Source organism: Desulfothermus naphthae, from assembly GCF_054657475.1.
The window spans coordinates 1,207,109-1,322,451 of record NZ_BAAHYQ010000001.1; the positions used below are offsets into that span (position 1 = coordinate 1,207,109).

106 protein-coding genes, 4 tRNA genes, 1 other RNA gene and 1 pseudogene (2 of these 112 running past the window's edge) are annotated in these 115,343 nt (G+C 34.9%); 71 read left to right on the forward strand and 41 right to left on the reverse strand.

The window, feature by feature from the left end:
- Positions 1-477: the start of a sigma-70 family RNA polymerase sigma factor gene (locus ACYQ1E_RS05865; RefSeq protein ID WP_459876451.1), read on the reverse strand. The gene continues 519 nt to the left of window position 1, outside the view; the window shows 477 of its 996 coding nt (coding positions 1-477); its start codon is at positions 475-477; its stop codon lies off the left edge, out of view.
- A 25-nt stretch (positions 478-502) separates the two neighbouring features.
- Here ACYQ1E_RS05865 and ACYQ1E_RS05870 point away from each other — a divergent pair, with 25 nt between their 5' ends.
- Genes ACYQ1E_RS05870 through radA form a run of 5 tightly spaced genes read left to right on the forward strand, consistent with a single transcriptional unit; the run spans position 503 to position 4,192 of the window.
- The gene (locus ACYQ1E_RS05870) at positions 503-970 is read left to right on the forward strand and encodes a TlpA family protein disulfide reductase (RefSeq protein ID WP_459876454.1); all 468 of its coding nucleotides are present in this window, start codon (positions 503-505) and stop codon (positions 968-970) included.
- Between the two features lie 3 nt (positions 971-973).
- A complete protein-coding gene (locus tag ACYQ1E_RS05875) occupies positions 974-1,441 on the forward strand; it encodes an N-acetyltransferase (protein WP_459876457.1) in 468 nt (155 codons plus the stop codon).
- A gap of 29 nt (positions 1,442-1,470) precedes the next feature.
- Complete coding sequence (gene hpt / locus ACYQ1E_RS05880; RefSeq protein ID WP_459876460.1) at positions 1,471-2,001, forward strand: hypoxanthine phosphoribosyltransferase; 531 nt, start codon at positions 1,471-1,473, stop codon at positions 1,999-2,001.
- Between the two features lie 17 nt (positions 2,002-2,018).
- The gene (locus ACYQ1E_RS05885) at positions 2,019-2,795 is read left to right on the forward strand and encodes a DUF3426 domain-containing protein (protein ID WP_459876463.1); all 777 of its coding nucleotides are present in this window, start codon (positions 2,019-2,021) and stop codon (positions 2,793-2,795) included.
- A 41-nt stretch (positions 2,796-2,836) separates the two neighbouring features.
- Entirely contained in the window at positions 2,837-4,192 is a 1,356-nt protein-coding gene (gene radA / locus ACYQ1E_RS05890; protein WP_459876466.1) for a DNA repair protein RadA, read from the forward strand.
- A 23-nt stretch (positions 4,193-4,215) separates the two neighbouring features.
- Here radA and ACYQ1E_RS05895 read toward each other — a convergent pair whose 3' ends face one another.
- Positions 4,216-4,881: a septal ring lytic transglycosylase RlpA family protein gene (locus ACYQ1E_RS05895; RefSeq protein ID WP_459876471.1), complete on the reverse strand. Its 666-nt coding sequence runs from the start codon at positions 4,879-4,881 to the stop codon at positions 4,216-4,218.
- Positions 4,878-5,672: an undecaprenyl-diphosphate phosphatase gene (locus ACYQ1E_RS05900; RefSeq protein ID WP_459876474.1), complete on the reverse strand. Its 795-nt coding sequence runs from the start codon at positions 5,670-5,672 to the stop codon at positions 4,878-4,880. Before ACYQ1E_RS05900 ends, ACYQ1E_RS05895 begins: the two co-directional genes overlap by 4 nt.
- Positions 5,673-5,799: 127 nt before the next feature.
- On the opposite strand from ACYQ1E_RS05900, the gene ACYQ1E_RS05905 reads away from it, so the two are divergent.
- From ACYQ1E_RS05905 to ACYQ1E_RS05965, 13 genes are all read left to right on the forward strand, one after another.
- Positions 5,800-7,065 (forward strand): radical SAM protein, encoded by a 1,266-nt coding sequence (locus ACYQ1E_RS05905; RefSeq protein ID WP_459876477.1) that lies wholly within the window; start codon positions 5,800-5,802, stop codon positions 7,063-7,065.
- 181 nt (positions 7,066-7,246) lie between these two features.
- Positions 7,247-9,808, forward strand: a complete 2,562-nt coding sequence (locus ACYQ1E_RS05910; RefSeq protein ID WP_459876480.1) for a hypothetical protein — start codon at positions 7,247-7,249, stop codon at positions 9,806-9,808.
- Between the two features lie 83 nt (positions 9,809-9,891).
- Positions 9,892-10,842, forward strand: coding sequence for a DNA polymerase III subunit delta (gene holA, locus ACYQ1E_RS05915; RefSeq protein ID WP_459876483.1), 951 nt, complete (start codon positions 9,892-9,894; stop codon positions 10,840-10,842).
- An 8-nt stretch (positions 10,843-10,850) separates the two neighbouring features.
- Positions 10,851-11,537 carry a RadC family protein gene (gene radC, locus ACYQ1E_RS05920; protein WP_459876485.1) on the forward strand — a complete coding sequence of 229 codons (687 nt, stop codon included), beginning with the start codon at positions 10,851-10,853 and terminating at the stop codon, positions 11,535-11,537.
- Between the two features lie 183 nt (positions 11,538-11,720).
- Complete coding sequence (gene lon, locus ACYQ1E_RS05925; protein ID WP_459876488.1) at positions 11,721-14,183, forward strand: endopeptidase La; 2,463 nt, start codon at positions 11,721-11,723, stop codon at positions 14,181-14,183.
- Positions 14,164-14,982, forward strand: a complete 819-nt coding sequence (locus ACYQ1E_RS05930; protein WP_459876491.1) for a phosphoribosylformylglycinamidine synthase subunit PurQ — start codon at positions 14,164-14,166, stop codon at positions 14,980-14,982. Before lon ends, ACYQ1E_RS05930 begins: the two co-directional genes overlap by 20 nt.
- Positions 14,983-14,986: 4 nt before the next feature.
- On the forward strand, positions 14,987-15,502 hold the full coding sequence (gene tadA, locus ACYQ1E_RS05935; RefSeq protein WP_459876494.1) for a tRNA adenosine(34) deaminase TadA: 516 nt from the start codon (positions 14,987-14,989) through the stop codon (positions 15,500-15,502).
- A gap of 29 nt (positions 15,503-15,531) precedes the next feature.
- Positions 15,532-15,623, forward strand: a tRNA-Ser gene (locus tag ACYQ1E_RS05940).
- 16 nt (positions 15,624-15,639) lie between these two features.
- Positions 15,640-16,110 carry a hypothetical protein gene (locus tag ACYQ1E_RS05945; protein WP_459876496.1) on the forward strand — a complete coding sequence of 157 codons (471 nt, stop codon included), beginning with the start codon at positions 15,640-15,642 and terminating at the stop codon, positions 16,108-16,110.
- 98 nt (positions 16,111-16,208) lie between these two features.
- Entirely contained in the window at positions 16,209-16,592 is a 384-nt protein-coding gene (locus tag ACYQ1E_RS05950; protein ID WP_459876498.1) for a histidinol dehydrogenase, read from the forward strand.
- 16 nt (positions 16,593-16,608) lie between these two features.
- Positions 16,609-17,499, forward strand: a complete 891-nt coding sequence (locus ACYQ1E_RS05955; RefSeq protein ID WP_459876501.1) for a phosphoribosylaminoimidazolesuccinocarboxamide synthase — start codon at positions 16,609-16,611, stop codon at positions 17,497-17,499.
- A gap of 220 nt (positions 17,500-17,719) precedes the next feature.
- Positions 17,720-18,775: a glycosyltransferase gene (locus tag ACYQ1E_RS05960; RefSeq protein ID WP_459876504.1), complete on the forward strand. Its 1,056-nt coding sequence runs from the start codon at positions 17,720-17,722 to the stop codon at positions 18,773-18,775.
- Between the two features lie 2 nt (positions 18,776-18,777).
- A complete protein-coding gene (locus ACYQ1E_RS05965; protein WP_459876506.1) occupies positions 18,778-19,872 on the forward strand; it encodes a glycosyltransferase in 1,095 nt (364 codons plus the stop codon).
- Here ACYQ1E_RS05965 and ACYQ1E_RS05970 read toward each other — a convergent pair.
- Both ACYQ1E_RS05970 and ACYQ1E_RS05975 read right to left on the reverse strand, forming a co-directional pair.
- On the reverse strand, positions 19,838-20,932 hold the full coding sequence (locus tag ACYQ1E_RS05970) for a glycosyltransferase family 4 protein (RefSeq protein WP_459876509.1): 1,095 nt from the start codon (positions 20,930-20,932) through the stop codon (positions 19,838-19,840). The genes ACYQ1E_RS05965 and ACYQ1E_RS05970 overlap by 35 nt on opposite strands.
- A gap of 11 nt (positions 20,933-20,943) precedes the next feature.
- A complete protein-coding gene (locus ACYQ1E_RS05975; RefSeq protein ID WP_459876512.1) occupies positions 20,944-22,497 on the reverse strand; it encodes an ArnT family glycosyltransferase in 1,554 nt (517 codons plus the stop codon).
- A 150-nt stretch (positions 22,498-22,647) separates the two neighbouring features.
- Between ACYQ1E_RS05975 and ACYQ1E_RS05980 the strand changes: the two genes are divergently transcribed.
- From ACYQ1E_RS05980 to thiE, 11 genes are all read left to right on the forward strand, one after another.
- Positions 22,648-22,738 (forward strand) — tRNA-Ser (locus tag ACYQ1E_RS05980).
- A 6-nt stretch (positions 22,739-22,744) separates the two neighbouring features.
- Positions 22,745-22,842, forward strand: an RNA gene (gene ffs, locus ACYQ1E_RS05985) — signal recognition particle sRNA small type.
- A gap of 116 nt (positions 22,843-22,958) precedes the next feature.
- Positions 22,959-24,242 carry a serine--tRNA ligase gene (gene serS / locus ACYQ1E_RS05990; protein ID WP_459876515.1) on the forward strand — a complete coding sequence of 428 codons (1,284 nt, stop codon included), beginning with the start codon at positions 22,959-22,961 and terminating at the stop codon, positions 24,240-24,242.
- Positions 24,243-24,246: 4 nt separating this feature from the next.
- Entirely contained in the window at positions 24,247-24,801 is a 555-nt protein-coding gene (locus tag ACYQ1E_RS05995) for a D-glycero-alpha-D-manno-heptose-1,7-bisphosphate 7-phosphatase (protein ID WP_459876518.1), read from the forward strand.
- 2 nt (positions 24,802-24,803) lie between these two features.
- Complete coding sequence (locus ACYQ1E_RS06000) at positions 24,804-26,561, forward strand: ABC transporter ATP-binding protein (RefSeq protein WP_459876521.1); 1,758 nt, start codon at positions 24,804-24,806, stop codon at positions 26,559-26,561.
- A gap of 6 nt (positions 26,562-26,567) precedes the next feature.
- Positions 26,568-27,944, forward strand: a complete 1,377-nt coding sequence (locus tag ACYQ1E_RS06005) for a LysM peptidoglycan-binding domain-containing protein (RefSeq protein WP_459876524.1) — start codon at positions 26,568-26,570, stop codon at positions 27,942-27,944.
- Between the two features lie 24 nt (positions 27,945-27,968).
- Positions 27,969-29,288 carry an NfeD family protein gene (locus ACYQ1E_RS06010; RefSeq protein ID WP_459876527.1) on the forward strand — a complete coding sequence of 440 codons (1,320 nt, stop codon included), beginning with the start codon at positions 27,969-27,971 and terminating at the stop codon, positions 29,286-29,288.
- 20 nt (positions 29,289-29,308) lie between these two features.
- Complete coding sequence (locus tag ACYQ1E_RS06015) at positions 29,309-30,073, forward strand: slipin family protein (protein WP_459876530.1); 765 nt, start codon at positions 29,309-29,311, stop codon at positions 30,071-30,073.
- Between the two features lie 64 nt (positions 30,074-30,137).
- A complete protein-coding gene (locus tag ACYQ1E_RS06020) occupies positions 30,138-30,398 on the forward strand; it encodes a hypothetical protein (protein ID WP_459876533.1) in 261 nt (86 codons plus the stop codon).
- A gap of 112 nt (positions 30,399-30,510) precedes the next feature.
- Entirely contained in the window at positions 30,511-31,587 is a 1,077-nt protein-coding gene (cobT, locus tag ACYQ1E_RS06025) for a nicotinate-nucleotide--dimethylbenzimidazole phosphoribosyltransferase (protein WP_459876536.1), read from the forward strand.
- Between the two features lie 3 nt (positions 31,588-31,590).
- Positions 31,591-32,244 (forward strand): thiamine phosphate synthase, encoded by a 654-nt coding sequence (gene thiE / locus ACYQ1E_RS06030; RefSeq protein WP_459876539.1) that lies wholly within the window; start codon positions 31,591-31,593, stop codon positions 32,242-32,244.
- Here the strand turns inward: thiE and ACYQ1E_RS06035 are convergent.
- Positions 32,219-32,773 carry a hypothetical protein gene (locus ACYQ1E_RS06035; RefSeq protein ID WP_459876541.1) on the reverse strand — a complete coding sequence of 185 codons (555 nt, stop codon included), beginning with the start codon at positions 32,771-32,773 and terminating at the stop codon, positions 32,219-32,221. The genes thiE and ACYQ1E_RS06035 overlap by 26 nt on opposite strands.
- 132 nt (positions 32,774-32,905) lie before the next feature.
- On the opposite strand from ACYQ1E_RS06035, the gene ACYQ1E_RS06040 reads away from it, so the two are divergent.
- Positions 32,906-33,580, forward strand: coding sequence for an adenylate kinase (locus ACYQ1E_RS06040; RefSeq protein ID WP_459876544.1), 675 nt, complete (start codon positions 32,906-32,908; stop codon positions 33,578-33,580).
- Between the two features lie 31 nt (positions 33,581-33,611).
- Here the strand turns inward: ACYQ1E_RS06040 and ACYQ1E_RS06045 are convergent, their stop codons facing one another.
- The 7 genes from ACYQ1E_RS06045 to ACYQ1E_RS06075 form a co-directional block, all read right to left on the reverse strand.
- A complete protein-coding gene (locus ACYQ1E_RS06045; protein ID WP_459876547.1) occupies positions 33,612-35,567 on the reverse strand; it encodes an acetoacetate--CoA ligase in 1,956 nt (651 codons plus the stop codon).
- Between the two features lie 39 nt (positions 35,568-35,606).
- Positions 35,607-36,239: a helix-turn-helix domain-containing protein gene (locus ACYQ1E_RS06050; protein ID WP_459876550.1), complete on the reverse strand. Its 633-nt coding sequence runs from the start codon at positions 36,237-36,239 to the stop codon at positions 35,607-35,609.
- Positions 36,240-36,287: 48 nt separating this feature from the next.
- Positions 36,288-37,457, reverse strand: coding sequence for a beta/alpha barrel domain-containing protein (locus tag ACYQ1E_RS06055; RefSeq protein WP_459876552.1), 1,170 nt, complete (start codon positions 37,455-37,457; stop codon positions 36,288-36,290).
- 10 nt (positions 37,458-37,467) lie between these two features.
- Entirely contained in the window at positions 37,468-39,066 is a 1,599-nt protein-coding gene (locus tag ACYQ1E_RS06060; RefSeq protein ID WP_459876555.1) for an acyl-CoA carboxylase subunit beta, read from the reverse strand.
- A gap of 61 nt (positions 39,067-39,127) precedes the next feature.
- The gene (locus ACYQ1E_RS06065) at positions 39,128-39,910 is read right to left on the reverse strand and encodes an enoyl-CoA hydratase (RefSeq protein WP_459876557.1); all 783 of its coding nucleotides are present in this window, start codon (positions 39,908-39,910) and stop codon (positions 39,128-39,130) included.
- Positions 39,911-39,925: 15 nt separating this feature from the next.
- Positions 39,926-41,074 (reverse strand): acyl-CoA dehydrogenase family protein, encoded by a 1,149-nt coding sequence (locus tag ACYQ1E_RS06070; RefSeq protein ID WP_459876559.1) that lies wholly within the window; start codon positions 41,072-41,074, stop codon positions 39,926-39,928.
- A gap of 15 nt (positions 41,075-41,089) precedes the next feature.
- Positions 41,090-41,980 (reverse strand): hydroxymethylglutaryl-CoA lyase, encoded by an 891-nt coding sequence (locus tag ACYQ1E_RS06075; protein ID WP_459876562.1) that lies wholly within the window; start codon positions 41,978-41,980, stop codon positions 41,090-41,092.
- A 199-nt stretch (positions 41,981-42,179) separates the two neighbouring features.
- Here ACYQ1E_RS06075 and ACYQ1E_RS06080 point away from each other — a divergent pair.
- Positions 42,180-42,252 (forward strand) — tRNA-Lys (locus ACYQ1E_RS06080).
- A gap of 1,299 nt (positions 42,253-43,551) precedes the next feature.
- On the opposite strand, the gene ACYQ1E_RS06085 is transcribed toward ACYQ1E_RS06080, so the two are convergent.
- Genes ACYQ1E_RS06085 through ACYQ1E_RS06095 form a run of 3 tightly spaced genes read right to left on the reverse strand, consistent with a single transcriptional unit; the run spans position 43,552 to position 45,661 of the window.
- A complete protein-coding gene (locus ACYQ1E_RS06085) occupies positions 43,552-44,163 on the reverse strand; it encodes a FlgO family outer membrane protein (protein WP_459876565.1) in 612 nt (203 codons plus the stop codon).
- Between the two features lie 44 nt (positions 44,164-44,207).
- Positions 44,208-45,092 (reverse strand): FlgO family outer membrane protein, encoded by an 885-nt coding sequence (locus ACYQ1E_RS06090; RefSeq protein WP_459876568.1) that lies wholly within the window; start codon positions 45,090-45,092, stop codon positions 44,208-44,210.
- 11 nt (positions 45,093-45,103) lie between these two features.
- On the reverse strand, positions 45,104-45,661 hold the full coding sequence (locus tag ACYQ1E_RS06095; RefSeq protein ID WP_459876571.1) for a hypothetical protein: 558 nt from the start codon (positions 45,659-45,661) through the stop codon (positions 45,104-45,106).
- Positions 45,662-45,853: 192 nt separating this feature from the next.
- Here ACYQ1E_RS06095 and ACYQ1E_RS06100 point away from each other — a divergent pair.
- The 8 genes from ACYQ1E_RS06100 (at position 45,854) to thpR (ending at position 50,988) form a co-directional block, all read left to right on the forward strand.
- Positions 45,854-45,941, forward strand: a tRNA-Ser gene (locus ACYQ1E_RS06100).
- Positions 45,942-46,031: 90 nt separating this feature from the next.
- Positions 46,032-46,514, forward strand: coding sequence for a 5-(carboxyamino)imidazole ribonucleotide mutase (gene purE / locus ACYQ1E_RS06105; RefSeq protein ID WP_459876574.1), 483 nt, complete (start codon positions 46,032-46,034; stop codon positions 46,512-46,514).
- Positions 46,515-46,708: 194 nt separating this feature from the next.
- Positions 46,709-47,008 (forward strand): co-chaperone GroES, encoded by a 300-nt coding sequence (gene groES, locus ACYQ1E_RS06110; protein WP_459876577.1) that lies wholly within the window; start codon positions 46,709-46,711, stop codon positions 47,006-47,008.
- A 22-nt stretch (positions 47,009-47,030) separates the two neighbouring features.
- A complete protein-coding gene (gene groL / locus ACYQ1E_RS06115; RefSeq protein ID WP_459876580.1) occupies positions 47,031-48,662 on the forward strand; it encodes a chaperonin GroEL in 1,632 nt (543 codons plus the stop codon).
- Positions 48,663-48,749: 87 nt separating this feature from the next.
- A complete protein-coding gene (locus ACYQ1E_RS06120) occupies positions 48,750-49,097 on the forward strand; it encodes an Mth938-like domain-containing protein (protein ID WP_459876582.1) in 348 nt (115 codons plus the stop codon).
- A gap of 47 nt (positions 49,098-49,144) precedes the next feature.
- Positions 49,145-49,666: a bifunctional adenosylcobinamide kinase/adenosylcobinamide-phosphate guanylyltransferase gene (cobU, locus tag ACYQ1E_RS06125; protein ID WP_459876586.1), complete on the forward strand. Its 522-nt coding sequence runs from the start codon at positions 49,145-49,147 to the stop codon at positions 49,664-49,666.
- Positions 49,667-49,669: 3 nt separating this feature from the next.
- Positions 49,670-50,386 (forward strand): adenosylcobinamide-GDP ribazoletransferase, encoded by a 717-nt coding sequence (gene cobS / locus ACYQ1E_RS06130; RefSeq protein ID WP_459876588.1) that lies wholly within the window; start codon positions 49,670-49,672, stop codon positions 50,384-50,386.
- Positions 50,387-50,433: 47 nt separating this feature from the next.
- Complete coding sequence (gene thpR, locus ACYQ1E_RS06135; RefSeq protein WP_459876591.1) at positions 50,434-50,988, forward strand: RNA 2',3'-cyclic phosphodiesterase; 555 nt, start codon at positions 50,434-50,436, stop codon at positions 50,986-50,988.
- Between the two features lie 2 nt (positions 50,989-50,990).
- On the opposite strand, the gene ACYQ1E_RS06140 is transcribed toward thpR, so the two are convergent.
- Positions 50,991-51,452 carry a hypothetical protein gene (locus ACYQ1E_RS06140; protein ID WP_459876594.1) on the reverse strand — a complete coding sequence of 154 codons (462 nt, stop codon included), beginning with the start codon at positions 51,450-51,452 and terminating at the stop codon, positions 50,991-50,993.
- Between the two features lie 121 nt (positions 51,453-51,573).
- Between ACYQ1E_RS06140 and ACYQ1E_RS06145 the strand changes: the two genes are divergently transcribed.
- Positions 51,574-52,185: an L-threonylcarbamoyladenylate synthase gene (locus ACYQ1E_RS06145; protein ID WP_459876598.1), complete on the forward strand. Its 612-nt coding sequence runs from the start codon at positions 51,574-51,576 to the stop codon at positions 52,183-52,185.
- 161 nt (positions 52,186-52,346) lie between these two features.
- Here ACYQ1E_RS06145 and ACYQ1E_RS06150 read toward each other — a convergent pair whose 3' ends face one another.
- From ACYQ1E_RS06150 to ACYQ1E_RS06160, 3 genes are all read right to left on the reverse strand, one after another.
- Positions 52,347-54,071, reverse strand: coding sequence for an ArsB/NhaD family transporter (locus ACYQ1E_RS06150; RefSeq protein ID WP_459876601.1), 1,725 nt, complete (start codon positions 54,069-54,071; stop codon positions 52,347-52,349).
- 114 nt (positions 54,072-54,185) lie between these two features.
- On the reverse strand, positions 54,186-55,256 hold the full coding sequence (locus tag ACYQ1E_RS06155; RefSeq protein WP_459876604.1) for a PAS domain S-box protein: 1,071 nt from the start codon (positions 55,254-55,256) through the stop codon (positions 54,186-54,188).
- A gap of 67 nt (positions 55,257-55,323) precedes the next feature.
- The gene (locus ACYQ1E_RS06160; protein ID WP_459876607.1) at positions 55,324-56,349 is read right to left on the reverse strand and encodes an FAD:protein FMN transferase; all 1,026 of its coding nucleotides are present in this window, start codon (positions 56,347-56,349) and stop codon (positions 55,324-55,326) included.
- Between the two features lie 163 nt (positions 56,350-56,512).
- Between ACYQ1E_RS06160 and ACYQ1E_RS06165 the strand changes: the two genes are divergently transcribed.
- The 6 genes from ACYQ1E_RS06165 to ACYQ1E_RS06190 all read left to right on the forward strand — a co-directional run bounded on the left by ACYQ1E_RS06165 (position 56,513) and on the right by ACYQ1E_RS06190 (position 60,689).
- A complete protein-coding gene (locus tag ACYQ1E_RS06165; protein ID WP_459876610.1) occupies positions 56,513-57,712 on the forward strand; it encodes a homocysteine biosynthesis protein in 1,200 nt (399 codons plus the stop codon).
- The gene (locus ACYQ1E_RS06170; protein WP_459876613.1) at positions 57,699-58,427 is read left to right on the forward strand and encodes a UPF0280 family protein; all 729 of its coding nucleotides are present in this window, start codon (positions 57,699-57,701) and stop codon (positions 58,425-58,427) included. Before ACYQ1E_RS06165 ends, ACYQ1E_RS06170 begins: the two co-directional genes overlap by 14 nt.
- A 17-nt stretch (positions 58,428-58,444) precedes the next feature.
- Positions 58,445-58,882, forward strand: coding sequence for an NIL domain-containing protein (locus ACYQ1E_RS06175; RefSeq protein ID WP_459876615.1), 438 nt, complete (start codon positions 58,445-58,447; stop codon positions 58,880-58,882).
- An 18-nt stretch (positions 58,883-58,900) separates the two neighbouring features.
- Positions 58,901-59,323 carry a hypothetical protein gene (locus tag ACYQ1E_RS06180; RefSeq protein WP_459876618.1) on the forward strand — a complete coding sequence of 141 codons (423 nt, stop codon included), beginning with the start codon at positions 58,901-58,903 and terminating at the stop codon, positions 59,321-59,323.
- A 65-nt stretch (positions 59,324-59,388) separates the two neighbouring features.
- A complete protein-coding gene (locus tag ACYQ1E_RS06185; protein ID WP_459876621.1) occupies positions 59,389-59,793 on the forward strand; it encodes a hypothetical protein in 405 nt (134 codons plus the stop codon).
- Positions 59,793-60,689, forward strand: a complete 897-nt coding sequence (locus ACYQ1E_RS06190) for an AAA family ATPase (RefSeq protein ID WP_459876624.1) — start codon at positions 59,793-59,795, stop codon at positions 60,687-60,689. Before ACYQ1E_RS06185 ends, ACYQ1E_RS06190 begins: the two co-directional genes overlap by 1 nt.
- A gap of 40 nt (positions 60,690-60,729) precedes the next feature.
- On the opposite strand, the gene ACYQ1E_RS06195 is transcribed toward ACYQ1E_RS06190, so the two are convergent.
- From ACYQ1E_RS06195 to ACYQ1E_RS06215, 5 genes are all read right to left on the reverse strand, one after another.
- Positions 60,730-61,467 carry an energy-coupling factor ABC transporter ATP-binding protein gene (locus tag ACYQ1E_RS06195; protein ID WP_459876626.1) on the reverse strand — a complete coding sequence of 246 codons (738 nt, stop codon included), beginning with the start codon at positions 61,465-61,467 and terminating at the stop codon, positions 60,730-60,732.
- Between the two features lie 57 nt (positions 61,468-61,524).
- Positions 61,525-62,289 (reverse strand): cobalt ECF transporter T component CbiQ, encoded by a 765-nt coding sequence (gene cbiQ, locus ACYQ1E_RS06200; protein ID WP_459876629.1) that lies wholly within the window; start codon positions 62,287-62,289, stop codon positions 61,525-61,527.
- A 5-nt stretch (positions 62,290-62,294) separates the two neighbouring features.
- On the reverse strand, positions 62,295-62,882 hold the full coding sequence (locus ACYQ1E_RS06205; RefSeq protein ID WP_459876632.1) for a hypothetical protein: 588 nt from the start codon (positions 62,880-62,882) through the stop codon (positions 62,295-62,297).
- Positions 62,883-63,110: 228 nt separating this feature from the next.
- On the reverse strand, positions 63,111-63,710 hold the full coding sequence (gene cbiM, locus ACYQ1E_RS06210) for a cobalt transporter CbiM (RefSeq protein ID WP_459876634.1): 600 nt from the start codon (positions 63,708-63,710) through the stop codon (positions 63,111-63,113).
- Between the two features lie 11 nt (positions 63,711-63,721).
- Positions 63,722-64,507: a DUF4198 domain-containing protein gene (locus tag ACYQ1E_RS06215; protein ID WP_459876637.1), complete on the reverse strand. Its 786-nt coding sequence runs from the start codon at positions 64,505-64,507 to the stop codon at positions 63,722-63,724.
- A 180-nt stretch (positions 64,508-64,687) separates the two neighbouring features.
- On the opposite strand from ACYQ1E_RS06215, the gene ACYQ1E_RS06220 reads away from it, so the two are divergent.
- From ACYQ1E_RS06220 to ACYQ1E_RS06240, 5 genes are all read left to right on the forward strand, one after another.
- A complete protein-coding gene (locus ACYQ1E_RS06220; protein WP_459876640.1) occupies positions 64,688-65,239 on the forward strand; it encodes a glycine cleavage system transcriptional repressor in 552 nt (183 codons plus the stop codon).
- A gap of 12 nt (positions 65,240-65,251) precedes the next feature.
- Positions 65,252-66,625 (forward strand): PFL family protein, encoded by a 1,374-nt coding sequence (locus ACYQ1E_RS06225; protein WP_459876643.1) that lies wholly within the window; start codon positions 65,252-65,254, stop codon positions 66,623-66,625.
- A gap of 15 nt (positions 66,626-66,640) precedes the next feature.
- Positions 66,641-67,081: a hypothetical protein gene (locus ACYQ1E_RS06230; protein WP_459876646.1), complete on the forward strand. Its 441-nt coding sequence runs from the start codon at positions 66,641-66,643 to the stop codon at positions 67,079-67,081.
- A 133-nt stretch (positions 67,082-67,214) separates the two neighbouring features.
- On the forward strand, positions 67,215-67,460 hold the full coding sequence (gene rbp / locus ACYQ1E_RS06235) for an RNA-binding regulator (RefSeq protein ID WP_459876649.1): 246 nt from the start codon (positions 67,215-67,217) through the stop codon (positions 67,458-67,460).
- A 110-nt stretch (positions 67,461-67,570) separates the two neighbouring features.
- A complete protein-coding gene (locus ACYQ1E_RS06240; protein WP_459876652.1) occupies positions 67,571-68,224 on the forward strand; it encodes an LOG family protein in 654 nt (217 codons plus the stop codon).
- A gap of 44 nt (positions 68,225-68,268) precedes the next feature.
- Here ACYQ1E_RS06240 and ACYQ1E_RS06245 read toward each other — a convergent pair whose 3' ends face one another.
- Entirely contained in the window at positions 68,269-68,628 is a 360-nt protein-coding gene (locus tag ACYQ1E_RS06245) for a prepilin-type N-terminal cleavage/methylation domain-containing protein (RefSeq protein ID WP_459876655.1), read from the reverse strand.
- A 377-nt stretch (positions 68,629-69,005) separates the two neighbouring features.
- Here ACYQ1E_RS06245 and ACYQ1E_RS06250 point away from each other — a divergent pair, with 377 nt between their 5' ends.
- The 6 genes from ACYQ1E_RS06250 to ACYQ1E_RS06275 all read left to right on the forward strand — a co-directional run bounded on the left by ACYQ1E_RS06250 (position 69,006) and on the right by ACYQ1E_RS06275 (position 77,708).
- Positions 69,006-69,932: a bifunctional riboflavin kinase/FAD synthetase gene (locus tag ACYQ1E_RS06250; protein WP_459876658.1), complete on the forward strand. Its 927-nt coding sequence runs from the start codon at positions 69,006-69,008 to the stop codon at positions 69,930-69,932.
- Entirely contained in the window at positions 69,925-70,767 is an 843-nt protein-coding gene (locus ACYQ1E_RS06255) for a universal stress protein (protein WP_459876661.1), read from the forward strand. Before ACYQ1E_RS06250 ends, ACYQ1E_RS06255 begins: the two co-directional genes overlap by 8 nt.
- A gap of 3 nt (positions 70,768-70,770) precedes the next feature.
- Positions 70,771-72,600, forward strand: a complete 1,830-nt coding sequence (locus tag ACYQ1E_RS06260; RefSeq protein WP_459876664.1) for a chloride channel protein — start codon at positions 70,771-70,773, stop codon at positions 72,598-72,600.
- Positions 72,601-72,613: 13 nt separating this feature from the next.
- Positions 72,614-74,398 (forward strand): chloride channel protein, encoded by a 1,785-nt coding sequence (locus tag ACYQ1E_RS06265; protein WP_459876668.1) that lies wholly within the window; start codon positions 72,614-72,616, stop codon positions 74,396-74,398.
- Positions 74,399-74,550: 152 nt separating this feature from the next.
- Positions 74,551-75,525 (forward strand): C-GCAxxG-C-C family protein, encoded by a 975-nt coding sequence (locus ACYQ1E_RS06270; RefSeq protein ID WP_459876671.1) that lies wholly within the window; start codon positions 74,551-74,553, stop codon positions 75,523-75,525.
- A gap of 50 nt (positions 75,526-75,575) precedes the next feature.
- Positions 75,576-77,708, forward strand: a complete 2,133-nt coding sequence (locus ACYQ1E_RS06275; RefSeq protein ID WP_459876674.1) for an STT3 domain-containing protein — start codon at positions 75,576-75,578, stop codon at positions 77,706-77,708.
- Positions 77,709-78,169: 461 nt separating this feature from the next.
- Here ACYQ1E_RS06275 and ACYQ1E_RS06280 read toward each other — a convergent pair whose 3' ends face one another.
- The 5 genes and pseudogenes from ACYQ1E_RS06280 to ACYQ1E_RS06300 all read right to left on the reverse strand — a co-directional run bounded on the left by ACYQ1E_RS06280 (position 78,170) and on the right by ACYQ1E_RS06300 (position 85,567).
- A complete protein-coding gene (locus ACYQ1E_RS06280) occupies positions 78,170-79,192 on the reverse strand; it encodes a PD-(D/E)XK nuclease family protein (protein WP_459876676.1) in 1,023 nt (340 codons plus the stop codon).
- Between the two features lie 158 nt (positions 79,193-79,350).
- Positions 79,351-80,295: pseudogene (locus ACYQ1E_RS06285) on the reverse strand (IS256 family transposase).
- 444 nt (positions 80,296-80,739) lie between these two features.
- On the reverse strand, positions 80,740-82,032 hold the full coding sequence (locus ACYQ1E_RS06290) for an IS1380 family transposase (protein ID WP_459874805.1): 1,293 nt from the start codon (positions 82,030-82,032) through the stop codon (positions 80,740-80,742).
- 707 nt (positions 82,033-82,739) lie between these two features.
- Positions 82,740-84,773, reverse strand: a complete 2,034-nt coding sequence (locus tag ACYQ1E_RS06295) for a TonB-dependent receptor (RefSeq protein WP_459876679.1) — start codon at positions 84,771-84,773, stop codon at positions 82,740-82,742.
- Positions 84,774-84,787: 14 nt separating this feature from the next.
- Positions 84,788-85,567 (reverse strand): DUF4198 domain-containing protein, encoded by a 780-nt coding sequence (locus ACYQ1E_RS06300; RefSeq protein ID WP_459876682.1) that lies wholly within the window; start codon positions 85,565-85,567, stop codon positions 84,788-84,790.
- Positions 85,568-86,295: 728 nt separating this feature from the next.
- Between ACYQ1E_RS06300 and ACYQ1E_RS06305 the strand changes: the two genes are divergently transcribed.
- The 12 genes from ACYQ1E_RS06305 to ACYQ1E_RS06360 all read left to right on the forward strand — a co-directional run bounded on the left by ACYQ1E_RS06305 (position 86,296) and on the right by ACYQ1E_RS06360 (position 102,073).
- Positions 86,296-87,039 (forward strand): ATP-binding protein, encoded by a 744-nt coding sequence (locus ACYQ1E_RS06305; RefSeq protein ID WP_459876684.1) that lies wholly within the window; start codon positions 86,296-86,298, stop codon positions 87,037-87,039.
- A gap of 13 nt (positions 87,040-87,052) precedes the next feature.
- Positions 87,053-87,799, forward strand: coding sequence for an ATP-binding protein (locus ACYQ1E_RS06310; protein ID WP_459876687.1), 747 nt, complete (start codon positions 87,053-87,055; stop codon positions 87,797-87,799).
- 18 nt (positions 87,800-87,817) lie between these two features.
- Positions 87,818-88,624: a 50S ribosomal protein L11 methyltransferase gene (locus ACYQ1E_RS06315; protein WP_459876690.1), complete on the forward strand. Its 807-nt coding sequence runs from the start codon at positions 87,818-87,820 to the stop codon at positions 88,622-88,624.
- Positions 88,624-90,171 carry an ASKHA domain-containing protein gene (locus tag ACYQ1E_RS06320; protein ID WP_459876693.1) on the forward strand — a complete coding sequence of 516 codons (1,548 nt, stop codon included), beginning with the start codon at positions 88,624-88,626 and terminating at the stop codon, positions 90,169-90,171. The genes ACYQ1E_RS06315 and ACYQ1E_RS06320 overlap by 1 nt, the downstream gene beginning before the upstream one ends.
- A gap of 52 nt (positions 90,172-90,223) precedes the next feature.
- Positions 90,224-92,182, forward strand: a complete 1,959-nt coding sequence (locus ACYQ1E_RS06325) for an ASKHA domain-containing protein (protein WP_459876695.1) — start codon at positions 90,224-90,226, stop codon at positions 92,180-92,182.
- Positions 92,183-92,319: 137 nt separating this feature from the next.
- A complete protein-coding gene (locus ACYQ1E_RS06330) occupies positions 92,320-93,921 on the forward strand; it encodes an acetyl-CoA decarbonylase/synthase complex subunit delta (RefSeq protein ID WP_459876698.1) in 1,602 nt (533 codons plus the stop codon).
- Positions 93,922-93,948: 27 nt separating this feature from the next.
- Complete coding sequence (gene acsB, locus ACYQ1E_RS06335) at positions 93,949-96,186, forward strand: acetyl-CoA decarbonylase/synthase complex subunit alpha/beta (RefSeq protein WP_459876701.1); 2,238 nt, start codon at positions 93,949-93,951, stop codon at positions 96,184-96,186.
- A 96-nt stretch (positions 96,187-96,282) separates the two neighbouring features.
- On the forward strand, positions 96,283-97,626 hold the full coding sequence (acsC, locus tag ACYQ1E_RS06340; protein ID WP_459876704.1) for an acetyl-CoA decarbonylase/synthase complex subunit gamma: 1,344 nt from the start codon (positions 96,283-96,285) through the stop codon (positions 97,624-97,626).
- Between the two features lie 80 nt (positions 97,627-97,706).
- Positions 97,707-98,603 carry a dihydropteroate synthase gene (locus ACYQ1E_RS06345; protein ID WP_459876708.1) on the forward strand — a complete coding sequence of 299 codons (897 nt, stop codon included), beginning with the start codon at positions 97,707-97,709 and terminating at the stop codon, positions 98,601-98,603.
- Positions 98,604-98,736: 133 nt separating this feature from the next.
- Positions 98,737-99,357, forward strand: coding sequence for a DUF3786 domain-containing protein (locus ACYQ1E_RS06350; RefSeq protein ID WP_459876711.1), 621 nt, complete (start codon positions 98,737-98,739; stop codon positions 99,355-99,357).
- Between the two features lie 20 nt (positions 99,358-99,377).
- The gene (icd, locus tag ACYQ1E_RS06355; protein WP_459876714.1) at positions 99,378-100,538 is read left to right on the forward strand and encodes an NADP-dependent isocitrate dehydrogenase; all 1,161 of its coding nucleotides are present in this window, start codon (positions 99,378-99,380) and stop codon (positions 100,536-100,538) included.
- 182 nt (positions 100,539-100,720) lie between these two features.
- Entirely contained in the window at positions 100,721-102,073 is a 1,353-nt protein-coding gene (locus ACYQ1E_RS06360; RefSeq protein ID WP_459876717.1) for a tetratricopeptide repeat protein, read from the forward strand.
- Between the two features lie 29 nt (positions 102,074-102,102).
- Here ACYQ1E_RS06360 and ACYQ1E_RS06365 read toward each other — a convergent pair whose 3' ends face one another.
- From ACYQ1E_RS06365 to ACYQ1E_RS06400, 8 genes are all read right to left on the reverse strand, one after another.
- Positions 102,103-104,205, reverse strand: a complete 2,103-nt coding sequence (locus ACYQ1E_RS06365; RefSeq protein ID WP_459876720.1) for a CHASE2 domain-containing protein — start codon at positions 104,203-104,205, stop codon at positions 102,103-102,105.
- Positions 104,206-104,212: 7 nt separating this feature from the next.
- Complete coding sequence (locus ACYQ1E_RS06370; RefSeq protein WP_459876723.1) at positions 104,213-105,226, reverse strand: FecR domain-containing protein; 1,014 nt, start codon at positions 105,224-105,226, stop codon at positions 104,213-104,215.
- Between the two features lie 13 nt (positions 105,227-105,239).
- The gene (gene uvrA / locus ACYQ1E_RS06375) at positions 105,240-107,984 is read right to left on the reverse strand and encodes an excinuclease ABC subunit UvrA (RefSeq protein ID WP_459876726.1); all 2,745 of its coding nucleotides are present in this window, start codon (positions 107,982-107,984) and stop codon (positions 105,240-105,242) included.
- 137 nt (positions 107,985-108,121) lie between these two features.
- A complete protein-coding gene (locus tag ACYQ1E_RS06380) occupies positions 108,122-108,874 on the reverse strand; it encodes an MlaA family lipoprotein (protein ID WP_459876729.1) in 753 nt (250 codons plus the stop codon).
- Positions 108,864-109,565, reverse strand: a complete 702-nt coding sequence (locus ACYQ1E_RS06385) for an MlaC/ttg2D family ABC transporter substrate-binding protein (RefSeq protein ID WP_459876732.1) — start codon at positions 109,563-109,565, stop codon at positions 108,864-108,866. Before ACYQ1E_RS06385 ends, ACYQ1E_RS06380 begins: the two co-directional genes overlap by 11 nt.
- Positions 109,566-109,579: 14 nt before the next feature.
- Positions 109,580-110,038, reverse strand: coding sequence for an outer membrane lipid asymmetry maintenance protein MlaD (gene mlaD / locus ACYQ1E_RS06390; protein WP_459876735.1), 459 nt, complete (start codon positions 110,036-110,038; stop codon positions 109,580-109,582).
- Positions 110,039-110,050: 12 nt separating this feature from the next.
- Positions 110,051-111,268: an ABC transporter ATP-binding protein gene (locus ACYQ1E_RS06395; RefSeq protein ID WP_459876738.1), complete on the reverse strand. Its 1,218-nt coding sequence runs from the start codon at positions 111,266-111,268 to the stop codon at positions 110,051-110,053.
- Positions 111,269-111,286: 18 nt separating this feature from the next.
- Positions 111,287-112,093 carry an MlaE family ABC transporter permease gene (locus ACYQ1E_RS06400; RefSeq protein ID WP_459876741.1) on the reverse strand — a complete coding sequence of 269 codons (807 nt, stop codon included), beginning with the start codon at positions 112,091-112,093 and terminating at the stop codon, positions 111,287-111,289.
- Positions 112,094-112,299: 206 nt separating this feature from the next.
- Between ACYQ1E_RS06400 and ACYQ1E_RS06405 the strand changes: the two genes are divergently transcribed.
- Positions 112,300-114,036, forward strand: coding sequence for a long-chain-fatty-acid--CoA ligase (locus tag ACYQ1E_RS06405; protein ID WP_459876744.1), 1,737 nt, complete (start codon positions 112,300-112,302; stop codon positions 114,034-114,036).
- A gap of 38 nt (positions 114,037-114,074) precedes the next feature.
- Positions 114,075-114,368, forward strand: a complete 294-nt coding sequence (locus ACYQ1E_RS06410; RefSeq protein WP_459876746.1) for a nucleotidyltransferase family protein — start codon at positions 114,075-114,077, stop codon at positions 114,366-114,368.
- Positions 114,369-114,427: 59 nt separating this feature from the next.
- On the opposite strand, the gene ACYQ1E_RS06415 is transcribed toward ACYQ1E_RS06410, so the two are convergent.
- Positions 114,428-114,961, reverse strand: a complete 534-nt coding sequence (locus ACYQ1E_RS06415; RefSeq protein WP_459876749.1) for a permease — start codon at positions 114,959-114,961, stop codon at positions 114,428-114,430.
- Positions 114,958-115,343, reverse strand: the 3' portion of a protein-coding gene (locus tag ACYQ1E_RS06420) for a permease (protein WP_459876752.1). Its footprint extends 100 nt past the window's final position; the window shows 386 of its 486 coding nt (coding positions 101-486); the start codon falls outside the window, past its right edge — the gene reads right to left on this strand; it ends in the stop codon at positions 114,958-114,960. Before ACYQ1E_RS06420 ends, ACYQ1E_RS06415 begins: the two co-directional genes overlap by 4 nt.

Below are 115,343 nucleotides of genomic sequence, written 5' to 3' on the forward strand. Positions count from 1 at the left end.
AAGTCTCCAGTTATCCATTATAAATTTAAGGATATAAGCCTTTATCCAGAAGGACGCATAATAGGAAAACTTAATACCTTTTTCTGGATCAAACTTCTCTACTGCCTTTAAAAGACCTACATTACCCTCCTGAATTAGCTCTAAGAGGTTTTGCATCCACTTTCTTTGAAATTCCATGGCTATTTTTACTACAAGCCTAAGGTGTGAGGTGACTAATTTTAAGGCAGCTTCTTTGTCCTTTTTGTATTTTACCCTTTTTGCCAGCTCCAGCTCCTCTTCAGGACTTAAAACTGGAAACTTCATAACCTCTTTTATATATTTTGCTACAGCATCCTGAACCGCAGGAGTTTTTGACGAAGATAGTACAGGAAGACTGGCCGTTAAATCATTTGCTTTCTCTGATAAAATTTCAGGTTGGACAAAAGTTGAAGCTTGATTGTCTTGTTTTCTTGGGTTATTGTCTTTTAATCTTGTCATAATCTTCTAAATAAGGAGATATTTTATGTGGTTTAAAAAAATAATCTTTACTCTGTGTCTTTTTCTCATATCCTTTTCCTTAGCATATTCTAACTCAGTGGTAGAGGTCAACTCAAATAATCTTCTTTCAATAATAGCAAATTCAAAGGGAAAGGTGTTAATAGTTAATTTCTGGGCATCCTGGTGCCCCTATTGTAAAAAAGAAACAAAGGAACTCACTCAGTTAAGGGAACAATATGACAGAAATAAATTAGAGATCTTAGGTATTTCCTTTGATTCAAGTAAACATAATTTTACTCATTTTTTAAAAAAATACAAAATCAATTATCCCTGTTACCTGGCATCAGATTCCAGGATCAGTATGATGTTCAATGTATATGGTATTCCAGCAACCATTGTCTATGATAAAGATGGACGGGTGGCTAAACAATTTCCAGGATATGTGGAAATAGATGAGTTGAAAAAAATTATTGATGGGCTTATTTCAAAATAAATTATGGGACAATTAATTTTAAGAAAGGCCATAATTCACGACGTAGAAGGTATCCATGCCCTTCTTCTTACCTTTGGAAATAAGGGAAAACTCCTTCCCAGGTCCCTTAGTGATTTATATTCAAAGATAAGGGATTTTTTTGTTGTAGTAGATAGCCATGGTAATGTTTATGGATGTGGAGCACTGGCAATAATCTGGAAGGACCTTGCAGAAATCAGATCTGTTGCAGTGCGCGAAGATGTCCAAAAAAAAGGCTGGGGCAAAAGGATTGTAGAGGCATGCCTCAGTGAAGCACTCACCCTGGGTATCTATAGGGTATTTGTCCTTACCTATGAAAAGAGATTTTTTGCTAAATTTGGTTTTGTAGAAGTAGATAAAAAAGATCTTCATGAAAAAATCTGGATTGATTGTTTTAATTGTCCTAAATATCCAGATAACTGTGATGAAATTGCTATGATAGTTAATTTGTAATTGCCTTTGAAAAAGGAGGGGGGTGTCTTATGAATAAAAAATTAAAATTAGTTATTGGGGAAGATGAAATAAAAAAAAGGATACAAGAACTTGGTCGAGAAATCTCCAACAATTATAAAAATATCTCCCATCCACTTGTGTGTATATGTGTACTTAAAGGCGCAGTTATATTTTTTTCTGATTTAATTAGGGAACTTAACATAGATGTGGAATTGGATTTTGTCAGGCTGTCAAGCTACAGAGACAAAACATCTCCTGATGAAAAACTCTTGTTTACAAAAGATGTGGAATTATCGCTCAAAGATAGATACGTTCTTATAATAGAGGACATAATTGATACAGGTGCAACTATTGCCTATTTAAAAAAGGTTTTAGAAGCACGTGGCCCAGTCAGTGTAAAGGTATGCTCTCTGATCCATAAGGTAGAGAGGAGAAAAAAGAAAGTGGATATTGATTTTTATGGATTTAAAATAGAAAAAGGTTTTTTGGTTGGTTATGGACTTGACTGCGCTGAAAAATATAGAAATTTAAAAGGAATTTATGAATTGATTGACCCTTAATTGAAGTGGAGCACAGCATGATTATAACTTGTCCAAAGTGCAATACTAAGTATAGACTTAAAGAGGAATTATTAAAACCTGAAGGAACAAAATTAAAATGTTCTAAATGTAAACATATATTTACTTTTTATCCAGAAAAAGAAAAAGATTCCAAAGAGTCTGTTAATGAGAAAAAACAGGCAAAGGCTGAAGAAAAAATAAAATTATCCTTAGAAGAGCCTACAATTGATAAAAAAAGTTCAAAAAAAATAAAAAATATAATAATTGCACTAGTAGTGGTAATACTTATTTCTGGGACAGTGGGATATTTTTATCCCCTTATTTTTAAAAAAATTCCCTTTTTATCCCATAAAAAGGAATTAAAACAAATTAGTACTAATGCAACTAAAATTGAGTCCGTGAAAAAGATAGATCTTAAGGATATAAAGCAATATATTGTGGACAATGAAAGAATCGGAAAAATACTTGTTATTGAAGGTAGAGCTGTTAATAGATTTGATAAACCAAAGGAACTTATTAAAATCAAAGCTACTTTATATGATAGTAAGGGTACACCTATTGCCCAAAAGGCTATTTTATGCGGAAATAAACTCTCTCTTTTTCAACTCCAGTCATGGACAAAGGACCATTTGGAAAAGGAATTAAATTCAAAGGTAGGTGTACTTATGAAAAACACCAATCTTCAACCAGGGATGGGAGTAGATTTTATGGTGTTATTCTACAATCCCCCTGAAAATGTATCTGAATATGGGCTTGAGGTAATCCAGGCAATGGATGTAGAAGAAAAAAAGTAATCAATTAAAATGAGCAAAAATATGAAATATAACATTTATTTATGAAGAAAAAGGGTTATATATGCTCTTTTTGTGGAGCCAGGTTTATAAAATGGCAGGGTCAATGCTCCCGGTGTGGCCATTGGGGAACCCTTGAAGAGATAAAAGAAAGTTCCCAAAAAAATGATTTAACCCCTCCTCAATCAGAAATAGTTCCAGTATCTTTAAAGGAAATATCCAAGGAGAACATAAAGTTCCTCTCCTCAGGTTCTACTATATTTGATCAATTTTTAGGAAAGGGCATGGTTGCAGGGAGCGTGATTTTATTTGCTGGAGAACCTGGCGTTGGAAAATCCACATTTTTAATGCAGCTTTTATCAGGTTTTATTAAATCTGGATTAAGGGGACTTTATGTATCTGGGGAAGAATCCTTGTATCAACTAAAATTAAGGGCCGATAGACTGGGTATTTGTGATGAAAAATTTAAACTTCTCTGCACCCAAGATCTAAGCCCTATAATATCCATTATGAGAGATAAAAATAGCCCAAATTTCATTGTAATAGACTCAATACAGACCATAAAGTCCCCCCAGACCTCAGGAAGTGTGGGGGGAGTGTCACAAATAAAAGAAGTGGCATCAAAACTCTATGAAGAGGCCAAGAAAAAAGAAATTGTGGTCTTAATAGTAAGCCATATTACAAAAGAAGGACAAATAGCAGGACCAAAGCTTTTAGAACATATGGTAGATGTGGTTTTGTACATGGAAGGTGATAGGCTGAGCTCATACAGGCTCTTGAAAATAACAAAAAATAGGTTTGGTCCAAGTAATAATATCCTTGTGCTGGAAATGGAATCAGAAGGGCTTAAAATAGTAAAAGATCCTTCTACGTTTTTTTTGACTTCTAGAGATTTAAGTGCTTCTGGGAGTTCTTTGGTCATGGCAATGGAAGGAAAGCGGCCCTTTGTTATTGAAATCCAGGCCCTTGTGACAAAGGGTTTTGGACAGAATCCAAGAAGAACTGCCCTTGGGATTGATTTAAATAGGCTATATTTGCTTATTGCAATTTTGGAAAAAAGGCTTGCTCTTAGATTCTATGAGATGGATGTGTATGTAAAAATAAGCGCTGGCATAAAAATATCAGACCCTGCTATGGATCTTGGAATTTGCTCGGCCTTGATTTCTTCTTATTTTGATATCCCTGTGCCTGATAGGGCTATTTTTTGGGGAGAGGTAGATTTAAACGGATTTATTCGCCCATCATTTGGTGAGGAGAAACGGCTCTCTCAGGCAACTAATCTGAATTTTTCAAAAATAATATGTCCAAGGTCAAAATATGTAGCTGAATATCCCAAAGATAAAATATTTTGTCTATCAAATATAAAGGAGCTCACTTCTCTTCAATTTTACAATAAATAGTGTTTAGATCGTAGGGCATGTCCCTAACCTTGTTCAACTATAATTGACTCAACTAAAACCCTGGCTATCCCTTTTTTAAAATAACCAAGTTTCTTTGCCCCTTCCATAGTAAGGTCAATGATCCTTCCTTTTACAAATGGTCCCCTATCATTTACTCTGACAATAATAGACCTTCCATTTTCTAAGTTAGTAACCTTTACGTACCAGGGAAGTGGCAGATATTTATGGGCAGCTGTTAATTGATGGGGATCAAATAACTCTCCATTGGCAGTCATATGTCCACCCTTTTGTCTCAATGTCTCATACCCATACCATGAGGCATATCCAATTTCCCTGTAATTTTTTGCCTGATTAATTGACATGGGTACATATCTTTTCCCAAAAACAACATAGGGAGAATTTTTTACCTTTCCCTCCCTTATTGCAACTTTTGGTGGTAGGCCTCCAATGTTTTTTATTTCAGGATGGGTCAGGGGAAGATTAAAGGGCGCCTTTACCACTGTATAACTAAATTTCCCAACCTTATACACTACTTTTCCTGCAAATACTGTTGTTTTTACTGTAAATTTTGTGAGGTTATAAGTAGTTTTTACAGTGGCTTTTGTAACTTTGTAAGGAAGTGTTACAACACTACAAGATTGTAAGTATAAAGAGCATAGGATTATATAGATTAAATAACACCTTCTCATGATTTCATAAAAATAAGTACTAAAATGGCCAATATAATTCTATATATACCAAAGGGACGTAAAGTAGTCTTGCCAAGTAAATGAATAAACCCCTTCACAGCTACATAGGCAGATATAAATGATACCACAAAACCCACTGCCAGAACAATTAGATCATTTGAAGAAAAGATCTCAAAATTTTTAAAAAGTTCAAAGGAGGTAGCAGCCACCATAATGGGAACTGCTGCAATAAAAGAGTATTCAGCTGCCAATTTTCTGCTTGCACCAAGTATCATAGCACCCATGATAGTTGCAGCAGATCTTGAAAATCCAGGCCAAAGTGCAAGACATTGAAAAAATCCTATTCCTAAGGCAAGATATGGGGTTATTTCATCTAAAGATTGATATTTTTCCCTTTTATTCAATCCTTCAACAACAAAAATCATAATTGCCCCTACAAAAAGGGCAATGGCCACACTCTTTGGAAAAAATAAATATTGTTTTATTGTTTTTTCAAATAACAGACCTAAAATTGATGCAGGGAGAGATGTTAAAAACAAAAGGAATAATCCATTAATTCCACTGAATTTTTTTCCGCTGGGCCTAATTAATCCAAAAAATCTTTCCCAATATATACAAACAACCGATAAAATTGCGCCCAGTTGTATGACTACCTCAAATATCTTTGCCTTTTCCCCTGTAAATTTTAATAGTTCGCCAGCAATTATAAGGTGTCCTGTTGAAGAGATAGGTAAAAATTCTGTTAACCCTTCAATAATGCCCATTATTGTTGATTTTAATAAAATATCCATGAGCCAAATTTTATAGGTGGATAAAACCCATTACGTCAACAAAAATTTGACAAATTTGCAAAATATCTCACTTGCCTATGTTAAGTATATTTTTTATTGAAAAAAAACAATCTTTTGCAGGACTGTTATGGATAGTTTTAATCTAAAGCACATGAGAATAACCAGCCCTTTTTTAGGAGAAAGAAGATATAAAAAATTATCATATCCAATAAAGGTTGGAATCTATACCTTGATTGAGAATAGGGATGCAAAATTATTTTTTGATCTAAATGGCGAGATAAAATTTATACATAGTAAAATCCCTGATTGGATTCATCCAAATGAATTTATCAAAAGGACAAAGACCAATGATTTTATCTATTATTCATCAGGGGAATATTATGGGGGCATCTATGATGCAACAGGAGAATATTATATTCCATGTTTTCAGTACCCATCAAATAATCTGTGGCAAAAAGATATAAGAGGAATTGTTGGATTTGCTAAATCCTTATGGCAAAATGTTGTTGTAGAATTAAAAAATTTTTCTATCAAGGATATTCCCCAAAAAATTAGACCAGAGATAGAAAAAATAATAAATATAGATGACATGTATCTAAAAAAAAGGGCTGAGCTTTTAAAAAAAATTTATGGTACTAATATAACTGTCCTTCCACCAGATACAAGACATGTAGATTATGAAGTAATACCAATTATTATATCAGATGGATGTCTTTACCATTGTAAATTTTGCAGGGTAAAATCAAAGGATAAATTTTCAGAAAGGTCAAAACAAGATATTTTAGAACAAATAAGACGTATAAAACAGTTTTATGGTAATGATATAAAAAATTATTCGAACCTTTTTTTAGGTCTACATGATGCATTGAATTGTTCCTTTGATACCATAAAATTTAGTATAGAGAATGCCTGGGAGATATTGCAAATAGAAAATTCTTATGTAAAAGATAAAAATATATTTTTATTTGCCAGTGTTGAATCTTTTTTAAAGGCTGGTTTAGATGTATTTGAATATTTGAATAAAATTTCAGATACAAAAATTTTTATTAATATTGGTCTGGAATCTATGCACGATGATACTCTTAGAAGGATTGGTAAACCCATTAATTCAACTCTTGTTAGAAAGAGTTTTGAAAAAATGGTGTATGTAAATAAAAAATATATAAATATTGAGGTAACGGCCAATTTTTTACTGGATTTATCTTTTCCAGAAAAGCATTTTGATTTAATGATAACTTTAATTAGAGAAACTGTTAAACGTCCTTTTTATAAAGGCACAATCTATTTATCTCCTTTACGTACTGATGATAAAAGGAAGATATTAAATAAATTAATGGAATTAAAGAGATATAGCTTTTTGCCTATGTATCTTTACATAATTCAGAGGTTTTAAAGAGAAAAAAAAATGGATTATATTGGACTAGCCAACTTTAAAATTTCTAAAAGCTCTAATTCATCTATCTACAAAATTTGTTCTAATCGTTGGAACTATCTTGACAAGATTCAAGATAATTAGATATCCAAAATATTAATATCTGCTATTGAAATCAACCAATCTGTAAGGAAAAAAGTATATGAAAAATCTAATAAAATTTATTTGGATTTTATTGGGATTGCTTTTGTTAATTGGGGGCTGTGCAGGCAATAATAATGACCATGTTGTCAATCATGTAGCTGGGAAGGTAATTCAAAGTTATGTAGCCAATGCAACCGTATGTGTTGACTCAAATGAGAATAGGGTCTGTGATCCTGGTGAAACCTTTACTAAGACAGATGAAAATGGATATTTCTCATTATCCATTCCTGTTGGTGTTTCTGGCATGCTTTTGTCTCAGGGAGGGATTGTTAAATCAACTGGACAAGCTGCCCTTAACTTACTTGCTCCTGTGGGTGCCAAAAACATCACTCCCTTGACTACTATTGTAGCATTAAATCCAAATCTTAAATCTATGATTGAGGAACTTGGCGACTCTTATGACACTGATATTGCAAATCCAGATGGAGTTAAGGGAAAATTATTGAGACTGGCCTTGTGTGTAGAAACTCTTTTATACAATCTCAAAAACCAGCTTCAACTTGAACCTGAAAAACAAATGGAGTTATTGGCCAGTGTTGCTACGGAACTAGGAGATACTAGTTTACAGAGTGATAACAATATTATCCACGCCTTTGACAAGGGGATAAGAGATGCACTGGGCATCAATGCTACTATTAGTGCTATAACCTCTAGTATTCAAAATATTCTTGATAATGTTGGAGAAGGAAAAGTTAAAGAAGAAAATGTTTTGACTGGGTTAAAGGATATTGTTTATGCAAATGCTTTTCCCCTACTAGATCCAATAAACCAACTCATTCCTGTTCCCAATGATATTATTTGGTCTCATACTAATGGTACAGTGATCTTACCTACCAATTCGACAAATGCTGCAAAAAATAACCTATATGCTATTATAAACAAACTTAAAATTAAGGGTCTAAGTTGCAATGCTCCAATTGCTATTCCCCTTAGTACTACAACTCTACTTGATAAAGACTCTGTAAAGAGTAATATTTATCTAATCAATATAAATAGTTTGGTTAAGAATATCTATTTTGCCTTAAGTCAAATGGGAGTTCAACCTTCAGGTACTGATTTAGCTAGTATAGTAGCATCATTATCGCAATTAAATTCTAATGATTTAAAGACGTTAATTAAGAGTTTGAATTTAGAAGATTTAGACATAGAGAATATTAAATTAGTACAAGATGGGAATTACCTGAAGATATTTCCGTTAAAGCCTTTTGCTCCTGGCACCCAATATCTAATTTTGCTCCGGTCAGGAATAAAATTGGAATCAGGAACAAAATTGATATCTAGTATGACATTTGACTTTTTAAAATCCTCTTCTGAAATAACTTTTGAAGATTTAAAGGAGTTAGAGCCCTTAAGACAAGCTTACTTACCTATTTTTGCACTTCTTAGCGCCTATGGAATTAACAAAGACAATATATTGGAATTCTTTACATTTACTACAGCAGACAAGACTTTGAGCTTACACGACTTTGGGTTAATTTCCCCGGGCCTCAACAAAACAAATTTAAAATATTTTAAAATTACAGGACTTGATTTATCAAAAGTAACATCAGAATACTATCAAATAAACAGTAGCATTGCTTCTCTCACTTCTCTTGCAAATGTAAATGCTTCCTCATTTAGTTCCTTTGATATTACAACACTAACAAATAATAGACCTACCATTTTACCTGTTCCTTATATAGTAATGAATGGTAATTTATACTCGGATTCAGTGGTGGTATTTCAACATGGATTAGGAGATTCAAAAGAAGATGCCCAAATTTTAGCAAAAAAAATAACAAATTTACCGATAATTGCTATGGATTTACCAAAACATGGTGCTAGAAGCACTGACCCAACTCATTCTGGAGCAGATTATTTAACTGATAATATTGGACAGGATAGAATCAATCTATATCAATCTTATTTTGATATAGAAATGTTTTTAAATCTAATAAAAGAAGGAAAATTTGATATAGATGGAGATGGAAATCCTGATCAACCTAAAAATATATATTATGTCGGCCAATCACTTGGCGCTATTGCTGGCTCTGTTGCAACATCTTTAAATAGCAATATTATTACTAAGGTTGTTTTAAATGTTGGTGGTGGTAATTTTTCTGTACTTATTGACCAGGCTTCAAATAAGCTCATCCATAGACTTATAGAAGGTATGGGGATTAGTAAAAACAATACTGAATATTTTCTCACTTTAGGTATCTTACAGCTACTTCTAGATCCATCAGATCCAGTTTATCTTTCTAAAGACACTATCAAAGACAAAGTGATGTTACAGACTTCCTATCACGACACTGTTGTTCCCAATATCTCAAATGAAATCCTTGCCAACACACTTGGCTTTGACCAACCTATTATCATTACACCAGGTTCTTTTGATCCCACTAACTTTAACTCCTGGTTCATGTTTAAAGGAAATGGAAATAAAGATTGGATAACCCATGGAATATTACTTGGTGTCCATCCAGAATATTATCCAGAGGCTGCTGATTATTTAGATATTAATAATTTAAAATGGGCATATAATAAGGTAAATAATTTTATAATTAATTATTTACACTAAAAATTAGGAAGTATTTAGAAAAAAGGCCTATTTAAAGGAAATACCATATTATCTGAAATTATGCGAAAAATTATAATTCCGTCATGAGACCAGGATATTTTATTTGTATATGCCCTGACTTTGAAGTGATATCTGATTTCATTAACAATACCCTTAATATATTTTCGGGCAATTGGGAAAAAAAATTAGTCTGGGGAGATGAAGATCAAAGTGATATCTTTTTTAACTACCTGAGATCGTCAAGTTTAATAAATACAAAACAGGCAATAATATTAAGATATGCAGAAAAATTGCCTGAGAAATTCTGGAATAAATTATCAAAATTTTTAAATAGATTTAATCCAGATGTATGTCCTTTTTTATGTATAGAATCTGAATGGAACAAGGGCAAACCTCCAGATATAAAATTTTTAAAAAATAAAAAATATTATAAATTTGCACAAAAAAAGGGGTGGATACTTCGTAGTCCTGGAGTAGATGAACAATTTTTAACAGATTATATAAATAAATGGTCAAAGGAAAACAAAATTAAGATTTCATATGAAGTAATGTCACAGTTAAGAGAAGTCTTACCTAAAGATTTGTCAGCCATTAAAAATGAGTTAAAAAAATTAGAAGCATTAAATAAAGATGCAATAACTGTAAAAGATTTAAATGTAATATCGCCATCCTTTGAATACAATGTATTTGACCTGATAAATTCTATAGAGGGAGTGGTACCTAAAGAAAAGGTTTGGGAAACAATTATTTTTAAAGAGATAAATTCACACGAATCAATTATTCCTATATTAAAATTATTTATTAGAGAAGCTAAAATATTATGGCAATTACTTCAAGGGGAATCTGTTTATTTACCTATGTGGGTTAAAACAAAAAAGATTAATATTGCCAAAAAACTTGGTCCAAAAAAAATTATCGAGATTTACAATATAGTATTGGAAGCAGAACTAAAATTAAAAACATCAAATATTAGTCCAAATATAATTTTTGAGAATCTAATTGCATCAATGCAAAATATTTTTAAAGGTCTATAAATCTATATATGAAAGAAAAAAAGGAAAAAACTCACTATATTGGACATAGAAAACGTTTAAAACAAAAATTTTTACAAGAATCTAAATTATTTTATGACTATGAAGTGCTTGAATTACTACTTAGTTATGGTCTTCCACGAAAAGATACAAAGTCTATTGCAAAGCAACTTTTAAATAAATTCAACAATCTAAAAGGTGTTATCTTTGCCCCTGACCATGAATTATTAGAAGTAAATGGGATATCTACTGGCCTTTTGACATTTATTAAAGTTTTAAGGGAATTAATAACTAGAATTGAAGAACAGGATCTTATTAATAAAGATGCTATAAAAAATCCCAAAGAAGTCTTTTTATATTTGAGACATACATTGGGTTTATTAGACAAAGAACACTTTTACCTGTTATTACTGAATAGTAAAAATAAAATAATTTCTCTGGAAGAAATTGCACAGGGCACAGTGAATTATTTAAATCTATATCCTAGAGAAATTGTTGAAGTCATATTAAAAAAAAGGGCAGTAGGAGTAATTTTTATACACAATCACCCAGGTGGAGACTCTTCACCGTCCAAGGAAGACCTGGAAATTACAAAGAAATTCAAGAAGCTTTTAAAAGAAATTGACGTGACCTTACTAGATCATATTATTATTTCCAAAGATAACTATTTTAGTTTTAAAGAAAATAATGTAATTTAACACCTGAATTTTATTTGTAAATTTTCTTCAACTTGACCATTATAGCAAATAATTATAGCTTCCAATTCAAAAACTTAAACAAAATTATTTGCACTTTTAAAAATTGACATTATATTAATGTTAAATTAACCAAAATCAAATTATTAGTATATAGGATAACTGAAAATAATAGAGGAGAGATAAATGAACGAGAAAAATGGAGTAAACCAGGGGCCTATCCAGGTAAATGGCCAGGGGGGTGGAAACCAAGAACAAAACCCTCAATATCCATCAGGACCACAACCTTCCTTTGAAATCCCAACTAAGCTACCCTTACTTGCTTTGAGAGATATTGTAGTTTTTAATTATATGATTATTCCGCTTTTTATTGGCAGAGAAAAATCTATTAAGGCTATTGAAGCTGCCATTAACGAGAATCAAAGATATATTTTTATTGCCACTCAAAAAGATGAAAAAGTTGATGATCCCAAAATAAAAGATGTCTATCAGGTAGGTACTCTATCTATTATAATGAGAATGTTAAAAATGCCCGATGGAAAATTGAGGATTCTGGTTCAGGGGCTGACCAGGGCCAGGATAAAACGAGCTATTCAAGAAGAACCATTTAATATGGTAGAAGTGGAGATCATTCGTGAACAACCAGTCACAGATTACAGCGCCCAGGTTGAAGCGCAAATGAGAACAGCCAGGGAACAAAGTGAGAAGATCATATCCCTTAGGGGAATGGACCCCACTGAAATGATGGCTATATTAAACAGTATTGATGATCCTGGTAGATTGGCGGATTTAATTGCTTCAAACTTAAGAATGCCCACAGATGTTGCTCAATCTATCTTAGAATGCATGGATCCAGTTAAAAGGCTGGAGCTAGTTAATAAGCAACTCATGAAGGAAGTGGAAGTTGCTGTTCTGCAAAACAAAATTCAGGCAATGGCCAAGGAAGGCATGGATAAGGCCCAAAGGGAATTTTTCTTAAGGGAACAACTTAAGGCCATAAAATCAGAACTTGGCGAAGATGATTCTGAAGAACAAGAATTTGAGGAACTCAGACAGGCCATTGAAAAATCTGGCATGCCAAAGAACGTAAAAAAAGAGGCCTTAAAACAACTAAATAGACTGGAAAACATGCATCCCGACTCTTCAGAAGCTACTGTAATTCGAACCTATCTGGACTGGCTTATTGAACTACCTTGGAAAAAAGTATCTAAGGATGAGTTAGATATAAAAAAGGCTAAAAGGATACTGGATGAAGACCATTATGATCTAAAACAGGTAAAGGAAAGGATCCTGGAATATCTTTCTGTTCGAAAATTAAACCCCAAAATGAAAGGGCCTATTTTGTGTTTTGTTGGACCGCCAGGAGTTGGTAAAACATCGTTAGGTAAATCCATTGCCAGAAGTTTAAAAAGAAAGTTCGTGCGTATGTCCCTAGGTGGCATGAGAGATGAAGCAGAGATCAGGGGACATAGAAGAACCTATATTGGTGCCATGCCTGGGAGGATAATCCAGGGCATAAAAGAAGCAGGAACAAAAAATCCTGTATTCATGTTAGATGAAATAGACAAAGTAGGAACAGATTTTAGGGGTGACCCTTCTTCAGCCTTGCTGGAAGTATTGGACCCAGAACAAAATCATTCATTTACTGATCACTATTTAAATGTCCCATTTGATCTATCTAAGGTGATGTTTATCTGTACTGCAAATATGCTGGATACTATACCCCCAGCCTTGCTTGACAGGATGGAAGTAATCAGAATACCAGGATATACAGAACAAGAAAAAATAAGGATTGCAAAACAATATCTGATCCCAAGACAATTAAAAGAGCATGGTTTAAAAGAGAATACCATATCCTTCAATGAAGATGCACTTAAAGTAATCATAAAAAATTATACAAGAGAGGCTGGACTTAGAAATCTGGAGAGACAAATAGCCACTATATGTAGAAAAGTGGCAAGAAAAATTGCAGAAGGTACAAAAAAGAAAAAATTTTTACTTCTCCCAACTAATGTCCATAAATACCTTGGCGCACCAAAATTTTTAGAAGAGGAGAGAGAAAAAGAGCTGCCAGCAGGTGTTGCCCTGGGACTTGCCTGGACCCCATCTGGCGGAGAGATATTACATATAGAAGTTTTAACCATGCCAGGTAAAGGGAAACTGATACTTACAGGGCAGTTAGGCGATGTGATGAAAGAAAGTGCCCAGGCTGCAGTGAGTTATGCAAGATCCCGTGCATCTCACCTAAACCTATCTGAAGACTTTGCAGAAAAAAAAGATATTCACATCCATGTTCCGGCAGGTGCCATTCCAAAGGATGGTCCATCAGCTGGTATAACCCTTGTGATGGCCCTTTTATCTGCACTTACAAACATTCCCTTGAGTAATGAAATCGCCATGACTGGGGAAATTACCTTGCGGGGAAGGATCCTGCCAGTTGGAGGCATCAAGGAAAAAATCCTGGCAGCAGTTGCAGCAGGTATAAAAAAGGTAATCTTACCAAAGCAAAATATAAAAGATCTAGAGGAAATTCCTAAAGAACTCACAAAAAAAATTGAGATAATTCCAGTAGAACACATAGATGAGGTATGGGAGATTGTTAAAAAAGAAAATGGCCAGGTGATACAAGATGACAAAAAAGAAAGTTAAAGTTCTGGTATTAACTGGTTATGGAACAAATTGTGAGAGGGAGAGTGGATACGCAGCTAAGATGGCTGGTTCAGATGATGTTACAATTTCTCATTTTGCTGAAATTGTTCAGGAAAAAGTAAAAATTGAAGATTACAATTTTCTTGTGTTTCCAGGTGGTTTTCTAGATGGAGATCACCTGGGAGCTGCTCAAGCTGCTGCAATTAGAATTAGATATACAAAGACCAAATCTGGTAAATCAATTCTTGAACAAATAAAAAGAGTACACGAAAAAGGCGGTATCATACTTGGAATATGTAATGGCTTTCAACTACTTACAAAGCTAGGGCTTTTGCCTGCTGCAGATGATAACTATTTTGAAAGACAGGTGAGTCTAAGCTATAATGATTCTGCTAGGTTTGAAGATAGATGGGTATTTTTAAAGGTAAATCCAAATAGCAGATGCGTGTTTTTAAAAGACCTTGAATCTGTATATTTGCCAGTTAGACATGGAGAAGGCAAAGTAGTTCCCAGAAATGAAGAGATTTTAAAAAAAATAGAGGAGCAAAACCTAATTGCCATTCAATATACAGATGAAAAGGGAGAAGTGACAGAAGAATATCCCTATAACCCAAATGGATCGCCTATGGGTATTGCTGGTCTAACTGACCCAACAGGGAGGATTTTTGGACTTATGCCCCATCCAGAGGCGTATAACCACCCAACAAATCATCCTAAATGGACAAGAGAGGGGATATCTAATCAAGTAACCGGAATTTCTATCTTTAAAAATGGAGTTGAATATCTGAGAAAAATCTAAAAATATGTCCAGTGTTTATTCATTAAATTATTCCTTTTATATGGAGATGGCCATAGAAGAGGCAAAAAAGGCTTTTTTTGAAGAAGAAGTTCCAGTTGGGGCAATAGTAATAACTGAGGATGGGGAGGTAGTTGCCCGTGCCCATAATAAAAGTATTGCAACCAGTGATCCAACAGCACATGCAGAGATTCTGGCAATAAGAGAGGCAGGCAGGAAATTATCAAACTACCGATTGACAAAATGTGTGGTTATATGCACACTAGAACCGTGCATTATGTGTATGGGGGCTCTAATTAATGCCAGGATAAAAGGACTTATATTTGGTACTAGGGATCCAAAGGCAGGGGCTGTGGTTTCAAAAATTGATTTTTTCAATGAAGTTAGATGGATAAACCATAAATTTTGGATAAAAGAAGGGATTTTGGCTGATAGATGCAGCAAAATCCTTAAAAGATTTTTTAAAGAAAAACGAAAAATTCTCAACTCAACAACTACTTGTGGTGATGCTTTAAACCGGTGAATATCATAAATAAAAGTGTTAAATAAAAGGGAGAGGTACCGAAGTCAGGTCATAACGGGCCCGACTCGAAATCGGGTGGGCGATGAGAGTCGCCTCGTGGGTTCGAATCCCACCCTCTCCGTTATAATAAAAGAGTTATGAAAAGAACTATATTTTTTTCAGTAATTTTCTTTGCGGCCTTGTCTTTTGGTATTTGCTTTGCGCAAACCAATTCAACCTACAAAAAGTCAAATAAGAATCAACAAATTATTAAAAACGATGAAAAAGTGCCAATTTGTGTTGATTATAAAAGCGCAGACAAATTGGGCAGGATATTTGGACTAAAACTAGAAGAGAAGATTATTGTCTCTAATTTATTTAAATTAATCAAAGATAAAGGGAAGTGTTTTAAAATTAACATTAGATCTAAACAGGAATTTAACAATTCTCCTTTATTCCGCTCGATTATTTCAATTGTATGGACCTTTTACTATGGAGAAGATGTGCTTAGTAGTTTTTTAGGGCAGGAAATTACCATCTTAGATCCGAAAAATCTGGACTTAGAAGCAGAAAATATTCTCGCTTTAACAAGAAATATCACAAAAGAGTATGGCTATCTTCTCCCATAATATCCTATCTTTGAAATTGTCAAGGCCCGAACCGAAAAAAAAGTAAATTATATAAAATTAACATGATTAACTCTATCTTAATTTCTTAAAAATTTGTCTTGACTTTTGGGGGCATTACAATTGTATCTGATTTTAAAAAGGCCATGGAAGTGGCAAATGATCTGGCACCTGAACACTTAAAACTCCATATAAGGAATCGCTGGAAAATTATTCCTGAAATAAAAAATGCAGGTTGTGTATTTTTAGGTGAGAATACCCCAGAACCAGGAGGCGATTATTTTGCAGGTCAAAATCATGTTTTGCCTCCTACATCTACTGCAAAATTTTCTTCTGGACTTTCTGTGGAAACCTTTTATAAAAAAACCCACTTCATATGGGCGTCAAAAGATTATATAAAGAAAAACAGCTCCAAAATTGTCAGATTGGCGAGATTAGAAGGCTTAGATGCACATGCAAAGAGTGCTGAGATAAGAAATAAATGATGCTGGAGGAAACTAAGTGAAGATAGTAATAAAGACAGAAATTACTGAACATTCTTTAGTCAGCAGGGGTAAAGTTAGGGACATATATGAAATTGATATGGATAAGCTCCTGATTGTCACTACTGACAGGATGTCTGCATTTGACGTAGTATTACCTGACCCTATCCCCTATAAAGGGGTTATTTTAAATTTACTTACCATTTTTTGGATGGAAAAATTTAAATACCTACTGTCAAATCACCTGATTGAGACTGATGTTAAAAATTTTCCTCATAATTTAAAAAAGTATGAAGATGAGTTGGAAAACAGGGCATTAATTGTAAAAAAAGCAAAACCGTTGGAAATAGAATGTATTGTTAGGGGATATATAACAGGATCTGGCTGGAAAGACTATTTAAAAACAGGTACAGTTTGTGGACATAAATTGCCTGACGGGCTTGTTGAATCAGAAAAACTCCCTACACCTATATTCACTCCATCAACAAAGGCAGAGATTGGTGAACACGATATCAATATAACACTTACACAAGCTGCAGAAAAAATAGGTGAAAACAATTTCAAACCGGTCCAAGACATATCAATTAAAATATACAATAGTGCCAGTGAATATGCATTTTCTAAAGGCATTATAATAGCTGATACAAAATTTGAATTTGGAGTTATTGATGGAAAGTTAGTGTTAATATATGAGATCCTAACCCCTGACTCTTCCAGGTTCTGGCCAAAGGATGAATATGAAAAAGGACGTGCACAAAAAAGTTTTGACAAGCAATATTTAAGGGATTGGTTGAGTAAAAATTGGGACCAAAAATCCCCTCCCCCCCGCCTGCCAAAGGATATTATAGAAAACACAAAAAATAAATATTTAGAAGCCTATTTTAGACTCACTGGCGAAAAATTATTCTAACATTGGAGGATAAATGGACACTTTGTATTCTTTAATACTACTAGTAATTATTTGGGTGGTTCTTGGCATTGTGTTTAATAAGCTTGGAATTGGGGGATGAGGAGGGAAAAATAGCTGTAGTATACAGCAAAAGAAAAAGACAAAATAAATAAAAATGCAACTTCCGCCACGAATTGGATTCTTTTTAGCAACATCAGGGCACAGTGGTGTTGATAGGTTAATGAAAAACTTGATTCCTTCTATTGCAAAGAGGGGATATCAAGTTGAATTAATTAAAATCAAAAATCATGGTCCTAATTTGAATCTAATAGAACCAAATATTAAAATTAATAGTCTCAACACTCAACACGTATATTCCAGTTTTTTTCATCTGATTAGATATCTCTCAAAAAATCCACCTGAGATTTTATTAACAGATAAGGACCGTGTTAATAGAACTGCTATCATAGCAAAACTAATAACCAGAGCAAAAACAAAACTATTTGTTCGATGTGGTACTACTGTTTCCATAAACCTGGCATCTAGGGGAATAATAGACAGATTAATACAGAAAAATTCCATGAGGACATTGTATAGATTTGCTAATAAAGTATTGGTTCCTGCTAAATCAGTTGCTGAAGATATGGCAAGTTACACTGGATTAGATCTTGAATATATAAAAAGTGTTCCTTCTCCTGTTGTAAGCGATGATATATTTAAAAAAGAATTTCCCATTCCCAATCATCCCTGGTATTTAAAAAAGTCTCACCCAATAATATTGGGAGTTGGAGAACTTTGTAAAAGAAAAGACTTTGAAACACTTATAAAATCATTTAAAATTTTAATGCAACATATTGAATGTAAATTAGTAATTTTAGGAAAAGGAAAACAAAAAGATTATCTTCAAAGGTTAATTAATAAATTAGAGCTTAAAAAGCATGTAGACTTGCCTGGATTTGTGAATGATCCTTATTCCTATATGGCCCACGCAAATGTATTTGTCTCAAGCTCGTTATGGGAAGGTTCCAGCTTTGTATTAGTAGAGGCCCTAGCTGTTGGCACCCCAGTTGTTTCCACCAATTGTCCAGGTGGCCATGAGGATGTCCTAGAAAAAGGGAAATTTGGCAGATTAGTTCCAGTTAAAGACCCAGAAAAAATGGCACAAGCCATATTGGAGACATTAAAAAATCCCCCTGACCCCGAATTTATAAAACAGGCTGCAAGGCCCTACACAATTTCCGCAAGCACTGATGCATATTTGAAGGTATTTGGCTTGCCACCTTTTTGGAATAACTGATTATGAAAAGAGTGGATATAGCAGTGTTTACCCCATCCTTTGGAAGCGGCGGTGCAGAAAAGATGACAATAAATTTATGTAGGGGATTTAGTGAAGCTGATATGCGTGTAGATCTATTGACAAAAAATTCAAATATTCCCTTTAAAAAACTCCTTAACAAACATATTAGAATTATTGAATTAAAAAAAAATAAAGACCTGGTGGCACAACTTACCAATTATCTAAAAATAAATAAACCAAAGGTGCTTTTATCCACCAAAGGTGGTGACAAAGAGGCAATAGAAGCAAAATTTAAAGGGAAGTTAGATGTAAAGGTAGTTTTACGCCATGGAACCACTTTTTCAAAAAGGGATGAAGGAAAATTTTTTTTAAAAAGAATTATTTTACACCACAAATTAAAAAAGATTTTTCCTAAGGCCGATTTAATAGTAGCAGTTTCAAAGGGAGTTGCTGAGGATATAATCAAGATTACAAAAATCCCAGAACAAAAGGTAAAGGTTCTTCCAAATCCTACGGTTGTCCCAGAGATGTTTGAAATGGCAAAACAAAATATAGACCACCCATGGTTTGTTGAAAAAAAATATCCAATAATTTTGGGAGCTGGTGGTTTTAGAAAATCAAAAGACTTTCCCACCTTAATTAAGGCATTTAAACTGGTAAGATCTAAGATTCCAGCAAAACTAGTCATATTAGGAGATGGACGACAAAGAAAAAAAATTGAGTCCCTGGTCTATGAGTTAGACCTAACCAATGATGTATGGCTCCCAGGATTTAAAGAAAATCCATACTCATTTATGAAACAGGCCGATATATTTGTGTTATCATCAATATGGGAAGGATCACCAAATGTACTTATTGAGGCTATGGCCCTTGGTACTCCAGTAGTTTCCACTGACTGTCCAAGTGGTCCACGGGAAATCTTAGAAGATGGAAAGTATGGGAAATTGGTGCCCTGTAAGGAGCCTCAAAAATTGGCTACAGCTATTTTGGACACTTTAAAAAATCCTATCAACTCTGATTTATTGAAAAAAGCAGTAGAAAAATACTCCCTTGAAAATAGCACTAATGCCTATCTAATGGCCTTTGGGTTTTGTTAAAAATGTGGATTATCTTTTGAGCCCTTTTTTTCCAATCCAACTCTTTTGCCTTTTCATATGCATTTTGCGCAAGTTGTAGGGCAAATTTAGGATCCTTTGATAATTTCTCTATAGCCTTAAGCCATGCATTAATATCAGAGGGAGGGACCAAAAGGGCCTCTTTTTCATTGGTTACAAGCTCTCGCATTGGTTTTAAATCACTTGCTATTATAGCCCTTCCAGCAGCCATTGATTCAACTAATTTAATAGGGGAAAAGGAGTTAACATACTCTAAGTCTTCTTGATAAGGAATTATGGATATTTCTGCCCTATTGTATATCTTGGGAATGTCTCTATGGGGGATAAATCCCAACACCTCAACATTTTCTGGCCAATTTTTATTTCCTGCAACATTACCTGCTATAATTATTTTTAAACCCTTTTGAGCCAGTTTTTGAACTATATTTAAGCCCTTTTGAGGAGTCAATGTGCCTAAATGTATCAAAGTGGGATGTTTAAACCTCTGAGGAGTTAATTTTTTAACCTTTGAAAAAGATCGTATATTCACACCACTAGGTAATACTTCAACTTTACTTAATGGTATGCTTTCTTTTAATAATAGTTCTTTAAGAGAATTACTGATGGCAACTACTTTTAAAACAATTCCTCTATTTAGACCATGTCTTAAATTGACCATAAAGTTATCTTCGTATAATTGATCGAATTCATGGGCCTCAAATACATGGGGTATACTGAATTTTATTAGAGCATTACTTATTCTAAATGAACGGGTATAGACATGAGAATGATTTAATTTGTTCTTATAAAGAATAACAAAAGGAACATATTTAAAAATCTTCCATCGCGAATGTAAAAAAGTGGAAAATTTAATAGGCAGGTGGGGAGTTACTCCAAAATCACATAATCTCCTTTTATAAGGAATGTCCGATTTATAAGGAGATATAAGTAGAGTAAAATTTTTATTTATGCTGTAAATACCATTAGCAGTATTCAAAGTCTGAATGAGATTTGCTCTATTTCTATGTAATTTAGCGGTACTGATATATATAATTTTGCTCATTAAACTCACCTTTATTTTAGCACTTTAAATAAAATAAGAGTGCCCCTTTTTTTACTCTTCCATCTTTTCAATTCTTGAAATTGACTTGAATTCTTAATAAGATCAAGGGATATTCTATTAGAGCTTTTCTCGTCCCATATATAATAGTCAATGTTTCGCTTTAAAATTAGATCAGGTTTTAACTTTTTTTCATATAAAAGACACTTAATTGGAAAACATGTTACAGATGAATAATTTAAATTTGCATAAAAAAATATAAGAGGAAGTCTCTTAATTGACCCTCCGATTTTAACAAGTTTTTTATACTGCTCTATTTTTGCTATATATTGTCCAATCTCTCTATATATTTTATTATCTTGATTTCTATAACTTAAAAATATCTTAGGAAAGGTTGATATTAATACAAATAGTAATAAAGTTATAGTTGAATATCTTAACTTTTCTTTAGCTTTCATATCAAAAAATCTAATTATACTCTTCACTCCATATGCAATAAAAATAAATGAAGGTAATATAAATATGGCCATATACCTAGTTGCAATTACCCAGGTATATAGTGTTTGTACATATAAGACTAAAAATGCTCCAATTAAATTAAAAAAATAAAAAGATATTATCTCATTCTTAATTTTATTCCTAATTGAATAGATTCCTATACAAAAAATTATAAAGAATGGCAAATACATGGTTCTAATTATCTTTATTAATATGCCTCCAAAAGCTATCCACCATAAAAGGTCTTTAGCAATAGAAGAAAAAAAACGAAAATTTTTGCACTTATCTATATCTTCAAAATTTTTTAATACTTCCCTTAATTCTTTGTAATTTTGAATAGTATAATTTATGCGAGTTTCAATTTTTTCATAGGGTAGTATTTTTAATATAGAAATATCCAAATATAATGATAAGAGATAAATCAATGTAATGAAGATACAAAAAGCTATACCAACAGTAATGAGAAATTTCTTGTCATATTTAATGGTTTTTAAAAGAAAAATAAAAGAAATTAATAAATATACACATCCCTCTACTCTTGCCCAAGCACCAATTATAAAACAAATAAAGGAAAATAAAAGATAACACCAATTTTTATTATTGAGATAAATTGTAAAAAAATAAAAACCGCTTAGGGAAAAGAACCAAAAAACTGGGTCTCTTATCACCTTGTGGGAATAGATTATAAACGAAGGCATACACGCAAAAATAAACAGGGTCAAAAATAGGGTTTTATCATCAAAAAATCTTTTTAGTAAAAAATACAAGGGAATAAAACTTAACATACTGAACACAAGAGAGACCATAATACCTGATAAAATCCAATTATGGGTAACTAGATAAAACAAAAAAATAAATATAGGATATGGAGACAAATATGGATAACAGGCAGTAACTAACTGGAACTTTCCTAGATACAGTGCTTTTGCCTGTTGAATATACCAAATTCCATCAGGGTTTAATACTGGATCTAATAGATGAGAATATATCCGACAAAAAAATCCAAATATAAATATACTCAAAAAATATAAGACTTGGTTATTTGCAAATATATTCTTTTTAAATTTCATAATAAATAAAGTATTTCATGCATACTTTCGATGTTATGGCTTGTAACTTACTAATAAGCATTAGTCAATTGGTAGTTGGGCTCAAAAAAAAACCAAAAACTTTTACTTGTCAAACTTACAAATTTATAATAAAAGAAGACTTCGTTTTTCGGAGAGGTGTCCGAGCTGGCCGAAGGAGCACGATTGGAAATCGTGTGTACCGGAAATACCGGTACCGAGGGTTCGAATCCCTCCCTCTCCGTAAAAATTTAAGGAGCCAGACGGCAGAGGCGCTGTGAACCCCGTCAGGCCCGAAAGGGAGCAGCGGTAGCAGGTCTGCCTCTGGGTGTCTGGTTCCTTATAAAAAGGGGACACATCTTCTGTGTCCCCTTTTTCTTTGGTGTGTTTCTAGACAATCAACAGGTTCTTTGTTAATTTCCTTCTAGTTTATAAAAAAACAATTTTTTTCCAGGAGAATCAATATGTTAGATTTAAAATTCATTCAAAAAAATCCAGAGGTCGTCCAAGCGGCTATCAGAAAAAGAAGAATGGACTTAAATATACAGGACTTTTTAAAGCTTGATGAAAAGAGAAAGTCTATAATTCAAGAGGTAGAAAAACTCAGAAATCAGTTAAATACAGAATCAAAGGAAGTTGGCAAACTCAAGGCAAAAGGACAAGATGTCTCAGAAAAAGTCAAAAAATTATCTTTAATTTCAGATAAAATAAAAGAACTGGAAAAGGAAAAAAAGAAAGTTGAAAAAGAGCTCTTTGACTTTAGGGCTCAAATTCCCAATATCCCTGCCAAAGATGTCCCAGAGGGAGATTCTGATGAGGACAATGTGGAAATTAAAAAATGGGGAACTAAACCAGAATTTGACTTTGAGCCAAAACCACATTGGGATATTGGTACCAACCTTAAAGGACTGGACTTTGAAAGGGCAGCTAAGCTAGCTGGATCTAGGTTTGCTCTATATTTTGGATGGGCAGCAAGGTTAGAGAGGGCCCTTATCAATTTTATGCTAGATGTGCAGACAAAGGAAAATGGCTATACAGAAGTATTACCACCCTTTTTGGTTAACAGTGAAACAATGTTTGGAACTGGACAATTGCCAAAATTTGAGGAAGATCTATTTAAGATCAAAGATTGGGACTATTATTTAATCCCAACAGCTGAAGTACCTGTTACAAATATCTACAGAAATGAAGTATTAGATGAAGATGATTTGCCAATTGCATATACTGCTTATACCCCTTGTTTTAGGTCAGAAGCAGGTTCCTATGGTAAGGATACAAAAGGGCTGATTAGACAACACCAATTTAATAAAGTAGAGCTGGTAAGATTTGTCCATCCCGATAAATCTTACCAGGAACTGGAATTACTTTTGTCCCATGCTGAGTCAATTTTGCAAAAGCTAGGGCTGCACTATAGGGTCGTGGTTCTTTGCACAGGTGACCTTGGTTTTTCAGCGGCAAAGACATATGACATTGAAGTATGGCTTCCTGGCCAGAATACATATAGGGAAATTTCTTCTTGTTCCAATTTTGAAGATTTTCAGGCAAGGCGTGCCAATATTAAATTCAAACCCAAAAATTCAAAGAAAAAAGAATTTGTCCACACTTTAAATGGATCAGGCCTTGCAGTTGGAAGGACCTTAGTTGCTATATTGGAAAATTATCAAAGAGAAGATGGATCTATTATAATTCCAGAAGTACTAAGACCATATATGGATGGAATAGAGATAATCTCCTGTCCAGAAAAATAAAAATATGGCTAAAATAAAAAATCTCCTCTTAGATAGAGATGGTACTATAATTGTTGAAAAACATTATCTAGGAAATCCAGATGATGTAGAACTCTTACCCAATGCAAAAGAGGCACTGAAAAAATTCACTCAAAGAGGGATCGAGCTATTTATTGTCACAAACCAATCAGGAATAGGAAGAGGATATTATCAGACAGAGGATTTTTTTGCAGTACAAAATAGATTATACGATATTTTAAATGAGTATAATGTAAAAATTAAAGATATAGAATTTTGTCCTCACACACCGACTGATAAGTGCACATGTAGAAAACCTGCCATTGGAATGTGGCAAAATTTGAAAAAAAAATATGGATTATTAGAAAATGAGACTGCAATTGTTGGAGATAAATTGTCTGATATCTATTTTGGAATCAATGCAGGCCTATTAGTTAAAGTATTGGTACTTACAGGATATGGATTAAGTGAAAAGGAAAAGTACTCAAACATAAAAATTGATATAATAGCTAAAGACCTTTTAGATTTGTATTACCTGTTACAAGAACAAAGGTTAATATAATTATGAACAAAATATCTAATGATTATAATTCAGGATGGTATTATTTTAAAAGGACATTATCTTACTTTAAACCCTATGTACCACGAATTATATTGTCTATAATCTCTATGATCATTGTTGCTGGTTGTACAGCCTATGCAGCATATCTTGTACAACCAGCATTAGATAAAATCTTCATAGAAAAAAACAAAGAGGCCCTAAAAACTATTCCCATTCTGGTTATTTTGATTTTTGCCTTTAAAGGAATATTTAGATTAATTCAAAGTTATCAATTACAATTTTGTGCGATGAAGGTGTTAGAGACCTTAAGAAACCAACTCTATGAAAAAATGATAAGACTACCTATTACATTCTTTGAGGAAAATAGAGTTGGAATGTTAATGTCAAGGATAATAAACGATGTAAATCTACTACGAAATAGCGTGCCTGAAATCGTAAACCTGGCAAAAGAATTTTTTACTGTAATAGGACTTACCTTTGTTGCATTTTATCGAGATCCCTATCTTGCTACCTGGGCCATAGTGGTGCTCCCAATTGCCCTTTATCCAATAGTTTATTTTGGAAGAAAATTGAGAAAATTAGGTAGAAAAAACCAGGAAAAAATTGCAGACATCTCCAATATATTGCAGGAAATATTTAGTGGTATAAAAGTGGTTAAGGCCTTTGCCATGGAAAAAAAGGAGACAAAAACATTTGAAGTTCAGAATAGAAAACTAATAAAAATTGCCCTAAAAAGCATTTTTTACAATTCCCTATCTTCTCCTGTGATGGAATTTATTGGTTCCCTTGGAATTGGATTGGTTATATGGTATGGAGGTACCCAGGTAATAGCTGGCCATTCAACCCCAGGTACTTTTTTTTCATTCTTAACTGCAGTTATGATGTTATATGATCCTGTAAAGAGATTAAATAAATCAAATATGGTATTACAAAGGGCTATTGCTGGCGCAGAAAGGGTGTTCCAGGTACTAGATTCAGAAGAAATCTCAATTGAAGATGAAGGGGATCTAGAACTTAAGCCTCCTTTTAAGGAGTTAAAATTTATAGATGTATGGTTTAAATATCAAAATACTCCTGATTGGGCACTTCAAGACATTAACCTAGAAATTGCTCCTGGGGAAAAGCTTGCTATTGTTGGACCATCAGGTGCAGGTAAGACCACACTTATAAATCTAATCCCAAGATTCTACGATCCAATAAAGGGGAAAATAGTCTTAAATGGAAATGATATAAGAAAATATACCCTTAGTTCCCTTAGAAGGTTTATTGGGATAGTTTCTCAGGAGACCATACTTTTTAATGCCTCCATTAAAGATAACATTACTTACGGAATTTTTGACGTTGATGAAGAACAAATTATTAGAGTTGCAAAGATAGCCTATGCCCATGATTTTATATCTGCTCTGCCAGATGGATATGACACAATAGTTGGGGAAAGGGGAGTTAGATTATCTGGGGGTGAAAAACAGCGGATAACAATTGCCAGGGCACTTTTAAAAGACCCTCCTCTATTAATTTTAGACGAGGCAACTAGTTCATTGGACACAGAATCTGAAAGGATTGTTCAAAATGCACTGGATAATCTCATGAAAAATAGAACTTCAATTATTATTGCCCACAGATTATCTACAATCTTAAGCGCAGATAGAATTGCTGTTATGGAAAACGGACAAATAATAGATATTGGCCCACATAAGGAGATATTAAAAAGATGTAAACTTTATCAAAAATTATATGAAATGCAATTTAAAGATGAATAAAAGTCTATGAAAAAAATTTTAATGTGCATTTTTTTAATTTACGTATTACCTTATACACATTTATTTGCATCTCCCCCTATTCTATTTTTTGAAAAAAAAATAAAAAAAATCAGGAGAAATTATACATTATATAAAGTAAAAAAAGGAGAACATATATATTCTATACTCAGAAAATTAAAATTACCTAAGACTGAATTTGGTAAATATATCAAAAAAATAAAACAATTAAATCCAGATATAAAAGATATAAATAAACTATATGCAGGTCAGATAATAAAATTACCCAAAATTCACACCATCAGACGTAGATGTAGAAAATGTTTAAATGGTTTTGTCATACCTCCTTCATTAAAGGACCTGACTATAAAAGAATTAAAAAAGAAGTACCCCTTTTACGAACAAAAATATACTGTAAAAAAAGGGGACACATTAGCAAAATTACTTAAAATAATAGGCAAAATTCCCAATTATTTAATTTATAATGAATATTTATTTATTTTTAAAAAACTCAATCCCCATATAAAAAATATAAACAATTTACCACAAGGCGTTGAAATTATAATACCCTCTAGAAATCCAAAAATTAAACAGATTACAGAACATAAAAAAACAAATAGTTTTAATAATATTATACTCTGTTTATTAAAAAAATTGGGATTTAGTATTTATAAAAAAGATATAATTATATTTCCAATAAAAAGAGGATGGATACAAATTGACACATCTAAATCTCCCATATTAGAAGAGACAGACGGAAAAAAGATAATATTGGCTAATGATCTAAATACATATGAAAAATACAAAAAAATTGAAGATTCAAATATTTCTGTATGTTTTATAAGAGATTTATCCATTTATGACTCTCTGATAAAAATATTTAATTACACAAAAAGGTTTAAAATCTGGCCCAAAAAACAAAATTTAATAATTACTAATAACTTTTTTGTCGCAGAATTAAAAGGAGACATACAGATCTTAAAATATTCTAGTCAATCAAGTACAAAAGATATCTCCTATTATATATTTTTTCTAAACGAAAAAAATTGTACCTATACCGAAAACTTAGCATATTCTTTTTTATTAAAAAACAAGATATTTGTTTATTTTTGGTGCAATAAAAAAAGTAATTTTATTTCATGTACAGATAATATTGACAAAAATATTTATGTCCCTAAGATTTCAGTTAATAGTAATATTGAGGCAATAAACTTAAGTAGATTTTTGGAAAATATTAAAATCAATATAAATAATAGTTTAACCCTTTTTTTGCCAATAATTAAGCTTAAAATGAAAGGCAATAGAATTATTTATCTCTTTGAATATAATGTACCAGAATTAGTTGCCATCTTAAGGGCAAAGGGTTATAATTGTTTTACCCACTAACTTTTAAACAAAGTGAAACATGCAATGAAAAAAAATTTATTGTTTCTAGTCCTATTAATATTAGTTCTATCAATTGTTTCTATTTTTCAAAGTTCCCCAACCAATGGTTCTAATAATAAAATCTCTGCCTTATTTATAAGGATCACAGGCACTATTAATCCGGCTCAAGTTGATCTTTTGGAGCACGGTTTTAAGGTTGCCACCACAAATAATTATGACCTCATAATAATTGGCCTGGATACCCCAGGTGGGCTTGCTAAATCCATGAGGGAGATGGTCAAAATAATTCTAAATTCTCATATTCCTGTGGTAGTTTGGGTAGGACCAAAAGGGGCACAGGCTGCATCTGCAGGGGTATTTTTAGTAGCTGCATCAGATATTGCAGCCATGGCACCCAACACAAGTATTGGTGCTGCTTCTCCAGTTGCAATGGGTGGAAAAGACGCACCTAAGACTTTGGAGAAAAAGATAAAAAATGACCTCATGAGCCTTATTAGGTCTATGGCAAGGGAAAAGGACAGAAATTTCATGTGGTATGAAAGGGCCATAGATACGGCTGAATCTTTAAATGCACAGGAAGCTGCAATAAACAGGGTGATAGATATAATTGCTGTCTCCCCTACTGATCTCATGGTACAAATAGGCAAAAAGGGCATTTTGAAAAATGGGGAATTGGTTAAATTTGACAAAAACAGCTATAAAATTATAAAATTTTCTCCATCCCTTCGATATAAATTTCTCTCATGGCTCGTAGATCCCCAAATTGCGTATTTACTTTTATTAGGTGGAATTGCTGGCCTTTTTTTTGAGTTGTCCCATCCAGGTGTAATATTTCCAGGAGTCTTTGGTTCCATATGTCTTTTACTTGCCCTGTACGCTCTCTCTGTTTTACCAACAAATGTGGCTGGGCTCCTACTTATTTTACTTGGATTTGTCCTGTTTATATTGGAGATAAAAATAATTAGTTATGGTCTCTTAACCGTTGGCGGACTTGTGTGTATGTTTCTTGGATCCACTATCTTATTTAGATACGACTCTGGGATAAGTGGCCCTGGTTATTCAACCATATTACCATCTCTACTTGTAATTGGTGCCCTTGTAATTTGGGTACTTTATCTTGTTACAAAAGTCCAATTAAAACCTAAAAAACTTGGGATTGAAGGGCTGGTTGGAATGATAGGTGAGGTAATAGAATGGAGGGAGAACAAAGGGAAGATAAAAATCAGAGGTGAAATCTGGAAGGCAGAAACAACAAGAGGAAATAATAATCTATCTGAAGGGACAAAAGTAAGGGTAGTTAATACACTTGGTTTGACATTAATTGTTGAACCTATACAAACCTAAATAACATAAGGAGGACTGAAATGTTTTCATTACTGCCAATCTTAATAATAGCCTTTTTGTTTTTGGCGTCAGCTATTAAGGTCATAAATGAATATGAAAGGGCTGTAGTATTCAGACTTGGAAGAATTTTAAAAGCAAAAGGACCTGGTTTGATCATACTTATTCCAGTTGTGGATAAAATGATTAAGGTCTCTTTAAGAATTATTACCCTGGATGTACCTTCTCAGGATGTTATTACAAAGGACAATGTGAGTGTTAAAATTAATGCAGTTGTATATTTCAGAGTTGTTGACCCTGTAAAGGCAGTAATAGAAGTGGAAGACTTTATGTTTGCCACTACCCAACTTGCCCAGACAACCCTAAGATCTATTTGTGGGTCAGTGGAACTTGATGAAATTTTAACCCATAGAGACAAGATCAACTCCCAGATTCAGGATATCTTAGATGAACATACAGACCCCTGGGGAATTAAGGTAACCAATGTTGAATTAAAACACATAGATTTGCCACAGGATATGCAAAGGGCTATGGCTAGACAGGCAGAGGCTGAAAGGGAACGTAGATACAAAATAATTAGTGCAGAAGGCGAATATCAAGCTGCTGAAAAATTAGCACAGGCTGCTGAAATAATCGCCAAAAGGCCCATAGCACTCCAGCTCAGATATTTGCAGACATTAAGGGAAATGTCCTATGAAAGTAATTCCACTACTATTTTACCTATCCCTTTGGATTTATTTAAAAATTTAACACCAGTAAATAATGAAACTTATATTACCAAAGAGTAAAAATTATTGACTAGGATTGGCTTTAAAAATATCTTTGAATGCAAAAAAAAGGAGTAGTAAAGATATGGCTGAAAAAAGATATTGTCCCTATTGCCACCAAGAAATGGAGTATTGGCTCGCCCCACCAGAAACAGGTTGGGGGTATATATACGTGTGTTTCAACAACCAGTGCACTTTTTATAGAAATTCTTCAGATAACATTTTAAACAAAGGCGAAGACCAGAGACATTTTGCAGCTAGATATGGAGAAGATCCTGCTAATAATTTTCATCCAATAAATATACTCGCATATAATCCATTTGTTAAATTAGAGGAAAAGAAATAGATCCTCTTTGGCGCACCTCTTTTCTTTCTTAAAAAAACTGTCCTATGAAAAAAGGACAAAGGGGATTTTTAAACTCTCTTTAAAATACTTAAAATAAGATGGAGATTTTATAATGGAACAGGAATTGAGAAGTTTAATTGATGCAATCTCACCAATAGATTCTAACATATTTCAAAAGGCTAAAGAACATACAGCACAGTTAGTAATGCCTCCAAGGGCTCTTGGGAGGCTACATGAAATTTCTGAAAGGATTTGTGCTATCCAAAGGACATTAAATCCAGATGTTTCCCAAAAACAAGTTATAGTCTTTGCCGGAGATCACGGCATTGTTGAAGAAGGGGTTTCAGCCTTTCCACAAGTAGTAACCTTAGAGATGGTGCGTTGTTTTGTAAAAGGCGGTGCTGGAATTAGTGTTATTAGCAGGTTTGTTGGTGCCGAGGTTATGGTTGTAGATATGGGTATTATTCCTGATTTTATTCCTGAAAACCAGGAAGAAGCAGCAATATTCAAAGAGAACAAAGTTGCAAGAGGGACAAAGAACTTTGCAAAAGGCCCTGCAATGACAAGAAATCAAGCTCTCCAGTCCATATTAAATGGCTTTAATATAGCACAAGAAGCTATTTCTAAGGGCATAAACATAATTGCAACTGGTGATATGGGGATTGGGAATACAACACCCTCTTCTGCCATTGGATGTGTATATACAGGAGAAAGCGCAGAAGTAATGGTTGGTCCAGGTACAGGAATTGACCAGGAAGGTATCAAAAAAAAGATAGCTGCTGTTAAAAAAGGACTGGATGTAAACAAGCCAGACCCAAAAGACCCAATAGAGGTGCTCTCAAAGGTAGGTGGTTTTGAGATCGGCGGAATTGCTGGATGTATCCTGGCCTGCGCCTACCACAAAATACCTGTTATGATTGATGGTTTTATCTCTACTGCAGGTGCACTCATTGCCAAGGCACTGTGTCCTTCTAGTGTTGAATACATGTTTGCAGGACACAAATCAGAAGAACCAGGTCACATAGCCATGCTAAAATATCTTGGATTAACTCCCCTCCTTGACCTTGGTATGAGGCTTGGTGAAGGAACAGGTGGAGCCCTTGCCATGAACATTGTGGACGCAGCATGCCATGTGTTTAATGAAGTCATGACATTTGACCAAGCTGGAGTACATGAAAAAGAAAATTAAAATATGTACAGAAAAAAAATCAAAGAATATCTGCCACTCTATCTTGTCATAGACAGGGCATCTTGCCAAAATAAAGACATGTTTTTTGTATTGGAACAGGCAATAAAAGGTGGTGTTACAATAGTACAGCTTAGAGAAAAAGAGATATCAGCTAGAGAATTTGTTGAGCTTGCAATAAAGACAAAAGATTTTCTATCTAAATACAATATTCCTTTAATTATAAATGACAGAATAGATGTGGCTCTTGCCTCTAAGGCAGAGGGTGTACATGTTGGGCAGGAAGATATTCATCCAAATTACGTTAGAGAAATAGTGGGAGATGATCTAATAATTGGACTTAGTGTAAATAACGAAGAACATGTTAAGGAAGCAAATGAACTGGATATAGATTATGTGGGCATTGGGCCTGTTTTTAAAACATTAACCAAAAAAGACCCAAAGCCCACTTTATATCCCCACGGAGTTAAAAGACTCTTAAAACTAATCCAAAAACCAAGTGTGGCAATTGGTGGAATTAATATAGAAAATTGTAAAGAAGTAGTAAAAACAGGAGTTAATGGAATTGCTGTAGTCTCTGCAATATGCAAACACAATGACCCTTTTTTAGCTGCAAGCAAGTTAAAAACATGTATTACTCACCATGATCTAAAAAATTAGATATTATACTTGAGCACAAAGATATAAAATTTTCCACACTCACCTCAAGAGGGCCTTGATTTTTAAAAACAATTTTATTTTTTGCTTCAACATCAAAGGAGTATCTGTTTAACCTCTGTTTCAGTATATTCATATTTTCTCTATTTCTATGTGTAAGCCTCTTTTTTATTGTTTCATAATCAGCAGTAACGTAGATAGTATAAACATTTTTAAAATTTTCTTCAAAAAATGATATTGTTTTTCTTGATACTGAAATAAAATTACAACAATCTTCTTTTATTAAATATTCAGGAATCCCATAAAAATATCCGTAACTCTTCCATGTTACAAGAAAAAAATTTGATTGCATAAGTATATTAAACCCTTGTTCACACACAAAAAAATTGTCTTCAAATTCATCTGGGGGTCTGGTTATATATCTCTTAACAAAATTTACACGAGGATAAGAAGCAAAATATTTTCTTGCCTCCCGAATTAGTGTATCCTTACCGGCTCCACTTGGACCACAAATCAATATTATGTTCTTCATAGATTGATTCTTCTTAAAAATTGTTGACAAATTCACCTCTCTGAGACTACAACTTTGTGAAAATTTTCTCTATCAAGAGATATACAAGGAGTCAAATGGAGATTTTATCAACCTTTTGTAAGGAGGAGTGCAATGAACATACTTATTTTTGGGCCAAATGGCAGTGGGAAGGGTACGCAAGGCTCATTACTTAAAAAAAAGTTTAACTTAGCCCACATAGAGTCAGGCGCAATCTTTAGGGATCACATAAAAAATGGTACTGAGCTTGGGAAAAAGGCCAAAGAATACATAGACAAAGGAGAGCTGGTACCAGATGAGATCACTATTCCCATGGTCCTTGAGACATTAAAAGAAAAAGGCAAAGATGGATGGCTGTTAGATGGGTTCCCAAGAAATATAACTCAGGCCAAGAAGTTATGGGAAGCCCTTCAAGAGGCTGGAATGAAGTTAGATTATGTAGTTGAGATTAAACTGGATAGGGAAACTGCAAAAAACAGAATCATGGGAAGAAGACTATGTGAAAATGACCCAAATCACCCAAACAATATCTATATTGATGCAATCAAGCCAAATGGCGACAGGTGCAGGATATGCGGCGGTGCATTAAAAACAAGATCTGATGACCAGGACGAGGCTGCAATAAACAAAAGACATGACATCTATTATGACACTGAAACTGGAACCCTGGCTGCTGCCTATTTCTTCAAAAAACTTGCTGAAGAAGGAAAGACAAAATATGTAGAAGTGGATGGTTCAAAAGATATTGAAACAATTAAACAAGATCTTTTGTCAAAAATCCAAGGTTAAGAAAATGAGGGGCGAGCTTACGCCCCCTTTTTTAATCTTCATTTAATTCTGGTATATTTTTAAAGAATTCTAAAGATTCGGGATTTCTTAAGGCATCTTTATTTTTTACCTCTTCATTGTGGATCACCTTCTTAACTGCAATCTCCACCTTCTTCATATTTAGGGTATAGGGGATATCTGGAACTTCGATAATCTTATCTGGTACATGCCTTGGTGATGCATTATTTCTAATTGCGCTTTTTATCCTTTTCTTTAACTCATCATCTAATTTATATCCTGGGTTCATTTTAACAAAAAGTATTACCCTTACATCATTTTTCCAATTTTGACCCACCACAAGACTATCTTCGATCTCCTCAAATTGCTCCACCTGACGATAAATCTCAGCAGTTCCAATCCTAACTCCCCCAGGATTTAGAGTAGCATCAGACCTTCCGTATATAATCACCCCTCCCCTATCATTTATCTCTATAAAATCTCCATGACGCCAGACACCAGGAAATACGTTAAAATAGGCATCATGATATTTTTTTCCATCTGGATCATTCCAAAAATAAAGGGGCATAGAGGGAAATGCAGCTGTGCATACAAGCTCACCCTTTTGATTGTAAACAGGCTTTCCATTTTCATCATATGCATATACCTTCATCCCAAGTCCCCTACATTGGAGCTCTCCTGAATAAACAGGAAGCATTGGATTTCCTAGGGCAAAGCAACCATTTAAATCTGTCCCGCCTGAAATGGATGAGAGCTGCAGATCACCTTTTACTGCATCATACACATATTCAAAACCCTCTTCTGGTAGAGGTGAGCCTGTTGACAAAAGAGCCCTAAGAGATGATAGGTCAAACTCATCCTTTGGACGCACCTTTGCATTTTGAAGTGCAGATATATATCCAGCACTTGTCCCAAAAACAGTTAAGGATATATCCTCAGCCATTTCCCATAAAACCCTTGGACTTGGATAAAATGGATTTCCATCATAAAGCACAATTGTTGCGCCTACAGCCAGGGAACTAACTAGCCAATTCCACATCATCCATCCACAGGTTGTAAAGTAAAAGATCTTATCATCCCGTGTTAGATCGGTATGCAAAATAAGTTCTTTTAAATGGTTTATTAGCACACCACCAGCACCTTGAACCATACATTTAGGAAGTCCAGTGGTTCCAGAGGAATACATAATATAGTGGGGGTGAGAAAAGGAAAGCTGGACAAAATCAATAGATGGATCACTTTCACTGGATTTAAATTCATCTAAAAATACCCCATTTTTTATACCAGAAATATCAGGATTTTCTTTTAAAAAAGGAACTACCACCACCTTTTCAATGGAATCTATTTGTTTTAGCACCTCAATAACTCTGGATATAGAATCTATTTTTTTGCCTTTATAGCTGTATCCATCTGCTGTAAATAAAACCCTTGGTTTTATTTGACCAAATCTATCTAAAACTCCTTTGATTCCAAAGTCAGGTGAACATGAAGACCATGTAGCACCTAAAGATGCAGCTGCCAGCATTGCAATTATTGTCTCAGGGATATTTGGCATATATCCAACCACTCTATCCCCTGGCCTTAAATCTAATTGCTTTAAGGCCTTTGCCACCCTGGCAACTTCTCTATTTAACTCCTTGTATGTAAGGGTTCGTTTTTCTCTATCTTCTGCAAAGGCTATTATTGCCAGATTATCGTCATTATATCTTAGTAAATTTTCAGCAAAATTCATCTGAGCACCAGAAAACCATTTTGCTCCTGGCATTTTATAAGGGTCATCTACAACCTCGTCATAACCCTTTGAATTCAAAATTTTCACAAAATCCCATAGAGCAGCCCAAAAATCACCAATATCAGTAACAGACCACTCCCACAGCTCACTATAAGTTGAAAAAGATTTTTTATATCTTTCATTAACATAAGCCATAAATTTAAACATATTGGAATTTTTTATTCTATCTTCAGAAGGCGTCCACAGTAATTTGCCCATCTCCTCCCCCTTTTCAAAAGTTGGTTAAAAAATACAACTCTAACCTTCATAGAGCACGGCCAAAATAGTGGCAGATTCCTTTTTAGCAGCAAGCATATGGGGATAATTTGAGAGATAATACAGAGAATCCCCTGGTTTTAACTCAAAACGGTCATCGCCTATTTTCGCAATTACCTCTCCATCTAACACGAATATAAACTCCTCTCCGTCGTGAATTGAGGTCTCTTCATCGGGATTTTCCTTTAATTTTACAATAAGTGGCTCCATATGTTTACCCTTAACATCAGGTGCTAAAGACACATAGGAGTAGAGTTCCCTCTGTCCCTTGGGGGTTGTGGACCTGACAATTTTTTTTCTTTGTTCTGGAGATGTGAGGCAATAGGGCTTATCACCACCTTCACCTAAAAATTCACCAAGCCCTCTTTCAAGCACCTTGGATAATTTTATAATCATCCCCAGTTGAGGTTGAATTTTGCCCTGTTCTACATTTTCAAGAAGCTCTTTATCAAAGCCTGTTTGTTTTGAAAGTTCATCTAGACTAAGCCCCTTTTCTTCCCTGATCTTTTTTATTGTTTTTCCAATATCCACTATTTCTCTTTGTTCTTGCTCTTTTATCTCACCTGTTAAAGACTCAAAATAATCTACATTAATATATGGTTTGTCCTGTGCCATATACACTCCTTATTTTTTCTCACTAATTGTATATTTTAAAGGTTTTTTTTATGGACTTATTATTGATTCTGGAACCTTTGGCTCTTTTGCCCAGCCATCAGGTATCTTTTGCCCATCCTTTTCTCCTAATTTCTTTTTTCTCTCAGCTAAACCAGGTCTGGCAAATTCTGGATGACCCTGTTTTTCTGTCCTGCCATTGACAACTGCCTCTGAACGGAGTCTTCTTTTTAAGGTCTTTTCCATCATCTTTCCAAGCCAGAGTACCTTATCTACATCATAACCATGTTCAATACCCATCTCATCAACCATTACAAGGAGGTCCTCAAGACATATAAGGCCAACATACCTTTCATCTTTATAATAATATTCTCCAGTGCCTGGTACTGGTCTATCATCCAAAAAATTAGCAGGTTGACCGCCTATACCACCTAAGGTTCCTTCAAAATGGGTAATTCCTGCCTGAAGTGCAGCGAGGACTGATGCTGAACCAATTCTTTTTGTTTCATGGAAGTGGGCTATATGCACATCTGGATTTGGTATTTCATCTAAAATCATTGAAAAATATCTATACACATCTGGAGGAGATGCACTTCCATCATGGTCTGCGTGTTCCACATCATGAGCTCCAATCTCAAACCATCGTTTTGTAAACTCCACAGCCTCTTTTAACTCAGTTGCACCACTAATTGGACTGCCCCAGATAGTGCTAACAGTGCCGCACATCTTTATACCAACATCTGAACATTTTTTAATACATCTTTCTGCCTCTTTCCAGTATTCAGGCAAGGTAGTCCCAGAATTTGCATAGTGATGTTGTTCATCTGTAGATACCATCATGATTAACCTATCTGGGCCAATCCCACGCTGATGTAATTCAATAGCCCTATCAACTGCCTTTTCACGTATAGTGACACAGGTAAAGGTTATGTCATCAGGATTGATTCCTCTTTTTGCACACCTTTTTTTAAACCTCTCACCCCTAAAATAGGCAAGTACTTCTTCTGCATCTCTAAATTGTGGCATAATATATGGATTACCAAGATTGGTGAGTTCAATATGTCTGCAACCAGCAAAAATTATTTGTTCTGCATAGTATATCTTGGCCTCGGTTGAGATAAATTTTTCCTCGTGTTGAAAACCATCCCTTACAGTTATGTCGCCTATTACCACTTTTTTAGGCATTCTTGGAAAAACTTTCCAGAGATCATATTTTGACATAATATCCTCCTTAAAATCTAAAATTACCAAAAGAGGGTTCTTCAATTGGTTTTATTAAACTTACCTCAAATGCCATGGATAGCCATTTTCTTATTTCAGAAAATTTTAAGATCCTATCATTAAGCAATCTTGCTCCACAATAAAATGGATGGGCTTCTCTATCATATTTTTCTATCATTTTTTTATAAAAAGCATCTTCTTCTTCTTTTGTCATAGGCTTGCCCTTTGCGGCCCTTTTTCTTTTTTCAATTGAGAGCAAGACTCCAGCCGCACTCTTCCCACTCATAACCGAGGTCCTGGCCCTCATTGTTGCAAATAAAAAATGAGGTCTATAAGCCCTACCACACATACCATAATTTGCTGCTCCATGATCAGGACCTATGACGAGTTGAATTTTAGGCACCTGAGCACATGACACTGCCCTCACCATATCGGCCCCATACTTTCCAATTCCCATGTGTTCTGCCTCAGAACCAACCATATATCCTGGAGAATTTTGAATAAACAAAAGGGGAATCTTTTCGTAGGAACACCTTACAATCCATTCTGTGGCCTTTTTTGCAGCTTCAACAAAAATTATTCCCACTCCATTTGACGCAATTACCCCAATAGGTATTCCATCTATTCTAATTTTACCCGTGACTATATTTTCTCCTTTACCTGGTGCAAACCTCCTTTTATATTCCAAAAATTCACCACCATCGGCTATTGCGCGAATAAAGGCCCTAACATCAACGCCTTTGCTCACCTGAGCTGGCAGAATTTGATATATTTCTTCTACTGGTACCTTTGGAGGTCTTTTTTCAAATCTGTGGCAGTGAATCTTTTGAGGCGGCTCCATTGACAATATTTCCCTGACTTTTTGTATACCTTCTTCCTGAGTCTTACAAAAATAATCAGCACCTCCAGAGATCCTTGTATGTACATCAGCACCACCTAAGGCCTCGGCTGTTATTTCTTCTCCTGTGGCCATCTTGACCAAGGGTGGACCACCCAAAAAAGAATATGCCAATTTTTCTACCATAACTGCCTGACATGCCATAAAGACAATATATGCGCCTCCTGCAGTGTTTCCACCAGTACTCATGGTTACCTGTTTAAGGCCTTTAGCAGACATTCTAGCCATGTTATAAAACATGGCTCCAAAGTGATCTTCTCCAGGAAACACATCCGCCTGCATTGGGAGAAAAGCACCCCCAGAATCTGCAATATACACACAATTTATACCACACTTTTCAGCAATTGCCTGGGCACGCAAATGTTTTTTTACAGTAATAGGAAAGTAGGTTCCTGCTTTTACCCGCGAGTCATTGGCAATTATCATTGTCCAATTACCATGAATCTTCCCAATTCCTGTAACTAATCCAGCACAGGGTACATCTTCAACCTCTGGATAATTCATTCCAAAACCAGCTATCCTGCTCAGCTCATAAAATTCAGTTCCTGGATCAATTAATAAATTTATTAATTCCCTAACAGGTCTTTTACCCTGTTTTTTTAATCTCAAAACCGCCTTTTCTCCTCCTGGCCACAGAGCTTTTTTTACAAGTTCATCTAATTTTTCTTCTTCCTTTCGCCAAAAGAGCATATTACTTGTTCTTTCATCCATTTTACATTCCTCTTTTATGTGTGTATTTGAACTGTGTATATCACACAACTTAACACTTATTTTATTTACCTTTATAATTTGGCTTTCTTTTTTCCTTAAAGGCCCTTAGCCCTTCTAACCTATCTTCTGTGGGGATGGTTATCCAATAGGCATTGGACTCAATTGCAAGACCAGTATTAATGTCAACTTCTATGCCCTTATTTATTGCATACTTTGCCTGTTCAATGGCAATTGGCCCTGTTTCACAGATTTCCCTGGCCAATTTTTCACATTCTGAAAGGAGGTTATCTAGGGTGCATATTTTATTAACCAGTCCAATATCAAGTGCCTCTTTTGCACTTACCCTTTTGCCTGTAAAAATAAGTTCCTTTGCCTTTGCTACCCCAACAATTCTAGGTAGACGCTGGGTTCCCCCCGCACCTGGGATAATGGCCAATCTTGTCTCAGTTAGACCCAGAGTAGCATTTTCTGATGCTATACGGATATCGCAAGCAAGAGCCAGCTCTGTACCGCCACCCAGTGCAACGCCATTTACAGCAGCAATAACAGGCTTGGGAAGATTTTCAATATCAGTAAAAAGGTTTCTCACAGTATAAATAAATTCCTTCACCTTTTCTTCTGGCATAGTTGCCCTTTCTTTTAGATCTGCACCAGCACAAAATGCCCTGTCACCAGCACCTGTTATTATAACAACACGTACATCTCTTCTAAATCTAATAGAGTCAATTTCTCTTTTTAAAGCATGTAATAGGTCAAAATTTAAAGCATTCATTATCTGGGGACGATTTAAAGTTAAAATACATATCTGATCTTTTTCTTGTTTCAGTAAAATTTCTTCTTTCATAACAATCCTCTCTATTTAACAACCAATATATCTTGATATTACAATCCTCTGTATTTCAGAGGTACCCTCTCCTATGTCCAATATCTTTTGATCTCTATAAAACCTTTCAACATCATATTCCTTCATCAGGCCATATCCACCATGAATTTGAACAGCCCGATCAACTACTCGTCCCATAAGCTCAGAACAATATAATTTTGCCATTGCAGCATATTTGGCAAAGGGTCTATTATGGTCTCTAAGCCAACAGGCCTTATAAAGGAGATTTCTGGCGCACTCAATCTCTGTTGCACAATCTGCCAATTTAAAGGCAACGGCCTGAAATTTCGAGATTGGTTGACCAAATTGTACCCTCTCTTTTGCATATTTAAGGGCCTTTTCATAGGCACCTTCTGCTCCACCAAGACCCATTGCAGCAATTGATAATCTGCCACCATCTAAGGTCATAAGCATTTGCTTAAACCCATCTCCCCGTTTTCCCAACATATTTTCTTCAGAGACCCTTACATTATCAAAATAAAGCTCAGCTGTGTTTGATGCCCTCCACATCATTTTCCCGTGAATTGTCTTTGCAGTAAAACCTTTGGTGCCATGTTCAACTAAAAAACAAGTATATTCTGGTTTACCATCTTCCCTTGTACCTGTAACCGTCTGAACAGTAACTCCCATGGATATTGGGCTTGATCCATTAGTTATAAAAATCTTAGATCCATTTATAATCCATTCATTTCCATCCTTGACTGCTGTAGTCTTGGTACCTCCAGCATCAGAACCTGCCTCTGGCTCAGTTAGCCCAAATCCCCACAATCCTTCTCCAGAACACAATTTTGGCAGATACTTATTTTTTTGTTCTTCTGTTCCAAAATAATAAATTGGACCAATACCAAGGGAATTTCCTGCCGCAACTGTGGCAGCCTGAGAAGCATCAACCTTTGCTAATTCTTCAACAGCAATGATGTAGGATAGATAATCAAGTCCCTGGCCCCCATATTTCTCAGATACAAACATTCCAAAAAGACCAATTTCTCCCATCTTTCTTGTTATTTCAACAGAAAACTCCTCCTTTTCATCGAGCTCCCTAGCTACAGGGGCAATCTCTTTTAAGGCAAATTTCCTAACTTCCTTTCTTATCATTTCTTGTTCTTTAGTAAGGTCAAAGTCCATACCCCCTCCTTAAAATTATAAGGTTTTACAATCCATTAGACCTGTCTCTTCATTGTTATTTAAAAAATTAGAACATTTCTTTAGTTTGTTTAAATCAACTCCTGTATAAATATTGAGCTCATTTAAAAGATTAACAGCCTCTTCTGTGGAAATATTAATATAACTTTTGTCTAAAAAAGGACATCCACCCAGATAACCAAAGGAAGTATCAAATCTTTTAATTCCAAATTTAAGACTCTCATACATATTAACAATACCTAAATTCATTTTAGAGTGAAAATGCATTGAGATAATATTTGAATCTACTTTTTTCAAAATATTTTCAAAAAATTTACTGATTAAAATAGGGTTAGCCTTTGCAGTTGTGTCAGCAAACACTATTTCATCTACTCCTACGTCTAAATAAATATCAACGATTTCTAGAACATCCTCTAATGACACATCACAACTTTTCACGTATCCAAAACAACATTGAATACTTCCTCTTATATAGAGGCCACTTTTTTTAGCAATCAATAACATATCTTTTAAACTAACTATAGAGTCTTTTTTCGACATTCCAGTATTTTTTAAATTAAAATCATTACTGGCAGATATTGATATTTCAACGCCTTTAGCACCAACAGATAATGCCCTTTCTAACCCCTTTTTATTTAAAACTAAGTTAGTTAAAATCAAATCAGTGTTTCTAAAATATTTTACTATCTCTTCTGCGTCTTTAAATTGAGGGACTTTTTTGGGATTTACAAATGAAGTTATTTGAATATTTTTAAGACCAGCTTCTATCAGGTTTTCAATTATTTTAATTTTATTTGAGGTTGGGATAAAAGAGGGATAAGACTGTAGTCCATCTCTTGGGCCAACTTCAGTAAGGAACACCTCAGAAAGGGGGAGATGATAGTTCACTTGATTCTCCCTGAGCTTTTATAAATTAAAGTAATTAGAATTTTAAATTAAAATTAGTTTATAAAAGTATACCATTTTTGTCAACATAAGAGTAAATTAACGATAACAGAACTAAATTAATACTATATGTGAAGTTTTTTGGTTAAGAATTTTTTCTCTTGACAGAAAATATAAAAAACCTTAACAGATTTTTTCAGACGGGCCATTAGCTCAATTGGCAGAGCAACGGACTCTTAATCCGGAGGTTGAAGGTTCGACTCCTTCATGGCCCATCAATAATTTCATTAAAGTAAAAGAGTTTAATCTTTCATTCTAACAGTAAGGTTGGAAAAAAGTTGGAAAAATTTTTTTATCCAACCCGGTCCCTGATTTTCTGTGAGTGATCAGGGATATGTTTGTTTACCGCATGCCCCCGGCTTTATCGGTGGGATTTATTACGTTGAAATTCAACAATTCTACCGTTATTTCGAGCTGAAAAAAATCTCTTATAGATTTCCTTGAACACCTCTTAATTCATGCAAATATGGTGCTGAGGTATATGAATGTAAGCTTTCACAATAAAAGAGAATTTTTTGCAAATAAAATGAGAAAAATAAGGATAAGTGGTGTTGGGGGTTGGGCTTAATGAGCTAGTCCAGAGTGAAGCATTATTATATGGAACTCTTTTAAAATTTCTTTTATGTTGTCAATTAATTTTGTAAACGAGTACATGGCATAAATTAAAACCCCCAAAAATCACATTTGAGCCAGTATTGTCTGGTGTAACAGCTTGTGCCTTATTTAAAAACAGGACTTTCAGAGTTAATTTAGAAAATTTTGCTAAAACCCGCGTCAATTAAGGGTTTGGAGCACTTCTTTAAGAAGTAAAACCTATCATATTTTATTAATTTTTCATTATTTTTTGTAGTTTTTTCAAGGAAAATCTAATTTTTTTCTTGCAATTGTAGAACCTAATCTATTACAGTATTTTTATGGTACCTTTATACAAAAGGAAAATTAAAGGTAGAACCTATTGGTATTTGAGAGAAACTGTCAGAAAAGGTAAAAAGGTTAAAGTACTTCGGCACACCAGACAGTATTCTTAAAAGACTTAAAAAAGCTGAATCATCTGGTGTACCTCTGAGGATCCAAAGTGAGGAATTTGGATCAGTGTTCATCGATAATGAGTTAGAAAATCAAAACTATTAAAAATCGTTTTATAAGAGTCTGCAAGAAACTTCATATAGGCACTCAAAATTACCATCTTGAACTCACATCAGATAAAAAACCATATCCTTCAGAAAAAATCAATATGAGATCAAGAAAACAGAATCAAACTTTGGTCGTTAAATAATAGTTACTGATAATATTAAGTGGAGTCCAGAAAAAATAGTCCAGGCCTCCCTTGACCGTTGGATTATAGAGAGAAGGAATTTCTCGATAGGAAATCCTCAGTATCAGGTCAACCTATATACCATTGGACAGACAACAAGGTACGCTGTCATCTTCTCACCTGTGTAATTGCCCTCACTAAGATACGACAAATAATCACACAATGGTAGAAGTATGTGGATTATTGTAGAATTTGAATGTTAACTTGTTTTAATACTGGGTAGGATTATCCACTCTTTTGTACGATCTTTTATAAATTTATACGGCAAGACAAAATCATAACTTGAAAGTACTATTTTTTTTAGAGGTGAAATTATTTCACAATGAATATAAACTTTTTTATATATTATAGAATAATGACCTGTCAGTATTAAGTCTACCTTTATTTTTTTGTTTAATTTATTGAGATTTCTCGTTAATATAAATTCTCCTTTTCCGGGCTCTATTCTAATATCTTTTTTATTTAATCTTAAATCTATAAGATTATAACCCAGGTGGGATAGCTTTGTGCTAATCAAATAAGGTATTAAACGGCCAAGTGCATTGGATAATTCGAGACTCTCATTATTACTAAATGTTGTAATTAAAATAGTTTTATTTTTTATATTTAAATCTTTTAGTTTTTTGTTTAGATACTGAGCAGCAATATAACTTTTCTTTAGGATAAGGTCATTATCATCAGGTGGTATTGCCTTGTAAGATGGTGAATTTTCTTTTCTGGTATACTTAATTGTTGTGCATGATATAAAGAATAGACAAAGGAATGTAAATATTACTATAATATAAATAAATATTTTACTTTTGTTGTACATGCTCATTAATCCTGGAAGATGTCAAATTTTTAAGTTTATTTTTTTTACATGTTTGTACCTTTAAATAATCTTTTTTGGGTTTGTAAATCCCATTTATTATATGGAGTTATTCCTATTATTTTCTTAAAGGTTTCCATTGCCTTTTGTGTTTCTTTTCCCCATATTCCATCTATTTTCAAATTATATAATCCCAGCTCTTTTAATCTTTTTTGTATTAATTTTATATCATCCTTATTAAATTTTGATAATATTTTGACACCTAATTCAATTGGCCCACCCTCTATTTTTGCTTTTGTTATTTTTTCTTTTTTCTTTTTTTTGAGTTCTTTTATCCTTTCAGGAAGTATCAGAGATTGATACTCCTCAGGTAAAAAAAGTGTAAAAGAAATAGAGGATAACACTACATTATTCTGGAGAGAAATTATTTTTAGCGTGATAAACAATAAATTATTATTAATTTGGACATAAGTTCCAGTTAACATTGTATTGCTTTTATATTTAGATAGGATTAAAGACAGATCTCTACTTAAAGCAAATTCTCCCCTTTTCTTTTTAATTAATAGAGAATAATTTCTCAACCTTATTTCTTTAACTTTATACCCTTCCCTTGTAAAATAAGATGCTATACCTTCCTGAATTATTCTTGCCAGTTTACAGGTAATATTAAAATTGTTTAAGTCAGTCAAGGTAGTTATTAATAATGTATCATATTTTGACAAACTGATGTTTTTTTCAAGGTTCCTAGATATCATTTGTATTACATCCGAAACATTAAATGTTTTTAAGTCAAAGAAAGACACCTCTTCACCTGGATTAATATATTTTTCTTGTTGAATTATAAAATAGTCTGGTTTTTTACACAAACATATTCTAGAATTTATTATAAATACAAATGACATGATAAAAAAGAAAAAAACTTTAGTTCTCATAAGTACTCCTCTTACTTATCTACTAATCTATAAACTTTATAGTCTGATTCTAGAGGCATCTTTTTATATATAGTAAGTTTCAATTTGTAATCATTTATTACAGTTATATCATTACTTAAATTTAAAACTGATGAATCTCTAAAAATAATACATCCTTGATAATACAAACTTGTATTAATAATTACTTCTTTTTTACTTGACATAATATAAGAATCAAAAGTTACTAAAAAATTGGCATCACTTTTTTTTGAAATTCTAAAATTTTCTTTTACCATTGCAGTAGCTAGGAGCTCTCTATAATTTTTTTCAAATAGTGTGTTTTTTCCATAACTAATGTATACACTCTTGACCGGGGTTGAAAAATTTGATGCTACGGTCTTAGATATGGATTTAGCTACAATACCTGCCAATTTTGCCCATGCCTTTGATGGAGAGGTTTCTTTGGTAATATAAAAATATGACCCGGTGGTGATGAAACCTCGTATGGGTGGGTAAGAAGGTTTTATACAGGAACAATAAAACAAACTCACTATAACCAATGAAATGATTCTGTAATTTCTTATGCTCATAGCTATTAAATTCCTTTTATTTTTTAAAATTCGGATTTTTCTTCGTTTTCTTTAGATATTAATATTTTTTTACAATGAATTTACTGAAAATATGCGAAAATTGAGTATAATATTAAATATTTATTTAATTTTTTATTAGTTAAATAAATCTCTTGAAATTTTCAAAAATATGAGTAATATTTATTCCACTACGGAGAGGTGGCCGAGCGGTCGAAGGCGGTAGTCTTGAAAACTACTGAGGGTTTACAGCCCTCCGGGGGTTCGAATCCCTCCCTCTCCGTCTCCCTACCTCTCTACCATCTTGTCTTAAATGGAGTTTTTTAAAGCTTAACCTAAGGATTCAAATCCGCTATTTAACTAGGAGGAATTAATGGTGGATATAGCTATTTTGATTGGAAGTATTTCAGATAGAGAAAAGCTGATTCCATGTGTGGAAATACTGGAAAAATTGGGTATTAGTTATAAATTTCATGTAACATCTGCCCACAGGACCCCTGAGAGAACTGAAAATTTAATCAGAGATTTAGAGGAAAGGGGGTGCAAGGTGTTTATTTGTGCAGCTGGTCTTGCTGCCCACTTAGCTGGAGCAGTTGCTGCAAGGACAATAAGACCTGTTATTGGAGTTCCAATCAATGCATCTTCTTTAGGTGGAATGGATTCTCTTCTTTCCACTGTGCAAATGCCTCCTGGATATCCAGTCGCAACCGTTGCCATTGACAAGATTGGAGCTAAAAATGCAGCTTATCTTGCCGCCCAAATCCTGGCTATTTATGATTTTGAATTAGAGAAAAAATTAAAAGAGTTAAGGGAAGAGATGAGCCGAGTAGTAGAAGAGGCGAATAAAAAATTATAAATTATTTCAATATGTTAAATAAAAATTACAAAAAAACTTTTTTTGATCTTTACAATTAAAAAATTGAGTTTATATTAATAAGCGTACATGGAAAGGGGTGATAAGGGTGATTAGTAAGGTAATTTTGTTGGCACTCGCAATTAGAGAGTGCTAATAATAAATAAAGATAATAGAAACTACAAAATAAAACGGAGGTGGAGGCTATGAAGTTAAAACCATTACATGATCGTGTGTTGGTAAAGCGTTTAGAGGAAGAGGAAAAAACAAAAGGTGGAATTATCATCCCTGATACTGCAAAGGAAAAGCCAATTAAAGGTGAAGTAATCGCCGTAGGTCCTGGGAGACTTACTGATGATGGAAAGAGGATTGAGATGTCTGTAAAGGTTGGGGACAAGGTAATGTTTAGTAAATATGCAGGAACCGAGGTAAAGATTGAAGGTGAAGAATATCTCATCATGAGAGAAGATGATATTGTTGCTATTATTGAAAATTAAATTTTAAAAGGAGGTGGGTAATATGCCTGCAAAGGAAATCCTATATAGTGAAACTGCGAGAGCAAAATTAAAGGCTGGAGTTGATAAACTTGCAAATGCTGTAAAAGTAACTTTGGGTCCAAAGGGTAGGAATGTAGTGATTGAAAAGTCTTTTGGATCCCCAGTTATCACAAAAGATGGTGTTACAGTTGCAAAAGAGATTGAACTGGAAGATAAATTTGAAAACATGGGTGCGCAAATGGTAAAGGAAGTTGCCAGCAAGACATCTGATATTGCTGGTGACGGTACCACTACAGCAACCATCCTTGCCCAGAAGATTTTCAATGAAGGCATTAAGTTAGTTGCTGCTGGTAGAAATCCCATGATCATCAAGAGGGGTATTGATAAGGCTGTTGATGCAGTAGTCAAAAAACTAGAAGAAATTTCTGTTCCAACCAGAGATGAAAAAGACATTGCACAGGTAGGTACAATTTCTGCCAATAATGATTCTGCAATAGGAAATCTTATTGCAGATGCAATGAGTAAGGTTGGCAAAGAGGGAGTTATTACCGTAGAAGAAGCAAAGGGTCTTGAGAATACCCTTGAGTTTGTTGAAGGTATGCAGTTTGATAGAGGTTATTTATCTCCATATTTCGTAACCAATGCTGACAAAATGACATGTGAGCTGGAAAATGCATATATCTTAATCCATGAGAAAAAGATATCTGCAATGAAGGACCTCCTTCCTGTATTAGAGCAGGTTGCAAAACAGGGTAAGCCCTTGTTGATTATTGCTGAAGATGTGGAAGGTGAAGCCCTTGCTACATTGGTTGTAAATAAACTTAGGGGAACTTTACAGGTATGTGCTGTAAAAGCGCCTGGTTTTGGAGAGAGAAGAAAGGCAATGTTGCAGGACATTGCTATCTTAACTGGTGGTCAGGTGATTTCAGAAGATCTTGGCATTAAGCTTGAGAACGCTACTCTAAATGACCTTGGTGAGGCCAAGAAAATAATTGTTGATAAAGAAAATACCACAATAATTGATGGTGCAGGAAAACCAGAAGACATCAAAGCCAGGGTCAATCAGATCAGAGCTGAAATTGAAGAAACCACTTCTGATTATGATAAAGAGAAATTACAGGAACGTCTGGCCAAGTTGGTTGGTGGTGTTGCCGTAATTAATGTTGGTGCTGCAACTGAGACCGAGATGAAGGAAAAAAAGGCCAGGGTAGAAGACGCGCTCAATGCAACCAGGGCAGCTGTTGAAGAAGGTATTGTTCCTGGTGGTGGTGTAGCCCTTATCAGATGCCTTGAAGCTGTTGAAGCTGTAAAGGCTGCTGATGAAGATGAGAAAGCGGGTATTGAAATTGTCAAATTAGCCCTTACAGAGCCTTTGCGTCAGATCTGCGCAAATGCAGGTTATGAAGGCTCCTTAGTGGTGGAAAAGGTAAAATCTGAGAAAGGCGCCTTTGGATTTAATGCAGCTACTGGTGAATATGAGGACCTTCTCAAGGCTGGTGTAATTGATCCAAAGAAAGTAACCAGGATTGCCTTGCAGAATGCGTCTTCTATTGCATCCTTGCTCTTGACAACTGAGGCTGCAATTTGCGAAAAACCAGAAGAAAAAGATAAAAACATGCCTGCACCTGGCGCTGGAATGGGCGGCATGTATTAATAGATATGCAAAGAGAAAAACAAAAAAGGCTGGTCTTGAGACCAGCCTTTTTTGTTTATTGATTTGTTTTAAAAGGAGGAGGGATATATGCTTCAAATAGAAGAGTATAAATTTGGATTTATGAAGATATCAGGAAAAACTTATACCCATGATCTGAAAATTATAGAAGATTCCATCATCCCTAACTGGTGGCGAAGTGAAGGACACAGGGTGTTACAAAAAGATATAAAAGATATACTTGAACACGGCGTGGAAATTATTATTATTGGTCAGGGCGATCCTGGCTTGATGAAAGTAGATCCTTCCCTTAAAAATTATTTGAAAAAACAAAAAATTAAACTTATAGAAAAACCAACAAAAGATGCCATCTCTGAATTTAACAGATTATCTAAAGAAGGTAAAAAGGTCGGTGCTGGATTTCATCTAACCTGTTAATATTTAATTGTTTAGTGCTATATAAAAAAACAGGAGAAAATCCTTTTATGGAAACAGTATTGATAATTGGTGGATGTAAAAGTGGTAAAAGTAGATTTGCTTTAGAACTAGCAGGCAATTATTCAAACCAAAAGAAGATCTATATTGCCACCTCCATTGTTTGTGATGAGGAAATGGAAGACAGGGTGAAAAAGCATAAAAAAGAGAGGGGAGATGAGTGGGAGACTTTAGAATGTGCCTATGATTTGCCAGATACACTAAATAGTGTCGTGATTAAGGGATACATAGTATTGGTAGATTGCCTTACAATGTGGGTCAATAATCTCTTTTACAAGGGGCTTACTATTCAGGAAATTGAGGTTGAGATAGAAAAACTTTTGGAAGTAATTGGGAAAAATAGAGGGTTGTTAATCCTTGTATCCAATGAAGTTGGACTTGGAATTGTCCCATTAAATGAATTCACTAGAAAATACAGGGATGTTGTGGGAATTATGCATCAAAAAGTAGCAAAAATGGTAGATAAAGTATACTTTGTTACCTGTGGAATTCCAAATCTTATAAAAGGTTAAAAAATGAATAATTTTCTTGGAGCACTACTCTTTTTGACCACTTTGCCTCTTCCTAGAAAGACCAACCTGGAATTTATGCCTGATAAAATAAGGCCTTATTTCCCATTAGTTGGTCTTTTGTTAGGGCTTATAGTGGCCAGTTTTGATTTTTTTATGTCTCATATTTTTCCAAATAGCACAGTAGCCTGGTTAGACGTTATAATGTTAATATTTTTAACAGGTGCACTTCACTTGGATGGGCTGGCCGATACTGCTGATGGGATATTTAGTCACAAGTCCATGGAAGATAAGCTGAAAATAATGAAAGATTCCAGGATTGGTACAATGGGGGTCCTGGCTATTGTATGCGTTCTTGGAATAAAATATTTTGGTATAAAGGGTATAGATAATAACAGATTATTAATCATTTCGTTAATACCTGCATATTCTAGGACCTCTATGGTTATTGCAATGAAATTTTTGGGATATTGTAGGGATATAGGTACTGCTAAAGGATTTTTTGCATCAAATGTAAAATTAAATGAATTTATTCTATTTGCATGTATAATTTTTATTTCCCTTTGTCTGGGGAAAGATTTCTTTTTGTTGAACAGTGTTTTTTTTATATCAACATTTTTAATTATTTTTTATTATAAAAAGACCATGGGATGCATAACTGGAGATACATTAGGTTGTATGTGTGAGGTTATTGAATCTATTTTATTTTTGGTTTTAAGTTAAACTAAACAACTTAATATTCATTAATGTATGTTACATGGAGTTATTAAATGCGAATCTTTATAGGAATTCCTTTTCCCGAGGAATACAAAAAAAATTTAAAAAAAATAAAAAACAAATGGGTAAATAACTTGTTGTCTAAGGTTAAGTGGACAGAAGAAAAAAATTTTCATCTCACTTTATTTTTTATTGGTGAAGTTGATGCAAAAAAAGTAGAGGAAATAAAATCTACCCTTGAAAATGTTACGATAGCCCCTTTTCTTTTTCAGGCAGGAGGTGGTGGATATTTTCCTGATATCAAAAGACCACGCGTTCTTTGGGTAGGAACTAAAAAAGGATATAGAGAATGTATAAAACTCGCAGAAAAAATTTCTTCATCTTTACAATATATTGGAATTAAGGGAGATGATAGACCATTTAAGCCGCATCTCACTATAGGACGGATAAAAAATGCTAGTTTAAAAGACAATTGGAAGGAGCTATTAAAATATTTAAATGAACTCACCTGGCCCCAGATAACCATTCATAGATTCATTTTATGGCAAAGCATTTTAAAGCCAACTGGACCTGTTTATAGACCTATAAAAGAATTTGAGTTAAAATAATTCTATGTATAATCTCCCCTATTCAATCTAGCCCTTTCAGAGATGGCCATTATTTTTAATTCATTTACAATATTAGTTGCCCCTTCGCTGGAATCTATATCATTACTATTTAAGTCCTTCTCTATTTGAGTCAGTTCATCTATAAGGGAGTTGAGAGTGTTTTCTGATTCCCTTAGATTCCCACAAGATAGATTGTGGGAATATTTTTCCCATTGATCTAAAGTGGATTCTATTTTATCCATGATCTTTATATGGTCTTGATTTTGATTTAATCTTAAGGCAGCCTCTAGTTCCTTAAGTTCAATTGGAGTTGAGGAAATTTGAGGTTTGAGCATTTTTTCTTGTTTTTCTTCAATTTGTTTTTTAAGGAAAATATCAAAGTCTTGATTAGATGCTTTTTGCTTGGTTTTATCTGTTTGTTGGGATATATTTTTTTCAATGTCATTGAAATTAATTTTATGCATTTCCTTTCCTTTTAGATAAGGTAAAGTTTTTTGTATCAGGAATTTATTTCTTGGTTCTATCAGTTTTAATTTTAGAAAGCAAGATTTTTGCCAGGATTAACGAATAAAAGGGAGGTCATTTTTGACCCCTATAGTTAAGGCTGCGGAAATTATAAAAAAAGGAGGAGTTGTTATTTTTCCAACCGAGACCTTGTATGGCCTTGGCACAAATGCTCTTAATCAAGATGCTATAAAGAGGATTTTTGAGATAAAAATTAGGCCCATGCAAAAGGTATTACCAGTTATAATTGGTGATATATCACAACTTAAGATGTTGGTAGATAGAACAGATAACATACCCCTGGACTTAATTTTGGATAAATTTTGGCCAGGTCCCCTCTCAATATTATTTTCTGGAAAGACTAATTTGCCTAAAGGTGTTGTTAACCAAGAAGGTTATGTGTGTATTAGGCTTACCTCTCATCCTGTAGCCAGGAATTTATGTCTTGCTTCAGGATATCCTCTAGTTGCAACCAGTGCAAATTTATCTGGCAAACCATCACCTAGATTGTTTGATGAAATCAATAAAGGACTTCTGAAAAAGGTAGATATGGCAATTAATTTATACCCACAACCTTCAGGAAGGAAACCTTCAACAATTATTAAATTTGTTGGAGATAAAACCATAAAGATAATTAGACACGGAGCTATTTCTATTAATAATTTAAAAAAAGCTGGTTTAAATATAAAATAAATTTTATTTAAGGGTGATTTGTGATCAGTGTGTGTGATCTGTTGTCCACTCACACTGACCACTCATCTCTTCTTAATTTATCACCTTCAACACTGGATATACTGAGTTTTTATTATATACTCCTTAAAGTCGCCCCTTTTTTCGTTTTTATGGAGTTTATTTCATGGACGTACCATTAAGAGCCATGCCTCAGAGATTGCTATAGTTATTATCATGTAGGGGAATGCTACTTTCATAAATCCCCCAAAAGTGGTCCTGTAGCCTTTTGATTCAGCTATACCAATTGTTACAACATTTGCTGATGCACCTATTATAGTTCCATTTCCACCAAAACATGCACCTAAGGCAAGAGCCCACCACAGGGTGTTATGTGCCTCGGGAATTACATTTGAGAGATAAGCTACAATTGGCAACATAGTTGCTGTAAAAGGGATATTGTCCACAAAAGCAGACATAATAGCTGCAACCCACAAGATAAAGGTACAGGCAGCTACAAAATTCCCCTTTGACAGCTTTAAGATCCAATCTGCAATTAGATCTAGAAGGCCTGTAGATTCAACTGCAGAAACCAACATAAAAAGGAATATAAAGAACATAAGGGTTGGCCACTCAATGTCTTTTTCAATTAGCTCAATTAGATCAATCTTGTCCATGATTATAGCGATAGTTACCAAAACAGCTGCACCAAAAAGTGCAGCTATAGAGACTTCCATATGCCAAATAGATTCAGTCAAAAATAGAAAAATAACAAAGGCCAAAACCCCTCCACCATAGCTAAGGAGCTTGGCGTCGGTTATTTTATATTTTTCTTTTAACTTTAAAATAAATTCATCCACATTTTCTATCCTTGCCATGGCAAATTCTTTGCCCCATATAAATTTAGTATACACAATAAGTACTACCATACAAATGAGACATAGAGGGGCCAGGGCCTCAACAAATTTTACAAAGCTAAGTCCTGCATAAGAGCCAATCAAGATGTTTGGTGGATCACCAATAAGTGTTGCTGTACCACCAATATTTGAGGCTAAAACAAGAGGGATTAATAGGTGAAGTGGATTTATATTGAGTGCTACACATATCTCAATAGCAACACCAGTTAAAAGGAGCATGGTGGTTACATTGTCTAAAAATGCAGAAGTAAAAGCAGTAAAGAACATTAGGATTATAGATAATAAAAAGAAGTTTCCCTTTGCCAGACTATATGATTTATAGGCGCACCATTGAAAGATACCAGTATGTTTAAGTACACCGATTATTATCATCATTCCCATAAGAAGGAATATAACATTCATATCAATAGAAACAATTGCTGCTTCATAAGTAAGAATATGAAATTCAGGGTTAAAGGTTCCAATAGTATAAGACAAAATTAGCATTGTTGCCGCACCAAGCATAGCTGCTATTGTCCTGTGGAGCAACTCAAAACCAATAATCACATAAACAAGGAAGAAAATCACAGATGAGATCCAGAATGCAGGTCCAAGCACCCTTTTAAGAATGATATCACCGCTAAAATATAAATTTTTATCCTTTATGGCCAGATTTTTGGGGTCTAATTTTAATATTTCAGTCTGGTAGCTGGCCTTGGATATTTCCAGTTTTATATGCAAGGATTTTTGCTGCTCTTTTGAGATAAAAAATCTTGATAAAAATTTTCCATTTTCAGCAGTTTCAAGCTCATCCATCATGTTATTGCCTAAAAATATCTTTACTTCTGCTTCTCCAACAGGCTCGCCATGGGTATTTTTAATAATTCCAGCTAAATTTACACAGAGAGCATCCTTGTCTGGATGTTTAGAAGGGCTCACCTGTCCATGACTGGCTAGGGCCAATGAAGAATAGATTAAAATTAACAATAGAAATAAAAAAGGGATCTTTTTCATAGAGTCCTCCTCGTGTTTTAGAAAATTTTGAAAGTATGCTCCTACTTGGGAATTTTTTCTACATGCCAAAACTCTTTTCTCTTATTGGATATCAAGGATATCAATCCTCAAATATTATTTTCCGTTTATCCTACAATAGGATGATGATTTATCAATGTCTATAATTTTTATTCCTTTTACATATTCCTTGGTTGAATAACGAGTAATATTTTCAAGCTTATATGTTATTTCCTTTATTCTCTCTACCTGTTTTTTTAGTGCTAGACAATTTTTATTGGTGGGATTATCGTCTAGAATCTCTTCTATAATAAGTAGAATATTTTGAAGTGGCTGATTCATTTCATGGCAAGTGGCTCCAGCCATTTCCAACACACCCTGCAATTTTTCTCTCATTAGTCTTTCCTGAGCTGCTTTTTTAAGCTCTGTTACATCTCTTGCAACTGCTATTAAGCAATCTTTATTGTCATATTTTATCTTATGTGCTGACCATAATACATCAATTATTGAATCATCTTTTTTTCTAAATTGTACTTCTGCATTGCATATTTTCCCATATTTTTTTAAGATCTCATGAAGTTCGTCTCTTTGTTTAGGATCTGCCCATATTCCAAGTTCAATGGAACTTTTTCCAATAACTTCTTCTCTACTATATCCTGTAGTATCTAAAAATGCAGCATTTACTTCAAGATAAATGCCTTCAACTAGAGTTGATATCACAATCCAGTCTGGCGACAATTGAAATGCCTTTTCAAACTTTTCTTCAGATCTCTTTAGCTCTTCTTTTATAAGTTCCTCTTCTGTATTATCCAGAAAAAAACCTAAAACCGATTCTTCACCATTAAATAAAATAGAGCACACGCTTTCTAAAATATATTTTATCTGACCATTTTTATTTTTTATTTTATTTACAAAAGGTCTATCTCTTTTACCTTTTAACATAGAAATTGCAGATTCTCTAACTCTTTCTCTATCTTGTTCACATATTAACTCATTGGGCCTTATTTTTTTTAATTCTTTAAAAGTATAACCCGTGATTTTTTCAAATTGGGGATTTACATATTTAAATCGTCTTTTAGAAATGATGTATATACCGATGGGTGAATGCTTAAAAAGAAGAGAAACTATTTGAGAATTTAGCTGAGGTCGTAATTCCAATTTTTTTTTAATATTCGCCGTGTTTTCCATAAAAATACATAGACCTCCGTCTATATCTATAAATAAAAAGGATAAAAATTCATGTTAATTTTTTATTTTAAGTAATAAACTTTTCCCATGAACTGGATTTAAAAAATCTTTTTCCATGGGTGAGCGTAAATAAAGGAACATTTAATTTGTTTGCAATTTGAACTGATTTTTCAGGACTGAGGCTAAAAAGTCCTGTTGCCAACCCATCAGCAATACAAGCACTTTTAGCTATCACACTGCAGCTAACTGTCCTTTGCGGAGATAAGGCCATTTCTTTATCAATTATGTGAAACAACTTTTTGGAAGAGTTAAAATAATTTCTATAATTCCCAGATGTGGCAATTGCAAGGTTGGAGAGGCCTATGATTTGAATAAAGCCTTTTTCCCTATATGGGTCTTCAATCCCTATCCTCCATGACCTATGTCCATCCTTGTCTCCAATTGTCCTGATGTCACCGCCAGCATCTATTACCGCGTGTTTAATCCCGCATTTTATGAGAAGTTCTGCACCTTTATCCACAATATATCCTTTTGCTATTCCATCTAAAGTGATTTTTGCTCCCTTTGCCATGGTTATTTTTTTTGGGGAAAAAGATATATTTTGCCATCCCACCCATGGCAGGACTTCTTCAATGTCTTTTATTTCTGGAAAATGTCCATGAATTTTTATTTCATTTTCTATTAATTCTAAAAGAGGTAGAATTGTGATATCAAATTTGTTTGAAGATAATTTTGATATTGATTTTGCTTTTAATAATAAATCATAAAGTTCAGGAGGTACATCATCCAATCGTTTGTTTTCATTAAGAAATCCCACATAGCTATTTGGATCAAATCTTGTAAATAAATCTATAAGTTGTTTCATCCTGGAAAAGGCCTTGGATTGCGCATCTATTGCCCTGTCCTCAGATTCATCATAAATAGTAATTGTGACATAAGTATTCATCATAGGTAGGGTTCGAGATACTTTTTTTAATTTAGAAATATTATGGCCAAATACTGGTTCTAATCTAAGAAAAGTAGCAGTACCAGCTATAGTCAATAATCCAATGACTTTAAGACAACCCCTTCTGGTATATTTATTTTCTAACATGATCTTAATCTCCAATTTTTTCCGTCTGTTTTTGACTGTTATTTAAGTTATATTTAAGTTCTATGTCAAGGAATATTGGTCCTCTAAATTCTTATTGTATTAATTGAAATATTTTTTTATAATAATTTTTAATAACCAATAGATGGAACAAAGAGGTGGAAATATGAAAAATTTTGAGGTGAAAAAGAGTATTGAAGAGATAAATAAAAAAATAAAAGAAGGAAAGGCTGTAGTAGTCACAGCTGAAGAAATGGTGGATATAGTAAAATCTGAAGGTGTAAAAAATGCCTTTAAAAAAGTAGATGTAGTCACTACTGGCACCTTTGGGGTGATGTGTTCTTCTGGGGCATTTATAAACTTCGGACATACCAAACCCAAAATTAAGGCATCAAAAGTGTGGTTAAATGAGGTGGAGGCATATGCTGGCATAGCTGCAGTAGACTGTTTTATTGGTGCAGCCCAGGTACAGGAAGATGACCCTTTAAATAAAGTTCACCCTGGCAGGTTTAAATATGGTGGTGGACATGTAATTGAGGACCTGATCGCAGGAAGACAAATAAGATTAAAGGCCAAGGCATACGGAACTGATTGTTACCCTTTAAAAGAGTACGAAACAGTAGTTACTATAAATGATCTAAGAGATGCTTTTTTGTATAATCCTAGAAATGCCTATCAAAATTATAACTGTGCTGTAAATCTCTCAGATAAGACCATTTATACATACATGGGGGTCTTAAGACCAAATCTTGGAAATGCCACATTTTCTACATCAGGTCAATTGAGTCCACTTTTAAATGATCCTTTTTACTGGACAATTGGGGTAGGCACCAAGATTTTTCTGGGCGGCGGACTTGGCATTGTTACATGGAGAGGAACACAACACAATCCAAAAGTATTAAGGGGAGAAAATGGGATTGTCAAAGAAGGTGCTGGTACTCTAGCAGTCACAGGTGATATGAAACAGATGTCTCCACGATATATCAGAGGAGTTTCTATGCTAGGCTATGGATGTTCCCTTATGGTAGGCATTGGAATACCAATTCCGATAATAAATGAAGAAATGGCCTTTTTTACAGGACAATCAGACGCAGATATCTATTGTCAGGTAATAGATTATGGTATAGATTATCCTAATGGTATGGATAGGTCATTGGGAGAGGTGAGTTATAAGGAACTTAGATCTGGAAAAATAAATATAATGGGAAAAGAAATACCAACAGCTCCTTTGTCCAGTTATTTTATGGCAAGGGAGATTGCTGTAACATTAAAAGAATGGATTGTAAAAAATAAATTTACCTTGGGTGTTCCACAACTTCCTCTTCCAACAGTGGAATTTAAGGGATCAATTGATGTTAATAGTTGATAGGTTTTACAGAGATTTTACTTCTACCCCCAGATGGATTACTTACAGGGTAAAAATAGAATCATCTGATTTATATATCAGGACTAATGGAGATTTTTCTTCTTTTGTTAAGAAAAAGCTCATCAAACTGAGAAAAGATGTAAAAACAGAAATTAAAAGATGTCCTGATTTTTTGACCTCTTTTAGACCTTTATCTCCCAGATTGTCACATGTTCCTAAGGTGGTCAAATTAATGTATGATGCTTCAAAAAAGGCTGGTGTTGGCCCAATGGCTGCTGTAGCCGGGGCTATTGCCCATATAATTGGTGAGGAACTTTCAAAAAAGAGCCAAGAAGTTATTGTTGAAAATGGAGGAGATATATACATAAATGTTAAAAAAGAAATAAAGACAACTATTTTTGCTGGAGATTCTCCCTTTTCAGGTAAGATTGGGTTAAAGATTTTTCCAGATCTATCCCCTGTTGGAGTATGTACCTCTTCTGGTAGTGTTGGTCATTCTTTAAGTTTTGGAAGGGCTGATGGATTTACGGTAATATCAAAGGATACTGCGCTAGCTGACGCAGTTGCAACTGCTGGCGCAAATAAGATAAGATCCAAAAGGGATGTAGAAAATGCAATATCTTTTGCTATGTCAATACCAGGGGTGCTAGGAACAGTTGCTATTTATAAAGATGTAATTGGAGCCAAAGGGTTAATTGAACTTTGTGAAATTTAAAAAGAGAGATTTTAGTGATGAATAAAAAAAATATAAAGAAAAATGTATTGTTGATTTTCAACAAGGATGTTATGTATAATCCTGTAATTTACAAGCTTGCAGCAGATTTCAAAATAATATTTAATGTGTTAGAGGCAAAGATACTTCCACGTCAGGAAGGACGGCTTATTTTACAGCTCATTGGAACAGAGGAACAAATTGAAAGAGGAGTTAATTATCTTTTAGATGAAGGGGTAAAGGTTGAAATACTTGCTGATAAAATCAAAAGGGATGAAGAGGTTTGTGTACATTGTGGCGCATGCCTTGCAGTGTGTAGGTCTGATGCACTTTCTTATGATTCTAAAAGTGCAAAAATTTTATTTACACCAGAGCACTGCGTGGCCTGCGGACAATGTGAATTGGTTTGTCCAGTAGGAGCGGTAAAAACAGCGTCTATAGATATGGAACTAACATAAATTTAAAAGGAAACAAATATGGAAGAATACCTTGAATTTGAAGATATACACCCAAATGGATCGCCCTTAGAAAGGATTTTAGATAAAAGTAATTTTAGAAAAGAATACAGAATTCCCAGAGATGATGATCTAAAGATTTTTATTGGAGAAAAACTTTATAAAGTCTCAAATTTATCTTCTCATGGATTTCAGATGATGGCAGAGGATATAGAAAACATGACCCCAGGGACCAAAGTAGATTTCAAATTATTTTTTGACAATCATGAAATAAATGGTGTAGGTATAATTCAGTATATTGAAAAAATTGATTTAGACCTTTATGTTATTGGGATAAAAATAGAGATGTTTTTAGAAAAATCACAGGAAGAAGAATATGAAAAGTATGTAGAAAGGCTGCGAAACAAAGTGTTAAACTCAAATGTTGATGATAAATTAGCATGACCAGGTGTTTTTTAATTGGATTTTAAATTTAAATAAATATGAATTACCAATAAATGGAAAAACAAATGTCCAATGGTAAAAAAAGTCTTTTAGAAGAGCTTCTAACAGCAACAAATGGGGATTCAAAGGAAGCGAAGGATTTATTAGATTTTATTGAAGATTTAGCCTCTGATATACAGAAAAAAAGCATTAAAAGAAATAAAGAAGTAAGTAAAATAGATTCTTGTAAAAAAAAGAGAGTTATTAAAAGGACTTACTATTTGAGAGAAGAATTAATATCTCTTCTAAATAAAGCTGAAGATAAGTTGAAGCAAATAAAGGAGTCTAACAAAGATTTTCCAAAAAAAAGGGTGACAAAGTCAAGAATAGTGAATTTGGCTCTTGAGCTCCTGCTCAGTGATTTTGCCAATAAAGGGGAAGAAAGCTTTTTATTTAAACGCCTTTTTTTTAAAAATGTGGAGAAAGATTAATGGTTATTATTGAATGTCCCAAATGTAAACACAAACACAAGATTCCTGATGAGAAAGTACCAATTACCCCGAAGATTGCAAGGTGTAAGCTTTGTGGGCATAGATTCCCATTAAATCTGAAACAAAATGACAGTTCTGTCAGAAAGTTAGGGGTATGTATAAGTAAAGGTGGAGTGGGAAAGACCACTACAGCGGTAAACATAGCGGCTGGCCTGGCCCTTGGAGGATACAAAGTGCTTTTAGTGGATACAGATACCCAGGGACAATGTAGTTTTTTACTTGGAGTTAAACCACCAGCAGGACTCACTGAACTAGTATTAGAGGAACTTCCCCCAGAAAAATGTCTTTATAAGGCAAGGGAGAATTTATACCTTCTTGCTGGAGGAAGAGGCCTTGCTGGAGTTAAACGACTAATAGATAGAGAGTATTTTGGGGGGGAAAGGACACTTTCTGAAGCGCTTGAAAAAATTCATAAAGACTTTGATTATGTGATTGTAGATACTTCTCCAGGTTGGGATGCTTTGTCTGTAAATGTAATGTTTTATGTAAATGAGGCACTCATACCAGTTTCTCTAGAAATTATGACTATTCAAGCTTTAGCCAATTTTTTAAAGACAATTGCTGGAATTCAAAAATATAGACCTGAATTTGAAGTTAAATATATAGTACCTACTTTTTTTGACCTAAGGGTGAAAAAAAAGACCACGGCTATGCTGGAAAAATTAAAGTCTCTGTACCCAGATAAAATATGTGATCCTATTAGATATAATAACCTGCTTTCCCAGGCCCCTATGTATGGAAAGACAATTTTTGAGTACGCTCCAGGCAGCAAGGGTGCTCAAGACTATAAAAAACTTGTAAAACGAATATCCAATAATCCAGAGTTGTTTAAGTGATTGGAATTCAGTAAAAATCCAAAAATTGTTTAACATAAACTTAAGCCAATTTCTTTTCTGGATGTTGATGGGGGACATCACCATATGGATGGACATGAAAGTGTTGATGTAAAATAGACCTGTGGGTTTCTATAAGTCTTCCTTTTTCCATAAGGTATAAGGAATTGGTCGTCCTGTACAAAAAATCCCAGTCATGGGAGACTATCACAAAATCCATTGGAAGATCATTTATGAGATTTATTATAGTCTCTCTTGTGGCTGGGGCAAGGCCTGTTGTTGGCTCATCTAACAATAATACCCTTGGTTTCATTGCAATAATAGTGGCCAGAGAAAGTAATTTTTTTTCACCCCCCGACAACTTTGTGGTAATTCTATCTTCCATTCCCGATAATCCCACCACCTCAAGTGCCCACATTGCCCTTTGTTTGGCCCTATCCGGGGAAAGTCCAAGGTTGAGTGGGCCAAATGCCACATCCTCTAACACTGTTGGCGAAAATAGCTGGTCATCTGGGTTTTGAAATACAAGTCCGATTTCTTTTCTTAATTTAGTAAATTGTTTTGAGCTCTTTATTTGTTCTCCATGAAAAAATATGTCCCCTTTTTGGGGTGTTATCAGTCCTACACAAAGGTGTAAAAGAGTGGTTTTGCCTTCCCCATTTGCCCCAATTATTCCGATTCTTTGATTTTGTTCTATTTTAAAATCTAAGCCTTTTAGCACATAATCTTCTGTTGAGGAATATTTAAAATATATACCCCTTAGCTCTAAAATTGGTTGCATCAAATTAGCTCCTCTATCAGGTCAGTGAAAAAGCAAGACAACGTTTAATATATGCTACTATCTCCAGAAATTTTGAATATAACTGCTAAAATTAGAAATTACAATAAAAAATAAGGACAGGTAGGCGATTATTATATCGTTTTTTGATAATGTGAGATCTTGAAGGGAATAAAATCTGCCATTAAATCCCCTGAGCATCATGGCATTATACACCCTTTTCCCCCTCTCATAGCTCTTTATCAGCACCATTGCCAGCATATAGGAATAGGTTCTGTAAGTATGAAGGTTGGTTTTTGGATGAAAATTTCTAACTCTGGCTGCATTTAGCATCTTTGAAAATTCTTCAAAAATTACACTTATGTATCTGTAGGTTAAAAGCAACAATAGAATAAATTTAGGAGGAAATTTTAATCTATAAAGTCCGTGACCTAATATTGGAACTGAAGTGGTATTTATAAAACATATAATAGTAAGCACTGCACTATTTGCCTTAAGTGTTATTAAAATAGCCTGATATATGCCTTCATATGAAGCAGACAATCCGTGAATATGAAATATCTCCCTGCCTGGTGTTGAAAAGGGTAGAAAAAACCACAGAAAAACAACAAAGGAATTAACTACCAGGACTCTTTTTGTCACCTTTAGCACTGAAAGTCTGGCAATAAATATACTTATCATTAAAAAGACAAGAATGACACCACAGGTAGTAATATTATTTGAAAGAATTACACTTATTATTATTAAAAACGCTAATGTAGTCTTGACCCTGGGATCAGCGTTATGGAAAATCGAGTTTCCATTATTGAATTCATCGTCAAACATATCTTTTATCCCTTTGATTTAAAATAGAGGATTATACCCATAAGGCCAAATATATACCCTATCCCACCAAGGATATCCCTAAATCCAATCTTTGGCCTATTCAACTCTGCAATATCTCTTTTAATTGGGGAAAGCTCTTCTATTAAAACCTTTTTAAAAATTTTCTCCAATTTTTTATAATCAACTGAAGATGGTTCCACTTCCCCTTCTATGTCTTCATCTACTCCCATTGTATCCTCAATATCACTCTCTTGTTTCTCAAATGAGTATTCATCTTTTTTTACTATCCAAAAATTTTTGTGTCCCATGCATGCTCTACATACCACCTTGATATCAACAGGATTCTTTAAAAGCTCTTCTGGGATGTGAAAGAAAAAATTACCTTTTTTATCGCCTTTTCCCTGATATATTAATTTATCTTTTGCATAAACCTTATAAGTCCCTTCAACAACAGGTTCTCCTGTTGAGAATTTAGCAGAACACTTTATAGTCTTGCCTTCTATATAACAAAACACATCCACCCTGTGTGCCCAGCATATAGTTGAACTTAAGATAAATAATATTAATATTGTTAAAACATTTTGTTTTTTCATAAGTGATCCCCTGGTTACAGATTCTTTTAAATTTTGAATTTAGACTCTGTAACATTATTTGTGTAAATTCAAATTAAGAGTGATCTGTTATTACTGTCTGTCATTTGTTGTCCACTCACACAGATCACTCACACTGATCACTAATATCCCCTTATTTTTCACCCTTATCACCCTGGGGATATACACACTTTTTGTTACATACTCAAAATTTATGGAGCTTTGTTTTACTTAGATATCCAACATCTCAGGTTTCACTCTGTATATAAAATCTATTGTTACTCCAGTGATAATTCCCTCTATAATCATAATGGGGATATGGGCTACCAGGATAGTCTTGGCTGCCTGGGAAAAATTTTCTCCACAAAAATAGAGACATAGGGCTACCATCACACCAGAAAGTAATATGCTTATAGATCCGCTCAAAAATCCGCCAATTATTCTAAATTTTCTTTGTTCTGATATACAAATATTTTTAAACAAAAGAAATACAATTAGAGCTGGCAAAGCCATATTGGCGGTGTTTGCGCCCAGGACAATAATTCCCCCAAACTGAAAAAATATGGCCTGGAGTAAGAGGGCAACTAAAATTGATGGAAAGGCCCCGAAACCAAGTAATATACCCAAAAGTCCATTTAATACGAGATGGACACTTGTTGGCCCAAGAGGGACATGTATTAATGATGCAACGAAAAATGCAGAAGTCAAAACAGCCATTAAAGGCACCTGATAGGGCCTGATTTTTTTTAGTCCTATCACGGTGCCAGTCAATGTAATGGCTGCTCCTGCAATTAAAATAGGGGGGGTGAGTACTCCTTCAGAAATATGCATTTAAGTGTCCTTTATCTATTCTTTTTAAAGGATGAAAACTTGACCCAGATAACTCCACCAACCTCTACATCCTTATCAACACCATTATTTTTTAATTTGTAATCAGCAGTGGTAAGAGCGGAAAATCCCCACCAACCAGGTAAGGGAGCGGCATAGGTAAAAACGCCATTATCGTCTGTAAGTATTACTTGAGTTATCATATATTCTGAAGGAGCCTTAAGTCTTGATTTTTTGTTATAATATTCCACTTCCACTTCACAATTTGGCACTGGTTTTCCATTTTTTAATACCTTTCCCTGAAATACATTTCCTCTATAAAGCCCAAATGGTCTGGTTATGGGAACAATTTCCACCTCAAGACCCAATGGTGTCGCCCATCCCTCTTCTTCGCCAAATGCGCCAATATAGGTCTTGGTGATGTGTTTTATGAATTTGTCTTCAGCAGGTTCCCAATATGGTTTTGGAACCATGTAAATACAATAAACACCAGGTTTTTTAGGATGAAATGTTGTCTTGTATGCGCGATGATCTAGAAATTTTATTGGCTTAAGCTTAGAGAGCAGATTTTCTTTGTCAGAAGTTGTTAAATTTACTGCCCATGCCTCATCAAGTGTTAAATCCATTGCATTTTGTTCAAAAGGGTGCATAAATGCAAAGAACAACCTGGTTTTCCTGTGAGCCTGATCCAGCATGGTTTTTTTTGACATAATAGTGCCAAAATGAGCGAAACATAATGATGGAACAAGTAAAAATAAAAACAAAATAATAATTCTTTTTAAAGTTTTGCTTAATAACATCACTAATCCTCCTTTGTCTTTTGAATATAATTAATTTGTAATTCGTGTTACGAATATGTGTGTAAATAAATTAAAAAATAATGTCAATAGACAAAAAAATTTTTTAATAATTTTTTAAAACTTGATTTTTTGTCTTGGCTAAACTAGATATCAAATGGTCAGGCAAAGGGGGAGACATTTATGGAAAAAATAGTGGTTGCTGTTTTTGGAAGGGATAGACCTGGTATTGTTTGTAAAATAGCTTCAATTTTAGCAGATCATGGATGTAATATTGAGGATATTTCTCAGACAGTGCTTCAGGGTGAATTTTGTGGGATGTTTGTGGTGTCTCTGGGCAAAGGTGTTACAATTAGTAAACTTCAGGATATACTTAATGAAGAGTTGAAAGAAGAGAATCTTATTGCACATACAAAGCCTTTAGAATCCTCCAATTCCCAAGTTAATGTTGAGACAGAACCTTTTGTAGTTGTGAGCATAGGTAAAGATAGAGTTGGTTTGATCGCCGCCATCACTTGTATTATGTATGAATATGGGGTTAATATTTCTAACCTGAAATTTGTAAATAGAACTTCTGCGTTCCCCCAAAAGACATTGACCATCTATGAAGTTGATATTCCAAAGGATTTAAAACTCTCAGACTTTACAACTAACCTAAAAAAAAGAGCCCAAGAATTGGGTTTGGAGATTACTGTGCAACACAAAAAAATTTTTGAAGAAATAGGTAGGATATAGTGGAGAAACCAGATGTTGAGTGAAAGTGAAGTGCTCCAGCTGTTAGAAATGGTGAAAAATGAGCATCTGGATGTTAGAACAGTAACCCTGGGAATAAGTCTTTTTGATTGTGTGAGCCATTTAATAGATGATTTTAGAAACAGGATTTATGAAAAGATAATGAAGGTGGCTGAGAATTTTGTCTTCACCTGTAATTCAATTGGAGAAAAATACGGAATTGCAATTGTGAATAAGAGGATATCTGTTAGTCCCATAGGGGTTTGTGGTGGTTGTTTTAATGAAAAAGAACTTGTCTTAGTGGCAAAGACATTGGATCGAGTGGCAGAAAAAGTGGGAGTAGATTTTATTGGAGGATTTACATCCCTTGTAGAAAAAGGAATGACGCCTGGAGACAAAAATTTAATAGGGGCTATTCCCTATGCACTGTCTGAGACTCAAAGGGTATGTTCTTCCGTAAATGTTGCTTCTTCTAAAGCTGGTATAAATATGGATGCAGTGTATATGATGGGAAATGCCATAAAAATGGCTGCTGATTTATCTGCAGATAGAGATGGAATAAGTTGCGCAAAACTCTGTGTATTTGCCAATATCCCAGAGGACATACCATTTATGGCTGGTGCTTATCTTGGAACAGGGGAACCAGATGCAGTTATAAATGTTGGTGTAAGCGGTCCTGGGGTGGTAAAAAAGGCGATTGACAGGGCTATTGAGAACGATCCCCAATTGAATTTGGGGAGGCTTTCCGAGATAATTAAAAGGACGGCATATAAGGTTACAAGGGTAGGGGAAATAATTGGAAGGGAAGTAGCAGAGAAACTTGGTGTTTCCTTTGGAATAGTTGATTTATCCCTGGCCCCTACGCCCAATGTTGGTGACAGTGTAGGAGAGATCTTTCAGAGCCTAGGACTAAAAAGTATTGGAGTTCCAGGGTCCACTGCTGCCCTAGCCCTTATAAATGATGCAGTGAAAAAAGGTGGTTCCTTTGCCAGTTCCCATGTAGGCGGCTTATCAGGTGCCTTTATCCCTGTTAGTGAAGATTTAAATATAGCAAATGCTGTGGCCAATAAATTTCTCTCTCTGGAAAAATTAGAGGCCCTAACCAGTGTATGTTCTGTTGGGTTAGACATGATTGCAATTCCAGGGGATGTTCCTGCAGAGACCATTTCCGCCATCATAGCAGATGAAATGGCCATTGGTGTTATAAACAAAAAGACTACTGCAGTGAGGATTATCCCTGTACCAGGGAAAAAGGCAGGAGATAAGGCCTATTTTGGGGGACTTCTTGGGGAAGCCACAATTTGTGAGGTGAGCCATCCAGGCTGCTCAGATGAATTTATTAAAAGGGGCGGCAGAATTCCCGCACCAATTCAGAGTTTAACTAATTAAAAAAAGGAGGTTTTAATGGCTAAGGATAATGTAATATTTTTAGAGAAAGAATCCATGTCCAAGAATAAAGATAAAGGTCCAGAAGAGCTTTTAAAAGAAGTAAAAAAAGATATGGGAAAGGTTGCTTTAATTATTTCCATTATGGCTGTGATGTTAATGGTGGTTTTTTATTTTAGTATGAAGCTTACTGTTGGCACTATTGAAAAGAAAATGGCTGAATTATATCCAGTAAAGAAACAGGTGGTCATTCTTGATAAAACTGTAGGTGATTTACAATCCAGGATGAAAAAAATTGAAAAACTCCCAGAAGAAACCAGAAAGATGATATATGGAGATATATTAAATGAAATTTCGCAAAAAACTGAATATCTCTCTCAGCATTTAAAAGGCTCTCAGAGGGATAAATTGATGGAGGTAAAGAGGATATTGCAGGAACTTGAGACAAGTCTTAAATAAATAATTTTTTGATATAGAAAAATGCATAAAAATTTATTTTTTGGTTGACAATTTTTTATATTTAAATAAAGCTAACCAAGGTTTATTGGTTTGTTTTGTTAATTTTTTATTTTCATTGTTAGGAGAGTTTTTTATGAAGAGGTTGTATGTTGGAAATCTTCCTTTTTCTTCAAAAGAGGAAGAGGTAAAGGAACTTTTTTCTCAATTTGGCGAGGTTACAGATGTTAACTTAATTAAGGATCGCCAAACAGGAAGGCCCAGGGGATTTGGTTTTGTTGAGATGAAAAAAGAAGATGCCCAAAAAGCAATGGAAAGTTTGGATGGAACTGAATTTGGTGGTAGACGACTTAGGGTAAATGAGGCAAGAGCCAGAAGATAATACATAAGAAGAGACAATGCTGGGCAAAAGCCGCCTTTAATAGGATTATTGAAGGCGGCTTTTTTGTTACCTGCTGCATATTCGTATATTCTTTATGGAGGTCATATTAAATGGATGTTAGACAATATGTAATTGACGATTTATCATGTAGGGAATCTTGGAGGCTATTAAAAATAATGGCTGAATTTGTGGAGGGTTTTGATACTTTAAATGAGATTGGTGCAGCAGTAAGTATATTTGGATCGGCCAGGGTCAAACCTAAAGACCCTGTCTATAAATTAACTTACAACATAGCTAAAAAACTTGCACAAGCAGGATATTCTATAATTACTGGTGGTGGTCCTGGAGTTATGGAGGCAGCAAACAAAGGTGCAAAGGAGGGAAATAGTAAATCAATAGGTCTGCACATTCATCTTCCTTTAGAACAAAAACCAAATAATTATATTGATACAAGACTGAATTTTAAATATTTTTTTGTAAGAAAGGTGATGTTTATTAAATATGCAATGGCTTATGTGGTGATGCCAGGAGGATTTGGCACATTAGATGAGCTAAGTGAGGCTTTGGTATTAACTCAAACCAAAAGGATTAAACCCTTTCCAGTAATTTTGGTGGATAAAGAGTTCTGGGACCCCTTAATTGATTGGTTTAAAAACAAACTCCTTGCCAGAAATTATATAAAAGAAGGCGACTTAGAGATATTTTTTACTCTAGATGACCCTGATGAGGTGGTGAGTTTGATTAAGAGGTTGGTGATTATTTAAAGAAAGAGGCAGAGGAATCTCCGCCTCTTTCTTTCTCCCATACATTAACTACAGCTTATCTGCATACTGCCACTTGTGCTATTTGCTGTGCAGGTGGTACCAGCGGCTGGTCCTGTGCATGTTGCATTACCGCTGATTTCTCCATCTGTACCAACTGTGAGAGTTATACTACTTGTGTTAGTAGTTGATGTGGGATATTGACCTGTACAATTAGTGGCACTAGCATTATCAGCCAGGTATCCAGCACACATACTAATGGCATTTCTCAAATCAGCTTCACAGGCCTTTTTCGCAGCATTTACCCGATATTTTCCAAATTGAGGAATGGCGATTGCAGCTAAAATACCAATAATTGCAATTACAATGAGTAATTCCACCAAAGTAAAACCTTTCTCTTTTCTCATAACACACCTCCTTATTTTATTCAGATTTGTTAAATATTTCAATTTTTTTTAGCAAAAATCATGCCATTCTATAAATCGTTTAGAAATAGTGATTTAGATTTATAGGATTTGTGAGTTTCTTAAAGGTTCTAAGTTCCATGTTCTATGTTCTAGGTTCCTTAAACGTAGAACGTTGAACTTTGAACAATTTAACTCTCAACCCTATACCCCTCTAACCCTCGTAATTATGTTCTAAAAATATTTTTGAGCGTAAACATTTTTTGTCAATTTTTGCCAATTTTTGTAAACTCTCCCAAAAATTATCTCGCATTTATCCCTTTACATTTCCCCAAATCCCACCTATTTTTTTCCCACCTACAATTTGGAGGATCCATCAAATGCAAGTATATGAAAAAATCGAAGATGCACTTCCTAAGATTAACACAGGCTCTGTTCTGTCTATTGGAAATTTTGATGGAGTGCATATTGGACATAGGGCGCTTATTGAAAAATTAGTCAATAAATCTAAAGAGCTGAATGTACCTTCAGTAATTCTCACCTTTGAACCCCATCCTTTAAAAGTTATAGCAGGTAAGTGTCCACCAGTAATTACTCCTATTAAACAAAAATTGGAACTTTTACAGCAATTAGGAATTGATATAACAATATGTCTTGAATTCACAAAGGATCTGGCTGCTGTTAGTGCTGAAGATTTTGTAATGAAGTACTTAATTCCTTTAAATGTAAGAGAAATAATCGTTGGATATGATTATAGATTTGGCAAAAATAGGCAAGGCGATTATTCTCTTATAAAAAAACTTGGACAAAAGTTGGGTTTTGATGTGCATCAAGTAGGTCCAGTTTATTTTGAAGATGAAATAGTTAGTTCTACTCGAATCAGGACACTGGTACAGGAAGGAAAGGTTAAGGATGTTGTACCAATGTTGGGTAGATATTATCAAGTGTTTGGAAAAGTAGTAGAGGGTCATAAGAGGGGAGGGAGGCTCCTTGGCATTCCAACAGCAAATTTAAACCTAATTGATGAGCTTGTTCCAAAAACTGGAGTGTATGCGGTTTTTGCTGAATTTGAAGGCAAAAGACTTAAAGGAGTTGCAAATGTTGGGTATAACCCAACTTTTGGAAATCAAGTGCTATCTGTTGAAGTACATATCTTTGATTTTAACAAAGAGATATATGGAGAAGAATTAAGGGTACATTTTGTAGATAGAATTAGGTCTGAAAAGAAGTTCTCTAGCATTGATGAGTTAAAAAATCAGATATTAAATGACATAGAAAAGGCCAAAGATATTTTAAAAAATGGATAAGGGAATTTTACATATCTATAGAAACGTGCCCTATGGCAGGGAGACGTTACTCAGTTCGATTTATTTTGCAAAGATGTTGGACATTGAGCTATTTATCTATATTCCACAATTTCAGAAATTTAATATGTATTTTGAACATGAAGTTGTACAGGTTACACTGGATGATAGCTATTTAAATGAATTGGACAAGGCTAAAGAAAGGATTGATGGTGTGTTAAAACAGGAAGATTATGAGGCTACGTATCTAAAAATTAAAGAATTTAGTGCCTCCTCACTTCCAGATTTACCAACGGATTTTTCTTTTATGACCTGTCCAAGGGTAATAAAAGGTCTCTTAAATAAAATCTATCCAGGCCAAATTGGACCTATTGTAAGGAAAATTCTACTAAATGCTAGGTTCCCAGTTTATCTCCCTTGCCTTATTTTTAAACCCTGGAAGTCAATTATTGTGATGTTTGGCGGATCTAAAACAAGTGTTAAAGCTGCATCCTTAGGACTTAAAATAGCAAAAAGGTCTGGGATTCCTCTTTATTTTTTTACTCAAAATGAAAAACAAGATTATAAATCCTATAAAGAAATATTAAAATTAAATGAAGAGACAAAAAATATTTTTTCTTATATCCAACACTGGTATTTTTTCGACCAAGGGGATTTTAAGGAAAATCTTTTTAATATCCCCCATGACTCCCTTATAGTTGCAGGATTATTTGGTCACGGCCTTATCAAAGGACTTGCATTTGGCGGAAAGCTGGAACTTATGCAATCCATTCTTCCAAATAATTTTTTGTTGGTAGGTCCTAACTTTGATGAACAAGCTACGTTTTTAAGGTTTTAAAAAATGGAATATATTATCTTAAGGATGAAATCTGTATGGCTCAGTTTAAAGGAGGTATACAGAGGTATATCTTCTATTAGACTCATGATGATTAGTGTTATCCTGGGTATATTAGCAGGTTTAGGCGCTGCTCTATTTTTTCTTGGAATTGAATGGACAAAATTTAAGCTCATCCACCAGCTTGCAGGTATAGCAGTACCAGGACCAAGTGGAGAAGAAATTTTTAAAGGTAAAATAGGCCAGTTTAGACCCTGGTTAATACCTATATTTACCACTTTAGTAGGACTTATTACTGGAATTTTAGTTAAAATATTCATTCCCTATGCCCAACAAGACCATATAACAGATGGCACAGACACAATAACCAAGGCATTTCATCAAAATGAAGGGCGAATAAATCCATTAGTCACTTTTTTAAAAGGACTAACTGCAGTATTTACCATTGGAAGTGGCGGTAGTGCAGGAAGAGAAGGACCTATCACCTTAATTGGAGGAGGTATTGGTTCATATCTTGGCTCCATTCTAAAATTATCCCCAAAGGAAAGGAGGATATTATTACTGGCTGGTGCAGGTGGCGGACTTGGAGCTATTTTCAGGGCACCCCTTGGAGGGGCCATCACAGCTGTTGAAATAATCTACAAAGAAGATTTTGAGAGCGAGGCCCTTCTGCCTGCTATTATTTCATCGGTTATAGCATATACGGTATTTACTTTAATTTATGGCAATCATCCAATATTTGAGATACCACATTTTTATTTTAATCCTAAAGAGCTGCCCTTTTATTTAATCCTCGCCTTATTTTGTGCATTTTGCGGTTATCTCTATGTAAAGACATTCTTTTTTATCAAGTATTCAATTTTTCAAAAAATAAAAAAGCGTTCTGGACTGATTATAACATGTGGACTTGGTGGTCTAATCATGGGCATGTTAGGTATGTTTATGCCCTTTGTATTAAGTGGTGGCTATGGTTATCTGGAAATGGCCATATGGGGGAAACTATCCCTTTTATCAATGATTTGTTTTATGATAGCCAAGACCATTGCAACCTCTGTAACCATTGGTTCTGAGATGAGTGGAGGTATGTTTGCCCCTACTCTTTTTGTAGGCGGAATGGCAGGGGGGGTAATTGGGACCTATGCACATATGCATTATCCCCAACTTGTTGCCCATCCAGGGGCCTTTGTACTAGTTGGAATGGCATCATTTTTCGCAGGTGCTGGCTCTGCTCCTATTGGTCCTTTCATTTTAGTGTGTGAGCTCACCCAGGGCTATAGCCTCCTTGCACCCCTTATGTTTTGTTCTGCAATATGTATATTTTTTAACAGAAAGATTTCTATCTATGAAAATCAGCTGGATAATAAATTTCAATCTCCAGCGCATTCTGGGGAATTATTTGTGGATATTTTAAGCAATCACAAAGTGGAAGAATTACTGGATGAACTTGATCCTGTTTATGTAGTACCTGAAGATATGAAATTTTCTGATTTTAAGAAAAAAATTTTTATTAATACCACCCAGTACTCTTTCCCAGTAGTTGACAAGAATGGCAAATTAACAGGTATATTTTCGAGCTCTGACTTCAGACATGTACTATTTAATCCTGAGATAGAAGAATTAGTCATTATAAAAGATATTGCAGTTTCAGATGTGGTTGTGACATATCCCGATGAAACCTTAAATAGGGCTTTAGATAAACTGACTCAAAAAAATATTGATGCCTTGCCAGTGTTATCTGACAAAGATAACGGTAAAATTTTGGGCCTTCTAAGAAGAAAGTCAATAATTATATTCTACAATAAGCTAATAGAAAAACTCAAATCAACTAAATTGTGAGTTAGGATTATAGATGGAAATTTTCTTGTCCTCAAATGTTCGACGATCTACTAAATTTTTTTTATATCTCATAGCAATTGGCATTATAGCTGGCATTGGCTCAATAATCTTTCAATTTTTTTGCGACGCTGGGATGCACTATATTCTTGATATGTTAGCTGGTTACAGGCCTGGTGGGCCGAAAGGTGAGATCTCTATTTTTCATCATACTTCTGTTCCCTTTAAGCGGTGGATGCTTCTTATTTTACCCACACTTGGTGGCATTGTGAGTGGATTTATTGTTTATACCTTTGCCCCAGAGGCAGAGGGTCATGGAACTGATGCTGCTATAGAAGCATATCATAAAAAGGGGGGATTAATTCGTCCTCAGGTGCCTATTGTAAAGACAATTGCCTCAGCTATTACATTAACGTCAGGGGGATCTGGGGGTAGAGAAGGTCCAATTGCCCAAATTGGGGCTGGTTTTGGTTCATATCTAGCCACAAAACTCAAACTCTCACCCAATGAGAGAAGAATTATGATGGCAGCGGGGATTGGAGCGGGAGTTGGAAGCATTTTCAGGGCACCACTGGCTGGTGCCCTATTTGCTGCTGAAGTACTTTATAAGGATCCTGACTTTGAGCCTGATGTACTCATCCCTGCTGGGATCTCTTCTATTGTGGCCTATTGTGTTTTTTGCATGGTCTTTGGTTTTGGCTCCCTTTTTGAGTCCTCACCTTATTTTTTTAAAAATCCATTAGAATTAGGTCCCTATGTGTTACTTGCTTTAATTTTAAGTGGCATGAGCTTTTTATATGTTAAAACATTTTATACAACCCATGATTTTTTTAGGGAACTAAATCTTCCAAATTGGCTAAAACCTGGTATAGGCGGATTTCTTACTGGAATAATAGGATTTTTCCTACCAGAAACCCTTTCTTTTGGATATGGAGTACTTCAAAAGGCCCTTTTTAACAATGTAAGTTTATATATGTTAATAGGCGTTGCATTTGGCAAAATCCTTACTACTTCCTTTAGCATTGCATCAGGGGGCTCTGGAGGAGTATATGGTCCATCAATAGTAATAGGTGGGTGTCTTGGAGGGGCAGTTGGAATATTATTCAACCATCTCATGCCAGAAATAATAATATCACCGCAAGCCATGGTAATCCTTGGCATGGCAGGATTTTTTTCTGCTGTATCAAATGCTCCAATCTCCACAATTATTTTTGTCAGTGAAATGACTAATTCTTACGAGTTACTACTTCCAAGTTTTTTAGTGTGTCTGTTATGTTACAATTTTTCTAAATCATGGACAATTTACAGAGAACAAGTGAAAAACAGAACTGCGTCGCCTGCTCATGCTGGAGAATTTTTCTTTGATATTTTAAAATCCTATTATGTAAAAGACATAAAAAATTTAATTAGAACTGTAAATACAGTGCCAGAAAATATGACCTTTGCTGAATTTAAAAAATTTTTTGCAAATACAAATCAGCAATATTTCCCAGTAGTAAATAAACATGGAGAATTGGTTGGTATTTTCTCCAACACAGACTTTAGGAGTATATTATTTACAGAAGGTATAGAACATTTAATTATAGTCAAAGATATCGCTACCACAGATATAATCACGACTAATTTTAAAGAAGACTTACACACAGTTATGAAAAAATTCACTCAAAAAAATTTAGATAGTTTGCCAGTGGTAGACACAAAGAATCCTAAACAACTATTGGGAATGTTAAGAAGACGGGAAGTCATTGCATTTTACAACCAAAAGGTAGAAGAAATAACTATGAAGTCCAAAAAAGAGTGAATCCTCAGAATAAATCTGAAACAGGTGCATAACATTCTTGAAAGGGTCAATTCTGTGGGGGATGAAAATTGGCATTAATTGGTGATTAAGCATTGACCTTTTTAAGATAAAGCTGTTATAATTGTATTATATCCATAAAAATGGGGAAGGTTATGCAAAAATTAATGAATAAAAAAAATAAAAGGTATTGGGGTCGAAGGGCTCCATTTTATTTGATTAAGGATCTAAATTGCGCGTTGGCAACTCAGGAAGTTTTACAGGACATGATAGGAATAAGAAAAGACAATCTTTTAAGAGCCTGTACAGGACTGGAAGGTGGAGTAGTAGCGAGTGGTTCTACTTGCGGTGTGGTTACCGGAGGAGCATTAGGATTGGCATTGATGTATGACGAATTACTTACTCAACACAGCACACTTACAGAAGTAGAAGTATTATATTTAGTTGGAGAATATGTTAGATGGTTTGAGAATTGTTTTGGCTCTTCACTTTGTAGAAAGAGAAGTGGTGTAAATTTTTATTCACTTTTAGGTCAGTTACATTATTTTTTTCCAGGCAAAAGTCTTGCGAAGTGTTTATGGCACATAAAGGGTGCCATAGGATACTTACAAACTCAGCAAGAAAAGAAACTGCCAAAAATATCATTAAACCAAAAAGAATCCCTCAATCAACCAATACATTGTGCTCAAGTAGTTTTAAAAGGGATTAAAGATCGTACTGGAATAAGTGATCCCCTTCTTGAACGGTTGTGTTTTGTTTTTGATGGGGGAGTTGGCCTCCAAGGTGGAATTTGTGGGGCCCTTGCCGGTGCAATTTTAGGTATAAATTTAGTTATTGGCTTAAATATTCGAGAGATTTCATATTTGCATACAATTAAGGCTTTTATTGTTGGTCATATTAATATACTCAGAGATAAACCTTTAGGTAGTCCTGAGACGTTTAGCGTAGGTAAAAATGTTGTTCAAAGATTTAGAGAGAAAGCGGGTTCACTGGAATGTCGTGAAATAACCAACAAAACCTTTTCTAATTGGAATGATTTTCAGCTCCATATTTTTTCCTCTGATAAATGCAAAAAAATAATAGAGTTTGCTATCAATGAAGGAGCTTCAGCTATAAAAAAGTTGATCTAAGAAGTGTCTTCTTATCAAATTCTGGTTAAAGTTAAAGGATAACATCCATTATGAAGATAAAAAACTACTCAAAAATCAACAAATTATCTTTTCTTTTTGTTTTATTTATAAGTCTTTTAATACCTATAATTGTAAGATTCATTGAACTTCCCAAATGGCAAAATAAAGCCTATGAAATCAATGGTGAAAAATTAATGGCCACCCATGATGCATATTATTTCATGGCATCTGCTATAGGAACAAGCAGAAATCCTAATGAACCATTGGGAATAATTACAAGGTATATTTCAAAAATAACAAATATTCCTGTAGGCAAGATGGCATTTTATATTCCAGGAATATTTTGTTCCCTTTTAGTAATTCCTTTAGTCATACTTGCCCACAAAAACAATATGCTGGAATGTGCAATTGTGGCTAGCATTTTGGGGTCCTGTTGTCTTGGGTATTTAGGGCGAAGTAGGCTGGGATTTTTTGACACCGACTTTGGTGTACTTGCCCTATTTGTTGCATTTTGTTGTACCATAATCATTTGGCTTGAAAACAGGCCAAAAGGTCAAATACCTCAGCACTTATCAGACCTAAAACTGCCTATTATTATAGGTCTTATTGGATATTGTTATATTTGGTTTTATGGAAGTGGAAGATCCCTTATTTTTTTCACTATTGTACTATGTATTATTTCTCTTATGATCTTAAACCATAAAGAAAGACTTTTCTTCTTTGATTCCCTTTATGGAATCATTGTAATATACATATTTACCTTTGGTATTATAAGCGGAATAGGTACTATATCCTTGCTAACAATCTACAGAAAAAGTGCAAAAAGTGTTGACAGCAAAATAGAGTGGTGGATTTTAGTTTTAGGGGCAATAGCAGCATCTATTGAAGGTTCAGTACACATGATTATATTGAGTGGATTTATTAAATTGTTAAAGTATTCCAAAATACTGTCTTACTATACTGGGACGTCTAAAAACTATTCTCTGCAACTACCTAGTGTAGTTCAAAGCATAAAAGAGGCACAGAATCTAAAGTTTTCCGAAGCAGTTATAAGAATGAGTTATAATTGGCCTACCTTTTTAATTGGAGTGTTAGGTCTCTTTTACCTAGTAATAAAAAAGCCATCACATCTTATATTCCTTGTATTTTTATTATTGGGGATTTTATCAATAAAGCTTGGAAATAGATTTGCTATGTACGGAGGAGTAGCAACAGGCGTAGGACTTGGATTTGGAATTGGACTGATGTTTAAAAACATGTTATCAAATACAGGGAGATGGCTTTTACAAATTGTACTGTCTCTTTTGGTGTTAATACCTATTTTACAGATATCTTTTAATTTCACACCTAGTCCTATTTTTCCTAAAATCTATGCCCAAACTTTTGTAGAAGCTGCCAAAATAGTGCCCAAAAATGGGAGGCTCTGGCAATGGTGGGACTATGGTTATGCATGTCAGTACTACGCAAAAAGGCCCTCCTTTGCAGATGGTGGGGTTCATGACGGTCCTTTTTTATATCCACTGGCGCTTGTCCACACATCAAATTCTCCACTTCTTGCAAGCAATCTCATTAAATATATCACTAAGAGCCAGTTAATTGATTATAATGAAAATAAAGAAAAATATAATAAAGAGAAAAAGAATATACCTTTAATATGGAGGATTTATTTAGCAGATCCAATTTCTCAACTGGATAAGATGGGTCCAGAGAAAGCTCACTTATTTATAAAGAATTTAAAAGAGAAAGAACTAAATATTACAAACATTCCTCCACAATATCTGGTATTTTCATGGGAGAATTTAAAATTGGCATATTGGATAAGTTATTTTGGTTCCTGGGATATAGTTACAGGTACACCATTTCCTGGTAAAATTCAAAGTCTCCAAGGTAAAATAAATATAAATACAGGGGATGGTATTGTAATGGTAAATAACAAAAGCATAAAATTAGATGGATTAATTATTGTGGATAAAAAGGGAAAGGTACATGAATATCGCTGGTATACTGGCTCTGATATTTACGGCATATTAAACACTATATCAAAGGAAATGTTCTTAATGGACTCGATAATGTACTTCTCTAATATGGTTCAGATGCTTTTAAAAGATCCTTCTATATTCAAATCCAATTTTCAATTGGTAATAGACCACTCTCCTTGGACACGGGTATACAAGATTATGTAATGCCCCAAAAAGTCAAGACAAATTTTTAGGAAATTAAGGTAGAGTTAATCATGTTAACTTTATTATTCCTGCAACCTTGTGGATGGAGGCTATATGTCCCAGAGTGGCAGAAGAGATGAATTTCCCCAAAATCACGTTTATAGCAGGACCAAGGAGAGCCACCATGAGTATTAAAAGCATAAGGCGTCCTGTGGAGGAGACAGGGATAATAGAAAGGGCCTCAATGTCCCGGCGCAGGCCACAAAAGGCCACCAATAGTCCAAGCAAGATAAAGACCACTACAATTCCGTACTAGAGGATCGGCTCCAAAATCTCCTGACGAAAGGTCCCTGAATTTACAGCCACCTTTGAATAGCCAAGAACTTTGTAGTTTGGTTCAAAGCGGAGCTTTCCCTCCAAAATCCAATTAGGTCTGCGGAAAATAAATCTCTTAACACCTATCCTTATTTTTAAAAGAATCTTTATTCTTCCTCGCTAACTACATCCTCTGGAGCAGTATATGCCTCAATTCCCAGTTTTTTTGCAACCTCATACGCTTTTGGTTCTATCATTGGGGATATCACTAATTTACGACTTACTTTTTTCCCTTGCTGTTTTTCAAAAAATTTCACTTTTCTATCAAATATATACATATCTGCTTTACTCATTGAAGACTTTATTTCTATTACCCAAACCTCGCCATTTTTAATAACAACATCTAGCTCTATTTGATCAGGATGTCCAAAGACCTCTCCTTTTTCATCATAGCTTAAATAATTTTCTACTTTTAAATCGGTTAATTCGCTTAAAACTGCTTCGATTGCCTCTCTAAAGGCCTTTTCGCTATTTATTCCCCATCTTGCACCAAGTGCTCCAATGGTTCTGTCTATTCTTTTATCTACTCTATGAATTTCTTTGAGCAAGGTCTCCCACCTCTGATCTGACTCTTGTTTTAATTCTCTCCACTTACGCTCAGATTCTTCTTTCAATTCCTGCCATTTACGTTCTGATTCTCTCCACTTACGTTCTGATTCTTCTTTCAATTCCTGCCATTTACGTTCTGATTCTCTCCATTTACGTTCTGACTCTTCTTTCAATTCCTGCCATTTACGTTCTGATTCTCTCCATTTACGTTCTGATTCTTCTTTCAATTCCTGCCACTTACGCTCTGATTTCTCCCACTTACGTTCTGATTCTTCTTTCAATTCCTGCCACTTACGCTCTGATTTCTCCCACTTACGTTCTGATTCTTCTTTCAATTCCTGCCACTTACGCTCTGACTCTTCTTTAAGTTCTCTCCATCTTTGTTCTGATTCTTTTTTTAACTCATGGAATTCTTTCAATAAAATTTCAAACTTAGATTCTGTTTCCTTTTTGTCTGCAAAAATATCAATTAACTTGTTCCACAATATCAACTTCACCTCAGGATGTTTCTCTAAAATGTGTGGGATCTCTTCATAAATTAATTTTTTTACTTCCTCTGTTAAATTTTCTTCGTAAATCATAAGTGTTGGCCTCCCTTATCAGTACTTCGGTTGTGTCAAGAATTTTGTGTAAAAATTTTATTAATATTTTTTAGGTTAATCAAAGAATTTTGCATCATCCCTATAGGGTGAGATTGCCAGTACAGCTCCATTTTAAGGCTTATAAAAGAAAGTAATAACTAGCAACTTGTCTCTCCTCCTATTATTTCCATACTTTTTGTTCTTCTTTTAAACTCTTTATGCAACCTTTCTATTATATTGGTACTTCTTATTGATACCCATTCTTCATAAGGAAATGAATAAAATGTTGTACAACACTTAAAACTTTTTTTCTAAACTCCTTACTGCTGAAGGGATTATTTTTTCCCATTTTTGTTTGAATTTCATAAAAACCTCATAAGATTCTTTTTAAGATGCAGCATAAATATATCTCTTAAAGCATCTGCTACTTCTTTTTTATACTTTTTAGGCACTTTATATAGCACATTTCTCATAACATGAACTAGACATCTCTGAATTTTGGAATTTATAAATTCTTCTTTAAAAACCCTTTCTAAACCACTAAGACCATCCATTACTCCTAATTTTATATCTGAGCCTTTAAGGCCTCTGGATTTTAAATCCTTAAAAAATTCTCGCCAGGAAGATGCGCTCTCTTTATCTCCCATTTGAAAACCTAACACCTTTTTTATTCCCTTATCATTTACTCCTATTGCTACTAATATGGGTAAACTCTCTATGCTATTGCCTATTCGAATTTTAAAATTAACTCCATCTACAAATAAATATTTTATTTTTTCTCGGGATAAATCCCGATTTCGCCATCTCTCTATTGCTTCCTTTAATTCTTTAGTACAGTTAGATACTTGACTATGACTTATTTTATAGCCCAATAAATGCTTAGAAATCATAGATAACGTTCTTGTGCTTAGGCCTGTTAAAAACAACAAGGAGATATCTCTGCTAAGTTCTTCCTCCTGTCTTTTATACTTGGGAATAATTCTACTATTAAATTTACCAAGTCTATCTCTAGGAACTTGAACCCTTATCCCTCCTATTCCTTTTATTGCAAATGTCTTAGTTGTATATCCATTCCTGTAATTCCTTTCCCTTTTTCCTTTAATCCTCTCATATTTCTACCTTCCTAAAAAAATAGCAAGTTCAACTTCCATCATCTTTGTCAGAAACTTCCCTATGGGGTCCTTAATATCTCTTCTTATCAACTTAAAAATATTCTCAGGAACTAAAACTAAGTCCTTGATAAAATCCTTAATTTCAGGCAAACTAATCTTGCATTCGAATATAGACAGAGGGCATCCTCCTTTATGGGTTTTTTAAGTTACCTAAAATCTGCAATTACAGTTCAATCGTAAGCAACTGATTGTTCTGGACAGAGATACCTAGATATGGAGCTGTTATGTTAAAGGATATGTCTCCCTCATTGTGACTTGGAAGGCTTTTTCAGGTAGAAGCTGCGGTCAGTGGCACTCTTTACGGGTGTGTAAAGGCACACCACTGCACATGGACTTACGCAAAATCCTATTTTGGAGGATACTCTCAAAAAAAGATTAAGCAAATTGTAATGACCGGATGGAATTTTCTATCTTTATCCAACGTTCTTTGAAAAAATAATCCCTCGATAATCGAAGGAACCATTGTCGTCCCGCATGCATCAGCCGAGCTGGAACATGGATTAGAAACATGCGGATTGTGTTGGGCTCTTCTCTAAAACCATCTTCATCGTTGAGCCACATCATCCAAACCAGTAGATTGTAAGCCAGAATACAGGTCTGGAATATGGCGGAGTTGGCCCAAAAATCCTGTGTCAAAATGCTTCCAGAGGCCATCTGTCCCTTACACCACTCAATCCAGTTTTCACTGGCCCCCCGTTGGCAATAATACCTGTGGACGTCCCAGGGACTCAGGTTCATATTTGTTACATAACAAAAATAATCATACTCAGTCTTTGTAACGCTGAAAAAAAAGCAACTAAATTTGCTCTCTATTACTTGACGTACGGCCACAAACCGGCGGGGGTGTTTCCACCTCTCACATTTGTATGTGAATTCGGTCTTCTCATAGCCAGGTCTATTTTTAACCTTGTGCCATTTCTGAGCTTCTAAAAGCTGAGTGAGTCCTCGCATCTTAACCTTGATTAAGTACAAAGCATGAGCCTCTTCTAAGTAGTCTAAAAGTTCTCCATTAAAAAAGGCGGAATCTGCACGTACAATAATTTTCCAGACTCTCCTTGGAAGCTTGGCAAAGCACTCTTGCATAAACTCTACACAACCATTGGCTGAATAAGCATCTCCGGCTCTAAACCAGTTGTGAAGACATTCCCGCGTCTCAGCAATAAAGCAAAGGAGCGGATGATATCCCCTTTGTCCTGGCTTCTTGGGGTTGTAACCCTTCTCGGCACCTTCCTGTTTCCCATACACCCCACGCACTGTAGAGTCCAAATCTAAAGTGATGCGGCTAAACCATTTTTTACCCCAAACCTTTTTGCGCACTTTTGTTTCTACATCGGAGAGCTCATTGCAATGTCGGGGATTAAACAACTTAAAAACCCGATTTATGGTAGTATAGTCAGGAAACCTTTCCCATTTAAAAAGCGACCTCAATGCTAAATCAGATCTTAGGATAAATACATGGCTCATATGCTTAGCCCCAGCTAACACTGCCATCATCAAAATCATGATAATGTCGGAAACCTTATACTGTGCGGTAGCTCCCCGCTTAATAGTAATGTGTTGCTCAAGCATCTTGGGAAGCTTCAGTTTGTCAGCAAACAGGCCCAGCAATACCAGTCCGGCGTTGCCCGTAAGATTTTTTTCAGTGAACTTAACATGGAATCTACGCATAGAATCAGTGCCTCCTTCATACTTCCTATTTGAAACACTTTATACCATTAATTCACTATATTGTCAAGCTAAACATTATCTTATGATGCAAATTTTAGGAAGTTATTTTTTCCTTTCACCTCACTCTAAAGGATGATGCCCATTTTTTCTACAAAAAATTTACACAAATTTTTTTACACTACCGTTACTTCTACCTCCATGGTGAAGCTAATCGTGTTATATTTTAGTTCTTAATCTATCTTTATTATTTTTTCAACGTGATTGTTGATTTTAAAAAAGTTAAAAAAGGGGACACGCAAATAATGCACCATTTAAAAGACAGAATGTCAAGGCGATTGGCAGGGGGGTCAGTGAAAATGCGCATAACGCCATTAGAGCGTTTAACAAAACCCATAGATTTAAGGAAAGAAGCAATGCCTCCTTCATAGAAGAGGTCTAAAATGTAACCGCGAAGGATAGCACGATCAAAAGATGTGGAGAAAAACTTATTATTTTTTGAAAATTGAGCAATGAAGTTGTTGTTCACAGGTAATTTTCCTTCTTACATGGAGTGTTTGCTCATCACCTATTTAGGAAATTACCCGTGAACATTTAATTTTTTTTCAAACAAAGTTATGAGATTTATCAATAACTCAGAACTCATAATACAAACCAACATGCAGTTTTCGGAACTTTAGTTTGCTATAAGACATGGGACATCTAAAAAACTACCATTTCACACTCAAGCCGACCCAGAACGTCCTCGGCCAGGCGACTGCATAGTTGTTTGTACCATAGCCATGCCAAACTGCCTGACTGTAATGCTTATCAAATAGATTATCGACACTAAACGTCAGCTTGTATTCAGTCTTCTTTGTATCTTTGATGTTATAGGAAAGTGCCATATCTACCACATCGTAGCCACCATATTTAAACTGATTCAAATTATCTATGTAATATTCTCCCACATGGCGCCACTTGGCCCTGATTCTAAGGCCACAGGGGAAAGAATACTCTGCACCCAGATTTGTTATATTTTCAGGAATTCCTTTGATTTCCTTTCCCTCCAATTGTGGATCAGGATTTTCCCGCACTTCAGTATCAATAAGAGACGCATCCCCAAAAATCTTGAGGCCTGTCACTGGGTTAAGCTTTACGGCCAATTCTATTCCTTTTCTCCTTGTCTTGCCAACATTTCTATAATGGCCAGACCCAGGTGGGTCTTCTTGGATCTCATTAGTCGTATCAAGGATATATGCAGATAGGTCAACCCATAACATCTCCAGAGGGGTATAGGTCAACCCTACTTCGTATTGCTTAATTTCTACAGGGTCCACATCGATTGTGGGATCATATTTTGCTTCTCCTTTGGGCAATGCAAATCCTTCGGAATAACTTGCGCGGAAATCAAGGGGATCCAACACGCGAGAACGAAATCCAACCTTAGGACTCAGGTGATTGTAATTATTCATATCGTGTTTGAATCCTACGCTTCCCGGGTCATGATTGGTGTAACTTCCCCCGAAATCATCATAACGCAGCCCTAGTTGCGGCCGAAAATAACGGGAGATATCCATATCAACCTTGGCAAATAGAGAAAACGTCTTGATTATAAATTCCCTGTCCTGAGTTTTAGCTATCCTAACCCGATTACTGGTATTCCATCGAAGCCAGTCGGTATCTTCATAATAATATTCAACACCAACAATACCAAGACAGGGGATTGAGAACAGGCTGGAGTCAAAATTCAAACTCATCCCTGTACCATACACTTTCCGATCGTAATTTCTTTCTGTTTGACCACCAGGATTGTATCCGAATTTGGCAAAACGGGTAAAATCCTGTTGCGTCAAATAAAGCCAGTAGAGAAGCCTAAATTTATCTGTCAAATCATAACCGAGGTCTAGCCTTTGCGTATAAAATTCTTTTTTTCCACCGTCATCCTCGGCATTAACCGCTTGTTTCTTAGCCTTGTCTTCATCTTTAAATTGGTCTTTAGGGATATACCCAGGTGCATGCCAATCCGACCCATGAAACCTAAACGACAAACTTGCGTCCAACTTATCGGTAAGGTCATATGAAAATCTGGTAGAAAAGTTTCCTTTAAGCCATCTTGAATTTTCCTGATAGCCATCTGTCCGGTAGAATTGGAAGGCAATATTATTATAAAGGCCCGAACCAAGACCAAGTTTGGTTCCAAACGCTCCTTGAACATCAAAAGTAGCAAATGATCCATACTCACCTTTAACTATGTTATATATTCCCCTTTTTCTCGTAAAAAAAGAAAGAGTCCCAGCCCTGGCAAAATTTCCCGACAGAACCGAAGATGGCCCTTTGTAAACTTCAAGTCTCTCCACCTCTAGCGGTATAATAACATTCATGTCAGCATAGCCATCCGCATGGGATTCTCCTTCATTCAGTGGAATCCCATCTATGTAAATTGCCGCATCACCTCCATGGCCACAACTTCTAAACCCTCTCATGGAGAAACTATTTGCAACCCCTCCTTGATTGTAATTGCCAATTTCAACGCCGGGAACCTCCTTGAGTATATCTGAGGTCCTGTCAAGCCTCAGATTCTCAAATTGATCAGATCTGATTACATTTATTGTACCTGGATTATAGGAATAGGGTATTGCCTCTCCTTTGACGGTTATATCCTCCAATTTGATACTTTTCTTGTTTTCGGCCCCGAAGACAACCGATTGAATCAATAATCCATAAAGAAATAGCTGAAAAACAAAATAACTTATCCTCTTCATTTCCTCACCTCCTTTTAATATTTTATTTCGAACATTATATAGGCACGGTAGTTCTCATAATCAGCATCCGGATTTCCCGGGGTGTCAAATTGATATTTGGCACCGATTAGCCATTGCCCTGGTTTGGTCAATTTTATATTTGCAATGCCATTTCTGTCTGTCTTGGTTTCTACAGGATATTTTTTCGCAGGTCTGTATCCTTCGTATATACCAAATACACTGACATCTTTGATTGGCTTTGCCTTGTAAAGCACAAGCAGAGGGATACTTTGCCCAGACTTTAAGCTCGTTGGATCTTTTTGGGGCACAATTTCTATCCTATATCCCAAAATCATCTTGTATGAATCTGAAGCCTTTCCAACTCTCAAAAAGGTCTTCACAGATTTAAAATATTTGCCACCTTCAACAACATTTTTTTTTCTGCTTTTGGGTCCAGACACCCAGCCTTCTGTTGTCTTTGACCAATATGTGGGCATAATGCTTTCTGTACCAATTATGTAAGTTCCCTCTCCAAAGACAGGTACTATGCTCCATGCTGCCTTTGGTTCAACCCTTGAATAGGCAAGAGGAATCCGCTGACCATCAGGAGTGATCAAGTTAAGCCGGTATTTGGTGATATCTGGTGTCTCCACCGTGCCAAAATAACTATGGCCACAACTGAAAGCCATTTTTACCAATGAATTTTTATGGGGATAGAATGTATCTGGAACGATCCAATAATCATGAGCCAAAACGGCTGAACTCATGATACAAAAAATGAACAAACATAACATTAATAAGTCCGACTTGCGCATATCTACCTCCTTTTAGCTTACTGTTTTTTTAGTTTACTGATCCTGCCCACATAAAAAGCTACAAATGCCGATTTCCTTTACAGGAAAATAAATTTTTGTGACCTAAGTTATAAAATATCACATTTTGTAATACTTTTTTTATTTTTTTGTTATTTTTTATACAAAACAAAAAAACATGTCAAGAATAATTGAGGATGTTAGAATAAAAAATTTGGTAGTGAGAAGGTGCCAGACTAATAATGAAAGTTTTACATCAAAAATCTTATAGTTAAAAAAGGGGACATGCAAATAATGCACCACTAATTTTCCACTTCTCTTTTCCTGTTCACTGTCCACTAAAATTAAAAATTTGAAAAAAAATTTTACGTTTTTTTTTTACACAAAGTTATGAGACTTCTCAATAACTCAAAACTCATAAGCGCAAGCGCATAAATTCTCATAATAAATCTTAACAAAAAAGCTTTTGGGTTTGTGTGGTTACTTTCCAAAAACTAATCGACTGTCTACAAAAGAAATATTATAGGTATTTATACGATTACGTTTAATATAAACCAACATACAGTTTTCAGAATTTTAGTTTGTTAGCCCTATGGGAGAGATCCTGTTTAAAACGCATAATTTGCCCTTCACTTTCTTAGGCCTACCCTTTTTAAGATTAATTAAATTGACATTTTTGGGCCTCCTTATATAGTAGGAACCCAATTTAAACAATAAAGGGGTGAGTTGTTATGAAGATCGCAATAGCTGGAAAAGGCGGTGTGGGTAAGACCACAATTGCCGCATGGCTTGGAGATTATTTAAATAGGCAAAAAAAACAGGTCTGGTTAATAGATGCCGATACAGCTATTTCTTTAGGTCCTGCCTTAGGACTTTCTTTAGATGAGGTGCCAACACCACTTGTTAATAATAAAAAGTTAATTCAAGAAAGGGTGGGCACTGGTGTGTTTATTAATCTAAATCCAGATGTTAAGGACCTGCCTCAGAAACTGGCCAAAGATGTCAGAGGGATGAAGCTTTTGGTCATGGGCACCATTTCAGGCGCTGGTGCAGGGTGTGGTTGTGCTGCTAATGCCCTTTTAAAAGCCCTGTTGGCATATATGATTTTAAGAAGTTCTCAATGGATGATAGTGGACCTGGAAGCTGGAGTAGAACATCTAGGTAGAGGCACAATTACCAGTGTTGATGGCCTTGTTGTTGTTAGTGAACCAAGTATTAGGGGACTTCAGACCGCTTCCAATATATCCAGGCTGGCAAAAGAGTTGGGTCTTAAAAAACAGGTGCTAGTTTTAAATAGGGCAGATGATGATTTTAAGTTGCCAGAAAATATACCCCTTCCAAAACTGGTAGCAAAGGTTCCTTATCTTGAGTCTTTAGCAGAGCGCCAAAAATCATCTTCATGTGTTTTGGACCTGCCTGATCTGGATGTAATAGATAAAATTTGTGAAAAAATAATTCAGGAGATCAAAAAATAAGGAGAATTAAACCATGGCCTATACAATAGCCTTTTCAGGAAAAGGTGGAGTTGGCAAGACAACCCTTTGTGGCCTTCTCATTAGATATATGTTAGAGACTGGCAAGCATCCAATCTTAGTGGTAGATGCTGATTCCAACTATAATCTAAACGAGGTACTTGGTGTGGAAGTGGAAACCACCCTTGGAGATATCAGGGAACAGATGAAAAGAGGTGAGGTGCCAGTTGGAATGACAAAGGATAGATTCATGGACACAAAGCTGGAAGAGTCCATTATCGAGACAGACAATTTTGATCTAGTAGTTATGGGCAGACCTGAAGGACAGGGGTGTTATTGTGCTGCAAATACATTGCTTACTAATTTTTTGACCAGATTAGTTGGAAATTATGACTACATCGTAATAGACAATGAGGCCGGGATGGAGCATATAAGTAGGCTCACCACAAAGGACGTTGACGCCCTGGTCGTGGTATCAGACACATCAAAGAGAGGGCTTCAGGCAGCAAAGAGGATAAATGAACTTGCAAGCTCCCTACATGTGGTAATTGGCAGGGGATATCTTGTATTGAATAATGTGGAAGGAGAACTCTCAGATGGTGTAAAAAAATATATTGACGATATTGGTCTGGAATTTTTGGGATGTGTTATGAAAGATCCTTTAATTCAGGAATACGACATGGAGGGAAAACCTACTTTTGAAATTCCTGAAGACTCAGTTGCCCTTAAGAGTGCCTATGAAGTCTTTAAAAAGATCGTCTAATTAAAAGTTATTCATATTATGAGTTATCCTGATAAATTGTTTATCTATTATATTAGGGGAAAGGTTACAAAAGAGTTTGATCGGCCAGATTATATTGGTTGTTGGCTAGAATCTGGAGATAGTTTTTTGTTTTTTTCAAAATCCCATGATGAATTAATTGATGAGCTTGTGGAAAAAGATAAAAAACTGGAATTAAAAGACAGGTTTGAAGTAGATTATTTTGATTGGATTGGGGGCAAGATAAACTCCTTTGAGGTAGGAGGAATCAAGATTATCCCGATCTGGGAGAATGTTAATAGAATAAACCAAAAAGATATTGTCCTGGATCCAGGGGTAGTATTTGGATCTGGCCAGCATGCAACAACACATAACTGCCTTATTGCTATTGACTATGTTTTTACTAAAGACAAAAACATCAAACAGGTTTTAGACCTTGGATGTGGAACAGGTATTTTGTCTCTTTTTTGTGCCAGATTAGGGGCAGAGAAGATTTTAGCTGTTGATTTAAATCCACTTGCAGTAAAGGCTGTAAAAAAAAATATAATCTTGAATAAATTGGAAAATAAGATCCTGCCTATCTGGGGCAGTGCATTGAATTTTTCTCCTATAAAGTCTCATCTTTTAGTTGCCAACATGCACTTTGATGTGATATGTCAAGTAACAACTTTGTATAACTTAAATAATTTTAGATGGTTAATTCTATCTGGAATCTTTCCTCATCAAGTGAGGGAAATAAAAAATATTCTTTTTAGAAAAGGAGTAAAAATAGATAGGGTGATTGGACACTCAAGTGGATGGCCTACTATAATTGGGGGACAGAGGTGATGGAAAAATTAAAGAGCTGGTGTATCGAACTCCCTGTGCCAAAGCCCTCTTTAGATGATAATAGTGGAGACCTTGATAGGCTACAGAGGGCATTAAAAAAAGAAACATCAATAGCCAGGGTCACTTCTCCTTTAATCTTATTAAAAGACCTTCCATCTAAATTAAGGGCTAGTGGATTTCAGATTAAATGCGCCCTTTTTAGGGATAGATTGGGTTATTATTTAACAGGAATAAAGGGAAAAGATGAAAAAGGATTTTTAGGGGTAGGAGTTGATCTTGGTACTACCAGATATGTTGTATCTATAATGGACTTAGAATCCAAACAGGAACTTTGTAGTGGAAATTACTTAAATCCTCAAGCAAAGGTTGGTCCAGATATCTTGACCAGGATACATTATGCTGAAGATCCAAAGGGAAGGGAAGAGATAAGAGAATTGATCGTCCAAGATTTAGATGAAAAAATAAAGATGTTATGTGAAAAAGCTGGAGTAGATGTTGAGGATATAGTGAATGTGGCAATTGCAGGAAATACAGCAATGACCCACCTTTTTTTGGGGATTGAACCAAACTGGATTATAAGGGAACCCTATATCCCCCCTTTGAATAGATTGGATCTTTTCTCAGCAGAGGAGGTCGGATTACATCTTGGCAAAGGCACAAAGGTGTTTTTGTTTCCAAATATCGGGAGCTATTTTGGAGGAGACCTTTTAGCTGGTCTTATTGAATGTCAGATGCATAAAAATGAGGAGATAGCTCTTTTTGTAGATGTGGGCACTAATGCTGAAGTGGTTTTAGGAAATTCCCAGTGGCTTGTTGCCTGTGCTGGAGCTGCAGGACCAGCCTTAGAGGGTGGTGTTAGCAAGATAGGAAAACAGGCAGCACCTGGAGTAATTGATAAGGTAAAATATGATTCTGTGAAGAAAAAATTTGAGTATACCACTATTGAAAATAGGCCTCCTATTGGGATTTGTGGCTCTGGGATGATAGATCTGGCTGCTGAGCTTTTTGTAAATGGTCTTTTAGATATCAGGGGAAAATTTGTAAGAGATAGAGAGAAAAGCCTATTTGTTGAAAAAGATGAGATACTCTATCTCAAGTTAGTAGATAAAAGTGAATCTGGCACAGGCGAAGATTTGCTCATATCCCAGCCTGAGATAGACAGTTTAATAAGGTCAAAGGCTGCCATGTACACAATTTTAGAGACCCTGGCAGAGACTGTGGGGATTTCCCTATCTCAAATATCTAAATTTTATGTAGGTGGCACCTTTGGGAATTTTATTAATCCAAAATCAGCTATTACCATTGGTATGCTTCCTGATCTCCCTTTAGATAGATTTGTACCCCTTGGAAATACCTCTCTTAAGGGTGCAAAAAAATTATTAATTGAGCCTGGCTGTTTTGATGAACTTTTTATGTTAGAAGAAAAAATCACTTATATTGAGCTCAATGTAAATCAGGAATTTATGAATAAATTTAGTGGGGCAAAATTTTTGCCTCATACAGATTTAACAAAATTTCCATCAGTTAAGTTAAAAAATAAAATATAAAATTTTTTAAAAAAAGGGTATTTCCCTTGTTACAACAAAAAAGGGGGTATATATGCCTAAGGTAAAATTTCTTCCTCACGGAAGGGAAGTGGAGGTAGATGTAGGGACCTCTGTTATCAGGGCAGCACTACTTGCAGGGGTGCACATAAATGCGTCCTGTGGTGGTAATGGTGTTTGTGGAAAATGCAGGGTCAAAATTGAAAAAGGGAGTGTTAAAGGTGGAATTAGTGAAAAGTTGAGTAAGGAAGATATAGAAGAAGGATATAGACTTGCCTGTCTGTCAGAAATTTTAGAGGATTTAGAGGTCCGTGTTCCAATTGAATCTGAGATGGATGAGAGTGTCTTAAATATCCAGGCATCCCCGAGAAAAAGGGCAGCAATAAAACAGCTTGACTTGATTGATTTTAAAGAAAAGGGCATGTTTTTGCCTCCTGTTGAAAAGCGATATTTAGAACTACCTCCTCCAAGCCATGAAGACAATTCTGCAGATGTTACAAGGCTTGTGAACTTTTTAAAACTTAAGCACAACGAACATAGACTTGAAGTCGATTTTTCAGTCATCAAAAAGATAGCAAAGGTACTTAGAGAGTCAGATTTTAAGGTAACTGCCACCCTTGCAAGGTCTGTTAGGGAGGATGGAAAGACCAGAATATTGAATGTCCAGCCAGGAGACGTGACAAATAGAAACTTTGCAATTGCAATAGATATTGGGACTACGACCATTTATGGTCAGGTCTTGGATTTAAATAGTGGGGACGTGCTTGCTGAATATGGGGATTTTAATGCACAGATGAGTTATGGAGAGGATGTTATAAACAGGATCGTATATGCAGAAAAAGGAAATGGCTTAGAAGAGTTGAATCAGGCAGTTTTAAGGACAATAAATAAGGTAATTGGAAAGATAATGAAAAAGTCTGGGGTATCTCATGATGAGATATCAACTATAACCCTGGCTGGAAATACTACGATGACACACCTTTTTTTAAAGCTTGATCCCAGGTATATTAGGCGGGCACCATATGTCCCTACATGTACCCTGTATCCACCTCTAAACGCCAGAGAGCTTGGTTTAGATGTGGGTGAACATGTAATTGCCCTTTTATATCCTTCAGTATCCAGCTATGTGGGTGGGGATATAGTTGCAGGGATTATGGGATCTATGGTTTATAAAGAACCTGAACTCACACTGTATGTTGATATTGGAACAAATGCTGAGATTGTAATTGGTAATAAGGATTGGATGGCATGTGCTGCCTGTTCTGCAGGACCTGCCTTTGAAGGTGGAGGGATGAAATTTGGTGTTAGGGCAGAAAAAGGAGCCATTGAAGATTTTTCTATTGATCCAGTTACTTTAGAACCAATGGTCTTTACAATTGGGAATGCAAAGCCCATTGGGATATGTGGATCTGGGCTTATTACTACAGTTGCTACTTTGTTTGAAGTGGGAGTTATTGACAATAGGGGAAAATTCAACAGGGATTTGGATACCCCAAGGATCAGACAAAATGAGGGTATCTGGGAATATGTGCTTTGTTGGGCTGATGAGAGTGGTATTGATAGAGATATTACACTTCAGGAACCAGATATTGACAATCTAATACGTGCCAAAGGGGCAATTTATAGTGGTTGCATGACCTTACTCAAAGAAGTTGGCCTATCAATCTCTGATTTAGACAGGATAATAATAGCTGGTGGATTTGGAAGCTACATTGATTTAGAAAAGGCCATTACCATAGGTCTGTTGCCTGAGATGGATACAAGCAAGATTACCTATCTTGGAAACGGTTCTTTGCTTGGGGCAAAGATGAGTTCTTTAAACAATCAAATCAGGCGGGATGTGGTAGAAGTAGTTAAAAAAATGACCAATTTTGAACTCTCAGAAACACCATCTTATATGGATAACTATGTAGCATCTTTATTTTTACCACACACAGATCTAAATCTTTTTCCAAAAGTTAATGAAAGATTAAAAGAAACGAGGAAGATTCTTGGCCGAATAAGAGAAAAATAAAATTATTTAAAGTCTAGTTGGGTTATATGTTGACAATCTTGAGAATTAAAGCTAATTGCATATCAAAAATTTGCAGCTAAATGGTTTTTAACAAGTTAGAACTTTTTTGTTAATATTTTTAAAGGGAAGGAGTGCTTATGGGCTTTGAGATCATTAAAGAAAACTATTCAGGAGCGATCAAGGAAGTCACCATTGGGACCGGTGACAAGGCCCTGAAATTGGGGGGACAGACATGTCTGCCCTTTTACACATTTGAGGGAGACATTCCCAATAAACCCAAAATAGCCATGGAAGTTTGGGACATGGAACCCCCGGAGTGGCCTGATTCAGCAAAGGAACCATTTAAAGATTGTTTAAATGACCCTGCAAAGTGGGCTAAAAAGTGTGTTGAACAGTATGGAGCAGATGCCATTGCCCTGCAGCTTAGATCCATTGATCCAAATGACAAAAATGCATCTGCTGAAGATGCAGTTGCGACTGTAAAAAGTGTATTAGATGCAGTTGATGTACCGGTAATTGTGTGGGGATGCTCAAATGTGGAAAAGGATGCTGAGGTCTTAAAGAAGATAGGTGAAGAGTGCGAGGGAAAGAATTTGGCAATAGGCCCAATTGAAGATGCAAATCACAAACAAATTGGTGCCTCTGTAATGGGTTTTAACCATACAGCTATTGCATCTTCTCCAATTGATATTAATCTAGCGAAGCAGATTAATATCTTGTTGGAGAATCTGGGTTTGCCCCTTGACAGGGTAATTATTGATCCAACAACTGGTGGCTTGGGTTATGGTTTAGAATATTCCTACTCAGTCATGGAAAGAATCATGCTTGCTGCCATGACCTTTGGTGATGATAAATTACAGAATCCCATTATAAATAATCTCTCATTTGAAGTCTGGAAGTGTAAAGAGGCAAAAGATACAGTAGAGACTGCCCCACTTTTAGGAGATCCTGAGAGAAGGGGTATTTTAATGGAGAGTGTGACTGCAATAAGTTATTTGATTGCAGGATCCTCTCTTCTTATTTTGCGTCACCCTGAAACTGTGAAATTGGTTAGAGCATATATTGATTTAATGATTGATGGCGGGATGGCGACTGAAATAGCACCAATAGAAAAGTTACTCCCAGGGGTAAGTATTGATTATGCACAATATTCACCAGAGCCAGATCTAAAAATAGAAGAAGAGAAAAAGGCTGCAGCACCAGCAGCTAAAAAGGAAGCAGCACCACCTAAGGAGGAAGAGAAAAAAGAGCCAGAGAAAGAGGTAGAAGAAAAGAAAGAGAAAGAGAAAGAGGTAGAAGAAAAGAAAGAAGAAAAGGCAGAGGAAAAGAAAGAAGAGGTGAAGAAAGAAGAAAAAGCTGTTGAACCAAAGGAAAAAGCACCAGCTACTGGTGTAGCAGTTGATGAAGAAAAACTGGCTGAAATGATAAAACAAGGAGTACAGGAGGTGTTAAAAGAGCTTAATATCATTAAACCTGAAGTAGATAAAGAGGCTGAAAAGGCAGAAAAATTAAAGAAAATTGAAGAAGAAAAGGCTAAGGCAGAAGAGGCCAAGAAAAAAGAAGAAGAGGAATATAAAAAGAAGATTGAACAAGATATTGAGGCAGTAAGAAAGAAATATGAAGAGCTCAAAAAGGGACAAAAAGAGGAAGAAAAACAGGTATATCCAGAAAATGTACCCACAAGCGGCCCAGAAAGGCAACTTTATGAATTAAATTTAATCCACAAAAGGGCTGCATAATAAATAAAATAAAAAAAGGAGATGGATATGTCTAAATTAGTGGCATTTGCATGTATACAGGGTGCATATAATATAGTATCAAAGGTAGAGGGGCGTTATAAAAGGATCCTTGAGACATATGAAGCATCCACAAAGGTTGGATTTCCAAATACAGCATATTATTTACCAGTAATTTATTCTTTAACAGGACACAAGGTTGAGAAATTGGAAGATATGAAGAAACCTTTGGAGTTTGCAAGGCAACTCCTTCCACCTCATGTTAAGGGACACCATCATGTGCCCTATTTAGGTCCCCTACTAGATGCAGGTATGGCTGCAATTTTTGCATTTGAGATTGATGAGGCATTAAATTACCTGGAAAAGCCAGATTTTTACCTGCATTCTGAGGAAATAGACGAAGAAAATGGAAAGATATGGTTAGGGGCAGCTGACGATATTATTTTCAGGAAAAGGGGAGTTGAGTTTGTTGATGGTTCTGCACCTGGTTTTGCAGCAATAGTTGGTGCTGCTCCAGATATAGAGACTGCCAAGATGATTGTTGAAGATTATCAGCAAAAAAATCTTTACATATTCTTAGCAGCAAATCAAAACGGGACCACAGTTGCCGAACAATTACTTGAGGCTGGAGTACAGATTGGATGGAATACACGTATTGTTCCATTTGGCCCTGAAATTTCAGCCGCAGTTTTTGCCCTTGGTTTTGCCAATAGGGTGGCAATGGCATTTGGAGGTGTGCAACCTGGCGATTATCAAAAGATTTTGCTATACAATAAAAACCGTGTATTTGCATTTATTAACGCTTTAGGTGATGTAAATGCAGAATGGGCTGCAGCAGCTGGTGGAGCAGTTAACTGGGGATTTCCAACAATAGCTGATACAGATATACCTGAGATATTACCTTATGGGGTATGTACTTATGAGCACGTGGTCGCCAATGTTCCCCATGACCAGATCGTTCAAAAGTCAATTGAGGTCAGGGGACTTAAGGTCACAGTATCCAAGGTGGATATACCATGCGCATTTGGTCCTGCATACGAAGGTGAGAGGGTAAGAAAGGGAGATCTCTTCTGCCAAATGGGCGGTGGTAAGACCCAGTGTACAGAACTTGTCCAGATGGCAAATATGAATGAGATTGAAGATGGGAAAGTAGAGGTTATTGGTAAGGATGTACCAGATCTAAAAGAAGGGGACGTACTGCCACTTGGGATTTATGTACAGGTTGCTGGTAGGGAATTCCAGGAAGACTTCGAGCCTATTTTAGAGAGGCAAATCCATCATTTGGTAAACTACATCCAGGGTGTAATGCATATAGGTCAAAGGGATATATCCTGGGTAAGGGTATCAAAAGCAGCAGTTGAAAAAGGATTTACCTTAAAAGATATAGGTGTGGTTCTTCATGCAAAATTCCATCAAGATTTTGGGAAGATTTTAGATAAGGTGCAGGTAACCTTATATACAAATAAGGAAGATGTAGATAAAATAACTGCTAAGGCCAGGGCAGTTTACAAATATCGTGATGAACGTGTTGAGAAGATGAGAGATGAAGACGTAGAAATTTACTATTCCTGCACATTGTGTCAGTCCTTTGCTCCAAACCATGTATGTACAGTATCTCCAGAGAGGACAGGTCTTTGTGGAGCATATAACTGGATGGATTGTAAGGCATCTTATGAAATCAATCCAACTGGTCCAAACCAGCCCATTGAAAAGGGTGAATGTTTAGATCCATGGAAAGGTGAATGGAAGGGTGTTAATGAATTTGTCTATAAGGCATCAAAAGGTGGTATTTCCAGTTATACCTTTTACTCAATTTTAGATAGACCAATGACCACCTGTGGATGTTGTGAGTGTATTGCAGCAGTCTTGCCACAGTGTAATGGTGTAATGACAGTAAACAGAGAATATCAAGGTCCGACTCCATGTGGTATGCCATTTACTACACTGGCAGGAACAGTTGGGGGTGGAGCCCAAACTCCAGGTTTTGTTGGACATTCCAAGTTTAATATTACCCAGAGAAAATTCCTGCGTGGTGATGGTCCAAAGGATAAACCTGATGGCGGACTCTTAAGACTTGTATGGATGCCAAAGATGTTAAAAGAAGAGCTCAGAGAGAGGCTAATTAAAAGAGGAGAAGAGCTTGGTATTCCTGATTTAATAGATAGAATCGCAGATGAGACTGTTGGCACAACTGAAGAAGAGATCCTGCCATTCTTAAAAGAAAAGAAACATCCAGCTTTAGAGCTTGAGCCAATGGTTGCTGGCTAATAGGGGGTGGCTATAGGGGGCAAAATAGGCCCCCCTTGATTATTCGAAATAAAAAAGGGTTAATACCCTAAGATAATTATTGTTAAGGAGAGTAAAATGGGTCTAACAGGAATTCAAATATTTAAGCTTCTTCCACAGACAAATTGTAAGGAATGTGGGTGTGCTACATGTCTTGCTTTTGCCATGAATTTGGCAGCTGGGAAGGCTGAGTTGGATCAGTGTCCATATGTGTCTGATGAGGCCAGGGAAAAATTGGCTGAAGCATCAGCACCTCCAGTACGTTCAGTAATGTTAGGTAAAGGTGTGAGGCAGGTAAAAATTGGAGGCGAGACTGTTGAATATAGACATGAGAAGACATTTGTTGGACCAACTGCAATTGCGGCTCTGGTAACTTCTGATATTGGTGAGGATGAGCTTAAAAATAAGTTAAAGGTGTGGAATGCCTTTCAATATGAAAGGGTAGGTCTTAATTTGCGTCCTGAGTTGATTGCATTAAAGGATGTAAATGGAAACAAAGATGAATTCGCCGCAAAAGCCAAGCTAATCGCAGAGACCTCAGAATTTAATTTGATATTAATGTCTGAAAACAAAGAAGTTATGGAAGCTGCGTTAGAGGTTACAAAGTTTAAAAGACCTCTTATTTATGCAGCAACAAAGGACAATGTAGAAGATTATGGTAACCTGGCAAAGGAAAATAATGTCCCAATTGCTGTTAAGGCAGATTCAATAGAAAATTTGATTTCTTTAACAGAAAAATTGGCAGAAATGGATCTTAAGGACCTAGTAATTGACACAGGTGCCAGGGAGCCAAAACAGGCATTTATAGATCAGGTAGCAATCAGACGTGCGGCAGTAAGGCAGAAAAACAGGGCTCTGGGATATCCAACTATTACATTTCCATGTGAAATGGCCTCAAACTTAGATGTAGAGACTATTATAGCAGCCACATTTATAGCCAAATATGGTGGGATTGTCGTACTTTCAGATTTTCAACCAGAATCCTTATTCCCATTACTGTTGCAGCGTTTAAACATCTTTACAGATCCACAGAGGCCAATGACAGTTACACAGGGTATTTATGAAATTGGTAAGCCAGATGAGAATTCGCCAGTACTCGTTACCTCTAACTTTGCTCTTACTTACTTTATTGTATCTGGTGAAGTTGAGGCATCAAAGGTAGGTAGCTGGTTGCTTATCAAAGATACAGAAGGTCTATCAGTACTTACTGCTTGGGCTGCAGGTAAATTCTCTGGTGATGAGGTAGGATTGTTTGTAAAGAAATCTGGAATTGATCAAAAGGTAAAGCATAAGGAACTTATTATTCCTGGTTATGCTGCTGCAATAGTTGGTGAATTAGAGGAAGAGCTGCCGGATTGGAAGATAATAGTTGGACCAAGAGAGGCTGCGCATCTGCCAGCATTTTTAAAAGCAAGGCAATAAGTAGGTATGATTTAAGGGCAACCTAAAGGGGAGGTTGCCCTTTTTTTTGTAACAGAATAAATAGGTAAAGGGGTTTTGATATGACAATGTTACTTTTTGGAGAGAGTTTAAATGTAATGGTAAAAAGGATAGGCAGGGCTTTTAAAGAACGGGATAAAAAGCCCATCCAGGAAGAAGCCCTTTTTCAAAAAGAAAAGGGCATGGACTATATTGATTTAAATATTGGCCCTGCAAAAAAGGATGGACCAGATCTTATGCAGTGGGTGGTTGAAACAGTTCAGGAAGTTGTAGATCTGCCTCTTCTTTTAGATACTACAAATATTGATGCAATCGAGGCTGGTCTAAAGGTTTGTGACAAACCACCAATTATTAATTCAATTATGTGCAGACCTGAAAGGTATGAAAAGATGTTACCCCTGGCTGCTGAATATAATGCAGATTTTGTGGCACTTATGTGGGGACCTGAAGGACTTCCAAGGGATGAACATGAAAGGGTAGCCCTTTGTGTTGAACTTTTAACAGCGGCAAATGCAGCTGGTATACCCAATGAAAAAATCTGGGTTGACGGAGTTGTAACCCCTGTAAATGTTCAACAAGACCATGCTCTTAAGCTCCTTAAATTTTATGAGATGTTATATGGCGAGGTAGCTGAGATGTTTCCAGGTGTGAGGTCCACATGTGGTCTTTCCAATGTGTCAAATGGGGCACCTGATCACTTACGGCCAATCTTAAATCAGACCTATGGTGTAATGCTCATGAAAAACGGAATGCAGTCAATTATTACTGATCCAAAAGACGACATATTAAATGCTATAGCAAGGGGTGAACGCCAGGATATAGTAGATGTTATCTATCAAACAATGGACGGTAATGAGCCAAAATTGGATGATCTCCCAAAAGAGCTTCAGGACTATGTAAAGACCACAAATGTCCTCCTTGGAAAAACTTTATACTCGGATTCCTGGTTAGAACTATAAATTTTTTTAGCTTCAATAAAAATTAAAAACCCTGTCCTTATTTACGTAAGGATAGGGTTTTTTTATAAGTGGATTTTCTGAAGATTTTTTGATATCATTTTATTGTTTTCACTTTTTTTGGGAGGATAATTTTATGCCTAGAATAGATGATTACAAAATGGCCAGGGCAAAAGCTATTGAAGAGTTAAAAAATGAGAGCTTTAAATACCTGGCAAATAGAAGTGGATTTAATATATCTGGCGAAAATAAAATGGAGATACCTTTTCTAGGGAGTATATATGAGCTTTCGTACCCTGATTTTCAATTTAAGAATAGAGAAGATGCAAATCAGGAGATTCCATTACCTGAACAGATATTAATATTACATTATTTACAGGGCAAAAAGCCCCTTGATATTTATGATGAATGGATTTCATATAGGGAAATACCAGGTGCGAGTTTTTATTTTGGGCCATTTACTGCCAGGGCAATAACTCCAATGGTAAAGGTCTTTGGAAATAATTTAGAGCTTTTTGAAAAAAGCTTTAATGTTTTAGACGGAAAAAGGATAAATGAAGGAGATATTGGATTTCTATATTACTTTTTTCCTTTTGTGCCTGTTAAATTGATCTTGTGGAAAGGAGATGAAGAATTCCCTCCATCTGGAAATATACTTTTTGATGCTAGTATATCAAATATTCTGTCCCCAGAGGATGTGGCATGGCTATCAGGAATGATTGTGTATAAATTAATTGGTATATCGAGAAATCTTTAAAAAAGGAGGAAAAGTCCCTGATGGATGTAAAAAAGGTCTATTATATTGAAGGCGATGGAATAGGTCCTGAAATATTTAGGGCAGCCAAAATGGTAATTAATAGGGCGGTGGATGTAACCTTTGGAGGGACAAAAAAGATTGAGTGGATAGAACTACTTGCAGGTGAAAAGGCATATAAAGAAACAGGTTCATATCTTCCTGAAGAAACACTCAAAACACTTAGAGAAGATGCCAAAGTAGCCATAAAAGGTCCTTTGACTACCCCTGTAGGCACGGGTTTTAGGAGTCTAAATGTGACACTTAGACAGACCTTTGATTTATATGCCTGTATTAGACCTGTTCGTTATTTTAAAGGACTCGAGACACCTGTGAAACATCCAGAGCTGGTGGATATGGTTATTTTTAGGGAAAATACAGAAGATGTGTATGCTGGGATTGAGTGGGAAGCCAAAAGCCATGAGGCAAAGAAATTAATTGAATTTATGAAAGATGAATTAGGTGTGGATGTTGACGGTAGTGCAGCAATAGGAATTAAACCTATAACTGAAAAAGGGTCAAAGAGACTTATTAGAAAGGCTCTCAGGTATGCCATAGAAAATAAGAGAAAAAGCGTTACCTTTATGCACAAGGGTAATATAATGAAATTTACAGAAGGGGCATTCTGTAAATGGGGTTACGAGGTTATTGAAGAAGATAAGTTTAAAAGATTTTGTGTTAAAGAAGGTGAGGAAAGTAATGGTGAGGACAAAATTGTAATAAAAGATAGGATAGCTGATAATATGTTCCAGCAGGTTTTAACCCGTCCAGCAGAATACGATATAATTGCCACGACTAATTTAAATGGAGACTACATATCAGATGCCCTGGCAGCTCAAGTAGGAGGACTTGGCTTGGCTCCTGGAGCAAATATTGGAGATGATCTGGCATTATTTGAGCCCACCCATGGTTCAGTTCCTAAAAGAGCTGGGACTGACACAGCCAATCCATGCAGTTTGATATTATCTGGTGGAATGATGTTAGAATACATGGGATGGAAGGATGCTTCTTTTAAGATACAAAAAGCTATTGAAAAGGCTATTTTTAAAAAAGAAGTAACTCAGGATCTGGCAAGGCTTATGGATGGGGCAAAGGTTGTAGGATGTAAGAGATTTGGGGAAATTATAGCAGAAAATATAGAATAACAGTATGATGGCCTGGGTTTGTTATTTACAAACTTAGGCCGAATAATTTTTATAATAACAATGCTGTTTATATAAAACAAGGTTCTTCCTATCAGAGCTATTCTTCTGGACTGATTAAGAGATCATCCCTTAGTTACGATAAAGCCAGTTGAAAAAACTACTTCAGTAGGGAGGGAAGTGATGTGAACATAAAAGAGAGAATGAAATATAGCAAGTATGAGAAAATAATAATAGCTTTTGTAGAAAAAGGAGGAATTATAATTACTTATAGTAGAGATAATAACCTTATTAAAATGCTTAATAGGTTATTATACAAACAACTTGCAATAAAAAAGAATTGTTTGATATCCTGTTATTCAAAAAAAGAATTAGTTTCCAAGATTAATGCGGAATTAAAGCTCAAACATAAAGTGATTTTATTTTTAGATAGAGTTTTTGATGGCTCTCAAACTACAAATTTATTAAGTTTTGTAAAGGAGAGCTATAAAGAAAAAGTATTCATTATAATGATAACCGATGAAGTGGAGAAAGAGGTTTTAATAAAATTTTACGAAATGGGGGTCAATAATTTTATAACAAGACCCTATAGCATGAATACCCTTATAGAAAAGATTGCCTTTACAGTAAAACCACCAACTAAGCTGGGGAAGATGATAGAAGAGGCAAAGGACTATTTAAATAAAGATAATTTAGAAGAAGCATTAAAAAAATGTGAAGAGATACTTAAGATAAAGCCAAATAGTCCAGCGGCCCTTATGATCAAGGGAGATATTTACAAAAAAATGCACGAGATAGAAAGGGCCAAAGAGTGTTATTTAATGGCACATAATGATCGGAAACTTTATTTAGAGCCATTAAAGAGACTAGTTGAAATTTGTAAAGAGACTGGTGATAAAAAGTCCCTTTTAGAATATCTAAAAAAATTAGATAAACTTAGTCCCCTCAATGTGGAGAGAAAGGTGGAAATTGGAACTATTTCTCTGGAATTAGGAGATAAGGAACAAGGAGAAAGATATTTAGATAGCGCCATAAGCCTTGCTACAAAACAACTAAAAGAAGAAATAGGGAATCTCGCATTAAAAATCGCGGATACACTTATGGAGATAGATACATCTCTTGCAGAAAAATATTATAGAAAGGCCTTGGATGTTAAAAAGATCCTTGATGTTAGTGACATTGAGACCTTAAATAGGCTGGGAATTTGTCTCAGACAACAAAAAAAGCCGGAATTGGCAATAGAAGAGTACAAAAGGGCCTTAAAAATAGATCCAGCTAATGAAAGAATCATGTATAATATGTCAATGGCATATTTAGAGGCAGGGGACGTGGAAAAGGCCAAAGGAATACTTAATGTACTTCTTAGGAGAAATCCTGATTTTGGTGAGGACAATGAGATTGTGTTATATAATATGGGTATGATCTTTTATAAAGCAAAAGACATGGAAAAGGCAATGGAATTTTTTAAAAAGTCTCTAAAAGCAAATCCAGATTACGAACTGCCCAAAAAGATTTTAAATAAAATTTTGAATAAATAACAATGTAAAATAAATAAAAATATAGACTCTTATTTTTTATCAAATCTAATAATACTTAAATCTGAGTTTAAATCATGTGGATGAGTTATATTTGTTATTAATTTAAGATAATACTCACTTAAATAATCATTAAATTTTTTGTACAACCGTTCAAATATATTTTTTGCCATATGCAGATCTCCTTTTGACAACAAATCTAGAGCTCTTTCAAAATCATTTATATCATCATTGGTTAAATCTAAATCAGTAATCAATTCATATAGCTTTACTGGTGAAGTTTTTCCTTTAACAATTACTTTTCCAATATATCTAATGAGAAAATCCTCTCGAGATAATTTTTTTGCTGTATATTCTGTCATTAATACATTGGTATTAAAATATTTATTAAGACCTTCAACTCTACTGGCTAAATTTACTGTATCTCCTATTGCAGTGTAATCAAATCTAGTTTTTGTACCCAAGTTACCAACCACTGCTTCACCAGTATTTATTCCAATGCCAACTCTTATTTGGGGGTAACCTTTCTTATTATAAATATCATTAAAATCTTTTACACATTCAATAATTTCTTTTGCCGATTTAACAGCTGCTTTTGCATGATCAGGAAGGTCAACAGGTACATTAAAAAGTGCCATTATTGCATCGCCTATATATTTATCTAACATTCCTTTATTTTTCAAAATAATATCCGTAACAGGACCAAAAAAGCTGTTTAACAGATTCACAAGATCTTCAGGGTTTAAATTTTCAGATATATATGTGAAGTCTCTAATATCCAAAAAAAGTACTGTAACTACCCTTTTCTCTCCCCCTAATTTGAGTTTTTCTGGAGATCTTAAAACCTCATTTACAAGTTCTTTAGCTATATAACTACTAAAGGCCTTTTTTAGATATCTAGATCTCTGTTCAATTACAAAATTTCTATAGGACTCAAGGAGAACAAAAGATAAAATAAACTGAACAAATGGATATATAGTAGCAATTCTTATATTATATGCTGAAAATAAATAAATATTAAAAAAAACATAAAGCACGCCAAATACAAAAAAATTCAAAAGAGAAAGAAGGGTATTTTTAGTCTTCATAGAAATAGTTGTAAGTATAACAGGAATAATAAGTAGGGATAAAATATCTATTAAATAGACATAAGTATTTCTGACAAGATAAAAATTTTGTAATATATTTGATGCCATTGTACAATGTACTTCAGTGCCTGGGAAATTGGGATCAGTTGGTGTAGGAACCAGATCACCTACAGCTTTTTCCGTTACACCCAAAAAAATCAATTTGTCTTTTAGAATATCTTTACTAACATGTCCTTGTAAAATGTCTATTGCAGATACATGTGGTATTGTATGTCCTTTTCCATAAAAATTTATAAGTAAACTTCCAGTATTTGATACAGGAATTTTTTTGTTATCAACCTTTAACTCAACAACTCCATATTTATCTATAATTACAAATATTGGCTGGGACAGGTAATTTGATATAGCTGCAAGAGATAAGGATGGCATTAAATATCCTTCAAAGGCTGCTATTAAATGCAATCTCCTCAATATTCCATCACTGTCAGGGAACACAGAAAAAAAACCCTTTCCAACACCAGCCGATGAAATAGGATAGATATTTGTTTCAGCTGTAGGAAAATTCTTGATAGGAATGGTATCGACCTCTCCTATCACTTGAATATTTTCAATACAATAATCAGGTAAATTTTTATTTGCTATATCCTTTTCATTTTTTTTCTCCTGACTTCTAAAGAAAAATCCCAACACCACTTTTTTTGAATCAGAAATAGCCTTTGTCAATATCTCGTCATCTTTTTTATTTGAATATTCAGAAAAGACCATATCCAAAGCTATGGTTTTAGCACCTAATTTATCTATTTTTTTTATTAACTGAGCAATAACACTGCGTTTCCAGGGCCACCTCCCAATCTTGTCTATACTTTTGCCGTCTATTTCAACTAATAGCACCTTGTTTGAAGGTTTCACTGTTTTTCTAAATCTAAATTTTACATCTTGTATCCTATCATCTATTGTTTGAAAAAATTCAAATTGTTCAAAATATAAAAAATAGCCACACAAAATTACAAAACAACATATAAAAAGATATATCCAATATTTTCTCATTTAAATATTACTTTTTCTTTTCTTTTGCCTTATTTATAAGTACCTTAATTTGATTTTTATATTTACCCTGTGGGAACAATTTATTATATAATTTAAAGTATCTATTAGCCATATCTAAATCTTTTATTTCTAAATAGATGAAACCCAGGTGGAAAATTGCATCTTCATAAAATTTGGTATCTTTATAATCAGTTGCAACTGTTTTTAAATGATCAATAGCTGAAGTATAATTATTTAAAAATTTGGTATCTATAATGGATTTTTGAAATAATATCTCGGCCTTTACATCTGAATTTGATGTGAATAAAAATGCTATATCAAGATATTTTAACGCTTCTTTAAATTGTTTTTTATCAACCAAATAACTTGTATAATTAATATTCCATCTGGCAATGATTTCCGGAAGTTCCTTTAATTTTTTCATCTCTTTTGGCACTACAATTCCCGTTACCTCATATAACATCTCATACATATTCCTCAATGTTTGGTCTTTTTCATAATTAATAGGTTGAATAGGAGCAATATTGACACCACTTTGTGACATTTCTTTTGATAGAATATCAACAGCTGAATTTAAATTTTTTAAAGTCACTACCCCCTCTTTAGTAAAAAGAACAGACGCGTTATCCTTAGAATATACAATAAATTCTGTTCCCTTGACACCTGCAACTCCGCCACCACTAACTACCTTAAATGCTTCATTGGGTTTTAACTTATGTATAATAGATCTAAAAACTCCACTTTTGATCTTCACTTTTGTTTTATCTTTTATTATTATATGACTATTTGGACCAATATACAGGGTATCTCCTTTTTTTGTTTTTATCTGTAAAGTGGAATTGGAGTCTGTTTTAATTATATCTCCTACATATATCCTTTGTTTTAACTGGATAGTACTATTATTTACTTTAGGACAACCCTTATATAAGATAACACGTCCAAATGGTATCTTTAACCATCCTCCATATCCAACAGATGTACAACAAAAAATAAATATCAATAGATTCACATATCTTTTCATAATAAAACTCCTTTTACAGATATTTGCCTGTGATTGATCTAGGATTGTTTTTTATCTCCACGGGAGAACCTTTTGCAATTATTTCTCCTCCAAATTCACCACCGCCAGGACCTAAATCAAACACATAATCACTTGCCCTAATCACATCTAAATTGTGTTCAATTACTATCACACTTGCCCCTTTATCCACTAGTTGATGGAGAACTTCAATGAGTTTTCCAACTTCATGCATGTGCAATCCAGTAGTTGGTTCATCTAAGATGTATAGATTCCCAGGCAAATTTCTTTTGCTTAGTTCCCTACTTATCTTTATCCTCTGTGCCTCGCCACCAGAGAGTGTAGTGGCAGGTTGACCCAACTTTATATATTCAAGCCCCACTGCTTCTAATATTTCTAATTTTCTCTTTAATACCTGGTGGTTTTCAAAAAATTTCTTTGCCTGTCTTACAGTTAAATCTAGCACTTCTGCAATATTAAGTCCTTTATATCTTATATCTAATGTCTCTTTATTATATCTTTTTCCTTTACAAACATCGCATTTAACATAAACATCTGGTAAAAAATGCATCTGTATCTTAATGTAGCCCTCTCCTTCACACCTCTCACATCTCCCACCTTTTAGGTTAAAACTAAATCTTCCTGGTTTATAGCCCCTTTGTCTTGCCTCCTTTGTCTTTGAGAATATTTCACGTATATGATCAAATACTTTGGTATATGTAGCAGGGTTGGAGCGTGGTGTCCTTCCAATTGGAGATTGGTCTATAAAAATTACATTTTCAATCTTCTCCACCCCCTCTATGCCCTGAATCTTTCCTGGATTTTCAACAGCCTGTCCCTTTGATAAGAGCAGGTGTTTATACAAAGTATCACAAATTAAAGAACTCTTTCCTGATCCTGAAACTCCAGTAACACATACCAGAACTCCAAGGGGAATGTCTATATCAATATTTTTCAAATTATTTGTACTAACACCCTTTAATTTTAAAAATCCCCTTGGAATCCTATTTTTAGATATAAAATTAATTTTTAAATCCCCTCGCAAATACTTTCCTGTCAATGTGCTTGCTTTATACAGTCCATCTAAATCTCCAAAATACACCACTTCCCCACCAAACATACCTGAACCTGGTCCTAATTCAATAATATAATCAGCTTCATTAATTGTATCTTTGTCGTGTTCAACAACAATTACACTATTTCCTTTATCTTTTAATTCTTTTAGGGATTTTAATAATCTTTTATTATCTCTTGGATGTAATCCTATGCTTGGTTCATCTAAGACATATATAATACCTTCCAGTCCAGAACCCAGCTGCCCAGCCAGCCTGATCCTCTGGGCCTCGCCTCCCGATAATGTGGACATTTCCCTTGATAATGAAAGATAATCAAGTCCTACCTGAGTCAAAAATTTGAGTCTTGATTTTATCTCCTTTATAAGGGGGTCTGCTATCTTTGATTCCATCCCCATGAATTTAATGGTATTCACCCACTCATATAAGCGCCTAATAGACCATGAACATACATCAAATATTGAAGCCCCATATATTTTTACAGACAGAGCCTCTTGTTTTAATCTACTCCCCTTACACACTGGACAGATGACCTTATGTCTATACTTTGAGAACTCATCCCTCCACATAGAACTTCCTATATAATTTTTACCCTTTTCAATGAGAGAAATCACACCTTCCCACCCAATCCCTCTATCACCAAAAAAAATTTTATCTTGAATCTCCTTTGACAACTCACCAAAGCCTTTTTTTAGGTCCTCTCCATATTTTTCAAAAATTTTTATCAAAAAGGGTTTAACTTTTGAGAATAGTCTGGGTTTTCTTAAGGGCAATATAGCTCCCTCTAAAACAGAAAGTCCTTTATTTGGAACCATAAGGTCTATATCAAATTGTTCAACTGCTCCAATTCCAAGGCAATGGGCACAAGCCCCTTGTGGACTGTTAAAAGAAAAAAGTTGTGGAGTTAATTTCGGAAAATTCCTGTTACATCTAGGACAAACTGCCTCTGTTGAATAGAAAACTTCATCACCCTCTATATATTTAATTACAACCTTCCCATCTCCCAATTTTAAGGCCAACTCTATTGAATCAGATAGCCTCTTTCTGATATTGTCTCTTAAAATGAGCCTATCTACTACTACTGAGATACTGTGTTTTTTGTTTTTATCTAGCTCTGGGGTATTGTCCAAAAGGTATAAATGACCATCAACATACACTCTTACAAATCCTTGAGATCTGAGTTTTTTAAAAAGGTCTACAAAACTTCCTTTTTTATATTCTACTAAAGGTGCCAGGATCATAAATTTATACATCTGTTTTTGCGATAAAATAGAATCTATAATCTCATCAACACTTTGGGATTTGACTTCAATACCACAATCTGGACAATATATCTTCCCTACCCTGGCAAACAATACCCTTAGATAATCATATATCTCTGTAACAGTTCCAACAGTGGATCTTGGATTTTTTAAAATATTGTGTTGCTCAATTGCTATAGAAGGGGTAAGTCCTTCTATTTTTTCCACTTTTGGCTTTTCAAGTTGAGGTAGAAATTGACGGGCATAGGGTGATAGGGATTCCACATAACGCCTCTGTCCTTCTGCATAAATAATATCAAATGCCAGAGTAGATTTACCTGACCCACTTGGTCCACATATTACTATAAATTTATCCTTTGGGATATCAATATTAATAGATTTTAAATTGTGATGGGTGGCATTTCTAATTTTTATAAATCGGACCATTCTGAGAAGTCCCTGAAAGATATCTTTTGAGGAAATATTTAGATTAAGTTCTGGGTTCAATGTTCAAGGTTCTGGGTTCCTTAAACATTGAACATTGAACGTTGAACGTTGAACTATGTTATCCCCAACTACTATGACTAATTATCGGACAAGAGGGAATCTCTGTGTTGAATGTATGCATTTCTAACAGCAATATATGGATCCATTGCTGAAGATTTTAAATCTTCATATTCTCCAAGGTGAAGAGATAAATAGTTTAACTTTTCTCCTCCTTTAATTCCATAGGAAGCATAGGCTGGTTCAACATAAGTAATAGGATTTAAAAAATAATCTCCAATAGTCCCTACACCATCTCTTAAAGAAGATGGTCCAAAAACTGGCAACACAAGATATATTCCATGACCAAGGCCCCATTTACCTAGGGTAAGGCCAGTATCTGCTTTAGGTGGTTTTTTTAAGGACTTAATTCCAGAAGCAGGGTCTAAAAGCCCCCCAAAGCCCAGAGCGGTGTTTATTATCAAACGACAAGTGGCCTTAAAAAAGTTTACAAACTTAAATTCTAAAATGTAATTAACAGCTCTAATAGGATATTTTATATTTGTAAATGCCCTGGATATACCTTGTCTGAAGTTTAGAGGTACTATCTCTGAATATGTTTTTGCTACAGGTTTAAAAAAATAAAAATACAATTTATCATTTATTTTAAACATGACACGGTTGACAGATTCTAAAGGATCACTCACTGTTTTTGTGTTTTCCTCACTGTATTCAGACTCTATTTCTGAGATAATGTCGTCATAGTTTGAGTCATTTTTTATTGCAAATGCAAAATTAGAAAAAGAAAAAATTAAGAATATTATACAAAAAACAATTTTTTTATTAATCCGCATAGAATATTCCTTTATTGCACATAAGATAAATAGATCTTATTTTAAAACAACCAGTATTAAATTTTTTCTTACACTTAATATCCTTTAACTTAACCCTTAACTCATCAATAACTTCTTTAGGTGATTTTTTTAACAACATATCTTTAAACTGACTTCTATAATTTTTTATTAAACTAACTCCTTCTACATATACATCATAAATTTTCCATTTTTTCCCTAAGAATACAAATCTATAATTTACAGGTATGTATTTATCTTGATATTTTATTTCTGTTCTTACTTCGGCCTTTCTACTGGAAAATATTGTCTGGTCAATGATTTTAATATTATCTTTTGGAAATTTTTTAATATCTTCAACATGAGTTAAAATTTTGTCAAAATAATTTTGCGCAAGTAATTCAATAAAGAGACACTCAAATTCTTTTTGTTGAGCCTTTGATAACTCCCTATAATGTCTTCCTAAAACCATTCTGGACATTATGTCAAAGGCAAAGATGTCCTTTGCAAGGTCAATTAATTTATTTTCAAATTCCAATTTGTACTCTGTTGAATTAGTCGGATTATCATAGGTTTTAAAAACTTCAAGGGTTTTATCAATATATTTTTTTAATGTATCAGAAGGCTCATTGGCAAAAGATGCAGAAGAAAAGAGAAAAAAGAAAATAAAAATAAATATTCCTATTCGTTGCATAAACAAATCTCCCCTTATTTTTTTACATTGCCAAAGACATATTTGCTCACAAGTTCCTCAAAATCTACTGGTGGTTCAGTATCAACAATAATGTCGCCAGGAGAAAGATATATATCGGATCCACCAGGTGAGATACTTATATATTTGTCGCCTATTAGGCCATTTGTTTTAATAGAAGCAATAGAGTCGTCGCTCAATTTTATATCTTTTCTAATCTCCATTACAACTATTACATAAAAGTCCTTTGGGTTTAAAATAATATCCTTTACTCTACCTACCTCTACTCCAGATATTCTAACTTCATTTCCTGTTTTAAGACCTGTTATATTACTGAACCTGGCTTTTATTGAATAATACTTACTCCCAATAAGCTCCATTTTTCCCAGTTTTATGGTTAAATATCCAACACAAAGAAGGGAAATAAAAACAAAGATTCCTGCTGTTAATTCAATATAATATTTTTTATCACCCATAGCTAAAATCCCTCATTTTTTCCCACAAAGTAATTTTACAAGCAAAATCCTACTTTCCTTTGCCTCATCTATTAATTGTTTTAAAGACTTTTCCTTGTCTACTAATGTATATCCTCCATAGATAGCAAACTCTACACATGAGTCGGAATATGAATTTGAATGCATAAAATCTCTATGTTTGAGATTATTTTCAATCATTTTAAAATGAGTTTTTATTTTCGCTGGTTCTGTCTCATTCACTAGTGAAACCACCTTGTTAATCCCATATTTACCCATTGCCACAATCATAGACCCACAACTTTTTCTGCATGTTGAAGCTATCTCACAAACAATATTATATGGAGTAATATAACCAACTTTTTCTATAAGATCATTGTATCTATCGATTTCAAACAAAATAAAGGAGATTCTTCTGGCTTTTTCTCTTCTTATTTTTTCAAAAAATTTCTCAAAATCTCGACTTGTCATCATTCCAGCAGCGTCATTTTTGAGAAATTCCAGGCTATTTATGAATTCATGTACAACAGGATGGACACAATTTTCAAGTTCCATTGGTGTTCCTTCAAAGATAATTTTGCCTTCATCAATCACTGCAATTCTGCTGGAGATATAAAACACGTGTGGCACATCGTGGCTGACCAATACCGCAGTAAAGCCGAATTCCCGCTGTTTTCTGAGTATCATCTCCAACACACTATTTCTACGAATGGGATCAAGACCAGTAGTTGGCTCATCAAATAAGACCACCTTTGGATCAGTAACCACAGCTCGTGCAAGGGCCACTCTCTTTTGCATACCCCCAGAAAGTTGAGATGGATATTTATTTTCCTGTCCTGCAATATCCAAGGTCTCCATAACATTTAAGACCCTTTTTTTAATTTCTTTATCTGACATATTGGTGGTTTCCACTAGGGGAAGAGCAATATTTTCATAAATTGTCATGGAGTCAAAAAGGGCATTATTTTGAAACATAAAATTGATTTCTTTCTTTAATTTCTTCCACTTAGATTTGGGCATATTATGTATAGAATGCCCTCTATAGAGGATATCTCCTCTATCTGGTTTATCTAGACCAATCATTAGTTTTAGAGTAACACTCTTTCCCACCCCACTTTTTCCAATAATAGTGGTAATTTCAGAAGGATATACCTTTAAATTTACGCCATTTAAAACAATTTTATTGCCGTATCTCTTATGAACATTCCTAAATTCAATAAGTGGAGTCTTCATATTAAATCTAACCTGGTTTTATAATAAAAAAGAGGTAAGCACATAATCTCCAACCAAAACAAGAACACAGGAAATTACAACTGCATCAGTGGTAGCAGAACTAACACCTCTGGCACCAAATCCATCTTTTCTTTTATGGACAAAATACCCCTGATAACAGCAAATTGTAATTATTAAGATACCAAAGAGTATTGCCTTGTAAAATCCGTCCATAATATCTTTCATATCAACCAAATTTTCCATTTTTGAAAAATATGTTCCTGAATCTATTCCCAGGAGAAGTACCCCCGTTATATAGCCACCAATTATACCTATTACATCAAAAATTGAGGTCAAAAGAGGAACACATATAATGGAAGCCACAATCCTGGGAGAAAATAGATACCTGATAGAATTAATATTCATGGTTTCTAAGGCATCTATTTGCTCACTAATTCTCATAATTCCAATCTCTGCAGTTATTGCAGATCCTGCCCTTCCTATAACCATAATTGCAGTTAAAACAGGGCCCAGCTCCCGAATTATAGACAAGGCCACAGCAGCACCTAAAACACCTTCTGACGCAAACTTTACAAGGGTATAATAACCCTGCAGTCCTAGTACCATGCCTGTAAACAGGCCAATTAAAGAAATTACAAATATTGATTTAAATCCTATAAAATAAATGTGGTGGAGAATTTTTTGTATCTGAAAAGGTGGTGTTAAGGAAAACCCTACTCCTTTTAGAAAAAAAATAAAGATACACCCCAGTTCTCTAATAAAACCTACTGCTAATTTTCCCAGATATCTTATAAAATCAACAAATAGACCAGTTGGCTCTCTCATAGGTATATACCTTTTTCAGTTAATAAAATCAGTGATAAGCAGGATAAGTGTGCTTGATACTAATGTTTTTTTATATACTCGTCAACAAAGTCTCAGATGGCTTTTATAAATTTATAAAGATCTTGACTTTAACATATGTTACAACTAATGGATAAAAATTATAACACTAGTCAATTAATAGAATAAATTTATTAAGAGGTGAAATTATGTTTGAAGATATTCCAAGGCCCTGGTTAGACCATTATGATGAAGATGTAAGACCTCATATTGAATATGAACATCTTCCTGTTTTTGGTCATCTAATGAGATCTGCAAAAAAATATCCTGACAGGATGGCAGTTATTTTCCAAAACAAAAAAATTTCATATAAAAAGCTAAATTATTTAACTGATTTAATTGCAACCAACCTAAGAAACCAGGGAATTAAAAAAGGGGACAAGGTTGCAATAATGCTCCCAAATCTCCCCCAGACTATTATAACCTATTTTGGAGTACTCAAAGCTGGGGCAATAGCTGTTATGACAAATCCATTGTACATGGAAAAAGAACTTACCCATCACCTAGGTGACTCTGAAAGTCGTTTTTTAATTGCACTTGATAGGTTATGGCCTAAGTTAGAATCATTACTTCCAAAATTTTCCCTTGAAAAGATATTTTTTACATCAATATCAGAAAGTCTCTCCTTTCCCTTAAATCTACTCTATCCCATTAAAGCCAGAAGGGAAGGCACTTATATTAAAGTTCCATATAATGGTAAAAACATTCTCAAATGGAAATCACTTTTAAAAAAGACTGCTGTAAGGGAACCAGAATACATAGATCCATCTAGTGACCTTGCCCTCCTTCAATACACTGGTGGGACCACTGGTTTCCCAAAAGGAGTTATGTTAACCCATGACAATTTAACAGCCAATATTCAGCAGGCAGCCGAGGTATTAAATAATATTGGAGGAGAAAGACATGAGGTTTTTCTCTCTTTACTTCCTTTTTTTCACGTATACGGCATTACTGTATGCCTCAATCTTCCCACCCTCCTTGGGGCAACGACTATTCCCTATCCCCAGTTTGTACCCCAGGAGGTTTTAAAGGCCATACATAAATATAGACCAACTATTTTCCCCTCTACACCTGCAATATTTAAAGTACTCTTAGAACAAAAAAACATAAATCAGTTCGACCTCACATCCATAAATTATTGTGTAACAGGCTCTGCTCCCATGCCAAAAGAATTATCTAAAAAATTTAAAGAAATCACTGGTGCTGAAATAATAGAAGGTTTTGGACTAACTGAGGCTTCTCCCATTACCCATTTAAATCCCCTTAAAGGCAAAAAAAAGATTGGGTCAATAGGCCTTCCATTTCCAGATACAGATGCTGCAATTGTGGATACTAAGACAGGTACAAAATTACTTCCTTTAAATAAACCTGGGGAACTAATAATCAGAGGCCCTCAGGTAATGAAGGGATACTGGAAAAAGCCAGAAGAGACTAAAAAGACCTTAAAAAATGGATGGCTTTACACTGGAGATATTGCCTATATGGACGAGGAGGGATACTTTTTCATTGTTGACAGAAAAAAGGATCTAATAATTTCAGCGGGATATAATATCTACCCAAGAGAGATAGAGGAAGTTTTATACGAACATCCAAAGGTGGCTGATGCTGCTGTAATAGGGGTTAGTCATAAAACAAGAGGCGAAATAGTTAAGGCATATATTGTCCCAAAACCTGGTGTTACCTTAAAAAAGAGAGAAATAATTTCTTTTTGTAGACAAAAATTGGCAAATTACAAAGTGCCAAGACAGATTGAGATTAGAGATGAACTGCCAAAGACCATAATAGGTAAAGTTCTAAAAAAAGAGTTAAGAAAAGAACTAGATAACAAAGCTTTAACCGAGGATGATCTGGATTTTAAAGAAGATGATAGGGGTAATGAGAATTAAAAGCATACCTAAAATATGCTAAATAGATTTAATATCTCATGAAATCTGTGAAAACAAAAAAAATAGAAGAACTCAAGAAAATTTTAATAGATTTTTTTAAAGACAAAGGTGTAAAGATTTATTTGTTTGGCTCAAGGGCAAGGGGTGATAATTCAATATTTTCTGATGTTGATATTGGAATTATCTCAGACAATGATATTTCTAAGGATATTGTTTATTTAAGAGAATTGTTAGAAGAAAGTTCTATTCCTTATAAAATAGATATTGTGGATCTATCTAAAAATGATAGACTATATAAAATAGTGTTACAAGAAGGAATAAGATGGCTTTAAAGAGTTTGATAAGTAGTTAAGATGGTTTTGACCTTTAAAAAAAATGCTTATTGATGTTATTAAAGCTCGCCCTTGAGCTGAATTTTATAGTTTCTCCTTTCAAGATAGTTTCCCAGTAAAATAGAACTAAATATTACAAGGGGTATGGATATAAGCAATCTTATAATACTGAATTTTATACCCATAAAAGAGGCTTCAAAAATGGTCATAGGGATCCTGCAAATTGCCGAGGCCCCAATGTAAGTAAAGATAACAGATAATTTTGCACCTTTTTTAAATAGGGTATAGGCAACAGGAAATGCTACATAGAGTCCACCAACTGTTGTTCCTGCAAGGAGTATCATCCAGAAATAACTCATCATACCAGAACCTTTACCTAAGTGTTTTTCCACTTTTTCTTTTTTAACCCATACTTCAAAAAGCCCAATTAAGATAAATGCACAGGGTAAAATTTTTAACATGTCTATTGCAAAAGTTGTAAAATTAAGTCCTATTTGTTTTCCTGGCTGAAAATTCATGATAAAAGATATCACGATGAATAAAAAATACAGAACAATAAATGTGGTTTTAATAAAATTGTTTTGTTTTTTCATATCAACTCTCCAAAGAAAAATCCAATTGCAATAGCAACAATGATGCTTATAATAAAGCTAATTAAATTTCTAATAATTGTAACTCTGGCGCCAAAATATTCTTTTTCCACAGGATAGCTAAGCACTCCTACCATCATAAGCGTAGTAGTAAAAGCACCGAGTACCATATAACTTACACCTTTTTTTAATAAAATGCCACATAAAGGATATGCAATGAATCCTGGCATGAATGTAATAGAGCCAAAAATAGAAGCCAATGTTACACTAAAAAACTTATTTTTTGCACCCAGATAATTTATTATCATCTTATCTGGAACTAAAAAAAGTACAATTGAAACTAAAATAAGCATAATCAAAAAAGCAGGTAATATATTCATGAATT

What these genes read in the sequence shown, in the direction of transcription:
- ACYQ1E_RS06065 (WP_459876557.1), bottom strand. Translation starts at nt 39,910, where the DNA reads ATGAAAGAAGAAATTTTACTGAAACAAGAAAAAGATCAGATATGTATT.
- ACYQ1E_RS06400 (WP_459876741.1), bottom strand. Translation starts at nt 112,093, where the DNA reads ATGAGAGAGCCAACTGGTCTATTTGTTGATTTTATAAGATATCTGGGA.
- ACYQ1E_RS05885 (WP_459876463.1), top strand. Translation starts at nt 2,019, where the DNA reads ATGATTATAACTTGTCCAAAGTGCAATACTAAGTATAGACTTAAAGAG.
- ACYQ1E_RS06120 (WP_459876582.1), top strand. Translation starts at nt 48,750, where the DNA reads ATGCTTCAAATAGAAGAGTATAAATTTGGATTTATGAAGATATCAGGA.
- ACYQ1E_RS05965 (WP_459876506.1), top strand. Translation starts at nt 18,778, where the DNA reads ATGAAAAGAGTGGATATAGCAGTGTTTACCCCATCCTTTGGAAGCGGC.
- ACYQ1E_RS05970 (WP_459876509.1), bottom strand. Translation starts at nt 20,932, where the DNA reads ATGAGCAAAATTATATATATCAGTACCGCTAAATTACATAGAAATAGA.
- ACYQ1E_RS06060 (WP_459876555.1), bottom strand. Translation starts at nt 39,066, where the DNA reads ATGGATGAAAGAACAAGTAATATGCTCTTTTGGCGAAAGGAAGAAGAA.
- ACYQ1E_RS06250 (WP_459876658.1), top strand. Translation starts at nt 69,006, where the DNA reads ATGCAAGTATATGAAAAAATCGAAGATGCACTTCCTAAGATTAACACA.
- ACYQ1E_RS06005 (WP_459876524.1), top strand. Translation starts at nt 26,568, where the DNA reads ATGAAAAAAATTTTAATGTGCATTTTTTTAATTTACGTATTACCTTAT.
- ACYQ1E_RS06175 (WP_459876615.1), top strand. Translation starts at nt 58,445, where the DNA reads ATGAATAAAAAAAATATAAAGAAAAATGTATTGTTGATTTTCAACAAG.
- groL (WP_459876580.1), top strand. Translation starts at nt 47,031, where the DNA reads ATGCCTGCAAAGGAAATCCTATATAGTGAAACTGCGAGAGCAAAATTA.
- ACYQ1E_RS05975 (WP_459876512.1), bottom strand. Translation starts at nt 22,497, where the DNA reads ATGAAATTTAAAAAGAATATATTTGCAAATAACCAAGTCTTATATTTT.
- ACYQ1E_RS05960 (WP_459876504.1), top strand. Translation starts at nt 17,720, where the DNA reads ATGAAAAACTTGATTCCTTCTATTGCAAAGAGGGGATATCAAGTTGAA.
- ACYQ1E_RS06220 (WP_459876640.1), top strand. Translation starts at nt 64,688, where the DNA reads ATGGAAAAAATAGTGGTTGCTGTTTTTGGAAGGGATAGACCTGGTATT.
- ACYQ1E_RS06180 (WP_459876618.1), top strand. Translation starts at nt 58,901, where the DNA reads ATGGAAGAATACCTTGAATTTGAAGATATACACCCAAATGGATCGCCC.
- ACYQ1E_RS06265 (WP_459876668.1), top strand. Translation starts at nt 72,614, where the DNA reads ATGGAAATTTTCTTGTCCTCAAATGTTCGACGATCTACTAAATTTTTT.
- ACYQ1E_RS06160 (WP_459876607.1), bottom strand. Translation starts at nt 56,349, where the DNA reads ATGTTAGAAAATAAATATACCAGAAGGGGTTGTCTTAAAGTCATTGGA.
- ACYQ1E_RS06410 (WP_459876746.1), top strand. Translation starts at nt 114,075, where the DNA reads ATGAAATCTGTGAAAACAAAAAAAATAGAAGAACTCAAGAAAATTTTA.
- ACYQ1E_RS06240 (WP_459876652.1), top strand. Translation starts at nt 67,571, where the DNA reads ATGGATGTTAGACAATATGTAATTGACGATTTATCATGTAGGGAATCT.
- ACYQ1E_RS06300 (WP_459876682.1), bottom strand. Translation starts at nt 85,567, where the DNA reads ATGCGCAAGTCGGACTTATTAATGTTATGTTTGTTCATTTTTTGTATC.
- ACYQ1E_RS06380 (WP_459876729.1), bottom strand. Translation starts at nt 108,874, where the DNA reads ATGCGGATTAATAAAAAAATTGTTTTTTGTATAATATTCTTAATTTTT.
- ACYQ1E_RS06270 (WP_459876671.1), top strand. Translation starts at nt 74,551, where the DNA reads ATGCAAAAATTAATGAATAAAAAAAATAAAAGGTATTGGGGTCGAAGG.
- cobT (WP_459876536.1), top strand. Translation starts at nt 30,511, where the DNA reads ATGGAACAGGAATTGAGAAGTTTAATTGATGCAATCTCACCAATAGAT.
- cbiM (WP_459876634.1), bottom strand. Translation starts at nt 63,710, where the DNA reads ATGCATATTTCTGAAGGAGTACTCACCCCCCCTATTTTAATTGCAGGA.
- ACYQ1E_RS06275 (WP_459876674.1), top strand. Translation starts at nt 75,576, where the DNA reads ATGAAGATAAAAAACTACTCAAAAATCAACAAATTATCTTTTCTTTTT.
- ACYQ1E_RS06365 (WP_459876720.1), bottom strand. Translation starts at nt 104,205, where the DNA reads ATGAGAAAATATTGGATATATCTTTTTATATGTTGTTTTGTAATTTTG.
- cobS (WP_459876588.1), top strand. Translation starts at nt 49,670, where the DNA reads ATGAATAATTTTCTTGGAGCACTACTCTTTTTGACCACTTTGCCTCTT.
- icd (WP_459876714.1), top strand. Translation starts at nt 99,378, where the DNA reads ATGGATGTAAAAAAGGTCTATTATATTGAAGGCGATGGAATAGGTCCT.
- holA (WP_459876483.1), top strand. Translation starts at nt 9,892, where the DNA reads ATGAGACCAGGATATTTTATTTGTATATGCCCTGACTTTGAAGTGATA.
- radC (WP_459876485.1), top strand. Translation starts at nt 10,851, where the DNA reads ATGAAAGAAAAAAAGGAAAAAACTCACTATATTGGACATAGAAAACGT.
- cbiQ (WP_459876629.1), bottom strand. Translation starts at nt 62,289, where the DNA reads ATGTTTGACGATGAATTCAATAATGGAAACTCGATTTTCCATAACGCT.
- ACYQ1E_RS06370 (WP_459876723.1), bottom strand. Translation starts at nt 105,226, where the DNA reads ATGAAAAGATATGTGAATCTATTGATATTTATTTTTTGTTGTACATCT.
- ACYQ1E_RS06295 (WP_459876679.1), bottom strand. Translation starts at nt 84,773, where the DNA reads ATGAAGAGGATAAGTTATTTTGTTTTTCAGCTATTTCTTTATGGATTA.
- ACYQ1E_RS06345 (WP_459876708.1), top strand. Translation starts at nt 97,707, where the DNA reads ATGACAATGTTACTTTTTGGAGAGAGTTTAAATGTAATGGTAAAAAGG.
- ACYQ1E_RS06310 (WP_459876687.1), top strand. Translation starts at nt 87,053, where the DNA reads ATGGCCTATACAATAGCCTTTTCAGGAAAAGGTGGAGTTGGCAAGACA.
- ACYQ1E_RS05900 (WP_459876474.1), bottom strand. Translation starts at nt 5,672, where the DNA reads ATGGATATTTTATTAAAATCAACAATAATGGGCATTATTGAAGGGTTA.
- acsB (WP_459876701.1), top strand. Translation starts at nt 93,949, where the DNA reads ATGTCTAAATTAGTGGCATTTGCATGTATACAGGGTGCATATAATATA.
- ACYQ1E_RS05905 (WP_459876477.1), top strand. Translation starts at nt 5,800, where the DNA reads ATGGATAGTTTTAATCTAAAGCACATGAGAATAACCAGCCCTTTTTTA.
- uvrA (WP_459876726.1), bottom strand. Translation starts at nt 107,984, where the DNA reads ATGGTCCGATTTATAAAAATTAGAAATGCCACCCATCACAATTTAAAA.
- ACYQ1E_RS05930 (WP_459876491.1), top strand. Translation starts at nt 14,164, where the DNA reads ATGACAAAAAAGAAAGTTAAAGTTCTGGTATTAACTGGTTATGGAACA.
- ACYQ1E_RS06215 (WP_459876637.1), bottom strand. Translation starts at nt 64,507, where the DNA reads ATGTTATTAAGCAAAACTTTAAAAAGAATTATTATTTTGTTTTTATTT.
- ACYQ1E_RS06205 (WP_459876632.1), bottom strand. Translation starts at nt 62,882, where the DNA reads ATGAAAAAACAAAATGTTTTAACAATATTAATATTATTTATCTTAAGT.
- thpR (WP_459876591.1), top strand. Translation starts at nt 50,434, where the DNA reads ATGCGAATCTTTATAGGAATTCCTTTTCCCGAGGAATACAAAAAAAAT.
- ACYQ1E_RS06070 (WP_459876559.1), bottom strand. Translation starts at nt 41,074, where the DNA reads ATGGACTTTGACCTTACTAAAGAACAAGAAATGATAAGAAAGGAAGTT.
- lon (WP_459876488.1), top strand. Translation starts at nt 11,721, where the DNA reads ATGAACGAGAAAAATGGAGTAAACCAGGGGCCTATCCAGGTAAATGGC.
- ACYQ1E_RS06405 (WP_459876744.1), top strand. Translation starts at nt 112,300, where the DNA reads ATGTTTGAAGATATTCCAAGGCCCTGGTTAGACCATTATGATGAAGAT.
- purE (WP_459876574.1), top strand. Translation starts at nt 46,032, where the DNA reads ATGGTGGATATAGCTATTTTGATTGGAAGTATTTCAGATAGAGAAAAG.
- hpt (WP_459876460.1), top strand. Translation starts at nt 1,471, where the DNA reads ATGAATAAAAAATTAAAATTAGTTATTGGGGAAGATGAAATAAAAAAA.
- ACYQ1E_RS06095 (WP_459876571.1), bottom strand. Translation starts at nt 45,661, where the DNA reads ATGAGCATAAGAAATTACAGAATCATTTCATTGGTTATAGTGAGTTTG.
- ACYQ1E_RS06020 (WP_459876533.1), top strand. Translation starts at nt 30,138, where the DNA reads ATGGCTGAAAAAAGATATTGTCCCTATTGCCACCAAGAAATGGAGTAT.
- radA (WP_459876466.1), top strand. Translation starts at nt 2,837, where the DNA reads ATGAAGAAAAAGGGTTATATATGCTCTTTTTGTGGAGCCAGGTTTATA.
- ACYQ1E_RS05895 (WP_459876471.1), bottom strand. Translation starts at nt 4,881, where the DNA reads ATGAGAAGGTGTTATTTAATCTATATAATCCTATGCTCTTTATACTTA.
- ACYQ1E_RS06035 (WP_459876541.1), bottom strand. Translation starts at nt 32,773, where the DNA reads ATGAAGAACATAATATTGATTTGTGGTCCAAGTGGAGCCGGTAAGGAT.
- ACYQ1E_RS06260 (WP_459876664.1), top strand. Translation starts at nt 70,771, where the DNA reads ATGGAATATATTATCTTAAGGATGAAATCTGTATGGCTCAGTTTAAAG.
- ACYQ1E_RS06415 (WP_459876749.1), bottom strand. Translation starts at nt 114,961, where the DNA reads ATGAAAAAACAAAACAATTTTATTAAAACCACATTTATTGTTCTGTAT.
- ACYQ1E_RS05945 (WP_459876496.1), top strand. Translation starts at nt 15,640, where the DNA reads ATGAAAAGAACTATATTTTTTTCAGTAATTTTCTTTGCGGCCTTGTCT.
- ACYQ1E_RS05870 (WP_459876454.1), top strand. Translation starts at nt 503, where the DNA reads ATGTGGTTTAAAAAAATAATCTTTACTCTGTGTCTTTTTCTCATATCC.
- ACYQ1E_RS06230 (WP_459876646.1), top strand. Translation starts at nt 66,641, where the DNA reads ATGGCTAAGGATAATGTAATATTTTTAGAGAAAGAATCCATGTCCAAG.
- ACYQ1E_RS06140 (WP_459876594.1), bottom strand. Translation starts at nt 51,452, where the DNA reads ATGCATAAAATTAATTTCAATGACATTGAAAAAAATATATCCCAACAA.
- ACYQ1E_RS06330 (WP_459876698.1), top strand. Translation starts at nt 92,320, where the DNA reads ATGGGCTTTGAGATCATTAAAGAAAACTATTCAGGAGCGATCAAGGAA.
- ACYQ1E_RS06150 (WP_459876601.1), bottom strand. Translation starts at nt 54,071, where the DNA reads ATGAAAAAGATCCCTTTTTTATTTCTATTGTTAATTTTAATCTATTCT.
- ACYQ1E_RS06040 (WP_459876544.1), top strand. Translation starts at nt 32,906, where the DNA reads ATGAACATACTTATTTTTGGGCCAAATGGCAGTGGGAAGGGTACGCAA.
- ACYQ1E_RS06170 (WP_459876613.1), top strand. Translation starts at nt 57,699, where the DNA reads ATGTTAATAGTTGATAGGTTTTACAGAGATTTTACTTCTACCCCCAGA.
- ACYQ1E_RS06315 (WP_459876690.1), top strand. Translation starts at nt 87,818, where the DNA reads ATGAGTTATCCTGATAAATTGTTTATCTATTATATTAGGGGAAAGGTT.
- ACYQ1E_RS05995 (WP_459876518.1), top strand. Translation starts at nt 24,247, where the DNA reads ATGGCTAAAATAAAAAATCTCCTCTTAGATAGAGATGGTACTATAATT.
- ACYQ1E_RS06185 (WP_459876621.1), top strand. Translation starts at nt 59,389, where the DNA reads ATGTCCAATGGTAAAAAAAGTCTTTTAGAAGAGCTTCTAACAGCAACA.
- ACYQ1E_RS06305 (WP_459876684.1), top strand. Translation starts at nt 86,296, where the DNA reads ATGAAGATCGCAATAGCTGGAAAAGGCGGTGTGGGTAAGACCACAATT.
- ACYQ1E_RS06045 (WP_459876547.1), bottom strand. Translation starts at nt 35,567, where the DNA reads ATGGGCAAATTACTGTGGACGCCTTCTGAAGATAGAATAAAAAATTCC.
- rbp (WP_459876649.1), top strand. Translation starts at nt 67,215, where the DNA reads ATGAAGAGGTTGTATGTTGGAAATCTTCCTTTTTCTTCAAAAGAGGAA.
- mlaD (WP_459876735.1), bottom strand. Translation starts at nt 110,038, where the DNA reads ATGGGTGATAAAAAATATTATATTGAATTAACAGCAGGAATCTTTGTT.
- ACYQ1E_RS06015 (WP_459876530.1), top strand. Translation starts at nt 29,309, where the DNA reads ATGTTTTCATTACTGCCAATCTTAATAATAGCCTTTTTGTTTTTGGCG.
- ACYQ1E_RS06085 (WP_459876565.1), bottom strand. Translation starts at nt 44,163, where the DNA reads ATGTACAACAAAAGTAAAATATTTATTTATATTATAGTAATATTTACA.
- ACYQ1E_RS06395 (WP_459876738.1), bottom strand. Translation starts at nt 111,268, where the DNA reads ATGAAGACTCCACTTATTGAATTTAGGAATGTTCATAAGAGATACGGC.
- cobU (WP_459876586.1), top strand. Translation starts at nt 49,145, where the DNA reads ATGGAAACAGTATTGATAATTGGTGGATGTAAAAGTGGTAAAAGTAGA.
- ACYQ1E_RS05875 (WP_459876457.1), top strand. Translation starts at nt 974, where the DNA reads ATGGGACAATTAATTTTAAGAAAGGCCATAATTCACGACGTAGAAGGT.
- ACYQ1E_RS06325 (WP_459876695.1), top strand. Translation starts at nt 90,224, where the DNA reads ATGCCTAAGGTAAAATTTCTTCCTCACGGAAGGGAAGTGGAGGTAGAT.
- ACYQ1E_RS06010 (WP_459876527.1), top strand. Translation starts at nt 27,969, where the DNA reads ATGAAAAAAAATTTATTGTTTCTAGTCCTATTAATATTAGTTCTATCA.
- acsC (WP_459876704.1), top strand. Translation starts at nt 96,283, where the DNA reads ATGGGTCTAACAGGAATTCAAATATTTAAGCTTCTTCCACAGACAAAT.
- ACYQ1E_RS06320 (WP_459876693.1), top strand. Translation starts at nt 88,624, where the DNA reads ATGGAAAAATTAAAGAGCTGGTGTATCGAACTCCCTGTGCCAAAGCCC.
- ACYQ1E_RS06055 (WP_459876552.1), bottom strand. Translation starts at nt 37,457, where the DNA reads ATGTCAAAATATGATCTCTGGAAAGTTTTTCCAAGAATGCCTAAAAAA.
- tadA (WP_459876494.1), top strand. Translation starts at nt 14,987, where the DNA reads ATGTCCAGTGTTTATTCATTAAATTATTCCTTTTATATGGAGATGGCC.
- ACYQ1E_RS06225 (WP_459876643.1), top strand. Translation starts at nt 65,252, where the DNA reads ATGTTGAGTGAAAGTGAAGTGCTCCAGCTGTTAGAAATGGTGAAAAAT.
- ACYQ1E_RS05910 (WP_459876480.1), top strand. Translation starts at nt 7,247, where the DNA reads ATGAAAAATCTAATAAAATTTATTTGGATTTTATTGGGATTGCTTTTG.
- ACYQ1E_RS06255 (WP_459876661.1), top strand. Translation starts at nt 69,925, where the DNA reads ATGGATAAGGGAATTTTACATATCTATAGAAACGTGCCCTATGGCAGG.
- ACYQ1E_RS06155 (WP_459876604.1), bottom strand. Translation starts at nt 55,256, where the DNA reads ATGGAAAACACGGCGAATATTAAAAAAAAATTGGAATTACGACCTCAG.
- ACYQ1E_RS06195 (WP_459876626.1), bottom strand. Translation starts at nt 61,467, where the DNA reads ATGCAACCAATTTTAGAGCTAAGGGGTATATATTTTAAATATTCCTCA.
- ACYQ1E_RS06385 (WP_459876732.1), bottom strand. Translation starts at nt 109,565, where the DNA reads ATGCAACGAATAGGAATATTTATTTTTATTTTCTTTTTTCTCTTTTCT.
- ACYQ1E_RS06000 (WP_459876521.1), top strand. Translation starts at nt 24,804, where the DNA reads ATGAACAAAATATCTAATGATTATAATTCAGGATGGTATTATTTTAAA.
- ACYQ1E_RS06290 (WP_459874805.1), bottom strand. Translation starts at nt 82,032, where the DNA reads ATGCGTAGATTCCATGTTAAGTTCACTGAAAAAAATCTTACGGGCAAC.
- thiE (WP_459876539.1), top strand. Translation starts at nt 31,591, where the DNA reads ATGTACAGAAAAAAAATCAAAGAATATCTGCCACTCTATCTTGTCATA.
- serS (WP_459876515.1), top strand. Translation starts at nt 22,959, where the DNA reads ATGTTAGATTTAAAATTCATTCAAAAAAATCCAGAGGTCGTCCAAGCG.
- ACYQ1E_RS06280 (WP_459876676.1), bottom strand. Translation starts at nt 79,192, where the DNA reads ATGATTTACGAAGAAAATTTAACAGAGGAAGTAAAAAAATTAATTTAT.
- ACYQ1E_RS06090 (WP_459876568.1), bottom strand. Translation starts at nt 45,092, where the DNA reads ATGAGAACTAAAGTTTTTTTCTTTTTTATCATGTCATTTGTATTTATA.
- ACYQ1E_RS06050 (WP_459876550.1), bottom strand. Translation starts at nt 36,239, where the DNA reads ATGGCACAGGACAAACCATATATTAATGTAGATTATTTTGAGTCTTTA.
- ACYQ1E_RS06190 (WP_459876624.1), top strand. Translation starts at nt 59,793, where the DNA reads ATGGTTATTATTGAATGTCCCAAATGTAAACACAAACACAAGATTCCT.
- ACYQ1E_RS06350 (WP_459876711.1), top strand. Translation starts at nt 98,737, where the DNA reads ATGCCTAGAATAGATGATTACAAAATGGCCAGGGCAAAAGCTATTGAA.
- ACYQ1E_RS06245 (WP_459876655.1), bottom strand. Translation starts at nt 68,628, where the DNA reads ATGAGAAAAGAGAAAGGTTTTACTTTGGTGGAATTACTCATTGTAATT.
- ACYQ1E_RS06165 (WP_459876610.1), top strand. Translation starts at nt 56,513, where the DNA reads ATGAAAAATTTTGAGGTGAAAAAGAGTATTGAAGAGATAAATAAAAAA.